This window comes from Campylobacter concisus (assembly GCF_003049735.1).
GTDB lineage: Bacteria > Campylobacterota > Campylobacteria > Campylobacterales > Campylobacteraceae > Campylobacter_A > Campylobacter_A concisus_AN.
On sequence record NZ_PIRM01000003.1, the window covers coordinates 1 to 115,343 of the forward strand.

General features: G+C 36.4%; 116 protein-coding genes and 2 tRNA genes (1 of these 118 running past the window's edge). 76 read left to right on the top strand and 42 right to left on the bottom strand.

The features are described 5' to 3' along the window. The first annotated feature begins 195 nt into the window (after positions 1–195). A tRNA-Lys gene (locus CVS97_RS06085) sits at positions 196–271 on the top strand. A gap of 8 nt (positions 272–279) precedes the next feature. Then, positions 280–354: transfer RNA gene (locus CVS97_RS06090), tRNA-Glu, on the top strand. A 583-nt stretch (positions 355–937) separates the two neighbouring features. Here CVS97_RS06090 and CVS97_RS06095 read toward each other — a convergent pair. The 27 genes from CVS97_RS06095 to rpsU all read right to left on the bottom strand — a co-directional run bounded on the left by CVS97_RS06095 (position 938) and on the right by rpsU (position 27,460). Next, complete coding sequence (locus CVS97_RS06095; protein WP_107785453.1) at positions 938–3,313, bottom strand: tetratricopeptide repeat protein; 2,376 nt, start codon at positions 3,311–3,313, stop codon at positions 938–940. Between the two features lie 22 nt (positions 3,314–3,335). After that, the gene (gene nuoN, locus CVS97_RS06100; protein WP_107785454.1) at positions 3,336–4,826 is read right to left on the bottom strand and encodes an NADH-quinone oxidoreductase subunit NuoN; all 1,491 of its coding nucleotides are present in this window, start codon (positions 4,824–4,826) and stop codon (positions 3,336–3,338) included. Continuing rightward, the gene (locus tag CVS97_RS06105; protein ID WP_107785455.1) at positions 4,823–6,334 is read right to left on the bottom strand and encodes an NADH-quinone oxidoreductase subunit M; all 1,512 of its coding nucleotides are present in this window, start codon (positions 6,332–6,334) and stop codon (positions 4,823–4,825) included. Before CVS97_RS06105 ends, nuoN begins: the two co-directional genes overlap by 4 nt. After that, positions 6,334–8,172 carry an NADH-quinone oxidoreductase subunit L gene (gene nuoL, locus CVS97_RS06110; protein ID WP_107785456.1) on the bottom strand — a complete coding sequence of 613 codons (1,839 nt, stop codon included), beginning with the start codon at positions 8,170–8,172 and terminating at the stop codon, positions 6,334–6,336. The genes CVS97_RS06105 and nuoL overlap by 1 nt, the downstream gene beginning before the upstream one ends. A gap of 3 nt (positions 8,173–8,175) precedes the next feature. Continuing rightward, positions 8,176–8,478, bottom strand: a complete 303-nt coding sequence (gene nuoK / locus CVS97_RS06115; protein ID WP_107785457.1) for an NADH-quinone oxidoreductase subunit NuoK — start codon at positions 8,476–8,478, stop codon at positions 8,176–8,178. Then, a complete protein-coding gene (locus tag CVS97_RS06120; RefSeq protein WP_107785458.1) occupies positions 8,475–9,011 on the bottom strand; it encodes an NADH-quinone oxidoreductase subunit J in 537 nt (178 codons plus the stop codon). Before CVS97_RS06120 ends, nuoK begins: the two co-directional genes overlap by 4 nt. A gap of 23 nt (positions 9,012–9,034) precedes the next feature. After that, positions 9,035–9,652 carry an NADH-quinone oxidoreductase subunit NuoI gene (nuoI, locus tag CVS97_RS06125; RefSeq protein ID WP_107785459.1) on the bottom strand — a complete coding sequence of 206 codons (618 nt, stop codon included), beginning with the start codon at positions 9,650–9,652 and terminating at the stop codon, positions 9,035–9,037. Between the two features lie 8 nt (positions 9,653–9,660). Beyond that, on the bottom strand, positions 9,661–10,656 hold the full coding sequence (nuoH, locus tag CVS97_RS06130) for an NADH-quinone oxidoreductase subunit NuoH (RefSeq protein WP_107785460.1): 996 nt from the start codon (positions 10,654–10,656) through the stop codon (positions 9,661–9,663). Further along, a complete protein-coding gene (locus CVS97_RS06135) occupies positions 10,649–12,949 on the bottom strand; it encodes an NADH-quinone oxidoreductase subunit G (protein ID WP_107785461.1) in 2,301 nt (766 codons plus the stop codon). Before CVS97_RS06135 ends, nuoH begins: the two co-directional genes overlap by 8 nt. Next, entirely contained in the window at positions 12,946–13,656 is a 711-nt protein-coding gene (locus CVS97_RS06140) for a hypothetical protein (RefSeq protein WP_107785462.1), read from the bottom strand. The genes CVS97_RS06135 and CVS97_RS06140 overlap by 4 nt, the downstream gene beginning before the upstream one ends. After that, the gene (locus CVS97_RS06145) at positions 13,653–13,883 is read right to left on the bottom strand and encodes an NADH-ubiquinone oxidoreductase subunit E family protein (RefSeq protein WP_087577200.1); all 231 of its coding nucleotides are present in this window, start codon (positions 13,881–13,883) and stop codon (positions 13,653–13,655) included. The genes CVS97_RS06140 and CVS97_RS06145 overlap by 4 nt, the downstream gene beginning before the upstream one ends. After that, a complete protein-coding gene (gene nuoD, locus CVS97_RS06150) occupies positions 13,880–15,109 on the bottom strand; it encodes an NADH dehydrogenase (quinone) subunit D (RefSeq protein ID WP_107785463.1) in 1,230 nt (409 codons plus the stop codon). Before nuoD ends, CVS97_RS06145 begins: the two co-directional genes overlap by 4 nt. Then, positions 15,106–15,864 carry an NADH-quinone oxidoreductase subunit C gene (locus tag CVS97_RS06155; protein WP_107785464.1) on the bottom strand — a complete coding sequence of 253 codons (759 nt, stop codon included), beginning with the start codon at positions 15,862–15,864 and terminating at the stop codon, positions 15,106–15,108. The genes nuoD and CVS97_RS06155 overlap by 4 nt, the downstream gene beginning before the upstream one ends. Then, the gene (locus tag CVS97_RS06160) at positions 15,861–16,373 is read right to left on the bottom strand and encodes a NuoB/complex I 20 kDa subunit family protein (protein ID WP_012001120.1); all 513 of its coding nucleotides are present in this window, start codon (positions 16,371–16,373) and stop codon (positions 15,861–15,863) included. Before CVS97_RS06160 ends, CVS97_RS06155 begins: the two co-directional genes overlap by 4 nt. Next, positions 16,355–16,744, bottom strand: a complete 390-nt coding sequence (locus CVS97_RS06165) for an NAD(P)H-quinone oxidoreductase subunit 3 (RefSeq protein WP_072593995.1) — start codon at positions 16,742–16,744, stop codon at positions 16,355–16,357. The genes CVS97_RS06160 and CVS97_RS06165 overlap by 19 nt, the downstream gene beginning before the upstream one ends. A 105-nt stretch (positions 16,745–16,849) precedes the next feature. Then, the gene (locus CVS97_RS09405; protein ID WP_234401383.1) at positions 16,850–17,734 is read right to left on the bottom strand and encodes an ATP-binding cassette domain-containing protein; all 885 of its coding nucleotides are present in this window, start codon (positions 17,732–17,734) and stop codon (positions 16,850–16,852) included. After that, positions 17,689–18,483, bottom strand: coding sequence for an ABC transporter transmembrane domain-containing protein (locus CVS97_RS09410; protein ID WP_234401384.1), 795 nt, complete (start codon positions 18,481–18,483; stop codon positions 17,689–17,691). The genes CVS97_RS09405 and CVS97_RS09410 overlap by 46 nt, the downstream gene beginning before the upstream one ends. Further along, a complete protein-coding gene (locus tag CVS97_RS06175) occupies positions 18,483–19,847 on the bottom strand; it encodes a coproporphyrinogen III oxidase family protein (RefSeq protein ID WP_107785465.1) in 1,365 nt (454 codons plus the stop codon). The genes CVS97_RS09410 and CVS97_RS06175 overlap by 1 nt, the downstream gene beginning before the upstream one ends. A gap of 184 nt (positions 19,848–20,031) precedes the next feature. Then, positions 20,032–21,351 (bottom strand): hypothetical protein, encoded by a 1,320-nt coding sequence (locus CVS97_RS06180; RefSeq protein ID WP_107785466.1) that lies wholly within the window; start codon positions 21,349–21,351, stop codon positions 20,032–20,034. A gap of 30 nt (positions 21,352–21,381) precedes the next feature. After that, positions 21,382–22,173 (bottom strand): YegJ family protein, encoded by a 792-nt coding sequence (locus CVS97_RS06185; RefSeq protein ID WP_107785467.1) that lies wholly within the window; start codon positions 22,171–22,173, stop codon positions 21,382–21,384. A 329-nt stretch (positions 22,174–22,502) separates the two neighbouring features. Continuing rightward, positions 22,503–23,000 (bottom strand): YajQ family cyclic di-GMP-binding protein, encoded by a 498-nt coding sequence (locus tag CVS97_RS06190; protein ID WP_107785468.1) that lies wholly within the window; start codon positions 22,998–23,000, stop codon positions 22,503–22,505. Between the two features lie 16 nt (positions 23,001–23,016). Beyond that, positions 23,017–23,775 (bottom strand): hypothetical protein, encoded by a 759-nt coding sequence (locus CVS97_RS06195; protein WP_107785469.1) that lies wholly within the window; start codon positions 23,773–23,775, stop codon positions 23,017–23,019. After that, a complete protein-coding gene (locus CVS97_RS06200; RefSeq protein ID WP_107785470.1) occupies positions 23,775–24,710 on the bottom strand; it encodes a D-2-hydroxyacid dehydrogenase in 936 nt (311 codons plus the stop codon). Before CVS97_RS06200 ends, CVS97_RS06195 begins: the two co-directional genes overlap by 1 nt. Positions 24,711–24,712: 2 nt before the next feature. Further along, the gene (locus tag CVS97_RS06205; protein WP_107785471.1) at positions 24,713–25,894 is read right to left on the bottom strand and encodes a glutathionylspermidine synthase family protein; all 1,182 of its coding nucleotides are present in this window, start codon (positions 25,892–25,894) and stop codon (positions 24,713–24,715) included. Positions 25,895–25,897: 3 nt separating this feature from the next. Continuing rightward, on the bottom strand, positions 25,898–26,515 hold the full coding sequence (locus tag CVS97_RS06210; RefSeq protein WP_087578236.1) for a UPF0323 family lipoprotein: 618 nt from the start codon (positions 26,513–26,515) through the stop codon (positions 25,898–25,900). Continuing rightward, complete coding sequence (locus tag CVS97_RS06215; RefSeq protein WP_103583595.1) at positions 26,512–27,144, bottom strand: DNA-binding protein; 633 nt, start codon at positions 27,142–27,144, stop codon at positions 26,512–26,514. Before CVS97_RS06215 ends, CVS97_RS06210 begins: the two co-directional genes overlap by 4 nt. 103 nt (positions 27,145–27,247) lie before the next feature. Further along, positions 27,248–27,460: a 30S ribosomal protein S21 gene (gene rpsU, locus CVS97_RS06220; RefSeq protein ID WP_009294994.1), complete on the bottom strand. Its 213-nt coding sequence runs from the start codon at positions 27,458–27,460 to the stop codon at positions 27,248–27,250. Between the two features lie 138 nt (positions 27,461–27,598). On the opposite strand from rpsU, the gene ccoG reads away from it, so the two are divergent. The 16 genes from ccoG to CVS97_RS06295 all read left to right on the top strand — a co-directional run bounded on the left by ccoG (position 27,599) and on the right by CVS97_RS06295 (position 49,180). Beyond that, positions 27,599–28,924 (top strand): cytochrome c oxidase accessory protein CcoG, encoded by a 1,326-nt coding sequence (ccoG, locus tag CVS97_RS06225; protein ID WP_107785472.1) that lies wholly within the window; start codon positions 27,599–27,601, stop codon positions 28,922–28,924. Positions 28,925–28,954: 30 nt separating this feature from the next. Further along, entirely contained in the window at positions 28,955–29,581 is a 627-nt protein-coding gene (locus CVS97_RS06230; protein WP_107785473.1) for a TetR/AcrR family transcriptional regulator, read from the top strand. A gap of 117 nt (positions 29,582–29,698) precedes the next feature. Then, on the top strand, positions 29,699–30,859 hold the full coding sequence (locus CVS97_RS06235) for an efflux RND transporter periplasmic adaptor subunit (RefSeq protein WP_107785474.1): 1,161 nt from the start codon (positions 29,699–29,701) through the stop codon (positions 30,857–30,859). 10 nt (positions 30,860–30,869) lie between these two features. Further along, positions 30,870–33,995: an efflux RND transporter permease subunit gene (locus tag CVS97_RS06240; protein WP_107785475.1), complete on the top strand. Its 3,126-nt coding sequence runs from the start codon at positions 30,870–30,872 to the stop codon at positions 33,993–33,995. Further along, positions 33,985–35,367 carry an efflux transporter outer membrane subunit gene (locus CVS97_RS06245; protein ID WP_107785476.1) on the top strand — a complete coding sequence of 461 codons (1,383 nt, stop codon included), beginning with the start codon at positions 33,985–33,987 and terminating at the stop codon, positions 35,365–35,367. Before CVS97_RS06240 ends, CVS97_RS06245 begins: the two co-directional genes overlap by 11 nt. 16 nt (positions 35,368–35,383) lie before the next feature. Continuing rightward, positions 35,384–35,611, top strand: coding sequence for a hypothetical protein (locus CVS97_RS06250; RefSeq protein WP_021090435.1), 228 nt, complete (start codon positions 35,384–35,386; stop codon positions 35,609–35,611). A gap of 27 nt (positions 35,612–35,638) precedes the next feature. Then, a complete protein-coding gene (locus CVS97_RS06255; RefSeq protein WP_234401385.1) occupies positions 35,639–36,331 on the top strand; it encodes a tRNA 2-selenouridine synthase in 693 nt (230 codons plus the stop codon). Between the two features lie 36 nt (positions 36,332–36,367). Continuing rightward, positions 36,368–36,991 (top strand): tRNA 2-selenouridine synthase, encoded by a 624-nt coding sequence (locus CVS97_RS06260; protein ID WP_107785477.1) that lies wholly within the window; start codon positions 36,368–36,370, stop codon positions 36,989–36,991. Beyond that, the gene (locus CVS97_RS06265; protein WP_107785478.1) at positions 36,992–37,129 is read left to right on the top strand and encodes a diadenosine tetraphosphate hydrolase; all 138 of its coding nucleotides are present in this window, start codon (positions 36,992–36,994) and stop codon (positions 37,127–37,129) included. Positions 37,130–37,276: 147 nt separating this feature from the next. Continuing rightward, the gene (locus tag CVS97_RS06270) at positions 37,277–37,912 is read left to right on the top strand and encodes a tRNA 2-selenouridine synthase (protein ID WP_107785479.1); all 636 of its coding nucleotides are present in this window, start codon (positions 37,277–37,279) and stop codon (positions 37,910–37,912) included. Beyond that, on the top strand, positions 37,913–41,425 hold the full coding sequence (locus CVS97_RS09240; RefSeq protein WP_159070892.1) for an Mbeg1-like protein: 3,513 nt from the start codon (positions 37,913–37,915) through the stop codon (positions 41,423–41,425). Between the two features lie 2 nt (positions 41,426–41,427). Beyond that, the gene (locus tag CVS97_RS06280; RefSeq protein ID WP_107785480.1) at positions 41,428–45,231 is read left to right on the top strand and encodes a hypothetical protein; all 3,804 of its coding nucleotides are present in this window, start codon (positions 41,428–41,430) and stop codon (positions 45,229–45,231) included. Positions 45,232–45,234: 3 nt separating this feature from the next. After that, entirely contained in the window at positions 45,235–46,587 is a 1,353-nt protein-coding gene (locus CVS97_RS06285) for a thioredoxin reductase (protein WP_107785481.1), read from the top strand. Positions 46,588–46,605: 18 nt separating this feature from the next. Then, a complete protein-coding gene (locus CVS97_RS09245; RefSeq protein WP_159071355.1) occupies positions 46,606–46,755 on the top strand; it encodes a hypothetical protein in 150 nt (49 codons plus the stop codon). A gap of 223 nt (positions 46,756–46,978) precedes the next feature. Beyond that, entirely contained in the window at positions 46,979–48,169 is a 1,191-nt protein-coding gene (locus tag CVS97_RS06290; protein ID WP_107785482.1) for a NifS family cysteine desulfurase, read from the top strand. A gap of 18 nt (positions 48,170–48,187) precedes the next feature. Beyond that, positions 48,188–49,180 (top strand): iron-sulfur cluster assembly scaffold protein, encoded by a 993-nt coding sequence (locus tag CVS97_RS06295; RefSeq protein ID WP_021090546.1) that lies wholly within the window; start codon positions 48,188–48,190, stop codon positions 49,178–49,180. A gap of 30 nt (positions 49,181–49,210) precedes the next feature. Here CVS97_RS06295 and miaA read toward each other — a convergent pair whose 3' ends face one another. Together miaA and CVS97_RS06305 are read right to left on the bottom strand one after the other, a co-directional pair. After that, positions 49,211–50,086: a tRNA (adenosine(37)-N6)-dimethylallyltransferase MiaA gene (gene miaA, locus CVS97_RS06300; RefSeq protein ID WP_107785483.1), complete on the bottom strand. Its 876-nt coding sequence runs from the start codon at positions 50,084–50,086 to the stop codon at positions 49,211–49,213. A 2-nt stretch (positions 50,087–50,088) separates the two neighbouring features. Continuing rightward, positions 50,089–51,303, bottom strand: a complete 1,215-nt coding sequence (locus CVS97_RS06305) for an FAD-dependent oxidoreductase (protein ID WP_107785484.1) — start codon at positions 51,301–51,303, stop codon at positions 50,089–50,091. A 105-nt stretch (positions 51,304–51,408) separates the two neighbouring features. On the opposite strand from CVS97_RS06305, the gene mqnP reads away from it, so the two are divergent. The 24 genes from mqnP to CVS97_RS06425 all read left to right on the top strand — a co-directional run bounded on the left by mqnP (position 51,409) and on the right by CVS97_RS06425 (position 68,434). Next, positions 51,409–52,269 carry a menaquinone biosynthesis prenyltransferase MqnP gene (gene mqnP, locus CVS97_RS06310; protein WP_103624785.1) on the top strand — a complete coding sequence of 287 codons (861 nt, stop codon included), beginning with the start codon at positions 51,409–51,411 and terminating at the stop codon, positions 52,267–52,269. Continuing rightward, complete coding sequence (locus CVS97_RS06315; RefSeq protein ID WP_107785485.1) at positions 52,266–52,787, top strand: hypothetical protein; 522 nt, start codon at positions 52,266–52,268, stop codon at positions 52,785–52,787. Before mqnP ends, CVS97_RS06315 begins: the two co-directional genes overlap by 4 nt. 9 nt (positions 52,788–52,796) lie before the next feature. Further along, positions 52,797–53,303 (top strand): DUF6115 domain-containing protein, encoded by a 507-nt coding sequence (locus CVS97_RS06320; protein WP_021091068.1) that lies wholly within the window; start codon positions 52,797–52,799, stop codon positions 53,301–53,303. Between the two features lie 138 nt (positions 53,304–53,441). Then, positions 53,442–54,410 (top strand): GTP 3',8-cyclase MoaA, encoded by a 969-nt coding sequence (gene moaA, locus CVS97_RS06325; protein ID WP_107785486.1) that lies wholly within the window; start codon positions 53,442–53,444, stop codon positions 54,408–54,410. Next, positions 54,410–55,165: a 7-carboxy-7-deazaguanine synthase QueE gene (locus tag CVS97_RS06330; RefSeq protein WP_107785487.1), complete on the top strand. Its 756-nt coding sequence runs from the start codon at positions 54,410–54,412 to the stop codon at positions 55,163–55,165. The genes moaA and CVS97_RS06330 overlap by 1 nt, the downstream gene beginning before the upstream one ends. Continuing rightward, positions 55,165–55,746 (top strand): 6-pyruvoyl trahydropterin synthase family protein, encoded by a 582-nt coding sequence (locus tag CVS97_RS06335; protein WP_085657891.1) that lies wholly within the window; start codon positions 55,165–55,167, stop codon positions 55,744–55,746. The genes CVS97_RS06330 and CVS97_RS06335 overlap by 1 nt, the downstream gene beginning before the upstream one ends. Further along, positions 55,746–55,949: a hypothetical protein gene (locus CVS97_RS06340; protein WP_021090529.1), complete on the top strand. Its 204-nt coding sequence runs from the start codon at positions 55,746–55,748 to the stop codon at positions 55,947–55,949. Before CVS97_RS06335 ends, CVS97_RS06340 begins: the two co-directional genes overlap by 1 nt. Next, complete coding sequence (locus CVS97_RS06345; RefSeq protein ID WP_107785488.1) at positions 55,946–56,347, top strand: hypothetical protein; 402 nt, start codon at positions 55,946–55,948, stop codon at positions 56,345–56,347. The genes CVS97_RS06340 and CVS97_RS06345 overlap by 4 nt, the downstream gene beginning before the upstream one ends. Then, a complete protein-coding gene (locus CVS97_RS06350; protein WP_107785489.1) occupies positions 56,348–57,004 on the top strand; it encodes a 16S rRNA (uracil(1498)-N(3))-methyltransferase in 657 nt (218 codons plus the stop codon). Positions 57,005–57,087: 83 nt separating this feature from the next. Further along, on the top strand, positions 57,088–57,288 hold the full coding sequence (gene rpmE, locus CVS97_RS06355; RefSeq protein ID WP_002942443.1) for a 50S ribosomal protein L31: 201 nt from the start codon (positions 57,088–57,090) through the stop codon (positions 57,286–57,288). Between the two features lie 3 nt (positions 57,289–57,291). Continuing rightward, positions 57,292–58,107 (top strand): 16S rRNA (cytidine(1402)-2'-O)-methyltransferase, encoded by an 816-nt coding sequence (gene rsmI, locus CVS97_RS06360; protein ID WP_107785490.1) that lies wholly within the window; start codon positions 57,292–57,294, stop codon positions 58,105–58,107. A gap of 111 nt (positions 58,108–58,218) precedes the next feature. Then, positions 58,219–58,899 carry a 23S rRNA (guanosine(2251)-2'-O)-methyltransferase RlmB gene (gene rlmB, locus CVS97_RS06365; protein ID WP_087585254.1) on the top strand — a complete coding sequence of 227 codons (681 nt, stop codon included), beginning with the start codon at positions 58,219–58,221 and terminating at the stop codon, positions 58,897–58,899. After that, entirely contained in the window at positions 58,892–59,833 is a 942-nt protein-coding gene (locus CVS97_RS06370; RefSeq protein ID WP_107785491.1) for a phosphatidylglycerophosphate synthase, read from the top strand. Before rlmB ends, CVS97_RS06370 begins: the two co-directional genes overlap by 8 nt. Further along, positions 59,827–60,609 carry a hypothetical protein gene (locus CVS97_RS06375; RefSeq protein ID WP_107785492.1) on the top strand — a complete coding sequence of 261 codons (783 nt, stop codon included), beginning with the start codon at positions 59,827–59,829 and terminating at the stop codon, positions 60,607–60,609. Before CVS97_RS06370 ends, CVS97_RS06375 begins: the two co-directional genes overlap by 7 nt. A gap of 9 nt (positions 60,610–60,618) precedes the next feature. After that, positions 60,619–61,827, top strand: a complete 1,209-nt coding sequence (locus CVS97_RS06380) for an LL-diaminopimelate aminotransferase (protein ID WP_107785493.1) — start codon at positions 60,619–60,621, stop codon at positions 61,825–61,827. Continuing rightward, positions 61,824–63,086 (top strand): homoserine dehydrogenase, encoded by a 1,263-nt coding sequence (locus CVS97_RS06385; RefSeq protein ID WP_107785494.1) that lies wholly within the window; start codon positions 61,824–61,826, stop codon positions 63,084–63,086. The genes CVS97_RS06380 and CVS97_RS06385 overlap by 4 nt, the downstream gene beginning before the upstream one ends. 1 nt (position 63,087) lies before the next feature. Continuing rightward, positions 63,088–63,429, top strand: coding sequence for a YraN family protein (locus CVS97_RS06390; RefSeq protein ID WP_107785495.1), 342 nt, complete (start codon positions 63,088–63,090; stop codon positions 63,427–63,429). Between the two features lie 72 nt (positions 63,430–63,501). After that, complete coding sequence (gene trxA, locus CVS97_RS06395; protein WP_012001054.1) at positions 63,502–63,816, top strand: thioredoxin; 315 nt, start codon at positions 63,502–63,504, stop codon at positions 63,814–63,816. Beyond that, a complete protein-coding gene (locus tag CVS97_RS06400) occupies positions 63,816–64,262 on the top strand; it encodes a hypothetical protein (RefSeq protein WP_107785496.1) in 447 nt (148 codons plus the stop codon). The genes trxA and CVS97_RS06400 overlap by 1 nt, the downstream gene beginning before the upstream one ends. Before the next feature lie 9 nt (positions 64,263–64,271). Next, positions 64,272–65,210 carry an NAD(P)/FAD-dependent oxidoreductase gene (locus tag CVS97_RS06405; protein ID WP_107785497.1) on the top strand — a complete coding sequence of 313 codons (939 nt, stop codon included), beginning with the start codon at positions 64,272–64,274 and terminating at the stop codon, positions 65,208–65,210. Positions 65,211–65,357: 147 nt separating this feature from the next. Next, complete coding sequence (gene dapB, locus CVS97_RS06410; protein WP_107785498.1) at positions 65,358–66,128, top strand: 4-hydroxy-tetrahydrodipicolinate reductase; 771 nt, start codon at positions 65,358–65,360, stop codon at positions 66,126–66,128. Beyond that, complete coding sequence (locus tag CVS97_RS06415) at positions 66,121–66,360, top strand: hypothetical protein (protein WP_107785499.1); 240 nt, start codon at positions 66,121–66,123, stop codon at positions 66,358–66,360. The genes dapB and CVS97_RS06415 overlap by 8 nt, the downstream gene beginning before the upstream one ends. A gap of 77 nt (positions 66,361–66,437) precedes the next feature. Then, a complete protein-coding gene (purF, locus tag CVS97_RS06420; RefSeq protein WP_107785500.1) occupies positions 66,438–67,775 on the top strand; it encodes an amidophosphoribosyltransferase in 1,338 nt (445 codons plus the stop codon). Beyond that, positions 67,772–68,434 carry a hypothetical protein gene (locus CVS97_RS06425; RefSeq protein WP_107785501.1) on the top strand — a complete coding sequence of 221 codons (663 nt, stop codon included), beginning with the start codon at positions 67,772–67,774 and terminating at the stop codon, positions 68,432–68,434. The genes purF and CVS97_RS06425 overlap by 4 nt, the downstream gene beginning before the upstream one ends. A gap of 121 nt (positions 68,435–68,555) precedes the next feature. On the opposite strand, the gene CVS97_RS06430 is transcribed toward CVS97_RS06425, so the two are convergent. The 8 genes from CVS97_RS06430 to CVS97_RS06465 form a co-directional block, all read right to left on the bottom strand. Continuing rightward, complete coding sequence (locus CVS97_RS06430; protein WP_021090969.1) at positions 68,556–69,107, bottom strand: DUF2393 family protein; 552 nt, start codon at positions 69,105–69,107, stop codon at positions 68,556–68,558. Further along, on the bottom strand, positions 69,107–69,637 hold the full coding sequence (locus tag CVS97_RS06435; RefSeq protein ID WP_084041608.1) for a DUF2393 family protein: 531 nt from the start codon (positions 69,635–69,637) through the stop codon (positions 69,107–69,109). Before CVS97_RS06435 ends, CVS97_RS06430 begins: the two co-directional genes overlap by 1 nt. Continuing rightward, the gene (gene hisIE / locus CVS97_RS06440) at positions 69,621–70,361 is read right to left on the bottom strand and encodes a bifunctional phosphoribosyl-AMP cyclohydrolase/phosphoribosyl-ATP diphosphatase HisIE (RefSeq protein WP_107785502.1); all 741 of its coding nucleotides are present in this window, start codon (positions 70,359–70,361) and stop codon (positions 69,621–69,623) included. The genes CVS97_RS06435 and hisIE overlap by 17 nt, the downstream gene beginning before the upstream one ends. 2 nt (positions 70,362–70,363) lie before the next feature. Continuing rightward, positions 70,364–71,482, bottom strand: a complete 1,119-nt coding sequence (locus tag CVS97_RS06445) for a prohibitin family protein (protein ID WP_021090685.1) — start codon at positions 71,480–71,482, stop codon at positions 70,364–70,366. A gap of 17 nt (positions 71,483–71,499) precedes the next feature. Beyond that, positions 71,500–72,414, bottom strand: coding sequence for a branched-chain amino acid transaminase (locus CVS97_RS06450; RefSeq protein ID WP_021090882.1), 915 nt, complete (start codon positions 72,412–72,414; stop codon positions 71,500–71,502). A gap of 105 nt (positions 72,415–72,519) precedes the next feature. Beyond that, positions 72,520–73,161, bottom strand: coding sequence for a thiol:disulfide interchange protein DsbA/DsbL (locus CVS97_RS06455; RefSeq protein ID WP_107785503.1), 642 nt, complete (start codon positions 73,159–73,161; stop codon positions 72,520–72,522). 9 nt (positions 73,162–73,170) lie between these two features. Beyond that, positions 73,171–73,668, bottom strand: a complete 498-nt coding sequence (gene bcp, locus CVS97_RS06460; protein WP_107785504.1) for a thioredoxin-dependent thiol peroxidase — start codon at positions 73,666–73,668, stop codon at positions 73,171–73,173. Further along, positions 73,665–73,868: a tautomerase family protein gene (locus CVS97_RS06465; protein WP_021090801.1), complete on the bottom strand. Its 204-nt coding sequence runs from the start codon at positions 73,866–73,868 to the stop codon at positions 73,665–73,667. Before CVS97_RS06465 ends, bcp begins: the two co-directional genes overlap by 4 nt. 116 nt (positions 73,869–73,984) lie before the next feature. Between CVS97_RS06465 and CVS97_RS06470 the strand changes: the two genes are divergently transcribed. Continuing rightward, a complete protein-coding gene (locus CVS97_RS06470) occupies positions 73,985–74,389 on the top strand; it encodes a hypothetical protein (protein WP_107785505.1) in 405 nt (134 codons plus the stop codon). Here the strand turns inward: CVS97_RS06470 and CVS97_RS06475 are convergent. Beyond that, on the bottom strand, positions 74,386–77,694 hold the full coding sequence (locus CVS97_RS06475; RefSeq protein ID WP_107785506.1) for a DUF748 domain-containing protein: 3,309 nt from the start codon (positions 77,692–77,694) through the stop codon (positions 74,386–74,388). The two genes, CVS97_RS06470 and CVS97_RS06475, sit on opposite strands and share 4 nt — an antisense overlap. Positions 77,695–77,869: 175 nt before the next feature. Here CVS97_RS06475 and CVS97_RS06480 point away from each other — a divergent pair, with 175 nt between their 5' ends. From CVS97_RS06480 to CVS97_RS06595, 24 genes are all read left to right on the top strand, one after another. Next, entirely contained in the window at positions 77,870–79,402 is a 1,533-nt protein-coding gene (locus tag CVS97_RS06480) for an ABC transporter substrate-binding protein (protein ID WP_107785507.1), read from the top strand. Positions 79,403–79,414: 12 nt separating this feature from the next. After that, positions 79,415–80,353 (top strand): ABC transporter permease, encoded by a 939-nt coding sequence (locus CVS97_RS06485; RefSeq protein WP_107785508.1) that lies wholly within the window; start codon positions 79,415–79,417, stop codon positions 80,351–80,353. Next, positions 80,350–81,150 carry an ABC transporter permease gene (locus CVS97_RS06490; protein WP_107785509.1) on the top strand — a complete coding sequence of 267 codons (801 nt, stop codon included), beginning with the start codon at positions 80,350–80,352 and terminating at the stop codon, positions 81,148–81,150. The genes CVS97_RS06485 and CVS97_RS06490 overlap by 4 nt, the downstream gene beginning before the upstream one ends. Beyond that, a complete protein-coding gene (locus CVS97_RS06495) occupies positions 81,147–81,827 on the top strand; it encodes an ATP-binding cassette domain-containing protein (RefSeq protein ID WP_107785510.1) in 681 nt (226 codons plus the stop codon). Before CVS97_RS06490 ends, CVS97_RS06495 begins: the two co-directional genes overlap by 4 nt. Further along, positions 81,824–82,573, top strand: a complete 750-nt coding sequence (locus tag CVS97_RS06500; protein ID WP_107785511.1) for an ATP-binding cassette domain-containing protein — start codon at positions 81,824–81,826, stop codon at positions 82,571–82,573. The genes CVS97_RS06495 and CVS97_RS06500 overlap by 4 nt, the downstream gene beginning before the upstream one ends. Positions 82,574–82,599: 26 nt before the next feature. After that, on the top strand, positions 82,600–83,673 hold the full coding sequence (locus tag CVS97_RS06505) for an epoxyqueuosine reductase QueH (RefSeq protein WP_107785512.1): 1,074 nt from the start codon (positions 82,600–82,602) through the stop codon (positions 83,671–83,673). A 150-nt stretch (positions 83,674–83,823) separates the two neighbouring features. After that, complete coding sequence (gene fabZ, locus CVS97_RS06510) at positions 83,824–84,270, top strand: 3-hydroxyacyl-ACP dehydratase FabZ (RefSeq protein WP_021091063.1); 447 nt, start codon at positions 83,824–83,826, stop codon at positions 84,268–84,270. A 21-nt stretch (positions 84,271–84,291) separates the two neighbouring features. Then, on the top strand, positions 84,292–85,080 hold the full coding sequence (lpxA, locus tag CVS97_RS06515; protein ID WP_107785513.1) for an acyl-ACP--UDP-N-acetylglucosamine O-acyltransferase: 789 nt from the start codon (positions 84,292–84,294) through the stop codon (positions 85,078–85,080). After that, positions 85,080–86,312, top strand: coding sequence for an ATP-dependent Clp protease ATP-binding subunit ClpX (gene clpX / locus CVS97_RS06520; protein WP_021090629.1), 1,233 nt, complete (start codon positions 85,080–85,082; stop codon positions 86,310–86,312). The genes lpxA and clpX overlap by 1 nt, the downstream gene beginning before the upstream one ends. A 9-nt stretch (positions 86,313–86,321) precedes the next feature. Next, the gene (locus CVS97_RS06525; RefSeq protein WP_021090637.1) at positions 86,322–87,359 is read left to right on the top strand and encodes a rod shape-determining protein; all 1,038 of its coding nucleotides are present in this window, start codon (positions 86,322–86,324) and stop codon (positions 87,357–87,359) included. Beyond that, the gene (gene mreC, locus CVS97_RS06530; protein WP_087578294.1) at positions 87,349–88,104 is read left to right on the top strand and encodes a rod shape-determining protein MreC; all 756 of its coding nucleotides are present in this window, start codon (positions 87,349–87,351) and stop codon (positions 88,102–88,104) included. The genes CVS97_RS06525 and mreC overlap by 11 nt, the downstream gene beginning before the upstream one ends. Next, positions 88,104–91,364, top strand: coding sequence for a carbamoyl-phosphate synthase large subunit (gene carB / locus CVS97_RS06535; protein WP_107785514.1), 3,261 nt, complete (start codon positions 88,104–88,106; stop codon positions 91,362–91,364). The genes mreC and carB overlap by 1 nt, the downstream gene beginning before the upstream one ends. A gap of 164 nt (positions 91,365–91,528) precedes the next feature. Then, a complete protein-coding gene (locus CVS97_RS06540) occupies positions 91,529–91,969 on the top strand; it encodes an isoleucyl-tRNA synthetase (protein ID WP_107785515.1) in 441 nt (146 codons plus the stop codon). Between the two features lie 49 nt (positions 91,970–92,018). Continuing rightward, positions 92,019–92,570 (top strand): DUF507 family protein, encoded by a 552-nt coding sequence (locus CVS97_RS06545; protein ID WP_107785516.1) that lies wholly within the window; start codon positions 92,019–92,021, stop codon positions 92,568–92,570. Beyond that, complete coding sequence (gene carA, locus CVS97_RS06550) at positions 92,570–93,688, top strand: glutamine-hydrolyzing carbamoyl-phosphate synthase small subunit (RefSeq protein ID WP_107785517.1); 1,119 nt, start codon at positions 92,570–92,572, stop codon at positions 93,686–93,688. Before CVS97_RS06545 ends, carA begins: the two co-directional genes overlap by 1 nt. Before the next feature lies 1 nt (position 93,689). After that, positions 93,690–94,355, top strand: a complete 666-nt coding sequence (locus CVS97_RS06555; protein WP_234401386.1) for a sulfite exporter TauE/SafE family protein — start codon at positions 93,690–93,692, stop codon at positions 94,353–94,355. 80 nt (positions 94,356–94,435) lie between these two features. Further along, complete coding sequence (locus tag CVS97_RS06560; protein WP_021090989.1) at positions 94,436–95,119, top strand: response regulator transcription factor; 684 nt, start codon at positions 94,436–94,438, stop codon at positions 95,117–95,119. Positions 95,120–95,211: 92 nt separating this feature from the next. After that, positions 95,212–96,699, top strand: coding sequence for a cytochrome-c oxidase, cbb3-type subunit I (gene ccoN, locus CVS97_RS06565; RefSeq protein ID WP_107785518.1), 1,488 nt, complete (start codon positions 95,212–95,214; stop codon positions 96,697–96,699). Further along, on the top strand, positions 96,699–97,364 hold the full coding sequence (gene ccoO, locus CVS97_RS06570) for a cytochrome-c oxidase, cbb3-type subunit II (RefSeq protein WP_084041629.1): 666 nt from the start codon (positions 96,699–96,701) through the stop codon (positions 97,362–97,364). Before ccoN ends, ccoO begins: the two co-directional genes overlap by 1 nt. A 9-nt stretch (positions 97,365–97,373) precedes the next feature. Continuing rightward, a complete protein-coding gene (locus tag CVS97_RS06575) occupies positions 97,374–97,583 on the top strand; it encodes a cytochrome c oxidase, cbb3-type, CcoQ subunit (protein WP_021090915.1) in 210 nt (69 codons plus the stop codon). Next, a complete protein-coding gene (locus CVS97_RS06580; RefSeq protein WP_103592810.1) occupies positions 97,571–98,434 on the top strand; it encodes a cbb3-type cytochrome c oxidase N-terminal domain-containing protein in 864 nt (287 codons plus the stop codon). Before CVS97_RS06575 ends, CVS97_RS06580 begins: the two co-directional genes overlap by 13 nt. After that, a complete protein-coding gene (locus CVS97_RS06585; RefSeq protein WP_021090794.1) occupies positions 98,434–98,646 on the top strand; it encodes a DUF4006 family protein in 213 nt (70 codons plus the stop codon). The genes CVS97_RS06580 and CVS97_RS06585 overlap by 1 nt, the downstream gene beginning before the upstream one ends. Positions 98,647–98,752: 106 nt before the next feature. Further along, positions 98,753–99,322: a hypothetical protein gene (locus tag CVS97_RS06590; RefSeq protein ID WP_107785519.1), complete on the top strand. Its 570-nt coding sequence runs from the start codon at positions 98,753–98,755 to the stop codon at positions 99,320–99,322. Then, a complete protein-coding gene (locus tag CVS97_RS06595) occupies positions 99,315–99,785 on the top strand; it encodes a FixH family protein (RefSeq protein WP_103560498.1) in 471 nt (156 codons plus the stop codon). Before CVS97_RS06590 ends, CVS97_RS06595 begins: the two co-directional genes overlap by 8 nt. A gap of 123 nt (positions 99,786–99,908) precedes the next feature. On the opposite strand, the gene CVS97_RS06600 is transcribed toward CVS97_RS06595, so the two are convergent. Next, positions 99,909–100,496: a flavin reductase gene (locus CVS97_RS06600; RefSeq protein ID WP_107785520.1), complete on the bottom strand. Its 588-nt coding sequence runs from the start codon at positions 100,494–100,496 to the stop codon at positions 99,909–99,911. Positions 100,497–100,550: 54 nt separating this feature from the next. On the opposite strand from CVS97_RS06600, the gene CVS97_RS06605 reads away from it, so the two are divergent. The 6 genes from CVS97_RS06605 to CVS97_RS06630 all read left to right on the top strand — a co-directional run bounded on the left by CVS97_RS06605 (position 100,551) and on the right by CVS97_RS06630 (position 108,592). Then, positions 100,551–102,992 (top strand): PD-(D/E)XK nuclease family protein, encoded by a 2,442-nt coding sequence (locus tag CVS97_RS06605; protein WP_234401387.1) that lies wholly within the window; start codon positions 100,551–100,553, stop codon positions 102,990–102,992. After that, positions 102,989–105,808 (top strand): RecB-like helicase, encoded by a 2,820-nt coding sequence (locus CVS97_RS06610; RefSeq protein WP_107785521.1) that lies wholly within the window; start codon positions 102,989–102,991, stop codon positions 105,806–105,808. The genes CVS97_RS06605 and CVS97_RS06610 overlap by 4 nt, the downstream gene beginning before the upstream one ends. An 80-nt stretch (positions 105,809–105,888) precedes the next feature. Then, positions 105,889–106,317 (top strand): 50S ribosomal protein L13, encoded by a 429-nt coding sequence (rplM, locus tag CVS97_RS06615; RefSeq protein WP_002939292.1) that lies wholly within the window; start codon positions 105,889–105,891, stop codon positions 106,315–106,317. 2 nt (positions 106,318–106,319) lie between these two features. Next, positions 106,320–106,709: a 30S ribosomal protein S9 gene (gene rpsI / locus CVS97_RS06620; RefSeq protein WP_021084780.1), complete on the top strand. Its 390-nt coding sequence runs from the start codon at positions 106,320–106,322 to the stop codon at positions 106,707–106,709. A gap of 153 nt (positions 106,710–106,862) precedes the next feature. Further along, entirely contained in the window at positions 106,863–107,879 is a 1,017-nt protein-coding gene (locus tag CVS97_RS06625) for an OmpA family protein (RefSeq protein ID WP_107785522.1), read from the top strand. A 74-nt stretch (positions 107,880–107,953) separates the two neighbouring features. After that, positions 107,954–108,592, top strand: coding sequence for an HAD family hydrolase (locus CVS97_RS06630; protein WP_107785523.1), 639 nt, complete (start codon positions 107,954–107,956; stop codon positions 108,590–108,592). A 247-nt stretch (positions 108,593–108,839) separates the two neighbouring features. Here the strand turns inward: CVS97_RS06630 and CVS97_RS06635 are convergent, their stop codons facing one another. Both CVS97_RS06635 and CVS97_RS06640 read right to left on the bottom strand, forming a co-directional pair. Beyond that, entirely contained in the window at positions 108,840–109,976 is a 1,137-nt protein-coding gene (locus tag CVS97_RS06635; protein WP_107785524.1) for an NAD(P)/FAD-dependent oxidoreductase, read from the bottom strand. Then, positions 109,973–111,274 carry an MFS transporter gene (locus CVS97_RS06640; RefSeq protein WP_107785525.1) on the bottom strand — a complete coding sequence of 434 codons (1,302 nt, stop codon included), beginning with the start codon at positions 111,272–111,274 and terminating at the stop codon, positions 109,973–109,975. The genes CVS97_RS06635 and CVS97_RS06640 overlap by 4 nt, the downstream gene beginning before the upstream one ends. A 113-nt stretch (positions 111,275–111,387) precedes the next feature. Here CVS97_RS06640 and CVS97_RS06645 point away from each other — a divergent pair, with 113 nt between their 5' ends. Continuing rightward, entirely contained in the window at positions 111,388–112,029 is a 642-nt protein-coding gene (locus CVS97_RS06645; RefSeq protein ID WP_107785526.1) for a non-canonical purine NTP pyrophosphatase, read from the top strand. Here the strand turns inward: CVS97_RS06645 and CVS97_RS06650 are convergent. Next, positions 112,022–112,744, bottom strand: coding sequence for a tetratricopeptide repeat protein (locus tag CVS97_RS06650; protein ID WP_107785527.1), 723 nt, complete (start codon positions 112,742–112,744; stop codon positions 112,022–112,024). The genes CVS97_RS06645 and CVS97_RS06650 overlap by 8 nt on opposite strands. A 102-nt stretch (positions 112,745–112,846) precedes the next feature. On the opposite strand from CVS97_RS06650, the gene CVS97_RS06655 reads away from it, so the two are divergent. After that, a complete protein-coding gene (locus CVS97_RS06655; RefSeq protein WP_107785528.1) occupies positions 112,847–115,318 on the top strand; it encodes a helicase C-terminal domain-containing protein in 2,472 nt (823 codons plus the stop codon). Positions 115,319–115,333: 15 nt separating this feature from the next. Further along, positions 115,334–115,343 carry the beginning of a saccharopine dehydrogenase family protein gene (locus CVS97_RS06660; RefSeq protein ID WP_107785529.1) on the top strand. Its footprint extends 1,205 nt past the window's final position, so 10 of the gene's 1,215 nt are visible here — the first part of the coding sequence; it begins with the start codon at positions 115,334–115,336; its stop codon lies beyond the right edge, outside the window.

A 115,343-nucleotide genomic window follows, 5' to 3' on the forward strand; every position in this document is an offset into this window, starting at 1 on the left:
GCGGTAGTTCAGTTGGTTAGAATGCCGCCCTGTCACGGCGGAGGTCGCGGGTTCGAGCCCCGTCCGCTGCGCCATCTATTAAACCTTAGGTTAAGGTTGTGTCTCATAGAGCACCCATTATTGAGTGTCAAATTAAATTTTAAGATTATAAGTTCTAAGATAACACTTTAAGATTTATTATTACTATTTAATCTTGCCTCGTTAGCTCAGTTGGTAGAGCATATCACTCTTAATGATGGGGTCGTAGGTTCGAGGCCTACACGGGGCACCATCCATTTTGGCCCATTCGTCTAGCGGTTAGGACACCAGCCTCTCACGTTGGTAACACGAGTTCGAGTCTCGTATGGGTCACCATTTTCCTAATTCTCATTACTTTTCAATTTATTAAACACAATATTTTATTCTAGAAAAATTTCTTAAAAATATATACTTATTTGCTTAGCAAATTGCTACTAAAAACGTAAAAACCATTTTTTATAATGTTGTTTAATTAGTGTGTAGTAAGTGATAAATTTTAGAAGCTAATTTACAATAAGCTAAAAATTTCTATAAATACAATAAAACACATCATATAAATATAATTACAAGCGTTACAAGTTATTTTTTGCTTTGATCTATTGGGTAAAACTCATTAAGTATTTTTAATTTTTAAGCTTATAAATCGTAAAACAGCCTACATTTAGTATTGTTGATTTAATAAAATGGCCAATTCTCTTTATTTATGAGAAAGATGCTTAAAATTTAAACATACCAGCCATGCTCAATACATTAAGGCTTACGATAAATATAGTTCTTTTTATAATATAAAGAGTATTTGGCGGCAATGTAAAAATATTAAAGACTCAATTATAAAGAAAGCTCAATTTAAATAGCAAAAATAAAGCCTACTAATTTTAAGCTCAAATATAAAACTAGCAAACAAGCTATCTTTTTGTATTTAGTTTTTGCCTATCATATCAAGCTTAGCTTTGCAAGCATCTTTATACGGGCTTACAAAATTTGAGTCAGAGCACTCATTTAAATAAGTCCTAGCTAACTTAAACTGCTTTTGTCTTATATAAATTTCACTTATCAAATTTAAAGCGTGTAAGCGGTCTTCTGGTCCAAGTTTCATATTTAGTATAAATTTCGCCTCATCAAGTGCCTCACTTAGGTTATCTGTCTTTAGTGAAGCTTCTGAGTAGTTAAAATTTATCTTTGGCGAAAATGTATTTATTTTGGCTTTTGTTTGTAGCTCAAGAGCTTTTTTAGCATACGTTGTAGCTATGGCGTAGTCATTACTTTTCATCGCATAGTCACTTATGGCTGTATATGCTTCGATAATCTTGAAGTCTTGGCCTCTTAGCTGCTCAATAGCGCTAATGGTTGAGATCGCCTCCGTAAAGCGTTTTAATGCAAGCAATGAGTAAAACCTATCAAAAAGAGATAGTGTTGGATCTGAGTATTCAACTGATGAGCCAAGTGAAAGCGCATCATTTGCAGCAATGATCGCATGCTCGTAGTCTTTATTTTTATATAAAATTTTGCTCAAATTTACCAGCCATTCGACCCTATCTTCTAAATTTTCATCTTTTGCATGAGCTTTCGCGAGCTCAAGTGCATCGTTGTAGCGGGCCGTTCTGTAATAGCAGTTAAAGAGCTTAAATTGCGGCAATGAGATTTTATTTATATCGTAGTTTTCAAGTAAATTTATAACAGCCGTGCAATCATCTTTTATAAAATACTCTTTTGTAAGCTCTAACGCAGCTTCATTTATCAGCTCCATTGCCTTACTTAAATTTCCATCTTTTGCCATGGTTTTGTAAGATAGTGCATCGGAGAATTTACGCTCTTTAATATCCAGCTCAAGCTCGCTTATTAGAGCCTTTTGACTAATATTTGTCCCAGCATATTTTTCAATCAACTCTTTATATCTAGCATGAAGTGCAGTAGCATTTTTATCCTTTTCTTCAAAAAATAACCCATCTTTTGCTTTAGTCACCTCATCGATATAATCACCATATTTAAACTCTGTCTCATATCTATTTAAGTATTCGTATGCTTTTTTCTCATCTTTTGTTTTGGCTAGATTTAGTGCTAAATTTTTTAAAGCAACTTCATAAAAATCTTTCGTTCTATCGCTATTATTTATCAAGATTTCATAAATTTTAGCAGCCACATCAGGCATATCTTTACTTGCAAATGTAGTTGCAAGATTCATCGACTTTGTTGGGTTATTCATAAAAAATTTTTCATTCGCATTTGCGATTTTTAGTATAAATTTCTTTGCTTCATCAAATTTTTCTTTATCGATATTTGCATCAGCTAGGCTTAGTGCTGCTCTACTTGCAAGGTCGATGTCGTTTGTAGAGTAAAGCACTTTTTCATAGTCTTTTAGCGCCTCTTTTTGTCTGCCTATTTTGTAGAGATAATCAGCATAATCAAGCGTTGCAAGTTTCGTAAATTTTGAGTTTGCGTGCTCTTCGTTTAAGATATCAAGCATATATTTTGCATCACTTGCGATGCTATCTTTTAGGTAGGCTCTAGCGATTAGATATAGCACCTCTGGATAGTTCTCATCAGATGGGAATTTTCTAATCCAAGCCCTACCTTCACTTACGATATCTTTTGGCTCGATCTCTTCAAACTCGTTTTTTGTCTCAAAAATTTTATCAAGAGCCCTTAGACGAAATAGCAAAAATTCACTTGAAAAAAGGCTATTTGGATGCCTTTTTATCGCTGTTTGAGTATCTTTTACTACATTTTCATAAGCGCCTTTTTCATAAGCTCTTTTTATACTTATGTAAATATCAATGTCATTACTATCAAGCCCAGCAATAGGAGCTTTATTAAGATCAAGCGCTCCGATACTAGGATTTAGCATATCTTTAAAATCAGGTTTAAAATTTAGCCCAGACTTTCTCTTGCTATTTTCACTGAGCGAAGTATCTATGATTATGCTAAAGTGTTTTGAAATGGTTGTTTTTGGGCTATCTTGTACGTTTTGGCTACTATAAAGCTCAGTTTTTATATTTAGCAGTTTTGACGGTGCTTTTGGCATTATGACGATAAAAAGCTTGCCATCTTGCTTTTTATATTTTATATCCATTAATGGCAGTGTCGTATCTTCAATTTTTGGCAAAATTTCATCATCAAGCATGCAGACATAGCGTTTGGTATCGTAAGCTAAAATTTGCTCCACGCATTCAAATTCTTGCTCATCGCTTAGCTGAAGGACACTATAAGGTTTATCACCATTTGCGCCGCTATTTAGGCTAAGATTAAAAGCGGTTAGATAAAGCGGAAAAAATAAAATAATTAAGAGCTTTTTCATGCCGCAATTATAGTTAAATTTTCTAAAATCCTGAAGCAAAGACAAAATGCTCAATAAATTCTAAAATCGCTCCAGAAAATAAAAAGGAAAATGCTGTTCCAGCTACTGCAATGCCAACAATTACTTTTAGCGCCATCGAGATATTTGTGGTGTAGAGATTTTTATCTTTTACGATCGGCTCTTTTAAAAACATAAAGACGATGAGCTTTAGGTAGTAATAAATTGCAATCGCAGAGTTTATCATGATTATAACGCTAAGTACGATATAGCCAGACTTGATAAGTGATGAAATAAGTATCATTTTGCCCCAAAATACGCTAAAAGGCGGAATGCCAGCAAGAGCGATCATAAAAATTCCCATTATCACAGCGTAGCTTGGTAAAATTTTTATAAGCCCTGAAAATTTCTCAAATGGGTGCTTAAAACGCTTATCCCAGCAGACGACGTCGTCACATCTTGCCACCCAAAGCATAGAAAATGCGCCCAAATTTGCAAACAAAAACATGATCCAGTAAAAAAACAAGGCGACATTTGCCTCGTGAGAATTTACCACAAGCGTGCAAAGAACGACACCAGCGTGAGCTATGGAGCTAAAAGCAAGCATTCTTTTTACATCTTTTTGCACTAGCGCCATGATATTTGCAAGGCTCATCGTAAGCACGGCGATGATGTAGAGCATATCTTTTATCCACAAAATTTGTGAGCCTTCAAGCATCGCAAAAATTCTTAACGCAACGATAAAAGCTGCTACCTTTGGCACGATCGACATATAGCCAGCTAGCGGGGCATTTGAGCCCTCATAAACGTCTGGTATCCATGTGTGAAATGGTATGAGCGAGAGTTTAAAACCAATGGCAGAGGCGATGAAAACGCAGCCTAATAAAATGATCAAATTTTGATTTAGGCTAAGATCTTTTATTATAACGCCGATACGAGCGATGTCTATTGAGTTTGTGGCTAGATAAAACATCGCTATTGCCATTGCAAAAAAGCCAGCCGAGAGCGAGCCCATCGCAAAGTATTTAATGGCAGCTTCTACGCTTTTTGCCTTGTTGTGAAGAGCTATTAGCGTGTAGAGACAAAGTGAGCTGATCTCAAGGCCTAAAAAGATGATGAGTAGGTTGTTTGAGCTCACCATAAATAAAAATCCAGCTATCATAAACAAAAATAGAGCGTAATACTCATAAATTTTGTACTCAAAATACTCTTTTGTGCTAAGTGCGAGCGGGATAAAAAGTGCTGAGGCGATTAAGATAATGACTTGAGAAATAACCGAAACGCCATCGACTAAAAGCATATCCCAAAAGCTAAGGCTAAGACCGTTAAAATCAAGTATTAGGCCCAAATTTACGAATATTGCGATGATACAAAATACGCAGTAGAAATTTCTCGAAAGGTCTTTTTTTATAGTGCCAACGATTAAGATAAAAAGCGCAAAGATTATCATACTAAGCATCGGAGCAACTGAAGATAAAGAAATTTCTTTTAGATCCAAAAAAGCTATTTCGTTCATAGTTTGCTCCCGCCATTTAAAGATAAAATTTTATCCTTTGTGTCGCTATTTACGGCTCTAGTTTGCATTTTGCTTATGATATTTTGCACGCTTGGCTCAAGCGGCTTTAGTATCAAATTTGGTGCGATACCAAGGGTGATGATGAGTAAGCAAAGTGGCACAAGAGCGGCTAACTCTTTAAAATTTAGATCTTTTAGGCTTAAATTTTTCTCCTTGCACTCACCAAAAAACACCCTTTTATAAAGCACTAGCATATAAATAGCGCCCACAATGATACTAAAGCCACCAAGTAGCGCAAAGAGTTTATTTAGCTTAAAGATGCCAAGAAGGCTCAAAAACTCGCCTACAAAGCCGATCGTTAGCGGCAGGCCGATACTTGCAAGCGTTGCTATAAAAAATATAAGCGCATACTTTGGCATCACCTTGGCAAGGCCGCCAAATTCGCAAATTTCTTTTGTGTGAGCTCTCTCATATATGACGCCAACTAGTAAAAATAGCGCGCCGCTTACGATAGCGTGGCTTATCATCAAAAATATTGAGCCACCAAGGCCTATTAAATTTAGTGAAAAGATGCCTATCATGATAACGCCCATGTGTGAAATGGAGCTATAAGCGATCACTTGTTTCATGTCGCTTTGTGCGTAGGCAACGAGAGCTGCGTAGATGATCATTATGATAGCTATGACGCAGACAAAGCCGCTTAAAAGCAGGCTCGCATCTGGAAAAAGTGGAAGTGAAAATCTCACAAAGCCGTAAGTGCCCATCTTTAAAAGCACGCTAGCAAGCAACACCGAGCCGATAGTCGGAGCCTGTCCGTGCGCGTAAGGTAGCCACGTGTGAAATGGAAATAGCGGAGTTTTCACACCAAAGGCGAAGAAAAACGCTAAAAATAGCCAAATTTGAGCGCTTTGCCCGATACCAAGCTTGTACCAGTCAAGCAAGCTAAAGCTAAAGGCACCACTTTTTTGGTAGTACAAATAGCCAATAAAGATGATCGCTACTAGCATAAAGACAGAGCCTAAAAATGTATAGATGAAAAATTTAATCGCAGCGTAAATTCTATTTTTACTGCCAAATGCGCCGATGATATAAAGTAGCGGTATGAGGCTAAGCTCCCAAAAGCTATAAAACAAGATCATATCAAGCGCGCTAAAGACGCCCATCATCGTGCTCTCTAAAAATAGCACGCTAATAATTAGATGTTTTAAATTTCCATCATCGCTAAGTGCGGCGATAGAGATGAAGCTCATAAATGCACTAAGTACGATAAGTGCTAGCGAAATGGTGTCGATGCCGACAAAATAGCTGATATTTAGGCTTGGTATGAGCGAGACTTGATGCGTTAAAACAAAGTCATAACCATGAAAATCGATATTTATGCAGATAAAAATGGCTAGCAAAAGCTCGATCAGCGCGATGCTTGCTCCATAAAATTTTATGCTTTTATTTTCTATCAAAAAGCCAAGTATTGCGCTTATTGCTGGGAAAAATATGATGACACTTAGCATTATTTGGCTCCGTTTAATAAAAATATAAAGCTTAAAAGCAAGGCAAATCCTGCGACCATAAATCTAAGCATGATGCTTAAGTCGCCACTTTGCATTTTGTTTGCTAAAAATGCAAATTTATTTAATGCTATTGCGACTAGATCGACACTACGATCGATTATCATCTCATCAATCTTTTTACAAATTTGTGAAATTAACGTATAGCCATTTATGAAAAATTTCTCATAAAATTTTGGGATAAAGTAGGCATTTTGTAAAATTTTATAAATTCTGCTCTCACAAATGCTCTCTTTAAAAATTTCTCTTTTATAGGCAAATACTGCAAAGCCAGTACTTGCTAGCACTAGGCTAAGTGTTAAAACGAGCAAGAAAATTTCACTACCGTGAGATAAATTTAGTGGAAAATCTTTTAAACTTTTTTCTAAAAACTCACTAAAGTTGCTCCAAAAAAAGCCACTTATGACTGAGAGAATTCCAAGTACGCCCATGCCAGCTAGCATATAGTTTTTAGCTTCATGCACGTGTTTCTCGCTCTTTGGCTTTGTAAAAAAGACGAGCATAACGAGCCTAAAGCTATAAAATGCTGTAAGCACAGCACCAAAGAGCAAAATAATCCATAAAAATTTATTTTCACTAAAAGCAACCTCTAAAATTTTATCCTTTGAAAAAAAACCAGCAAATGGGTAAAATCCAGCCAGCGCGCAGCTTGCGATGATAGAAAGTAGTGCAGTTGGCTTCATAAATTTATAAAGTCTGCCCATTTTTTTGATATTTAGCTCGTCATTCATCGCGTGCATAACGTTTCCAGCGCACAAAAATAGCAGCGACTTGAAAAATGCGTGCGTGACAAGGTGAAAAAGTGCGATCTTGTAAGCGCCTAGGCCAGCCGCTACAAACATATAGCCAAGCTGCGAAAGCGTCGAGTAAGCGACTATCTTTTTAAGATCGTTATGCACTAGTGCGATGCTAGCGGCAAATATCGCTACAAATGCGCCAAGGAAGGCGATAAAGTGCGATACTTCAGGCACATTTGCAAAGATGAAATTTGCGCGTATGACTAGATAGACGCCAGCTGTTACCATGGTCGCAGCGTGGATGAGTGCAGAAACCGGCGTTGGTCCCTCCATGGCGTTTGCAAGCCAAGTGTGAAATGGGAACTGCGCGCTTTTACCCATGGCGCCTATGAAAAGAAGTGTGGCAATGATGCCTAAATTTAGCCCAGAAAGGTCGCTTCTAGCGCTAAAAACCTCGCTAAATTTAAGCGAGCCAAAGCTATAAAATATATAAAAAATGCCAACAAGCATGGCAAGATCAGCCACCCTGTTCATCACGAAAGCCTCGTTTGCAGCGACGTTTGCGCTAGGCCTTTTATACCAAAAGCCAATGAGTAGCCAAGAGCAAAGCCCAACGCCCTCCCAGCCGATAAATAGCCCTATGAAGTTATCGCTTGATACAAGGACGTTCATGCAAAAGACAAAGAGCCCAAGGTAGCTAAAAAAGCGGTTAAAGCTCGCGTCATCTCTCATGTAGCCAATGGAATAGATATGCACGATGCTAGCCACCACGCCCACGGTGCTAAGCATCACGAGGCTGATCGCATCAAGGTAGAAGCTAAAGCTAAGATCAAGCGAGCCTAAGCTTATAAACTCTTTTAGGGTTAAATTTAGTGGCTCATCTACGCTAAGACTGGCCGTTAGCATGAGTGAAGCTGTGGCGCTAACGATCATGAGAAGCGAGCAGAAAAGACCGATAAATAAATTCTTACTACTATGCGAAAAGATACCAGCTATAATGAAGCTAAGAAGCGGGAAAAATAGTGAAATGCAAAATAAAGTCATCTCTTAGCCTTTCATATTTGTCATCGACTCTAAACTGATGCTGCCAGTCTTTTTATACCAAAGTACGAGTAGCCCTAGTCCCACGGCGACCTCGCTAGCTGCGATGGCTACTATAAAAAATGCGATGATCTGCCCAGTTAGGTCAAAGTAGTATTTTGAGATGGCAGCGAGTGCTATGTTTGCTGAGTTTAGTAAAATTTCACTTGAGAAAAATAGCATTATCAAATTTCTTCTTCTCATTATGCCAACTAGCCCTATGACAAAGACCAGACTTGCTAGGATGAGATAGTGAATAAGGCCTATCATAGCATCTCCTCAAATTTGCTTTGCGCGTCTAGGTCTTTATGTATCAAGATGATGCCAGCAACCATTGCCACAAGAAGCATTACGGCACACATCTCAAAAGCGATCAAATATCTACTAAAAAGTAAAATTCCAATAGCCTCGATATTGCCAAGCTCGCTAGCAATGGGACTTAATCCATCAAATTTTGCACCATAAATAGGAGCTAAAAATATAAATATCAAAAGAAGTGCTATGAAACTACTTAAAAGATAGATAGTGATCTTTGCTTTTTTGCTACTTTTTGGCTCACACTCTTTACTGCTATCAAAAAACATCATCGCAAATGCGTATAAAACGACCACCGCGCCTGTATAGACGACGATTTGCACCACGCCTAAAAACTCAGCCCCAAGTAAGAAAAATATAGCCGAGATAAAGACCATGCCAGCAGCTAGCGCAGAGACTGCATTTAGTGCGTTTTTACAAAATACGCTAAAAGAAAAACTAACTAAAACCAAGGCGCTAAAAAGATAAAATGCAAAGCTCTCATACATCTTTTGCCCTTTTAAAATTTATACTACTCATCACTTTTTGTCTCATTTTCATTTTCGTTTATAAATGCATTTGACGTCTTTTTGATTAAGCTATCAGCATTTTTAGGAAGTGCGCCATAGCCTTCAAACTCACTTTGATCTTTTAAAAATTTATCCTTTGTCAAAAATTCATCTTTTGTGCCAAATATAATCCTGCTCTCACTTGCGACTTCGTACTCTTGCCCGCAGACTATCGCAAGCTCAGGGCAAACATCAGCGCAAAATCCACAATACACGCATCTACTTAAATTTATCGAGTAGCTTGCGACCTTTTTGCGGCCATCTTCGCCAAGTGAAGTTTTCATCGAAATGCAGTTGCTAACGCAAATTTTCTCACATAGCCCGCATCCAATGCAACGTTCATTTTCACTTTCAACAAATTTTAAAAGCTTATGAATGCCCCTATATCTAGCGTTTAGCTGCATCTTTTGCATAGGATATTTTAAAGTATGCGACTTGCTAAAGAGCATCTGCTTTATCGTGACTTTTAGTCCGATCAAAAGATCAGGCTTAAATGTGGCAGCGATGAAGTGCTTAAATTTATCAAACGCGCTCTTTGGCTTTAACTTTTCATCTATTAAAATATATTTTTTCTCACTCATTTTTCGCCTTAGATTAGTAGCATAAAGCCAGTGACTACGATATTTAAAATTCCAAGCGGAAGCAAAATTTTCCAGCAAAATGCACTTAACTGATCAACTCTTAAATGTGCCCATGAAGCCCTTACCCAAAGAAAAAAGAAAAAGACAATGCTTGATTTTAAGATGATCATCAAAGCACCTGGGATAAATAAAAATTCGTTAAATCCACCTAAAAATAAAATCGTAATGATGATGCTAGCAGCGATCATATTTGTGTATTCGCCGATAAAAAACATCGCCCATCTCATGCCACTATACTCGGTGCCATATCCTGCTACTATTTCTGTTTCGTTTTCTGTTAAGCAAAATGGCGTTCTATTGCACTCCACAAAGCTTGCTATTAAAAAGAGTAAAAAGGCAAGGGGCTGCTTGAATATAAGCCAGCCAAAAATTCCTTTTTGATAGTTGTTTATATCCACAAGTGAGAGTGAGCTAGTTACCATTACGACGCTTAAAAGAGCCATGCCAGCGATTATTTCGAAACTAAGAAGTGAGACTACTGCGCGAGCTGCGCTAATTAGTGCAAATTTATTATAGCTTGCAAGACCTGCTGCAAGTGGAGAAAAAACGCAAACCGAAGCAACACCAGCGATGTATAAAATACCAACATTTATATCTGAGAGAACCGGACGTAATGTATGTCCAAAAATTTCAAACTCAGGCAAAAATGGTACAGGTGCAAGCGCTGCAAATGCGGCGATGGCTGATATTAGTGGAGCTATTAAAAAGATAAATTTATTCGTATTTGCTGGCACGATGTCCTCTTTTGTAAAGAGTTTTATCATGTCAGCTACTATCTGTAAAATTCCAGCTGGCCCTACCATATCAGGCCCTACGCGGCGCTGCATGTAAGCTAGTACCTTTCTCTCAGCATAAGTTGCAAGCCCTGCAAGGCTTGCCATGACGGCTAAGATGACCACGGCTTTAACAATAGTGCTTAGCACAAAAAATAGTGCTTCACTCATCTTTTACCTTTATGATTTTAACTACGGCGTAGCTTTTACCATTAAATATAACGCCCACATTAAGCTTATCGTCATAATCACCTAAATACGCAGCGACTCCGCCAAGCTCGCTATCAAGCTCCACACAAATGGCAAGCTTTCGCCTATCTTTTTCTAAAACAATCGCTTCATTTTGTGAAATTTCAAATTTAGCCATAAATTCGCTACTTGCATAAAGCTTCGCTCTTTTGGCTGTTTGTGTGGCGTAGTTTGCAAAAAATGATGGCAAATTTATAGGATTTGCAAGACTTATAAGTGCCTCGTCATCTTTTAAATTTATGCTCTTGCTATCTTTTAAAAGTGGCTCTATATCATCATTTGGCGTGAAATTTGAAATTTCTAGTTTATAACCTCTGTGACTTGTGCCGTCATTTGCATAAAAATTTTCTAAATCATCAAATTTAATGCCTTTGTAACCCTTTTCTTTTGGTAAATTTGGCGTGTAATCAATCGTATTTTTAGCCATTAGTCCAAGCGCGTTTGCGATATCGTTTAGAAAATAACCTTTGTGCGGTATTGCCACATTTGTTGGCACTAGGGCGTTATTTATGCTTGTAAATGTTCCTTCTTGCTGATTTAGCGCGCTAGCATCGATGTCACCTTCAAAAATGCTAAATTTATAATCACCATTTTCGTTATAGCCAAGCGTCTTGCCAAGCTTTTTCTCGCTTGTAAGAGTGCAAATTTTAGCAACGCCAAGTGAGTTTGTGCGTGGTGGTATTAGCATCACACGAAATGGCGTAGCTCTTGCGATCACTCCAGTAAGTGCGGCTAGTAAATTCGCATTTTCATCTGTGTAAAAATCGCTTCCTAAAATGAGCGTAAATTTGCTTTTGCCCTCGCTTAAAGCTGGTATATCTAAGCCAAAATTTTCATCAAAATTTGCTAGTTTTGATGTAAGTGTGCTAGGTAAATTTTCACCCCAGTTTTTAAGTATAAAAAGTAAAATTTGCTCTAATTTTCCAGCCTCATGCATCACGCAAGCGAAATTCTTTGAAAATTTCTTCACGACCTCATCGGCTATGTGATGAAAGTAAATTCCAGCTGCTTTATTCATTTTTAAAGCGTTATTTAACTTAAAGCTTGTCACTGGGCTTTCGTGTCTTAAGAAACTGCCAGCACTGATGATAAAATCGCTATTTTTAATATCTGTATAGTCTGCGTTATATGAGCTAAGCCCACTAAATTCGCTAAATTTATTTAAAAATTTTTGATAATTTAGCGCCTCATTGTTTATTAGATTTAGATCAAATTTCTCTCTTAAACACTCTAAAATAAGGGCTTCTTCGTTCGTGATGAAGCTATTAAATTTTATATTTTTGATCGCACCATTTTTAATATTTAAAACAATCTCTTCAAATTTTTCTTCATTTTTACAGGCAAGCTCGTTGTGAAAGTCATAGCCAAACCTAGCTGCTCCACTTACCTCACCAAATGTAAAATCATTGCTGACGCGGTAAATTTGCTTACTTCTATCGCTAGTACTCTTTTCTTTTACATCATAGTAAATTAGCTCGCAGTCGCTTTGATGTGGATTTGCTGCTGGGATAGGGTTTAGCTCCCAGATATTTGTGCTATATTGAAAATGCGAACTAATAAGTGCTCCAGTAGGACAAACGCTGATACACTCGCCGCAAAATGAGCAGTCAAGACTCTCGCCCACGCTTGGACCTATTAAGCTTTTTTGCATCTTGCTAAAAACAGCATAGGCATCTTTTGACATACTCTCTTTTAGCTCTTTTGGCACCTCAACGCCTCTTGGTACGGTCTTTAGTGCACTCTCACCGATCCTATCTTTGCAAACAGTGACACATCTTTCGCAGACTATGCAAAGAGCTGGATCGTAGTTGATTAGCCCCCATTTTTTATGTGGTTTGTGTGTGTCAGCGATGGCAAATTTTTGCTCATTTACTTTTAGATGTGTGGTTAAATTTTGTAGTTCACATTCGCCGCTTTTGTCACAAACGCCACATTGAATCGGATGATTTACGCAATAAGTCTGCATGATCGCATTTCGCTCGGCAGCGATTTCTGGTGTGTTTGTATAAATTTGCATATCCTCTTTTGCTTTGGCGTTGCAGCTATAAACTACTTTGCCGTTTGCCTCAACCATGCAAAGCCTACAAGCAAGAGTTGGTGAGCAACCGCTAAGATAGCAAAGAGCTGGGATATAAATTCCATTTGCTCTTGCAATATTTAGGATGCTCTCGCCTTCATCTGCCTCTAAAATTTGATCATTTATGCTTATTTTCATTTACTAACTACTACTTGTTTAAATGCGTATCCATCAAACTCTTTTGCGCCAAATATCGCAACTGTGCCTTTTAGCGAATGGTCTAGTTTAAATTTTGCCGTCACGCTAAAATCTTTTGCTTTAAGCTCTAGCATATCGCCATCTTTTGCCTTTGCTACGATACCAAACTGCACGCCGCCCACGATCTCATCGCTTGCGTTTTTGTTTAGATAAACGACTGCTCCGTCAAAATTTTCAAGCTCTTTTAGCTCGTCTATTTTGTGGTAATCATTAAATTCTTTCTTGCAACCACCAGCCAAAACGACATTTTTGCCTAAAATTTCAAGTAACCAAAAGATCGCATCTTTATCTGGATGAGTAAAAAATGAATCATCAACAACGATGTTTTTAACATCCTTTATCCACTCGCCTAGCTCTTCAAATTCCTCTTCGCCAACATTGCACTCGCCACTTATCAGTCCATCATCAAGCTCGCTAAAAAACTTATCGCAAGATAAATTTGCGTATTTGCAAAGAAGAGCTAAGACATAGCTTATTGAGCCTATTTCGCAGCGGATTAAATTTTCGCCACCAAGCTCGCTATCTTCGATGCAAGAGATATATTTAAACTCGTGCTCTTTTATCTTTTTTGCTAAATTTTTATCGCTCAAGCTTAGTAAATTTGCGATGCTTAAGCTTTTGCCTGCTATTAAATCATTAAATTTCATATCTTGCCCTTTTTTATGGTTAATACCCAATCAACTTGGTTAAATTTAAGCGAGTTCATCACTTCGCAGTTTAGATTATAGGCTAAATTTACAGCCTTTGCCACGCCGCTAAAATCGCCTATCTCAAATAAAAATATAATCACTTCGCCAGCCTCGCTAGCCTTTATCTGTTGTCCAAGAGCGCTCAAAAACTCACTCTTTAAGTGCCTAAGATCGACCCTTCTCATCTATCGACCTCGCCTAAGATGATATTTGTGCTACCAATTATCGTAGCGACGTCAGCGACGTACTGACCTACTAATAAATCTTCATAAATAGCGCAGTGCCAAAAGCTTGGCGTGCGAATTTTTAGGCGATATGGGCTTGCGCTGCCGTCTGAGTTTATATAAATTCCAAGCTCTCCCTTTGGCGACTCGCTAGCAAAGTAAATTTCACCTTTTGGAGGCTTTAGCCCTTGGGTTATTAGCACAAAATGCTGCATTAGTGAGTAGTTTTGGCTCATTATCTGCTCTTTTGAAGCGCTCACGTAATCTGGCGCATCGGCGATGATAGCGGGGCTGCTTGTTTGATACTTGCTAACGCACTGCTTTAAAATTTTCACGCACTCACGCATCTCTTTCATGTAAAGCAGATACCTTGCGTAGCAGTCGCCGTGTGTCGCATAAGGCACGTCAAATTCTAGCTCATCATAGATGAGATATGGCTCTTCTTTTCTTATATCACGCGCCACACCGCTTGCTCTTAGCATGACGCCAGAGCAGCCGCTACTAAGGGCTAGCTCTTTACTGACTACGCCCACGTCAATAAGCCTTGCTTGCCAAATTCTATTTTCACTTAGTAGATCTTCGTAAAGCGTGATGTCGCTTGGAAATTTCTCGCAAAATTTAAGCAGCTCCTCGCACCAGCCATCAGGCAGATCAAGCGGCATGCCACCGATCCTTATGGAGCTATGAGTTAGCCTTGCGCCGCAGTATTTTTCTATGAGATCAAGGACATATTCGCGCTCTCTAAATGCGTATAAAAAGACGCTCATTACCCCAACATCAAGGGCATGCGTAGCTAAAAATAAAAGGTGCGAGCTGATGCGGTTTAGCTCTAAAAGCATCACTCTAATGATCTGCGCACGGCGAGGCACTTCGATACCGCAAAGTTTCTCCACAGCCGCACAAAATGCGTAGTTATTGGCACTCGATGCTATGTAATCAACCCTGTCAGTTACTGGGATAAATTCCTGATAGGTCATATTTTCAGCCATTTTTTCAACGCCTCGGTGCATGAAGCCAACCTCTGGTATGGCGTGCACGACCTTTTCGCCATCAAGCTCAAGCACAAGCTTTAACTGACCATGAGCGCTTGGGTGCTGTGGGCCAAAATTTAGTATCATCTTGCCGTCATTTTGCTCAAATTCTAAATTTTCAAAAAATGGTTTTAAGCGGTTTGGTGACTGACTCAAGGTCTTTCCTTTACTATCTGGCTCTGGCTAAATTTAGCCTTTTTGACAAATTTTACTCCGCCATCTTCTTGATACTCGTACTCTTCGCTAAATACTCTTGAAAATCCAAAGGTATTTTTCTCTTCAATATAAGCTGGATCGCGGTTTTCTTCGCCAATTTGCTCTCTAAACTCACTTCCAAAAATTTTATCCACCTCGTACCATTTAGCAGCCTCGTCGCCAGTTAGCGGATAGCTCTTTAAGAGCGGGTGTGAGTGCCAGTCATCAGGCATGATGAGGCGCTTTAAATTTGGATGATCTTTAATGAGAACGCCACTTAGATCATACATTTCGCGCTCAGCCCAGTTTGCGCTTTTGTAAAGCCCACAAACGCTTTTTAACATTTCATCCTTTTTTACAAAGCATTTTACACGAGCGCGTCTATTTTTACTAATGCTAAGAAGCTGATAAAAGACCTCATATCCGCCTTTTACACTTATAAAATCAAGTGCTGCAAGCTCACTAAGCTGTTCGTAACCAAAAGATTTTAATACTTCAAGAGCTTTAAAATTTTCACTAGAATTTACATAAATTACAAGCTGATCAAACTCCACGTAGCTAGATAAAATTTCTACTCCGCTTTGTCCTAAGATAGCTAGCTCTTCATCAAATTTAGAATCTTTTACTTCATCTTTTGAAGTCTGCTTTTCTATGTAAAATTTTTCTTTGTAATACTGCTTTTTTTGTAGATCGTTTTTTGGCTTATACTCTCTCATATCTCAAGCTTCCTTGGCTTTTGCGCCCTAAATGCACTTTGTTTTCTTATCTTTTTTTGAAGCATCATAAGTGCATATTGAAGCGTCTCTGGACGCGGGGCACAGCCTGGGATGTAGATATCAACTGGTATTATCCTATCCACGCCTTGAACGGTAGAATAGGTGTTAAACATGCCACCAGTGTTCGCACAGCTACCCATTGAGATGACCCATTTTGGCTCAGGCATCTGATCATAAAGACGCCTTGTAAATTCAGCGTGTTTTTTAGTTAGCGTGCCAGCTATGATCATCACCTCTGAGTGTCTTGGGCTAGCCCTAAAAATGGTGCCAAATCTATCAAAGTCATATCTACTAGCGCCACTTGCCATCATCTCTATCGCACAGCAAGCGAGCCCGTAGCTAAGTGCCCAAAGCGAGTTGCTCCTACCCCACTGAACGAGCTTATCAACGGTTGTTAAAACGACTGGCAAGCCACCATTTGCAGCGTAATTTATCTGATGCTTTGCCATTTAAAGACTCCTTTTTGCCAAGCATAAGCAAAGCCGATAAGTAAAATCGCCACAAAAAGTAACATTTCGATTAGTCCAAAAATTCCAAGTAGCCTAAAATCCACCGCCCACGGATACATAAAGATGACTTCAACATCAAACAAAATAAATAAAATTCCATAAAAAAAGTAGTGGATATTTATCTTATTTGGCTGTTTTACGGTGGTTGGACCACACTCATAAAAGCCAAGTTTTAAGCGCTCGGTATTGCGGTTAGCTAGTTTTTTGCTTATTTTTGAAGATAAGAATGTTATTAAACAAAATGAACAAGTCGCTAGTAAAAGTATGATAAATGCCCCAAAATAGGTACTTTCAAGCTCTGAATGTGACATACTTTGCCTTTTTTAATTTTTAAGATTCTACTAAATTTAAATTTATTTGAGCTTGAAACGGCTTAAGAGTAGGGTGAGTATTGTGCTTTTGTGTAAAAATTACTCCTATTTTATCTTCTCAACTGCATCTTTTGCAGCACTTATTCGCTCGCTCTCGTCTAGCTCACGCACAAAGCCATCTTTTACCAAGATGATCCTAGTTGCTACATCAAAATAGCTATCATCGTGGCTAACAGCGATTATACTTATGCCCTTACTTTGCAAAAATGGCAAAATTTCTTTATAAAATTTTCGCTTAAAGAGCGGATCTTGATCTGCTGCCCATTCATCTAGGATAAGGATAGAGCGGTGCTCTAAGATGGCTATTAAAAGACTTAGACGCTTTCGCTGACCGGTTGAGAGTTGCGTGGTACTAAGCTTATTATCTATGACACTTACTTTTTTGTCGATCTCAAGCAAGGCTAAAAGCTCGTCTATTTCGTTTTGGCTAGCAAAGCCATTATGAGAGAGCGTTTGCGAAAATAGATAAAAATCGGCAAAAATAGCGCTAATCTTTGCCTGGTAGCTTTGTAAATTTCTTTCATCTATCTTTGTGCTATCAAGGTAAATATTGCCACTACTTGGGCGCATTAGCCCGCAAAGTAAATTTATAAGCGTACTTTTGCCGCTACCATTTTTACCGATGATAAATGTTATCTCGCCGCGTTTGATCTCTAAATTTACGTCTTTTAGGCTAAATTTGCCGTGAGTGTAGTTGAAATTTATATCTTTTAGTTTTATGCTTTGCCAATTATCGCTTAGGCTATCGTCAAATTTAAAGTCTTCCTTAAAATTATTTAGATTTAAACTCATGATCTTCTCTAAGCTCACCTTTGCACTAAGTGCGGCTGGTATGGAGCCAACCATGCTCATAAATGAGCCTCTTAAAAATAGTATCGTAAGACTTATACTAAGTGCTGTTTGCAGGCTCGCCCAGTCAAATGCACGCACAAAAATACACAAAGTCCAACTGAGCCAAGCAGCATAATATTTGTAAAATTATCGCTTAATGAGTGATAAATATCGGCCTTTACCATATTTTGACGTTTTTTATCGCCTGTAAAATTTAACTCATCAAAGCAGACACTTGCCCTTGCTCTATTTAAACTAAGCTCTCTATGCCCCTCTACGATATCGTCGTAGTGCTTTTGCAATGCGTCATCTTGAACTCTAGAATGCTTAAAATAAAGATGAATTTTTTTCATAAAAAGCGTATTTATAAAAAGAGTCGCACCGATCCAAACGGATAAAAAGATAAAAATTTTTGGAGCTATTACACAAAGATAGATGCTGGCGCAGACGATAAAAACTAAGCTTTGTATAAAGCCAGTAGCGCTCATAAAAGCAAATGTGATCGTTTTTATGTCATTGTTTAGGCTAGCTATGATCTTTGCTTTGCCGATCTCGTTTATCACGCTATTTGTCGTATCTAAAATTTGCTTTACACTTTGATATCTTAGCTCGTAGATAAATTTATGTCCAAAATTTGTAAGCGATATATTTGCTACGATGGCGCTTACAAAAAATAAGAGCAAAACCACTATAAATTTAACCACTATAAAGGTGTCAAATTCTTTTAAGCTTACAAGCTCATTATTTATAAATGAAAGAGTCCAGACGCCAAGCCCGCTAAATACGAGTGTTAATAACACTATTTTAGAAATTTGGTAGATGTTTTTTTTAATTAAATTTGCAAGCATTACATCGCAGCTCGTGGCTGAATGATATTTGGCTCATACTTTTGTTCAGTATTTTCGCTCATTATGCGAAGCACCTTACTTCGTTTTATCTTAGCGTCATCTTTAAATATCGCACGTACTTTGTCCATACCAGCGTAAAAATCACGCATAAGCACGATGCAGATATATTTGCCAAAAAATGTCGGCTTAATAATGCCATTTTCTTCATATACCGCATTTACAAGCTTAAGTAAGCTAAGCTCCATAAATAAGGCTTTATTGATGTTTGTGTTATTTTCATCGTTATATCTTTTAATATCAACTCCACCATCAAAAAGCCTTGTTAAAAACGTGTATTTAAGTCTCTCTTTCTTGCTAAAACCACATTTTGCTATGACTGGGCTTTGCCTATTTTTTATCCTTTTGCCGTATTCAAGTAGATTAAACGCGTTTATTACAAGCTCACCGTTAAGAAAGCTAAATGCTCCGCTACCAACGCCAAGATACTCTAAATTTGAACCAACATATTCGTCACGAAGGTCGGCACTTTTTTCGTTTGAAAATGCCCAGGCGTTGCTTTGTTTGTAGTTACTTTTGCTAAATTCTTCAGTGATTATCTCATAAAATTCACGCTCGTTATCTACGTTTGAAACACCAAGTGAGCGAGCTATATTCTCTCTTGTTAGCTCTGATTTCATAAGTGGATAGAAGGTGATTTGTTGTGGAAAGATGGATTTTGCAGTATTTATGTCGTTTATGAGCTGCTCTTTCGTTTGATTTGGCAGGTTAAAGATGAGATCCAGGCTAATGACCGGGATCTTACCAAGAGCAAGCTCAAGCTTTCTTTTTACCTCCTTGGCTGAGCCAAATTTTTCGTATCTGCCAACTCTTTTTAACGTTTCATCATCAAAGCTTTGTACGCCAACGCTTAAGCGATCAATTAATCCATCAAATCTAGCTAAACTCTCGGGTGAGATGTGATTTGGATCGCTTTCTGCTGAAATTTCATCTATACTAAAAAGCTCTTTTGCAAGCTTAAGCGTCTTTTCAAGCTCCGGCTCATTTATAAGCGTTGTGCCACCACCAACATAAAGTGAATCAAAGTCAAATCCAGCCTCTTTAACCTGCCTCATCTCCTCACGTAAATTTTCAAAGTAAGCTTTTGCAAGCTCTTGCTCATAGTGGTACTTATGAAACGAGCAATATGGACAGAATGTGTGACAAAATGGTACATGCGCGTAGAGCATATACTTTTTGTCTTTTTTTGGAGTTTTGGTGTAGGTTGTGGTTAAAATGTCTATATTAAATTCATTATATAGTGATCTCTGAATAGAATTATGAGCGTAATTTACGGCAAAATTCTCGACAATATTTTTAAAGATCATAACTAATCGCCTTAAATAAGTTTGGTTTTAAATTGATGTGTTAGGATAGCTAACTTTTAATAAATTTAGCCTTGTGTTAAAGAAATTTTTAGCTTAGCCAGATAAATTTGGCCTATAAATTTTAATTTTTTAAATCTGCAAATTTCACATATCAATCAAATTTTAGTCTCAAAGCTTAAGGATTTTACTCCTTAGCCCTTGAGATGATCTTACTCGAGTCAAGCTCAAATTTTACTCCATCTTTCGTCTGCAAATAATAAAATTTACCAATATTGCAAAGCGACTTCACGTCATAAATTTTAACTGCCTTTTCATCTATCTCGCAAGCCATTTGGTCTTTATATTTTTCCTCGCAAAACGAGCTTGGCAAAGCTTTTAAAGCGCTTTTGTCAATAAGCAAAAATTTATAATCAACATTTCCTATACTAAGCGTTTTAGCTGTGTATTTTATAAATAAAAGTGAGTTTGAAATGATCATAAAAATAAGTGCTGCATAAAAAACAACAGTAAAATCTTTCGTCTCTTTTATGCTAGCTATTCCAAGAATGAATGAGAGCATAAAAGAGCAAAATAATATCCAAAGTGCCAAAAATCCACTAATGCTTTTTGAAATAACAATTGATACGATAAATAAAATAAGCATTATAATCGTCAAGAAATATATAACAAAATTTGATCTGTCCTTAAAGAAAACTGCTAAATTTACACAGATATAAGAGAATGGAAATAGTGATATTATCATTAGCCAATTACAATAAAGCCTATAAGCTATAAAAGCAAAAATAAAAAATGATATGGATGTCAAAAAATATATAAAATTTGAGCTATAGAAAAAGAGAAATTTTGGCTTTTTAAATTTATATTTTTTATTATCATTTTGATAAAGGTTTGAGACAAAGACTAAGATACCGATCTCAAAAACCGTGATAAATGCAGTCGCACAAAATAGTAAAATACCTGTAAATATCATCTCTGAGCTATCTAAAATAGGAAAATATTTTACTTCAACACCAAAATATAAAAAGTAGCAAAAGATGCTAGCGATTGGCACGATAAAATTTGAGTGTTTAAAGAAAAAAGTAACACACTCTTTTATGAAATTTGCCTTTAAATTTGCCGAATATTCGCTAAGTCTACTCTCAAAATAAGTGTTATTTAGCAAATCATTTTTAATTTTTTCAAGATATTCTGGTTCCTTATAGCTTGCACCTATATAAATTTCATAGTTTTTCTCATCGAAATCTTTTATAATCTCATCTTTTATATCCAAAATCATAAAACAAATTTGCTTTTTTAATTCGTTAAGTTTTTTTAAAATTTCAATAAAATTTGTTCTATTTAGCTCAAGATAAGACTCATATTCTTCATTTAAAAGAGCTATGAGTTTACCTTGTTTGCTGCTTGCTATGTGAGCATTTGAAAACTTTTTCTTAATGAAATTTATAAAATTTATAGAGTTTTTAACACTCTCATCTTTTTTATTTAAAATATCTTGATAACTCAAATTTAAATCCTAAAAATTTATAAAAACTTGCTATTTAAGCACCTTTGCGATTCCGCTCCAGCCCAAATTCTCAGCAAAATCAGCCGCCGTTTTGCCACTTTTTGTCCGGGCATTTTTATCAGCACCGTTTTCTAGTAAGAGATTTACAAGATTTAAATTTCCAGCGATCGCCTCGTTGTGAAGCTGCGTATAGCCAAACTCATCAGCGTCTGTGACCATATTTGGGTGCTCTTTTATATACTGCTTTACTTGCTCATACGTATTTTTGCTCATTGGATGCTCTATCAAATTTTCAGGATGCTCTTTTTGCTCGTAAACTACCAAAATATCGTTAAAATCGCCAAAATCAAGCCCCCACTCTCTATCGTGCTCTTTTAGCTCTTTCTTTTGCATGCGTGAGCGCATCGCCTGCACGCTAAATCCGCCGTATGCGCGTCCATCTATCGAAAAGAGCCAGTCGCTCATCTCGTCTATCTTTGCGCTTATTTGGTCGCCCAACTTCACGTTTTGCACGCTATCTGGCTCATTTACGAGCGTACCATATATCGTTTCGCCGTCAAATTCCACATCGTCTATCCACATGTGCTCGCCAACTTCTTCGCCATTTACGACATCCAAGAAGCAAATTTTTACCATCGCATAGTCAAGTGCTGGTACGATCCTGCGGCGCTCCCAGTAAACCTCACGCCAAAAATATCTAAAGCTCTCTCTGGCCTGCTCAAACGCACGCTGCATATAGTCTTCGTCGCTACTTACAAAATAGATCGGCATTTGCTTGCCAAGATCGATTTGCTTACCGAGAATTTTCTTAAAAAAGCTCATTTTTTGTCCTTATTTTTAATTTTAGATAGATCAAATTTAAATAAAACGATAAGGCGAAATTTCACCCACAAATACGCCAAATTTTAGATACAAAAATCATGCGAAATTGCACAAATTTAGCCCAAAATACTGCGAAATTTTAAATGTAAAAGTCACGCAGCTATTTCACAAATTTAGCCTGCAAGTCTGCAAGATTTCACTATAAAAACCATACGATTATTTCGCAAAATTAGGCGAGGCGATTTAAATTTTTGTGGCAGGAGTTACCGAGCTGGTAATGACCGAGCAAAAATTTAAATCAACGACGCATAATAAAGCGAAAAAGTGCGTTACTTTAGGTTTTTAAAGCTTATCGGAAGTTCTAAATTTAACCCCCTCACTAGCTTTATACACTCCTGCAAGTCATCTATGCTCTTACTTGTCACTCTGATCTCTTCACCCCTGATCTGCGCACTCACCTTGATCTTTGAGTCTTTGATCGCTTTGGTGATCTTTTTTGAGTTTTCAGCGTCAAGTGTGTCGTTTAGTTTTAGCGTCGCCTTTAAAATTCCACCACTCGCTGGCTCTCTTTTTGTCTCTGTGATCGCCACTGGTGGGATGTTGCGCTTGATGAGTTTTGAGATCACGATGTCTTTTAGCGCGTCGATCTTGTTGTCACTTGAGCTAAGAAGTGTGATAAATTTCTCTTTTTCGTTTAGCTCGACTTCAGCTGCAAGCCCCTTAAAGTCATACCTCGCAGCGATCTCTTTTTTAGCCGTCTCAAGAGCATTTTTAACCTCCATCATATCGACCTCGGCACTTATATCAAAACTATGCTCAGTTGCCATTTTTATCCTTTCAAATTTATTTAAATAGCCCTTTGATCTTCTCAAAAAGCGACTTTTTGCCAGTCTCTTCTTGATTTATAGCCTCGCCAATCTGCTGCACTGCGGTCTGTGCGTAGATGATAGCGCCCTTTGGATCGCAGTTAAAGAGGTTTGAATATGAGCTTGATTTGTTTAGATCAAGTGGATTTGGCTCCACGACCTCAGTGGCCTCAAGCAGGCCTGTTTCTAGCTCGTATGCGTAGTTTAGAGCATCTAAAAATGCAGGTAAATTTTGCATGTAAAAGCCATCAACCGCATCTTTTATCTCACCGCCTGCTTCATAGTCAGCCTTTAGTTTAGCTACGTTTTTAGCGTTTACATAAGCGCCACAGCAGTAGTTTTCGGTGATCTCATTATAAATTTCGCCACTAAATTTATTCAAAAACTCACTTGGTAAAATTTCTCGCCAGTTGCTAATGTAGTTTTTAAATTTCTCATTTTGCTGTGCCAAAGAGCTTAGCGCTGTGCCCCGAGTGTAGAAATACTTTCTAAAAAATCCTTGTGTGACGGCGATACAAAAGCCGTGAGTTTTGTTAAAAATTTTATCGTCTTTATACTGTAACGCAGCGCTTAGCGTATCTTTGTATTTTTGCGCGTAAAATTCCTCTACGCCAGCTTTGCTAGTAAGCGCTAAAACCTCGTCAAATTTACCAGCCCTTGCAAGCTCAAGTGCCTCAAAATACCACTTTGAAATTTCATCTTCGCTAATAGCGTGATAGCTTATATCATAGCCCATTACTTGCTCTCATTGATAAAATTTTCGATGTTTGCGATGATCTTTGCGATGAGCGTCTTTCTAGCCTCCAGGCTACCCCATGCCACGTGCGGCGTGATGAGTAGATTTTCTTTGTTTTTTACATTTAAAAATGGGCTATTTTCGCTCATTGGCTCGCTTTCTAAAACGTCGGTGCCAAAGCGTAAATTTCTCTCATCTATCGCCCTTGCCATCGCTACTTCATCAACTATGCCGCCACGCCCTAAATTTAGCACTATCGCATCATCTTTTAGTAAATTTATCTCGTTTACGCCTAGTAAATTTCTAGTCTTTTCATTTAGCGGTGCGTGGATGCTGATGATGTCGCTGCTTCTTAGTAGCTCATCTAGGTTTTTTTGCTTAAACTCGCTATTTTTATTTGCTCCGCTTGTCGAGTAGTAGCTCACATTTGCGCCAAATGCACGTGCCACTGTCGCCACGCCGCGTCCTATCTCGCCAAGTCCGATGATGCCAAATTCTTTACCAGCGATCTCGCTGATGTCTGCGCCAAGATAGGTGAAAATTTCGCTCTTCACCCACTCGCCACTTTTTACGTAGTGATCATAAAATTCGATACGATTTGTTAGCTCAAAAAGCAAAGCAAACGTGTGCTGCACGACGCTTGCGGTCGAGTAGCCAGCGACGTTTTTAACGGCTATGTTTTTAGCTTTTGCATGCTCTAGATCGACATTATTCATCCCGGTTGCGCTTATGCAGATAAGATTTAAATTTGTCGCGTCCATCACGGCTTTGTCGATGACGACCTTGTTTGTGATGACGACATCAACGCCCTTTAGACGAGATACGACCTCATCGCTTTTGGTTTTTTGGTAGCTGATAAACTCGCCAAATTTCTTAAAAACACTAAGATCAACGTTCTCTCCAAGCGTTGCCGCGTCTAAACAAACGATCTTCATCTTTAATCCTTAATAAAATGTCCTACAAATTTAGAGTAGTTATCTAGAATTTTACCGCCCTTTCTATATCCAAGCGCGCACGCTTCATAAGCGTAAAATACGCCAGCTTGGTAGCTCTCGCCCCTCTCATCTTGGTTAAACTCGTAAAATTCTTGATAGATGGCTTTGTTTGAGTCGTATTCGCCCTCGTTACTTGCTATTTGTGCGCCGTTTTCATCGTGTATCGAGACGTTTGCGCCCTCTCTACCAAATACCGGCTTTTTCACATATTTTTTGCCTTTTAGTGGCTCATTTGAGGTCTCAAGCAAGAGCGGGTGATTAGGATATAGATCCCAAAGAATTTTTAAAATTCCTTTGCTTTGGAAAAGTAGCGTGTAGGCAGGATTTATGATAATGGCTTTTTGGTTTTTGATGATATTTGAGAGTATGAGCGCTAGCTCGCCTTCATCGATCGCTATGCTCTCCCAAGGCACAAGCTTAAACCAGTATTCGAAATTTTCATCGCCTTTAAAAATGCCCTCGTCATCGTTAAAAACGACCTCATCAACGTAGGCAAAGTCGGTTTTAAAGCCGGCCTCTTTTGCGATGTATTGCAGTAATTTAACGGTTTGCTCATCCTCGATACTACCAGCGATAGAGCTAAAGAGTATCCCCCAGCCCTCGTAAACATCCTCAAAATTTACATTATCATCGCCAAGCGTGATAAGGCGTTTAAAATTTTGTTTTAGAGCTTCATAAAGGTTATTAAATTGCTCTGCTTCATCCATATGACTTAGCTTTAGCATCGCCCACTGAATGATCGCTGTCTCAAAAACTGCTGTTGGCGTATCGGCGTTAAATTCGATCAGTTTTATCGGCTTGCCATCAAGCCCGCCTGCAAGATCAAATCTACCATAAAGATGCCAGTGAACGTCATTTTCCCAGCTATTTTTGATGATATCAACTAGGTTAAATGGTATTCCTATCTCGTGAAAGAGGTTGTTGTCGATCACGTGCTGAGCGGCATTTACATACATATCATATAGCTCGTTTGCCGCTTCGTAGTAAGCATCCGCCTCACTTGCTTTTACCTGCACGATCTCATCTGCGATGTATGAGCTGTTATCGTTGTCTGTATGCCAAGCAAAGCCGATTTTTTCCATAAATTCGTTATTTAACGGAGTGATTTTTCTTAAATTTATCATTTTTTAGCCTCCAAAGCTTGATGAGCTAGAGCTTGATTTTGATCCACCACCGAAAAATCCACTCTTGCCGCCACTGCTTCTTGCAGCAGAATTTGCTGCTTTTTGCTTATTAAAGCTATCAACGCTTCTTGTGTATGCGCTTGGATTTTTGTAAGAATTTTGACGAGTAGCTTGGAAATTTTGATTTCCAAAAAGCTTGCTACCTATCCAGCTACCAAGTATAGCACCAGCAGCTGAGGCAAGTATCGTCTCACCAAGGCTTAGACCGCCACTACTTAGCTGTGCGTCACTCGTTTTTGTTAAATTTGAAGTGCCATTGTCGATATTTGCATTTGCTTGAGCTAGGAGCTTATCAATCTCGTCTTTGCTTAGCACACGTTCAGTACCGTTTATGTCTTTTAGTACAACTCTAGTTTCAGTACTTGGATACTCTTCTAAAATTTTATAAACTCCAGGCGCGCTCTCTTCGATAATGACAAAGGCGCCATTTTTTTGCGCAACTTCGTTTAGTGCATTTTCATCACCGCCATTGTTACTGCCACAGCCAGCAAGACCAGCCATAACGATCGCACCAAATCCGCCTACCGCAGCATAAGTAGCTATCTTTTTAATGTGTTTCATATCTCTCCTATCAACTCTTTTAAATTTTTATGTCTTCTAACAAGTATCACGCCTCGTTTAAATTTTATAAATTTTGAGTGGTGTATCGCTTTTATTATCTTTTCACTGGCTTTTTTCGTTGCCTTTGGCTTTAGATTTAGCTCCTTTAAAAATTCACTTAAATTTATCCATTTTGATTCATTTTCTATCTCAGCCTCTATCGCTTCATTATTTGGCATATCGTCATTTTTTTGTGCTAAAAGCGGCCTTTGCATAGCATTTAGAAACTGCATGAGCTTTTCATCTCTATCTTTATAAATTTGCAAAATTTCATTTTTTCGCTCGATTAGCATCTGCTCCTTTTCTTTAAAAAGCCTATCTTTATCGGCTTGCAAGTTTAAATTTAAACTCTTTAACTCGCTTAACTCATTTAGCAAATAATTTACAAACTCATCATTTTGGGATTTAGTTTTTGTACTTTTTGGAGTGGATTTTGTGGCTTTTTCGCTACTTGGTTTCTCATCAAGGATGACAAATTTTGTGCCATTTTCAATGACTGTATTTATCGAACCACGGCGGATTCTATTATAGACTGCTTCTTTTGTTATGCCTAAAATTTCTGCAGCTTCGTTTATAGCTAGCTTTTGCATCGAATTTCCGTTTAAAATAAAATAAAAAATTTGCTTTGATTATAAAAAAATAAGGCTAAAAGAAGAGTTAAACAAAGAGAGCAAAGCCCTCTTTGTCTTGGTTTTAGAGTCTTGACTCGTAGCGTCTAAGCATATAAAGACGTTTAAGCATTTTCTTGCGAGCTGCAATTTTTTGTTTCTTGCGGATCTCAGTTTTAGGCTCAAAGAAGCGTCTAGCTCTTGCTTCAGTTACTACTAAGTTACGGTCAGTTTGTTTCTTAAACTTTCTGTAACCCTCGTCAAATGACTCGTTAGGATGTACCTTAATACCAGGCAACGTCCTCACCACCTTTCAGATTAAAATAAGCCGTGAGTATAGTTTAATTTTCATAAATTTAAGCTTTTAACTATTTTTTTTTAAAACTCTTTTAATGCCATAAGCTTTATAATCATAAAATTTCAAAAAAGGCTTATTATGTCAAAGGATTTTCATCTTAGCTACGCCAAGAGGCGTTACATTTTTTTCGCCTGTATTACGCTATTTGTCTTTGTTTTGCCATTTATCAGAGTAAATGATGCGCAGCTATTTTTGCTAAGTTTTGATAAAAGTAGAGTTGATCTATTTTTTACAAAATTTGATATGCAAGAGCTTTATTTGTTGCCATTTTTGTTTATCATTTTGTTCTTAAGTATATTTTTTCTAACGACACTTGCAGGGCGTGTTTGGTGTGGTTGGAGCTGTCCGCAAACTATTTTTAGAACGATATTTCGTGACCTTTTGCAAACTAAAATTTTAAAGATCAGAAAAAATATCCAAAATAAACAAAATGAGCCAAAAGGGCAAATTTTAAAGCGTGCTTTAGCAGTTGGAATTTGGTGTATTTTAGCTCTTATTATTTCGGCAAATTTTTTATGGTATTTTGTGCCACCGCTTGATTTTTTTGCTTATTTAAAAGAGCCAAGCGAACATGGAGTTTTGCTTGCATTTTGGCTTGTTATCGCTATTTGGTTAGTTTATGATGTCATCATTTTAAAAGAAAATTTTTGTATTTATGTTTGTCCTTACGCTAGGGTGCAATCAGTGATGTTTGATAACGATACGATCCAAGTTATTTACAATCAAAAAAGAGGTGGCGTAATCTATAACGGAAAAGAGAAATTTAAAAAACCAAAAGAAGAAGGCGCGCTGTGTACTGGCTGCGAGGCGTGCGTAAGAGTATGCCCAACGCACATTGATATAAGAAAAGGTATGCAGCTTGAATGTATAAATTGTCTAGAGTGTAGCGATGCTTGCGCTAAAGTGATGAAGCATTTTGATGAAAGTTCACTTATTGAGTGGAGAAGTATAAACTCTATAAAAGAGCAAAAAAGAGTCAAAATTTTACGCTTTAGAACGGTTGCTTATCTCGTTATTTTGGGCATTGTCTTAACAGCTGGGGCATTGATGAGTGGGAAAAAAGAAAGTATGCTTTTAAACATAAATAGAACAAGCGAGCTTTATAAAATTTTAGGCGAAAATGAAGTCGAAAATTCTTACGTATTTTTGGTGCAAAACACACAAAATAAAGAGCATGCCTTTTACTTTGAAGTAGACGATAAGAATATAGAAATTTCTCGTCCAAATAAGCCATTTATATTAAAAGCCGGCGCAAAGCAACGAGTAATCGTCACATTAAAATCAAAAAATGAAAATTTAAGCGATAAAGATTTTTTAAAACATATAAATATAAAAGCCTATGCCACCGATGAGCCGGCTATCAGTGTGCAAAGGCAAAGTACTTTTATCTATCCTAAAAGATGATAAAATGACAAAAATTTAACAGGAAGCAAGATGGCGATCTCAGAAAAGGGTAAAAAAAGATACGAACTTATCGTAAAAACAGCACTTGAACTATTTTTAGAAAAAGGATACGAAAAGACAAGCTTAAGTGATATCGTAGCGATAAGTGGTGGATCGCTTTCTAGCATTTATACATTTTCTGAGAACAAAGAGGGGCTTTTTGAGGCGATCGTTGAGCAAGAGATAGATAGCCTTATAAAAGAGATTGATGAGAAAATAGATCTTAAAATTTCTCACAGCTTGGAGGAATTTTTAACCAAATTTGCAACCATAATATTTTCTATCGTTTGCAGCAAAAGGCATATCTCTCTTGGTAGGATAATGATGAGTGAGGGTTCTAAAAATGGCGGCAAACTTGGTAAGACGTTTTTGGATCAAATTTTAAAAAAGATCGATCTTGTGCTTATAAATTTCTTTGAAAGAGATGAGGTAAAAGCCAAACTTGATTCAAAATTTTCAGCCAAATTTGCTGCAAAGTACTTTATACAAAGCGTGATCGGGGCTTATTACTACGATTCGCTTTTGATAAATGAAGAACCAAAGCTTAGTGAAAAAGAGCGTAAAAAGCATATTAGCTTGTGTGTTGAGTTGTTTTTGAATGGAGTTAGTAAAAAATAAAATTGACTTTTTATTTGTTTTCTAATAGAATCGAGAACTTTAAATTTTTGTAACAATTATTACAAATATTACAAAAACTAAATATGATATTAAAATTTAAAATTAAGAGAGGTTTTTATGGCAAATTTTAAAAGTGCTCTTGTGCTTTCGGTTGCAGTTTTATTTCTAAGTGGTTGTTTTGAAAATAAAGAGAATAAAGCGGCAGCAGGTCGCCAGATGCCACTATCTCATGTGGATATTTTTACCGCACAAAAAACAGACGTACCTATTAGTTTTGACTACACCGCAACGGTTGTAAGTAGTCAAGATGTTATTATCTATCCAAAAGTTGGCGGAACTATCATAAAGCAGTTTTTTAAGCCAGGCGATAAGGTAAAAGCTGGAGAGAAGCTATTTCTCATAGATCCAGAGAAATATCAAGCCAGCTACGACTCACTTGATGCCTCTGTCGGCGTGGCAAATGCAAATTTGAAAAATGCCGAGACCGAGTTTAAAAGAATTTCTGCCCTTTATAAGAAAAATGCAGTCTCTCAAAAAGACTACGACGCAGCAGTTGCGGCTTATGACATTGCAAATGCGAATTTAGTAAGTGCAAAAGCAAATTTAAAAAATGCAAAAATCGATCTAGGATACACGACTATTACAGCACCATTTGACGGCGTAGTGGGTGATAACCAAGTAGATGTTGGCTCGCTTGTCATAGCAAACCAAACAAAACTTGTAAGACTTACAAAAATAAATCCTATTGAAGCAGAATTTTATATCGCTGATGTGGATAATCTAACTAGAAAGACAAATTTAGATAACGGCTCATGGCAACAGCTAAATAGTGACGCTGTGTTAAGTGTCAATGGCGAAAATTTTAATGGTAAAGTAAATTTTATAGATAACGTCGTAAATACCGCAACTGGCAGCGTTTTAGCAAAGGCTAGCTTTGATAATAGTGAAGGTAAAATTTTACCAGGTGCGTTTGGTCATATAAAGATGAGTGGATTTGTGCAAAAAAATGCCTTTAACATCCCACAAGTTGCTCTTCAACAAAGCGCTACAAACTCTTATGTTTTAGTCGTAAAAGATGGCAAAGTAAGCCAAAAAAATGTAAAAACAAGCTACCAAACAAAAGATATGATCGTAGTGACTGAGGGTCTTGAAGAGGGTGATAAGATAATTGTTAATAACTTCCTTAAAATAGGAGTTGGTGCACCAGTTGAAACTGATAAAGACCTAAGTGCGGAATTTATAAACGGCAAAGATGTAAACGCTACAAGTAGCAAGTAAAGGCAGATAGATGTTTTCAAGATTTTTCATAAACCGCCCGATATTTGCAACTGTTATATCTATCATCATAGTTATAGCAGGTTTTATGGGTATCAAGGGGCTTCCAATAGAGGAGTATCCAAGTCTTACACCGCCTACTGTCTCTGTAAGTGCGACATATAGCGGTGCTGATGCGCAGACTATCGCCGACTCAGTCGCAAGTGCGATCGAAGATCAGATAAATGGCGTTGAAAATATGCTCTATATGCAAAGTACCTCAAGCTCTGCTGGTACTATGAACATAAGCGTATATTTTAAGATCGGCTCATCGTCAAAACAAGCTACGATCGATGTAAATAACCGCGTGCAAGCAGCTCTTTCAAGATTGCCCCAAGAAGTGCAAAATATGGGCATAACGGTACGCGAAAGAAGTGGCTCGATCCTTCAAGTTGTTGGCTTTACAAATCCAAATATGAACCAAGTTGAGCTATATAACTATGTAAATTTAAATATCGCAGACGAGATCAAAAGGGTAAATGGTATCGGCGATACAGTGCTAATTGGCAACAAAGAGTACTCGATTAGAATTTGGCTAAAGCCAGACAAGCTCGCTCAGTTTAAACTAACTCCAAGCGATGTCATCTCTCAAGTAAAAATCCAAAACTCACAATACGCCGCTGGTAAGATCGGTGAGCAGCCATCAAAGGGTGAAAATCCTTATGTTTATTCTGTAGTTTCTGAAGGACGTTTTAAAGATCCAAAACAATTTGGCGAAATTTTGATAAAAAGTGATGACGGCACAGTCGTCAAGCTAAAAGAGGTCGCCACAGTCGAGCTTGGAGCTGCTAGCTACGCATCTGAAGCTATGCTAAATGGCAAGCCAGCAGTGCCACTTTTGCTATTTTTGCAAAACGATGCAAACGCACTAGCAACTGCTGAAGCGGTCAAAGCAAAGCTTGAAGAGCTAAAGAAAACCTACCCAGTTGGCTTAGAGCACACGATAGCTTACAATCCAACTGAATTTATCACCGTCTCAATAGACGAAGTTATAAAAACTTTCGTAGAAGCGATGGTGCTAGTTCTTATCGTAATGTACTTCTTCTTAAAGAGCTTTAGAGCTACCATCATACCAATGCTAGCCGTGCCAGTCTCTATCATAGGCACATTTGGCGGGCTTTATGTGATGGGCTTTAGTATAAATTTGATCACACTTTTTGCCCTGATCCTAGCCATCGGTATCGTCGTAGATGACGCTATTATCGTCATAGAAAATGTCGAGAGAATTTTACATGAAGATAAAGAGATCAGCGTAAAAGACGCGACTTTTAAGGCGATGGAGGAGGTACAAACTCCAGTTATCTCTATTGTACTTGTACTTTGTGCGGTTTTCGTGCCAGTTTCATTTATGGAGGGCTTTGTTGGCGTTATACAAAAGCAGTTTGCTCTAACACTTGTTGTTTCTGTTTGTATCTCAGGCTTTGTCGCTCTTACTCTTACGCCAGCACTTTGTGCGGTTATGCTTAAAAAACAAGAGAGTAAGCCATTTTGGATAGTTCAGAAATTTAACGACTTCTTTGACTTTAGCACTAAGCTCTTTACAGCTGGCGTGGCAAAAATTTTAAAACACGTCATTATCAGCTTTATAGTCATTGGTATAATGGGATTTGCTACGTATGGCCTATTTCAAAAGGTGCCAAAAGGGCTTGTGCCTTCAGAAGACAAGGGTGCTTTGATGGTTATCACCTCGCTTCCACCTTCAACAAATATGCTAAAAACTAAAGAAGAGGTAAATTCTATCAGCAATGCTATTTTGAGCAATCCAAATGTTGAATTTAACATGGGCTTTGCAGGTTATGATATGCTCGCTAACTCACTTAGAGAAAACTCAGCCATTAGCTTTATCAAGCTAAAAGACTGGAGCGAGAGAAAAGGTGCAACGGACGGTGCAGATGCCTTGGTCGGTCAGTTTAACGGTATGCTTTGGGGCTCTAAAAACTCGATGACCTTTGTCGTAAACGTGCCACCTATCATGGGTCTATCAATGACTGGCGGCTTTGAGATGTATCTACAAAACAAAAGCGGCAAAAGCTACAACGAGATAGAAGCAGATGCTAGAAAGGTAACTGCAGCTGCAAACGCAAGACCTGAGCTAACTGGCGTAAGAACAACACTTGAGACAAACTACCGCCAGTTTAAGATCACGGTTGATAAAGAAAAAGCAAAGCTATTTGGCGTAAGCGAGAGTGAAATTTTCAGCACGATAGCGGCTACTTTTGGCTCTTACTACATAAATGACTTCAATCTTGCTGGTAAATCTTACCGAGTATATGCAAGGGCGAGCGATAACTTTAGAAACAACCCTGAGGATCTAAGAAAAATTTTCGTCCGCTCATATGATGGCGGCATGGTGCCACTAAATTCAGTAGCAACACTTACAAGAACGATTGGACCTGATATCGTTGATAGATTTAACCTCTTTCCATCGGCTAAGATCATGGGCGATCCAAAACCTGGCTACACGTCAGGCGATGCGATCAGAGCGATCCAAGAGGTCGTAAATGACACGCTAAGCAGCGAGGACTACGCTATAAGCTGGGCTGGAACGGCGTATCAAGAGGTAAATTCTCAAGGAACAGGCACGGTTGCCTTTATCTTTGGTATGGTCTTTGTCTTTTTGATCCTTGCTGCTCAGTACGAAAGATGGCTCATCCCACTAGCAGTCATCACAGCTGTGCCGTTTGCGGTATTTGGCTCGTTGCTAGCTGTTTGGATAAGAGGGCTAACAAACGACATCTACTTTGAGATCGGTCTTTTGCTGCTCATCGGTCTAGCGGCCAAAAATGCCATCTTGATCGTAGAATTTGCTATGCAAGAGCGTGAGAGAGGAAAGAGCATATTTGAATCAGCCGTAAATGCAGCAAAACTTCGCTTTAGACCTATCGTTATGACATCTATCGCATTTACACTAGGCGTTTTCCCAATGGTTATAAGCACAGGCGCAGGCGCTGCATCTCGCCACTCATTAGGAACTGGCGTGGTTGGTGGCATGATCGCTTCTACGACGATAGCTATATTTTTCGTGCCAATGTTTTACTATTTGCTTGAAAATTTAAATGAGAAATACTGGAAAAAGGGAGCAAAAAAAGATGAAAAATAAGGCGTTTATACTTATAACGGCGGCATTTTTAGCTGGTTGCTCATTTCGTCCAGATATGCCAAATGTAGATACAAATTTCACATCTACTTACACTTATGAGACAAGTGATATAAGGGATCTTTGGTGGAGAGAATTTCACGATGAAAATTTAAATTCTCTAGTAGAAAGTGCACTTGAGAAAAATACAAATTTACGTGTTGCTTATTTAAATTTAGAGAAAGCAAAAGCAAGCCTTGGCGTAGCTGAGGCGGATTTGCTTCCTGGTATAAATTTAAATATAGGCTACGAAAAAGCAAAAAGTAGCGGCGAAACATATACTAAACAACCACAAACTCGTTATAGAAAATCAGATATAAATTTAGGATTAAACTATGAGATTGATCTTTGGGGTAGAGTAAGAAATAATGTAGCAGCGGCCGAAGAAAGCCTAAATGCAACCAAATTTGACTATGATAGCGCGAGACTAAGTATCAGCTCAAATGTTGTAAAAAGCTACTTTGCATTAGTTTCATTAAATATGCAAGAAGCTGTGCTAAGAGAGACTTTAAAAACCTATGAAGATACGCTAGCACTTCGCAAAACACAGCTTGATCTTGGAAGCATAAATGAGATGACCTATTTGCAAAGTAAGGCAGCAGTAGAAAGCGCTAAGACCAATCTTACTTCTATATTAAATGCAAAGTCAAAAGCTATCACCTCACTAGCTATCTTGACTGGTAAAAGTAATAATGAAATTTTAGGTGGAGCTGTTGCTAGCTCGCAAAATTTACCAGCTTCTCCCGAGATAAGTGCTGGCATTAGCTCTGAAATTTTGCTAAGAAGAAGCGACGTGGCAAAGGCACTGGCTGATTTAAAAGCTACAAATGCTCTTGTTGGTGTTGCAAGGGCTGAGTATTTTCCAAGCATTTCACTGACTGGACTTTTTGGCTTTTCAAGTATTGATTTTGAAAATATCTTTGTTGGAAATGCTAATACATGGAGTATAGGAGGCTCTTTAGCACAGAAAATTTTTGATTTTGGTAGGACAAAAAATAATGTCGCAGTGGCTAAAACAAATGAACAAATTGCTGCTGTTAATTATGAAGCAGCGGTAAAATCGGCTCTTGGCGAAGTAAGAGATGCGCTTGTTTCAAGGCAAAATTCAAAAATTTCTTTGGAACAAGTGAAAAATTTGCTAAAATCCCAACAAAGAATTTATTCGCTTGCTAAAGAGCAATATGATGCTGGCTATATTGGGCATTTAGAGCTTCTTGATGCGCAGAGAAATTTGCTTCAAGCAAAATTACAAGACGTCTCAGCAAAGCTTGATGAGGTCGATAGCGCAGTCGAAGTTTATAGAGCTTTTGGTGGCGGTTTTAGGTTAGAAAAATAATTAAAAAGGAGAGAAATTGGGAACTAAGATATTAAATTTCTTGTTTTCTTGGGGTTTTTTCGTTTTTGCTATCGCTCTTGGCGTAGCATTATGGTTTGCGATAAATTACGTGGATACATTTAGGCTTGAGTCAAGCTTTTATGATATCGGCGAGATATTTATGATGGCGGCTGTTTTTTGTATTGCTTTTTATGTGATCGCAGCAATATTTGTTATTCCTATTAGAGCGATCAAAAAATCTTAATCTTTCATCTAAGGACAAAATCCTTAGATGAACTCCTTGACTTCATTATGTAAAATTCTTAGATTTTTGATTATTTATTTTAAAAATTTATTTATGAAATTTACCGCATTTATATTACTACTTCTAACAAGTATATTCTTAATAGCTTGCTCAGCTAATCAAGCAAACAAAAAGATAAGTAACTCTGAACTAGAAAACTTAGCTAAACAATATGGTGGAGTATATATATTTGATGAGAAATTTGAGAAAGAGATAGAGAGAAGAGAAAAAGAAAGAAGCGATTATATGGATGATTTCTTTAAAAATAATAAAAGAAATTTTAAAAGAGCTGACCTAGAAATCATGGATCAAAAATTCCCTCAAACCCTCTCAAATGGTAAAAGATATTATGAAAATTCAACAGATTATGAAAACCAAACCAAAAAGAAAATAAAAATCCCAATAGAATATAAAGAAAAGGTTATAAATTTTATAGGTATAGATAATTACAACAAATATAAACTAGGTTTTGATCTGGGTTATTTTTGTATAGACAAAGAAGGCAATATCGAAGTAATAGATATGACAGTTGATTACTATATTGTAAAAACAGATTATGGATTATTTGGTGACGAAGGAAGAGGATTTAGCTTTAAACAAAATAGATATGTAAATATAAGCGGTGGAAACAAATTCATTCTAACAAACAACAAATTCATAAAAGCAAACAAGGACAAGTAAGTGCAAACTAAAATTTCAAACATAAAAGGATAACCAATGAAATTTCTAGCTATAACACTCTTACTTCTAACAAGTATATTTTTAATAGCTTGCTCAGCTAATCAAGCAAATAAAAAGATAAGTAACTCTGAACTAGAAAACTTAGCTAAACAATATGGTGGAGTATATATATTTGATGAGAAATTTGAGAAAGAGATAGAGAAAAGAGAAGCTGAGAGAAAAGAGTTAAGTAAAAAAATGAAAGGTAGAGATTTGGGTGATGGGCTTTACGCTATTGATCCAAAGCCTATTAATGAAAAACTTCCACGAATTCTCTCAAATGGTAAAAGATATTATACTCGTTGGATAGATTATGAAAACCAAACTGGCAAAGAAGCCAAAGTACCAGAAGTTTATATAAATAAGATAAAAGAATTTATCGGAGATGATTTTAGCAAACAAAGACCAGAATTGCTAATGCTTTATCTATATGAAGACAAAGATATGGCTATACCTGTAACGGTAAGAGTATCTTATACATATGTAAAGACCAGTTATGGTTTATATGGTGACGAAGGAAGGGGCTTTAAATTAAGTAAACAAAATTTTGTAACAAGAACTAGTAAAGATAGATTCATTCTAACAAACAACAAATTCATAAAAGCAAACAAGGACAAGTAAGTGCAAACTAAAAAATCAAATAAAGAGCTAATAAATTGCTTTAAAGACTATATTGATATAGCTGATGCAAGTTATGCAATGCTTCATAATGTATTTGAGAATGAAAGAAATGGACTTGATGAGATTTATGATAAATGAAGTAAGCTATAAAAATACCTGAAATAAATTTTTATCTGCATAATAAATTTTAATAAACCCCAAACAGCACATAATAAATTAATAATATTATAAATACAATAACAATAAAATATCTAAACTAAAATTTCAAACATAAAAGGATAATCAATGAAATTTCTAGCTATAACACTCTTACTTCTAACAAGTATATTTTTAATAGCTTGCTCAGCTAATCAAGCAAACAAAAAGATAAGTAACTCTGAACTAGAAAACTTAGCTAAACAATATGGTGGAATATATATATTTGATGAGAAATTTGAGAAAGAGATAGAGAGACAAGAACAAATAAGAGATAGTAAAAGAAAAGAAATTTTAGAGAGAATAAAGACAATACCTAATAAAAATGAAAGAAATCAAAAAATGAGAGAAATTTTAAAAACAGAGTTTTACGATAATCCAAAAATGGACCAAACCCTCTCAAATGGTAAACCGTATTTTCTAGGTGGAACATCTAGTAAAATTTCACAAAGTTGTTATGAAAAAATTTATAATTTCATAGGTCATGAGAATTTAAAAAAATATGAACCTTGGATATTTTCAAATTTATATTACAAAGATAAAGAGGATAATATAGTTCAAATTTCATGTACTGTAGTTTATGAAAGAGTAAAAACACAGTATGGCTTATTTGGAGATGAAGGTAGAGGATTTAGTTTTAAGAAAAACAGCTTTGAAAGTCTTGGTGGTGGAAACAAATTCATTCTAATAAACAATAAATTTATAAAAGCAAACAAGGACAAGTAAGTGCAAACTAAAAAATCAAATAAAGAGCTAATAAATTGCTTTAAAGACTATATTGATATAGCTGATGCAAGTTATGCAATGCTTCATAATGTATTTGAGAATGAAAGAAATGGACTTGATGAGCTTTATGATAAATTTGGTAAAGATAATGTCCCTGAAAACATTGTAAATTCTTATAGAGAAGATGAAAAGAAAAAGCCTATTTGGAGATATGCGGATGATATTACTTTAGGTGATAAGATTGACAAAAATAATGAAACAGATACATCACAAGCAAATAATAGAAATTTTGGCGATCCCACTGCTTATGCCCTTTGTATAGAAGCTAGATTTATGGCTGATAAAGTAGTTAAAAAGCCAGTTGGCAAAAATGGAGAGATAAAAGATATAAAAATAGATAATGATGTTAAAAATTTTATCTACTATGACAAAGATACAAAAGAGCAGAGATTGCTTGTTGGAAAAGATGAAATTTATAAACTCTCTCCTCGTACAAAACTTTTTGTTAATCGCTATGAGCTAGTAAAGCACATACCTAATCAAAAATCGGGTTTTAGCTCAACTATATTTTATGACACTCTTAAGTCAAACTATATAATAGGCTTTAGAGGAACAGAGATGAAAATAAATGATCTCTTAGATGATGCCTTTATGGCTATCACATCAAGAGCACTTATGCAAATATCTGCTTTAAAATCACTTCAATCCTCTATGCAAGAAGCTATAAATTCTCATAGTCAAAACTTAAGTGGTTTAGATAACACCACTAAAGACATCATTTTATCAGGTCACTCATTAGGTGGTCATCTAGCTCAAATATATGCAGTAACCTTTAAAGATAGCGGAGTAAGAGAACTTTATACTTATAACGCTCCAGGAATTTATGGTGGTATATTAGCTTCAGCTTTTACTTGGAGCTTAAGGCTTCTTAGCTTTGTGGCTAAAGCCATAGCAAAAGGTGCAAGATGGATAGCAAGAGTCATAGACAAAGATGGCTTTATAGGAAAGATGGTAGGTTCAGTCTTTAACAAGATAAAAGGTATGTTTGGCTTTAAGGATGATAAGAGCAGCGTAGATGAATACGTAGATGTAGTTAAAAATAATGAACAAGCTCAAAAGACTCTTGCAGATAAAAAAGTAAGCTCTAATATAAATAAGGCTAGCAAAGAAAAAGATATAGACATAGAGATACATCACGTAGAGAGCGTTAAACAAAGTATAAATAGAGATGAAGATAGCTTTTCAAAAGATGTAGCTGTTTTGATAGAACCTACCTTTTCGGTCATATCTGATCTAGGTTATAAGCTAGGCATAGATACAACTGGCGAAGTAAAGTATGAAAATACCGAGAATAGACACTTGGTGAATATATTAATTAGATCTCACTTTTTAAAAGAGAGCGTTTTGGTTTTATATATGTTGTGCTATCTTTTAGAAAACAAAGAAAATGAAGCCAAGATAGAGGGCAAAGATATAGCTGAAGCACTTGATTATCTAAATGAATATATCCAGTCGCTTAAATTTAAACTAAAATGCATAAGATCGAAGTTAAATTTGGATGTAAATATAGATGATATAAGTGATGCTTCTATGCTAGATACGCCTTTATATATCTTTTATGCTTATTTAAATCTCTTTTACGAATATGGCAAATTTAGTGATGAAAATTTTAAGCAAGATATGGTCGGGTATATAATAGAAAATTTAGGCAGCAACATAGATAAAAATAGCAACAAAGAGGCACATCTAGTAAAGATACTAGATATAGATGATCTAGATAAACTAGATGCGACAAAGATAGTAAGTGATGCTAGAGCTGGCGATATAGATATGCTAGTGGCTATTTGTGCTTTGAATTTATTTGTATTTGAAAAAAAGATAGATGTAAATGAGCTTGGTAAATACTTCTCTTATAGCAAAAACATCTATAAAAATATAACGATACTACGAGATAATAGAATAGATATAGCAGAGGCTAGCATCTTTGTAAAAGATAGAATAGATATGCTAAAGAGCATAATAAATCTAAAATATGCGGATCTAGCAAAACTAAAAGAAAATGAAAATTTTTTAGCTAGCATAGACTCTAAGGATATAAGCTCTAGCGATGAAGCCATAGTAATAGCTAATAATAAATCCGCTCAAAATAATGATGATGTAGCTTACAACAATAAAGTAGCAACCGATGATATAAAAGCTCTTATGAATGAGAGCGTGGGAAGTATCTTTTATAAAAACAACAATACTCTTAGTGTAAGTGCAGTAGATAAAAGTATAGTCGATGTTGAGGTATTAAAGGAGATATTTAAGCTAGATAGTAAAAATATGAATCAAAGAATATATCTAAACTCAGCTCTTTTATCTAAAGCCAATGAAGAGGAGGATTATCCACTTTATTTTAAAGATGAGAAATATAATAGTGACGAGAATATACCTCTAAATTTTACTCATCAGCCAAGAGATGAGGATAAAGATATAGGAAGGCTAAATGTTGCTTATAGAAATTCTCAAGCAAATATATTAAATTATTCACTATTAAATAAGAGTCTAAATATCGATCTAAAACCAATGAGCAAAAAGACTAAAGAGGCTCTTTCAAATTTAAATCAAAGGCAAAATTTACAAAAAGATAATCAATCTAAAGAAATTTCATCTACTGCGACTTCATGCCCTGTCATAGAGGATGACACTATCATTTGCCCACATGGTGGTCATGTGATCTTAAAAAGTAGGGCAGGTAGGAGCATAAGATCAGATGATCAAGGCGTGATACTCGATGTTGATTTTATAAACTCGCCGATAGTAGGCTGCTCAGCTAGGATTCCATGTGTCATAGTAGCTTATGTTCCAAGATCAGCACTTAGTCTAAAAAGCATGAATGATCACTACGCTGTAATGCAAGATCTAGTGCCAAACTGCCTAAGCAACACTGGCTCTTCGCTAAGGTGCATAAAAAAAGAGAATAAACTTAAACTAGAGCATAGTTTAAGTAATCCTAGTATGCAAGATAGTAGCGAAATAATAAAAGATATAAATTTAAATAATGCCTACATAAGGCTTCATATAAAATCAGCCCTTAATCAAACAGATAATCTTGCTGTTTGTATATATAAGCTAAATGATGTGGAATATAAAAACCAAGAGGGATTTAAAGAGGTGGAGCTAAATTTAGATGAAGGCTCTGATATAAAAGATAAGAAGCTAAAAGAGTATCTAAAGGCCCGATTTAGAGATGATAAATTTAGTATCTCATCGTTTAACTTCAAATACTCGCTTATGGATAAAAATTTTATTTTTATTACCCCTAAATATACTGAGTCTATCTATAAAGATATGACGCTTCCTAAGAGTGGAATAGGATTTTTTCAATTTGTAGATGATATTAGCGACGATAATAACCTTATCTATATTACGCCAAGTAAGGCAAAAATAGTATGTATAAAATTTGCTTGTGGGTTGGATAGTGAATATAGCGATGATATAAATATAATTAAAACAGTAGTGGTGGCATAACGATGAATGATATAAATATAACCTACTCTTGCGAAGAGAGTTTAAAAAAGATAAAAGAATACATAGCTGATGCAAAGAGCGTGACACTTTATACGTCTAGTTTAAACTATCTCTCTTCATATTCTGGCAATATAATTGCGGAGATTGTCTCTGATCTTATCTGTTGTAAAGGTAAAGATAAAGACATATCAATAATAACTGATTTTTATGTAGACAAAGAGAGCTTTAAAGATAGCAAACTAAATAGAGTAAGGGAGTTTAAATATAAAGGCATCCCGGTAAAAGTAGTTCATAAAAAAAGTGCTATTGATAAATTCTTTGAAAATTTAAGAGAAGGGCTTACTCCTTTACAAACAAAAATACATAATCAAGAGATATTGGATTTAGCTCAAGATGAGCATGATAGGGAGTTGCTAAAAGATGGTAATGAAGTAGAAGATAAACCGTCAAGTTTTTATCATATGTTTGAGCTTATTGTTTCTAATTATAATGAGGCTAAAAATATTTTAAGAGATTGTTTAAATACTCTAAAAAATGATCTACTAAATGACGCTAAATCATTGATAGCTAGCGAAGGATTAGACGAGGGCAAATTTGAAAGAAGCATAAAGGAGTGTTTTGATGAGCTAGATAAAAATTTAAAAGAGCTAAGCTCGGAAAATGGAGAATTTATAATAAAACAAATAGCTCTTTTTATATTAAGTCTAGTCGATATAACCGACCCAAAGGCCATAATAAAAAAATCAAATCTTGGTTTTGTGGCTTATGAGCTTGGAAAGATGGCGTATGCAATTCATGAATATGATAGCAATAGGGCATTTTACGGTGTATCCTTACCAATACTAAGTTTTTTTACATCTAGGTTTGCTTCTGTCGTAAATACTTTAAATATAAGTTCAAACTGCAATGTTTTGGTGTTCAAAAGTAATAAAAATTCTAGATCTGGTTTTTTCTTGGACTTTACTCACTTAAATTTAGACTACCGCCCTTTTAAATATAGCATTAACGAAAAAGAGACAAACTATAATACAGATGAAGGATATAGTGTATATGGATATTTAGATGATGTATCTGTATTTGATTACTCCAAAGAGGTTTGCTCTTATGATGTGGTAAATAAAAATTTAGGCTTTGGCTCGAGTGATGATACTTTATTTAGTAGATTAAAAGATGAGATAAAAAGTACAAATGCAAATTTAAATTTTATCTGTGCTTCAAATTTTAACTCTATAAAGTTAGCTAATCTAATAGCAGATAAATCCGATAAAAATAATACCTCAGTAAATGATGAGATGAATAGTAAAGACTTCTCAAATTTAAATAAAAACTACATTGTTCTTTCAAACTCTCCTTTTAGATCAAGTGCAGGATTAAGAGAGGAAGTTATTAGTAAAAGTCTTGATCAAACTATAAAAGATGATATAAATAGATCAAAAAGTAGCAACCTGGTAAAACAAAAATTTAGCGACATAAAGACTCTAAATCCAGTAAAAGACTATAGCAAATATAGTATAGATATAGATCAAAACAATGATAAATCAACTCTTTTACTAAATTTATCTCCATTTGCAAGGATAGAAAAAAGCTATATAGATAATATTGAAGAGAACAAAGAAAAATATAGTGAAAGCTATACAGAAGAAAATAGTAGCGATGCTTATGATTTTCAATTAAATAAATTAAAGTACGATGAGCTTTTTGATATAAATGTCTCTCATATAAATGCTTATGCAAAGCAACCAAAAGATATGGAAAAGATAAAAGAGAGTGAAAAAGAGTATATGGAAAAATCAACTCTAGCATTTAAAGCAGTCTTTGACAGAGTTAATAAAAATGTTAGTGATAGAATGAATTTCGAAGATGACTGCTACGATAAGATAGAAGCGATAAAAGAGTATGAGATATTAGGAGATATAGACTCTGTAAAAAGTGCCGTAAAAGAGATACTAGATGATCAGCCAACTCCGTACTACTCTCTTTTAGAAGTACTTTGCCTTGGCGTGGCTTACTTTATAATGACCAAAAGCTATTCAGGAGAGTTATTAAATAAATCTATAAAAAACTCCCGTGAATATATAAAAATAGATGATGAAGAGATAAGTACTATAAATGCAAATTCTTTTGTAAAATTAGGTGATAGTGATATAAGATTATTCTTTTATAAAGATAGTGCTAAAAGTAGCGGATTAAGCAAAAATGAGTATCTATGTATAGAAGAGATTAGTGATTATATGGATGGTGCAGGAAATACTAAGAATGTATATAGTATAAAAGAACTTTTAGAAGAAAATGATAGTAGCGTAAATACAAATATAAAAGATCCTTTACAAAGTGATCTAATGAAGCTTCTAATAGAGCAAGCCAATGATATAGATGAAAGCTGCAAGAAAGATAAAACTTTGATAAAAGAAGTGATAGCTTCTAAGGATAAAGACGTCTTAAAAAAAGCCATAGACTTAGAATATAAGGCTTATCATAATGATAGAGATATGGATAAAGAGGTAAGCTCTTTACTTGTAAAAACAGCCATTGAAGGATTATTCCCAATAGCAGGCTTTGCAAGTGAAGATGGCATATCTAAAATTTATGAGATGCTTAGCTCTTTTATATTTGAAAGGGATGCAAAGAAATTAAAAGATGCCTTTTTAGACGAGCTTGGAGTATTAAATTTAATAAAAAAACTATTTAGTGCAAAAAAGACTAAACAAATAGATGAATATTTTTTGTATATCACAAGATTAAAAACTACAAATATAGTACTTCAAAGATCAAAGCTAAATTTAATTTTGCAAGCCCAAAATACCTCTATGCTTTATAGAACGATAGAACATTTTAAACTAAATATATCTTACAGCGAGATAACGACATATACTTTTATGAGATACACATATAGCTTTAATATAAGAGATGTAGAGCTTATGAAAGAAGAAATCAAAGACTATACTAAAACTCTTGGTAAAGACATAGGTATCTCTATGATAACCGGTCTAATAGAACTTTATAAAACATCCTATGAAAAACTAGAAGAAAACTACAACGAAATAATGCATACAAGATATACATATAAATTTAATGAAGCTTACGCACTAAATAATATCTCATATAAACCTATGTCTATAAAAGAAGCTTATGATAAAAATAGCACAAATAGCTATTGCTACTATCCAGTAATGATCTATCAAAACTATATAAGCCTAAATTTAAATAGATTATTTCTAGGAGCTAATATAAGTAGTGGAGGACTAGACTATAACTCATTTATCTACTATGATATAAACAATAAACAAAGCAAACTCTCACATAACCTTGCTTCAAAACTAGCACTAAATAACCTTAGTACTTATCTATGCTTAGATGAGCTAAGAGGAGCTGGCAATGAAGTAGATGCAAACTACTTTAAATATGCAAGAAGCAGATATACAAACTCAGATGTAGAGATAAGGGAGTTAAATTTGGATGTGAAAGAGGAGAAAGAAATTTATGATATATACAATAAAGGCAATGGCCAAGATAGAATGAGCTTCTCTTATGCTATAAAAGACTATCAAAAGGCTGTTGAGATAATAAACAAATTTAAAAAAGGAATCTTTAACACCAGTGATGAAAACAATCACTCTAATCTCTCAAGAGATCTAATAAAAGCATTAGATACCATAGGCAACAATAATATTAAAGGGGTATATGTGGGGTGTAAAGATAATTATAAAAATGGAGAGTTAAACATTTCTAAGCCTATAATCCCTCCTCGCCTAATCGGTCGTCTAGCCACCACCATAGTAATGGAAGATGGCTTGTATATAGGATAAAAGATGAAGAAGATTATATTTACAGCTTTAGCTATCTTAGTAATAGCTATATCACTAATAGCAATAAATAAAAGAACGAATAAAGGAAATTTAATGGATAACAATAATACATATATAGTTATAGCTCCGAATGGAAATATGATCGAGATTGATAAGAAGACTAATTTAATAGCTTCTAAAAATATCAAAAATGATAGTGCATACTTAGAGGAAAAATCCCAAATGCTTATTCAAGCTCGCTCCATCCTAGACTCATCTCCATATAAAAACTATAAACCACTATACTATAACCCTAAACCAAATTCTTTAGGTCAAACAGACTATCTATCATTTAAGCCATGGCTAGATATTAGTTATAAACCAAGCTCAACTAAACTATCTCCTTGGACTAAATCAGAAAAAGCTTACTATGAAAGCTTAAAAGATAAGAGAGATAGATATATCTATCTAGTAAAAAGAAGTAATCTAAAATGTACTATGATAGATATTCCTGAAGATGCAATAGCTAGAGTAGATAGTAAAGGCAAACTAACCAAACCAGAATATGCTGAAATTTATGATGAAGTAAATGCTCACAAAGGCACATTAAAATCAATGCTCTTTTCTGCAGAGTGGGGAATATGTGCTGGGATACTTGGAGATCCTATGGGATTTTCACATGGAAATGAAGCAGGCTTTAAAGCAAGAGATTATCAAAGAATTTTCTTAGCAGCTCAATTAGGAGTAGTAAAAGCTTTAGATTTTTTAGGTGATCTATTTGAATACACTACTTATGATATAGGTCTAAACAAAAATTTACAAATGGCTAAAGAATTTAGAAAACTATTTACTAATCCTCCGCTAGATGAATATGGTATGATGCCTTATCTTGATGAAATAGTGGGAAGCTATTTCGTGATGGATTTTAATAGGGATAATTTAGTGGTTATACCAGATGGAGGCTTCTATGCTGGGCTTAGAGAACTTGTAGAAGATAAAGGTAAACTACTAGACCCTAGAGACCTAGATGCTAATGAGACTACAAGAAATGAATTTGATAACTTTATAAAGAAAGTTCTAGATGACAATAAAGAGGATTTTAAAGGTGGGTTTCCTGCAGAGTGGGATGAAAGAAGACTATCTCTTTACATCGACTCCACCATCCTAGAAGCCAAAATAATGTCCCTAACTCCACCTGAGGGCTATCCTAATGCACCATACTACAACACACCTGAAGAGCTAACAAGACTATATGAAGCAGGTAAATTAGACAAAAAGCTAAATCCTTTAATACCAGTAATGTATAGAGAAAGCTTTCCTGAAGATCTTAGGCAAAAGATACTAAGCTATGCAAAAGAGCATAATATAAAGGATTAAAGAATAAATTTAATATCTATGGCTCCAAACGGAGCCAAATTCAAAGACATAGGCATCTCTATGATGACCGGCCTAATAGAACTTTATAAAACCTCATATGAAAAACTAGAAGAAAACTACAACGAAATAATGTATGTAGGCAATATGTTTGTCACACTATTAACTTAAAAAAATAAATTAATTTTAAGAGATAATTAGACTTTTTTATAAGAAAAATCGCAAATAGCGATATATACAGATTTTGATAAAGAATTTCAATATATTTTAATATCAAAATGAGCTGAATTTTGAAAAAATTAAAGCATATTTTTAAACTTGCTTTTAACTTTTTTGTTATAATATCCCAACAAAAATAAAAAGGATATTTTTTATCCTAATTAAGGTTTTAAATTTGAGAGTATATTTAGACAATAACGCTACAACAATGGTTGATCCTGAAGCTTTTGAGCTTATGAAACCATATTTTTGTGAAAAATACGGCAATCCAAACTCGCTTCATAAATTTGGCTCTGAAACACATCCAGCTTTAAGAACAGCACTAGATCAGCTCTATGCCGGACTAAATGCAAAAGATAGCGATGATATCGTCGTTACCTCATGCGCGACTGAGAGCAATAACTGGGTAGTAAAAGGCATCTACTTTGACAAAATAGCAACTGGCGAGAAAAAGCGTATCGTAACAACCGCAGTTGAGCATCCAGCTATTTTGGCAACTTGTAAATTTTTAGAAAAATATGGCGTAGAGCTTACTGTTTTAGATGTAAATAACGATGGTATAGTTGCACCAGAACAGCTAAGAGCTGTAATGGATGAGAATGTAGCACTTGTTTCTATAATGAGTGCAAATAACGAAACCGGCATGATCTTTCCTATAAAAGAGCTTGCTAGTATCGCTCATGAATATGGGGCTTTATTCCACACGGATGCGGTTCAAGCAGTTGGTAAGATAAAGATAAATGTTCAAGACCTTGACGTTGATTTTTTAAGCTTTTCTGCGCATAAATTTCACGGACCAAAGGGTGTTGGAGCACTATTTATAAAAAATAGTATGCCACTAAGTAGCTTGCTTCATGGCGGCGAGCATATGGGCGGACGCAGAAGCGGCACGCTTGATGTTCCTGGCATCATCGGCATGGGTAAAGCACTTGAACTGGCAAATAAATTTATGGATTATGAGCACTCTCATGTTCGCCGTTTGCGTGATAAGCTTGAAGATGCAATTTTAAAAATTCCTGACGTTAGCGTTGTAGGAAAAAAAGAACAACGTGTGCCAAATACCATTTTGGCTTCTATAAAAGGCGTTGAAGGCGAAGCTATGCTTTGGGATCTAAATAAAGCTGGCATCGCAGCTTCAACTGGCTCAGCATGTGCAAGTGAAACATTAGAGAGTAACCCAATAATGGAGGCTATAGGGGCAGATAAAGAGCTAGCTCACACCGCACTTAGACTATCTCTTTCTAGATTTAATACAGAAGAAGAGATTGATTATGCGATCGAGCACATAACAAAAGCAGTAAATAGACTAAGAGGCATCTCTAGTACATTTGCCTACGCCCCAGAATGGCATAAGAGTGGATTATAAAATTTAAAGGAAAATAACATGGCAAAGAATAATTTGATCGGAGGCTCTATCTGGGATGAGTATTCTAAGGTAGTGCAAGATAGGATGAATAATCCTAAATTTATGGGAGAGATAACCGAAGAAGATGCTAAAAAGGCAAACGCAAAGCTTATTGTGGCTGACTTTGGTGCAGAAAGCTGCGGTGATGCGGTTAGGCTATACTGGCTTGTTGATGAAAAGACAGACAAAATAATAGATGCTAAATTTAAAAGCTTTGGCTGTGGCACAGCGATAGCTAGTTCTGATACGATGGCTGAGCTTTGTATCGGAAAAACAGTCGATGAAGCTGTCAAGATCACAAACCTTGATGTAGAAAAAGCTATGCGCGACAATCCAGATACGCCAGCAGTCCCACCTCAAAAGATGCACTGCTCTGTTATGGCGTATGACGTTATAAAAGCAGCTGCGGCAAGCTATAAGGGCATAGACCCAGAGCATTTTGAAGATGAGATCATCGTTTGCGAGTGCGCTAGGGTAAGCCTTGGTACGATTAAAGAAGTGATAAGACTAAATGACCTTCACACGGTTGAAGAGATCACGCAGTACACCAAAGCTGGTGCATTTTGCAAGTCTTGCGTAAAGCCTGGTGGCCATGAAAAAAGAGAATATTATTTGGTGGATATTTTGCGTGATACTAGGGCTGAGATGGAGCGTGAGAAGATCGAAGCTCAGGCAAATGCCCAAGCAAATCACACTTTAGGCGACATTAGCTTTGAAAATATGACGATGGTAGGGCAGTTAAAAGCGGTAGAGTCTGTCATAGATAAAGAAATTCGCCCAATGCTCGAGATGGATGGTGGAAATCTAGAAATTTTAGATATTAGAAATGATAACGGCGAAAATACTGATATTTACATACGCTATCTTGGTGCTTGCTCAGGCTGTGCAAGTGGCTCAACTGGCACTCTTTACGCGATTGAAAATGTCTTGCAAGAGAGCTTAAGCCCAAAAATTAGGGTTATGCCTATTTGATTTTATTGACTAGCCCTTGTGGGCTAGTTTTTATTCTCTTAAAAATTTTAAAATTTCACTTCTAATTTGATCCAAATCACCCACGAATTTTTTTTCAAACTGCGAGCGATTAAAGGTTCGCTGACGTTTTGCTAACTGAGCCGTATGCGTAGTTATGAGCTCTTCAAGCTCGTTTTGAGAAATTTCTTTATCTAAAAATTGCTTGCACTCTTTTAAACCTATTGATTTTAGGGGTTTTGGCTCACTTTTGTATTTATCAAATAAAAATTTTGCCTCATCTATGAGCCCAGCTTCAAGCATGCCTTTTGTTCTCTTTTTGATGCGTTTTCTAAGCTCATCTTTATCCCATAAAATTTCAAATATCGCTAGCTCTTTTATGATGCTCTCTTTAGTATTTTCTCTTAGCCAAATGCTTGGGATTTGGTTACTAAAATTATAAATTTGATACCACTTTTCGAGGCGATAAGAGTCATTTTGACTAAATTTACTTGCAAACTCAGGATCGATTTTTATAGCTAGCTCATAAATTTCTTCATTGCTTAAATTTGGCTCACATTTTGGCACATCTGGTGCAAGTCCGCTAAGCATTGATTTTAGATAAAATCCGCTACCTCCTGTAATGATGAGTGGGCAGTCTTGTAAGCGTGCAAAATCCTTTGCATTTTTATAAATTTCAAAAAATGCCCCAACGCTAAATTCTTCATCAGGATAAATTTCATCTACACCAAAGTGCTTTATAGTTTCAAGCTGTTCTTTATTTGGCTTTGCACTGACGATATCTATCTCTTTATAAAGTGCAAGCGAATCAAGACTTAAGATGACGCCATTAAGCTCCTTTGCAAGCTCAAATGCAAGATCGCTTTTGCCGCTTGCTGTGGTGCCAATTATTGCAAATTCTTTAAACAAGTCTAGCCCTCGTAAAACGAGCTAAAGAGTAAAATTTCATCATTTTTCTCGTTGTTTTTACCATCTTTTATAAGACTTGCCAAAACACCGGCAAAATACGGAGCAAAGCTAAGTTCATTTAGTCCATAAGCTTGGTTGTAGATCAAGTTGCTATATATGTTATCGCGTCCAAGAGCTGGCTTATCGTTTGAGCTAAGAAGCACGTAGTTTGCTCTAAAGCTAGGCTCTTTTAGCTCGCTTATGCCAAGATGTATCTTTAGCTCATTTAAAAATGCATTAATCTTTTCAGTTTTAACAAGCGTATCGATAGCGCCGACTTGTAAATTTGTAATAATCGTAACGCCATTTTTAGTTGGATAAATTTTGGCAAATAGATCATTTAAAATGATTGGTTTTTTAGGGATTTGTCCTTCATTTAGGCTAAGATCAATGGTGTAAAATTTAGCCAAAATCGCATTTATGCTCGTACCTAGCTTATTTGAAAGCTCTAAATTTTTTGAAGCGATCACAAAGTTATCGGCCTCATATTCGCCGTTATTGCCGGTAGCTTTTTGCACTATTTGCCCTTGCGTTTTTAACTCATAAATTTCATCATTTATAAATTTTACCCCAAGAGAATTTAGCTCATTTATCAAAGCTTTTTTGAGCTCATTTATGTCAATACTTGCGTTTTTAACTAAATTTATAGCACCTTTTATGTTTTTATTTATTAGCCCAAAATTTGCAAGCTCTTTATCTACGCTTAAAATTTCTTGCTCGCTATGGGCAACCTTTATCTCATCAAGCTTTTTTTTAAAGCTTTCGTCATTGCTAAAAAGTAGATAAACGCCGCTCTCATCGAAATTTATCTGCGGATATTTGTTGCTTAAATCTCTTAAAATTTCAAAGCTTTTCTTACCAAATTTTGAAAACAAAATTTGCATCTTTTTGTCGTGAGCTTTGGTTGATTTAAGTGTAAAATTTGTCATCCAAGCTCTAAAATTTTCATTTAAGCAAATACTTATATCAAGCTCGCTTTTTTTGCTAACTAGCCCCATAAATGAGCTAGATATCGCTCCATCTTTTGCAAGAGCGTGTGTGCCAAAAGGCGCTAAAATTCCATTTGTAAAATCATCTTTTTGGCTGCTAATAATTAAAATTTCTTCACCCTTTTTAGCTAATTCGTAAGCCGTAAATAACGCACTAAAACTATCTCCAATAATCGCTACTTTGCCCATAATAACCCTTTGTTTTAAATTATTCTTGTAATGATAATATAAATTCAAATTTAAAGCAAAATGGTGTAAAATCAACCATTTTTAAAGAAAATGGAAATTTATCAAATGATAGAAAAATTAAAAATTATTGCTGAACTTATCGTTTTTAAGCATTCTGTTTTTGCTTTGCCTTTTATTTTTGTGGCGATGATAGTTGCTAGTAAGATAGAAAGTGGCTCGGCTTGGTTTGGCTTTAAACTGCTTATTTTGGGTACTTTTTGCGCTGTTAGTGCTAGAAATTTTGCTATGGCTTTTAATAGATACAAAGATGAAGATATCGATAAGTTAAATCCGCGAACTGCGAGCCGTCCAAGCGTTGATGGTCGTATCGGTAGGAGCAATATGCAGCTTTTCATTGCAGCAAATGCGTTTATTTTTATTGTATGCGCTTATTTTATAAATTCGCTCGCATTTTGGCTAAGTTTTCCTATCCTTGCCGTACTTGGCGGATATTCGCTATTTAAACGCTTTAGCGAGCTAGCACACTTGGTGCTTGGCCTTAGCTTAGGTCTTGCTCCTATCGCTGGTGTGGTCGCAGTTAGCGCTGCTATACCGCTTTGGAGCGTATTACTTTGTCTTGGTGTGACATTTTGGGTAGCTGGATTTGACTTGCTTTACTCGCTTCAAGATATGAAATTTGATAAAGAAAACAAGCTCTTTAGCATACCAGCTATTTACGGCGACAAGGCTACGCTTTTTTTATCGGCCATTTTTCACGCTTTGGCTTTTATATTTTGGCTGCTTTTTGCTTGGGCAGCTGGGCTTGGAGCGATGGCATTTTTTGGAATTTTGGTAAGTGGCGTTATTTTATTTTTTGAGCATAGGATCGTAAGACGCGACTTTAGTAAGATAGATAGAGCATTTTTTACATTAAATGGTTATTTGGGAATTTTATTTTTTATCTTTGTTTGGATTAGCGTATTATGAGTGAGATTAAGCTGTTTAAAGCACCTCTTGATATGGAATTTGAGTCTGATAAAGATGGGAGCGAGAAATTTAAAAGAGAGTTTGACTCTATCTTGCCGGGCGAAGAGGACGCGCTTGGGGCTTGGCTAAAACGAGCTAAATCACGTGGCGAAACCAAAGAGAGCGATCAAGTTTTATTAACTTTGCTGATAGAGCTTCATAGAAAAGTAGATGCTCTGAGTGATTATATTAAAAATGAACATAAGCAATATTTGCCACTAAAAGAGAGAGCGAGTATCGAAGAAATAGGCTTTACACATATAAAAATAAGCGAAGAAAAATTTATAAAAGATGAAATTTACTACGCAAGGATTGCTATGCCTATCTTCCCAAAGAGAAATTTGAGCCTTTATTTAAGGGCTGTTAGTGAAAATTTAGCAAAGATAGAAAATATGCATGAAGAGGATGAAGCCGACTGGAACGCTTACGTAACAGCTAGAGAGCGTGTAATGATAAGAGAAATGAGAGCGAATTCGTAAAGGAAAAATATGGAAATTTATATTTTTTTAGGCTTTGGTATCGTTTTGGCGATAATAGTAGCTTTAATGTTGATAAAAGATAGTGAGACAAATAAAAAATTTGCGAGATTTGAGCGAGCGATAGAAAGCGTTATGCAAGAAAATTTTAACCTCAAAAAGCAAATTTCAATGCTTGAAGGCGAGGCATTTAAAAATAGTGAACAATATGAGCCACTTAAAAAACAGATAAAAGAAAATATTGATTTGCAAATAAATGAGAAAATTGTGCCAATAATTCGTGCGATTAAGAGCATCGAGCGAGTAATTGATGATTTTGCAACAGAGCAAAAAGATAGAATTGTTAGTCTTGAAGAGCGAACAAGAGATATTAATAAAATCGCACCAAGTGTCATCAATGAAGAAGAGCAAATTTTAAAAATGTTTAAAGACGGAAAAAGTGCAGCGATGATCGCAAAGGACCTTCATGTTGGAATGGGGCGAGTCGAGTTTGTGCTTAAATTTCATAAATTAGCCTAAATTTATAGGCTAATTTTAAAAAGACTAATCCACTCTTAAACTACAAAAATTGGCTTAAATTTTTATTTTGATTTAAATCTTTTAACATATAATTGAAAAAATTATAAAAAGCTCTAACCAAGCTTAAGAAGGTGCTTTATGCTAATCGATAAATATGGTCGGGTTGTTGATTATTTAAGGATTTCTGTAACTCAGCGTTGCAACTTTAGGTGTAGGTATTGTATGCCTACAACGCCATTTAGCTGGACGCCAAGGGAGAATTTATTAACCTTTGAAGAGCTATTTTTATTTGTAAAAGTGGCTATCGATGAAGGTATAAAAAAGATAAGAATTACTGGTGGCGAACCGCTTGTACGTAAGGATTTGGACGTTTTTATAAAGATGATAAGTGATTATAATCCAGACATCGATCTAGCACTTACTACAAATGGCTATATGCTTTCACACTTTGCCAAAAGGTTAAAAGACGCTGGACTAAAGCGCATAAATATGTCACTTGATACACTAAATGAGCAAAAGGCTAAATTTATCGCACAAAAAAGCGTTTTACACGAAGTTTTAGCTGGCTTTGAAGCAGCTCATGATGCTGGATTAAAGGTAAAAATAAACACTGTCGCACTAAAAGGCGTAAATGATGATGAGCTTATAAATTTGCTCGAGTTTGCTAAATTTAGAGATTCTCAGATTAGATTTATTGAGTATATGGAAAATTCACACGCTAAAGATGATCTAAAAGGGCTAAGTAGCGATGAAATTTTAAAAATTATCTCACAAAAATATAATGTTACAAAAGATGGAAAACTACCAAATGCGCCTGCATCTATTTATAGACTTGATGATGGTTATAAATTTGGGATCATTGATCCACACAAGCACGACTTTTGCGAGAGTTGCAACCGCATCAGACTAAGTGCTGAGGGACTTTTGATACCTTGCCTTTACTTTGAAGAGGCTCTTAGCATCAAAAAAGCGGTTGAAAAAGGTGATATCGTAGCTGCAAGTGAAATTTTAAGGCAAGTACTAGCAAACAAGCCAAAAGAGAACAAATGGGCGATAGGTGCTAACAATGAAACCTCTTCGCGTGCCTTTTATCAAACTGGTGGTTGATGAGCAAAGAGCTAGAGCTAGTTGAAGCGTTTTTAAGTATTCAAGGCGAGGGAGCTTACCAAGGCAGACTCGCCATATTTTTACGCTTTTTAGGCTGCAACTTAAACTGCTCTGGCTTTGGCGTGCAAACAAAATCTTTAAAAACTGGCGAAAGCTTACTAGGATGTGATAGCATAAGGGCTGTTTTTAAAGGGCATTTTAATTATAAAATTTACAGTGTAGATGAAATTTTAGGCATAGTTGACAACCTATGCAAAGGCTTAATGCAAAAACCGATCATTGTTTTAACCGGTGGCGAGCCGCTCATCTGGCATGAAAATGAAAATTTTATAAATTTGGTAAAGAAATTGCTTGAAGATTATGAAGTGCATTTTGAAACGAATGGCACTATCTTAATTAATTTTGCTAAATATGAAATTTATAAAAAATGCCACTTTGCACTTGGTGTAAAGCTAGTAAATAGCGGAGTTAGTGAGCAAAAACGCATAAATTTAGATGCTATTTTGGCTATTAAAAATAATGCAAGAAGCAGCTTTTTAAAATTTGTCCTCTCGCACTTTGACAAAAGCGAGTTGGACGAGATTATAAATATAAAAAATCAAGTTGATTTACCAGTTTGGTGTATGGCAATAGGAGCAAATAGAGCTGAGCTAAACGAAAATGCTTTAAAAACAGCAGAATTTGCCATAAAGCATGGATTTAATTATTCAGAGCGTATCCACATCAGGCTTTGGGGCGATAAAGAAGGTGTTTGATGATTATTAGAAAGCTTTTTAGATTTGAAAATGCACATATTGTGAGATTTTGTAGCTCAAAGCGTTGTAGGACTAGCATCCACGGGCACAGCTATGTGGCTGAAATTTTACTTAGCTCAAATTTTCTTGATAATGCCGGCATGGTTTATGATTTTGGCTTAATGAAACAAAATATAAAAACGATCATTGATAGTTTTGATCACGCTACGACAATATTTTCAGGCGATAATGATGAATATAAAAATGATCTAAAAAAGCACTCGGCAAGATGGATCGAGATCCCGCTAAATCCAAGTGCAGAGCAGTTTTGTCGTATATTTTTTGTTATGATAGAGCGGCTGCTTGAACTTAGCGTGATGAATAACGGTGAGCGTGAAGTGAAGCTTCATAGCATTATCGTGCATGAGACTGATACTGGCTATGCACAGTGCTTTAAAGAGGATGCCGTAAATGCGCAAATGGGCGAGATAAAGCTAGATGAGATAAAATTTTCAGATGCTATCATAGAAGAGTGGGAAGATAAAAATTTATTCGAGAAAATGAAAAATAGGTTAAAAATAGAAATTCCAAAGGACGTTTGATGAAAAAAATTATAACTTCTTTTTTATTTATAGCTGGTCTATTTGTGGGTTGTGGAGATAAAGATGAGGCTAAAAATGATATTAGCGAGCCAGTGCCGAGTGACGTAACCATAGCCCAACCAGACGCAAATGTCACAATCGATGAACAACTTCCGCCTGAACCAGTCGTTGAAGAGAACGAGCCTTCTAAAGATAAGAAATGAACGAACATCTCTCCTCACTTTTTGCATACACTTTGCCTTTTCATGTGACATTTTTTTATGCACTAGTTGCCTGTAATGTGCTTTATTTAATACTTACTCAGTTTGGTAGCAATAGTAAAAACTATGTGCTTCGTATAAGATATTTTTTACCGATTTATCATATGCTACTTAGTTTTCTTACGCTTACTGGACTTATTTTATGGGCGTATTATGGATATGAGTTTAAATTTAATGCCATAAAAATGTTAATTATCTTAATAATTTTAATCGCACTTAGTGCCATAGGTTTTAAAAGGCTAAAAATTTATGCAGTTAATGGTGACTTAGAAAAATTTAAAAAATTCGCCCTTATTAAGGGTTTTTGCGATCTTATTTTAGTCTTAGTTGCAGGGATTTAGATGAAATTTTTATATGATAAAAATGCAGGTAATGAAAGTTTAAAGATAGTAAATGAAGCTTTTTTGCATATAAAAGCTAGAAGAATGCAAGCTGGTGAGCGAATAAGTGTTAGAAATTTACGAGACTTTAAAGAGTATATTTATGAAATTGATGAGATTGATAGGCGAAGTGCGAGCTTAAGTCTTGTCTTTGCTAGCTTAAATGGTGAGCAAAAATTCGACTTTACGATCGCTTGGGCTATCGTCGATCCAAAGACGATCGAAAAGACATTACCATTTTTAAACGAACTTGGTGTTGGTAAAATAGCTTTTGTCTATACTAAATTTTCTCAAGCAAATTTTAAGATAGATATTGAAAGGCTAAACTATATAAATGCTCTATCTTGCGAGCAGTGCGGACGAATATCGCTAATGGAGTTTGAAATTTACAAAAATTTAGATGACCTAATAAGCGTTTATAAAAATGTCTCGGCCATAAATTTTGGCGGTAAAAATTTAAATGAAAAAAAAGATGATGAAATTTTAATAATTGGTCCAGAGGGCGGATTTAACGAGGATGAGACGGCTAAATTTAAAAATAGCTACGGCCTAAATACAAAAAATATCTTAAGATCACAGACCGCGGTTATCTCAGTAGCGGCAAAATTCCTGGCTTAATTTATTTGATTTTTAGATTTCTTTTTATATAATCAGCAACTTTTAATGTAGATAATTAGCCCAAAAATAATAAAGGAAAAATGATGAAAAAAGATATCCATCCAGAATACGTAGATTGCACTGTAACTTGTGCTTGCGGAAACACTTTTAAAACAAAGTCAAACAAAAGCGAGATCAGAATTGACATTTGCGACAAGTGCCACCCATTTTTTACAGGCAGCGAAAAGATAGTTGACAGTGCCGGCCGTGTTGAGAAATTTAAGAAAAAATACGCTCAAAAATAAGCCTTGCTCTACTTTATTCCTACTCCAATAGGAAATTTAGAAGATATCTCACTTCGCGCGATTAGAATTTTGCGTGAATGTGAGATAGCTATTTGCGAAGATACAAGAGTCTGCAAAAGTCTTGTAAATCTGCTAAATGAACGCTTTGACGCAAGTATAAATATATCAAAATTTATTCCATTTCACACTCATAATGAAGATGACTTTTTCACAAATTTAAGTGATGATTTTTTTAGCAAAAATGTAGCCTACATGAGCGATGCTGGTATGCCAGGTATCAGCGATCCTGGAGTAAGTCTAGTAAGATACGCTCAAAAAAATAACATTGAATATGAAATTTTAAGTGGAGCAAATGCTGCACTTTTAAGTGTAGTTGCAAGCGGACTTTGCGATAAGGAATTTGTCTTTTTAGGCTTTTTGCCAAATACTGGCAGAGATAGGTCTTTGGCTATCCAAAATGCTCTAAATTTAGCTTATCCAGCCGTTATTTACGAAAGTCCAAAACGCATACTAGGCTTAGTACAAAGCATCGCAAATCTAGAACCTGAGAGAGAAATTTTTGCCATAAAAGAGGCCACTAAAAAATTTGAGACTAAATTTAAAGAAAAGGCTCAAAATTTAGCTCAAATTTTAGAAAAAGCAAATTTAAGTGGAGAGTGGGCGGTTGTCATCTCAAAAAGTGACAGAACAGCCACTCAAAATATCACAAAAGATGAGATACTTTCGCTTGATCTTGCTCCAAAAGTAAAAGCAAAATTGCTTAACAAAATAACTGGAGAAGATGTAAAAAAGATATATGATGAACTTACGAAAGCTTAAATTATAGGCTACAAAACTACTAAGCGATACTAAAACGAAAGTGTAAAATTTACTCTAGTTACATACAAAAATAAGTTAAATTTTAATTGACTTTAGCTACTATAAGTTACCATGATAATATACGGAAAACAACTATTTTTACATATTTTGAACAAGCGACCACAGATATTAGAAGAGATATATCTCTCAAAAGAGTGTGACAAAAAACTCTTCTCTAAAATTTGTGGCACAGGCAAAAAAATCATCCGCGTGGATAATCAAAAAGCACAGTCTTTAGCTCGCGGTGGGAATCATCAAGGTTTTTTAGCGAATGTTAGTGAGTTTGAATTTTCAGACATTGCTGAGCTTAAAAAGCTAAATTTTATCGCTATTCTTTATGGTATAAGCGATGTTGGCAATATCGGTGCTATCGCTAGAAGTGCCTATGCTCTAGGCTGCGAAGGTCTTGTGATAGTGGCAAAAAGTATAAATATGCAAGGTGTTTTAAGATCAAGTAGTGGCGCTGCTTATGAGATACCAATAGCAATTTTTGAAGACGGGCTTAGTTTGCTAAATGAACTAAAACAATTTGGTTTTAAAATTTATGCAACAGCAAGTAATGGCAAAAACGTAAAAGAGATGAGGTTTGCTGGTAAAAGAGCTTTGGTGATGGGCTCAGAGGGCGAAGGCATACCGCAAAAGGCTCTAGCAAAGTGTGATGAGTGTATTGGTATAAAGTTAAAAGAAGGCTGGGACTCCTTAAATGTAAGTGCAGCTTTTGCAATAATTTGTGACAGGATGATAGATGAATGAATTAGAGAATTTAAAAGAGATAGGTATAAAGGAAATTTCACGTAAAACGCATATTGAGCCTACATTTTTACAATATATTTTTGATAAAAATTTTGAAAAATTATCACGTTTAAATATTCGAGGCTATGCCAAGATTTTGCAACGTGAATATGATGTTGATTTGAGCGAGTTGCTCGCTGAATATGATGCCTTTATGCAAGAAAATACTCCAGATGAGAGTCACAAAACCAAAGTTACTCCAAAAATTTCTTCTTACACTCCAAAAGATATTACCATACAAAAACAAAGCGGTAGTGGCGGTGCTGGATTTTTATTTTGGTTCATCATTTTAGCTATTATCGCTGGCGGGGCATATCATTTTGATGCTTATAAATATATCGAGAATTTTTTATCGTTTTTAAATGATGAGAATAAAAGCGTGAGCTATTCGCAGTCAAGTATAGTAAATGAGGTGAAGAAAAATATCATCGATACAAATATCACCATCTCTCAAAATAGCCCTAAAATAGAAGCAAACGTATCAAGTGTGAAAATTTCAGCTCCAGTTGAGCAAAATGTGACAACAAGTCCTGCAAACATGGAGCAAAACGCTATGAAGCCAAGCATGGTGGCTCAGCCAGCTCCTAAGATAGAGCAAAACATTACAAAGCCACTAAATGAGGCGGTCATTACGCCAAAACAACGTGTATGGATAGGCATCATTAACCTTGAAAATGGTCAAAAAGTATCAAACGACACAAGTAAAAGCATAAATATAAATTTAGACCAAAGACAGCTCGTAGTTTGCGGAAATGGCAACATTGAGCTAAAGATCGGTGATAAGGTGACAAAATATAATCCAAGCCGTCCAGCTAGATTTTTAGTAGAAAATGGAGAGATGAAATTTGTGAGTTATGATGAGTTTGTAGAACTTAACAAGGGCAAATCTTGGTAAGAAAAATAGCGATTTTCACCGCTTTTAGTGTATTTGCCTATGCTTTTAGCTTACAAACTAGTGCAAGTGCTTTAAGCAATGCTGAAAATGTGCAAATCTCTTTAGAAAATTTAGACCAAAATGGCTCACTCAATGTCAGTGAGCTAGTATCAAGATTAAAACAAAACTCAAGTTACGATAGCATTTCATTTGGTTCAAATAGTTTGAATTTAAAATTTATAAGTGAGCAAAAGGTTCCTTCTACATTATTTGTAAAATCAATAAATTCAACTCTAGACGATGCCAATATAAGTATTTCAAGGATAAATTCTCTAAAAAATGGAGATCAAATTTCTTATGGAATTTCGGCCATAAAAAATGGTGGAATAGATCCAAGTTTATTAAGCTTAGCACTTAGTCAAAGCGGTTTTAGAATTTTAGGATTTGATAGGGTTGATGGGAATTTAGAGATATTTTTAGATGCTCAGAATATGATCCTTAAGGCTACAAAGGTAAATTTTGACGAAGAGACGCCACTTTTAAAAAGCAGTGGTACTTATTTTGTTGATGTTGAGGGTGCAAGTAGTCTGGATATCGCATCAAAAGAGTCAAATAGATGGATGCCACTTGTTAGGATTTATGATAAAAATTTAAATCAGATTGACTCTATAAAAGATGAGCAAGCAAAAACCGCCGTTTCTATAAATTTAGCAATAGGCGCAAAATACGCATTAATTAGCGATAATGTTGATATAAATAATATAAAAAATGAGATAATTATCAAGCTTATAAAATAGGAGTAAGCAGTGTTTGATGAGATAAGATTTAATACAATTGAGCGTTTGCCAAACTACGTTTTTGCCGAAGTAAATGCAATAAAAATGGCTGCACGAAGAGCTGGCGAGGACATCATCGACTTTTCTATGGGTAATCCTGAGGGCAGAACACCGCAGCACATTGTCGATAAACTATGCGAAAGTGCGCAAAAGGACAAGACTCACGGCTACTCAGCCAGTGCTGGAATTTACAAGCTCCGCCTTGCCATTTGCAACTGGTACAAAAGAAAATACGGCGTAAATTTAGACCCAGATACCGAAGCAGTCGCCACGATGGGTAGCAAAGAGGGCTTTGTTCACTTAGCTCAAGCCGTGATAAACCCAGGCGATGTGGCTATCGTGCCTGACCCTGCTTATCCGATACACACGCAAGCGTTTTTATTTGCTGGCGGAAGTGTCGCAAAGATGCCACTTTACTATAATGATAAATTTGAGCTAGATGAGAATAAATTTTTTGAAAATTTGATCCAAACTATACACGCAAGCTCACCAAAGCCAAAATACGTAGTCGTAAATTTCCCTCACAATCCAACGACCGTGACAGTGCAAAAGAGCTTTTACGAGCGCCTTGTAAGTATTGCAAAACAAGAGAGATTTTACGTTATCTCTGACATCGCCTACGCTGATCTTACATTTGATGGCTACAAAACGCCAAGTATCTTTGAGGTTGATAGTGCAAAAGACGTTGCAGTCGAGTGCTATACACTTTCAAAAAGCTATAACATGGCTGGCTGGAGAGTTGGCTTTATGTGTGGAAATAAAAGGCTTTGTGCAGCACTTAAAAAGATAAAATCATGGGTTGATTACGGCATGTTTACACCGATCCAGGTGGCTGCCACAGTCGCACTTGATGGTGATCAAAGCTGTGTTGAAGAGATACGCCAAATTTATGAAAAAAGAAGAGATGTGATGATAGAGGCCTTTGCTCAGGCTGGTTGGGAGCTTAAAAAACCAAGCTCTAGTATGTTTATCTGGGCGAAACTTCCGCCAAAGGTTAGTCATCTGGGCAGCCTTGAGTTTTCAAAGCAGCTTCTTACAAAAGCATCGGTTGCCGTTAGCCCGGGTATTGGTTTTGGCGAGGGCGGAAACGACTATGTGCGTCTAGCTCTTATCGAAAATGAAAATAGGATAAGACAAGCAGCAAGAAATATAAAAAAATATTTGAAAGAATTTGAATGAATGTAGCGATATTGGGCGTTGGAACAGTTGGTGAGTCAGTTGCTAAAATTTTACTAAAAAACAAAAAACTAATCGCAGCAAGAAGTGGCGAGGAGATCGTGCCAGTCATCGGAGTGGTTAGAAATTTAAATAAAAAAAGAGACGCTAGCATCCCTTTGACTGACGATATAAATAGCGTTATAAACCGCGATGATATCGATGTTTTTGTCGAACTTATGGGTGGTGTGGAAGAGCCTTTTAGGGTTGTGAGTGAAATTTTAAAGCGAAAAAAAGCAGTCGTAACAGCGAACAAAGCACTCCTTGCCTATCATAGATACGCCCTACAAAATTTAGCCAAAAATATACCATTTGGCTTTGAAGCAAGTGTGGCTGGTGGCATACCGATCATTAGAGCCTTAAGGGAAGGCTTAAGCGCAAACCATATCGTTAGTATAAATGGCATACTTAACGGAACTAGTAACTTTATCCTAACCTCGATGATGGACGAGGGTTCAAATTTTAAAGACGCACTTAAAAAGGCGCAAGAGCTTGGGTATGCCGAGGCTGATCCAACATTTGATGTGGGTGGCTTTGATACGGCTCATAAGCTGCTTATCCTAGCAAGCATCGCATACGGTGTACATGGCGATCCAGAGGATATCTTGATCGAAGGGATACAAGGTATCACACCAGAAGATATATTTTTTGCAAAAGATTTCGAATACTCAATAAAACTTCTGGCCATTGCCAAAAAAAGTGAGGGTAAAATCGAGCTACGTGTGCATCCAGCGCTTGTGCCACAAAATAAAATGATAGCAAAGGCAAGTGGTGTGACAAATGCGATCAGTGTCGTTGGCGAGGTCGTTGGCGAGACGATGTACTATGGGCCTGGAGCTGGTGGCGATGCAACGGCAAGTGCGGTGATCAGCGATCTTATCGACATCGCAAGAGATAGTAAGTCACCAATGCTAGGATATAAAGCACCTTTTGAATTAAATACGCTTGAGCTACTTGATCGCGATAGGATAAAGACGAAGTACTACTTTAGATTAAAAGTCGAAGATAAAATGGGTGTGCTAGCAAAGATCACAAATTTAATGAGCGAAAATAACTTATCGATCGATAGCATACTTCAAAAACCAAAAGATGAGAGCGAATTTGCGGTATTGTTTTTTACGACACATACAAGTCTTGAGGCTGATGTAAGAAGGACAATTGAAATTTTAAAAGAGCAAGAGTATATAAAAGAAGAGCCATTTATGATGAGGATCGAGGAGTAGTTTGGGGCTAAAAGAGTATCTCTTTGGCAAAAGCTCAGAAGATAGGGCATGCGAATTTTTACAAAAGCTCGGTTTTATCATTTTAGAGAGAAATTTTCACTCTAAATTTGGCGAGATCGACATCATTGCACTAAGTAGTGATAAAATTTTACACTTTATAGAGGTAAAAGCAACTAGCGGAGAATACGAGGCAGAATATAGACTAAATAAGGCAAAATATATAAAAATTTTAAAAACTATAAATTTTTATATGATGAAAAATGAGCCAAATAGAGATTTCCAAGTCGATTTGCTCGTCATAAAAAATGAAGATTTAGAACTGATAGAAAATATTAGTTTATAATAAAATTTATTATTTAGATAAAATTTAAATTTAATTTGTATAATTGCCACATTTTAAAAATAAGGAGAAAAAATGGGAAAATACATCGAACTTACAAAAGAAAATTTTGATGTTACAAAAGAAGGCGTTGCTTTAGTAGACTTTTGGGCTCCATGGTGCGGACCTTGCCGTATGCTAGCTCCAGTGATCGAAGAACTTGCTGAAGACTTTGACGGCAAAGCAAAAATTTGCAAGGTAAACACTGATGAAGTGCAAGATCTTGCAGTTGAGTTTGGCATCAGATCGATCCCAACATTGCTATTTTTCAAAAATGGCGAGCTAGTTGAACAAATGGTCGGTGCACAGTCAAAACAAGCCTTAACTGACAAACTAAATTCGCTTCTTTAATGAGCGAAAAAAGAAGAGGAAGTCTGCTTCCTCTTATATATATATTTGGTTCATTTTTTGGTGCAGCTATGATAGCAGCTGCATTTGCGTATAGTAACTATCGTTTTTCACAATATAAATTTGTTGATTTTGCGAAGCTAGTTTTCTACGAAAAAAGCGAAATTTTTACTCCAAAAGAGCCAAAATACACGCTTTTAATCTTCAGCTCAAATCAATCAAAATTAGATGAAATTTTACCAATCAAAAATGAAACAGTTGTGGCAATCGATATCTTTCAAAAAAGATATGAGTCAAACTCAACACTAAAATATATAAGCTCAGATATTAATACGGTCTTGGAGCTGATGCGAAATTTGAGCATTACAAAGCTTCCAAGTAGTGTTGAGATAGTTCATCAAAGGGGTGAAATTTATAAACAAAATTCGCCCATAAATGTTTTAGAATAAAGGAAATTTATGCTTGATTTAGCGATCATCGGAGGCGGTCCAGCAGGACTAAGCGCCGGACTTTACGCCACTAGAGGCGGACTAAAAAATGTTGTAATGTTTGAAAAAGGCGAGCCTGGCGGTCAGATCACCTCTAGCTCAGAGATAGAAAACTACCCAGGTCAAAAAGCCCCTGGTGAGAGCGGCTTTGACTTTATGAGCACTTGGTGGAAGCAGTGTAGCGCATTTGGACTAGTTCATAAGTGGGCAAATGTCGTTGGCGTTAGAAAAAACAGCGACGGCATCTTTGAAATTTTACTTGAAGGTGGCAAAAGCGAGCAGGCAAAGGCTGTCATCGTAGCAACTGGCTCAACCCCAAGACGCGCTGGCTTTAAGGGCGAAGATGAGTTCTTTGGCAAAGGCGTAAGCACATGCGCAACATGCGATGGATTTTTTTACAAAAACAAAGAGGTAGCCGTCCTTGGCGGTGGTGACACAGCTGTTGAAGAGGCACTTTATCTAGCAAATATCTGCTCAAAAGTCTATCTTATCCATAGACGTGACGAGTTTAGAGCAGCACCTACGACCGTTGAAAAAGCTAGAAAAAATGAAAAAATCGAATTTATAACAAGTGCAACGATAAAAGAGGCACTTGGTGATAAAATGGGTCTAACAAAGATCGTACTTGATACCAAAAATGGAGAGCGCGTACTTGATGTGCCGGGAATTTTTACCTTTGTCGGACTAAATGTAAATAACGAAATTTTAAAAGATGAAAACGGCAAATTTATCTGCGATATGGTCGATGGTGGACAGGTTAAGACAAACCTTAAGATGCAAACCAGCCTGAATGGGCTCTTTGTAGCAGGTGATATCAGAGAGGACGCTCCAAAGCAAGTCATCGTAGCAGCAGGTGATGGCGCAGTGGCTGCACTTAGCGCTATGAGCTACATAGAAAGCTTGCATTAATACTCAAATTTAGCCAAATTTTTGGCTAAATTTCTCTTCTTTTTTTCTATCAAATTTTTTGATTTTATACGTATTTTTAAAGCCTATTTGTAATCTATCTATAATAAATTTTATGTTAAATTTCAATCAAAAATCAAAGGATAAATTTTGGTAAAAATAGGCCTTTATGGTGCTAGTGGAAAGATGGCTCAAAGTATCATTTCTTGTTTAAAAGATGAAAAAGATGCCACTTTAGGCATCGCTTTTAGCCAAAAAAATCAGGTTGAAAATTTAAGTAGCGAACTTTTGACAAATGACTTTGCTAAATTTTTTGAAGCATGCGATGTGATAATCGACTTTAGTCAAAAAGAGGCGACCATGGCACTGCTAAACTACGCTAGAACTAATCCAAAACCACTAGTTATCGGTACGACCGGGTTAAATGACGAAGATAAAAACTTACTCCATTTAGCATCTGGAGCTATGCCTATTCTTTACGCAACAAATATGAGTTTGGGCGTAGCTGTACTAAACCGCCTTGCAAGGATCGCTTCAAAAACATTAAGAGAATTTGACATAGAGATAGTAGAGCAACACCATAGGCACAAAAAGGACGCTCCAAGCGGCACAGCAATGACCTTAGCTGGTTGCGTGGCTGAGGCTAGGGATCTAAATTTAAAAGATGTTTTAGTAACTGGTAGAGCCGGCATGGTAGGGGCTAGGAGCAAAGACGAGATCGCAGTCATGGCACTTCGTGGTGGAGATGTGGTCGGTCGCCACACGGTTGGCTTTTATAATGACGGCGAATTTATCGAGCTAAATCACACCGCAACGAGTAGGGCAACCTTTTCAAAAGGTGCGATCAGGGCTGCCATTTGGCTAAAAGATCAAAGTAGTGGCCTTTACTCGATAGACGATAGTTTAGGGCTTGATGATTAAATTTGAGCTTGATGATGTAGAGAGCTACAAGCTAGAATTTGGTAATAAATTCTACCTACCGGAGCGTGAAAAGCGTCAAAATTTAAGAACTGGCGATATAGTAAAGCTTATATTTAGATTTGAAGATGATAAGTTTGCTCAGGTTGAGCGCATGTGGGTGGTCGTTAGCAAGACAAATAACGGCGAATTTACCGGCATTTTAGACAATGAACTATTTCAAAAGGCTGTTTAAATGCTGGCGATGAGATCAAGTTTAACTACAAAAATGTTCTTGAAATTTACAAAGATGATGAAAACTAAAGGAAAAAAATGTGTGCAATAGTTGGTATTATAAATTCTAAAGATGCAGCAAAGACTGCCTATTATGCGTTATTTTCTATGCAGCATCGCGGCCAAGAGGCGAGTGGTATTAGCGTTTGTGATGACGGAGAAATTTCTACTCACAAGGGTAATGGACTAGTTACAGAGGTCTTTAATGAAGAAATTTTAAGATCACTAAAAGGCGATATGGCTATTGGTCACAACCGATATGCAACTGCTGGTAAAAACTCGGGTCGTGATGCCCAGCCAATAGCCGCTAATTACTCTTTGGGACAAATTTCAATCGTCCATAATGGAAATTTGGTAAATAAAGATGAGGTTAGAGATGAGCTTATTAAAGATGGCGCGATATTTCAGACAAATATGGATACTGAAAATATCATCCATCTAATCGCAAGAAACCATAGCAAACACTTGCAGGACCGTATTATTGCAGCACTTGACAAGATAAAAGGTGCTTATTGTCTGCTTATCCAGTCACGCCATAAAACCTTTGCCATAAGAGATCGCTGGGGTGTTAGGCCACTAAGCCTTGGCAAGCTAAAAGATGGTGGATATATCGTAGCTAGCGAGACTTGTGCTTTTGATCTTGTGGGGGCTAGCTTTATAAGAGATATCAGGCCTGGTGAGATGATAGTTTTTGAACATGGAAAAAGTGAGTTTCAAAGCATTCAAATTTATGAGCCAGATCCTAGAATATGTGCATTTGAATATATCTATTTTGCACGTCCAGATAGCGTGATAGAAGGTAAAAGCGTATATGAAGTTAGAAAAAAAATGGGTGAAGTACTAGCTAAGAAGAGCAAAATTAAAGCAGATTTCGTCGTACCTGTACCAGATAGCGGAGTGCCAGCAGCACTTGGATATGCAAATGAGAGCAAGATCCCATTTGAGCTAGCTATCACTAGAAACCACTATGTGGGTAGAACCTTCATCGAGCCAAGCCAAGAGATGAGAAATTTAAAAGTTAAGCTAAAACTTAACCCTATGTCATCGGTTCTAAAGGGTAAAAGTATCGTTGTTATCGATGATAGTATCGTTCGCGGTACTACTTCAAAAAAGGTGGTTGATCTTTTAAGACATGCGGGCGCTAAAGAGATTCATTTTAGAGTCGCTTGTCCTGAGCTTAAATACCCAGAGCGATATGGCATCGATACGCCAAGCTTTGAAGAGTTAATAAGCTCTAAAAAAAGTGCAGAAGAAGTAAGAGAATATATCGGTGCAGATAGCTTAGAATTTTTAAGCATAGACGAACTTAAAGAAAGTATCGGCAATGAGCGAAAATATTCGCTTGTGAGCTTTGATGGTGACTATTTCATAAAGTGAAAAATTTAGCCATTTTTTTGCTTGTTGCGCTATTTTTTAGCGGTTGTTCACAAAAGAATCCAAGCAAAAAAGATGAAATTTCTATTTACGTAAGCTATTATGAGATAAATGGCACAAAACAGCAGCTACAAATAAAAACTGCCCAAAATTTTGTAGAACAAAATGCTAGTGTGCCATTTTTTGGTGTAGTAAATTTTTTATCAGAAGATAAAATTTTAAATGCTTATTCGCTTGCAAAAGGTACTATAAATGTACTTGAAGTAAATAATAGCTCTATAAATTTAAATAAATCAAGTGATATTCTGACTTTAAAAAAAGCTAATGAGATAAAATTTTATGAGATAAGGCCTGATGTACTTGAGAGTGTTAAATTTAGCTCACAAAATAGTGTTTGCAGCGATTTTTTGTTACAAAAGCCAGTGCATGTAAATGTAGCAACAAACTACTATTTAAGAGATGATAGTTTTTTTGCAAGCTTAATAGAGGCAAATTTCTTTTATAAAAAAGGTGCAAAGATCCTAAAAAAAGAGTTTGTTTATAATATAGCCGAGACTAAAATCCTACAAGAAGCAAAAGAATTTACGCAAAAGACAAAGCAACTTTTCTTAAATGATCTACAAAAATTGGGCAGGCTACTTGACATACTTTGTACTTTTTAAATCTTTATCTTAAAAATTAGTATTCATTTCAGATACTAAAAAGATAAAATTTACTCTAAAATCAAACTAAGACTTAGTGTTTTATCCTATAAAATTTGTAAAAATTTGCTTTAAATTTGACTTAGTAGCAATTTAGTTTTGTGATATTCATGCCATTTTTAAAATAAGGCGGATATGGCATATATACGGTAAATGGTGTGCTTTTTTGCTTTGGTAAATTTTTGGCTACATCAAATTTATATTCAACTGTATTTGGCCTCTCGTCCTTATCTGTGCCAAGAACCCATGAAAAAAATGAAAGCCCACTTGGCTTAAAAAATGCTTCCCCACCAAGGTCATTTTTATTTAGTGGTTGGTTGATTAGTTTGACTGTCAGTGTGCAGTTGCTAATTGTAAATTTACCGATGTTTCTCACTTGCCCCTTAAAAACGATACTCTCGTTTCGCAAAATTCGCTCACTTTTTACATTTTCGAGCATACCTTTTTTTGTATATTTATCAAGCACTAGCATTAAAAAAACAGCAAGTGTGGTTGAGACTAGAATGTTTGTAAAAAATAGTGATAAAAATAACTTTCGCTCAGCTCTAAGCGAGAGAACAAGAAATAAAATAGAAAGCAGAGCAATCGCAAAAAGAACGATAATATGAACGATCGTAAAATATGCTGAGCTCATCAAAAACACTCCACTTTTTTAGAGATATTGTAGTCTATAAATGCGAAATCATTGACAAATTCTTTAACCTCAATGCTTTGCTTTGGCAAAAATTCCTCGTTTAAGATGATTCTTTTTCTAGCAAATGGATTAAGTGAGTTAAAAAAGTCTTTCGTATTTTGCCTTGAGCTTAGATAGAAGTCAAGCTCGATTTTGCAGATACTAAGTGCATTATTTGAATTATTTGTAATATTAAAATCAACCATTAGCGCATCGACATATTGAAGCTGTTTGGTGGTTATTTTGCTTATGCTAACTGGTCTTAAATTTTCATTTATATATTTGTTTGCGTAGTAATTACCTACAAAAAGTCCGAAAAAACCAGCTAGAATAAATAAAAATCCTATCTGCCACCACGACTTTATCGCTATAAAAATCCCTAAAAGCACAATTAGTATAAATGCTAAAAATATCCAGCCATAGGTTAGAAAATCAATGAGCTTTGCATTTTGCAATACAAAAAGCAAGTTGTGCTTAATGCTGTTTAACATCTCGCGATCTTTTCTCTTCAATGCCGCTCATACCAAAACGCCTTGCAAGTTCGTTTTTTACAGCATCTGGATGGATATTATGGGCTGAAAGTGCTACAAGTGCATGAAAGCAAAGGTCGGCTGCTTCATAGATCAGATCATCTTTTGCTTTTTGCTCATTTTGCTTTGAGTTTTCTGCGAAACTAAGATCCTTTGCGGCCATTATAAATTCGCCAGCCTCTTCGCCAACTTTCTTTAAAATTTGATTTTCGCCTTTTTTAAAAAGACTTGCCACATATGAAGTTTCAGGGTTAGCATTTAGCTTTCTATCTTCTATTACATGGTAAAGCTCATCAAGCACACCATAATTTGGTTTTTTGACTTCAATTTTTGTATCTAAAATTTTACCGTCATGCAAATTTATTTCATTAAAAAAGCACGACCTTGCTCCAGTGTGACAAGCAGTGCCTCCGTTTTGAATCACCTTTAAAAGCAAAGTATCGTTGTCGCAGTCTAAAAAAGCAGCCTTTATCTCCTGAGTATTGCCACTTTCTTCGCCTTTTTTCCAAATTCTATTTTTGGTGCGTGAAAAGTAGTGAGCGTAACGGCTAGATAGACTTAAATTTAATGCTTCTTCGTTCATGTAAGCAAGCATTAAAACTTCATTCGTGGCATGATTGCAAACCACTACTGGAAGCAATCCACCAACTTTTTGCCAGTCTATACTTTTTGTTACGCTATTCATTTTTATCTCTCGCTTACTGAGCTAGCCCTTGCTTTATCTTTTGCATCTAGCCAGATGTTTGGCACAGCTCCACCAGGTGTTAAGAAAATTTTAGCATCTTTGTTTTCTTTTAGAGCCTCGTTAAATTTGTTTTGCGTCTCGATCTGCTTTAAATTTAGTAGATTTTGATCGACACTTTTTGCAACCTCTTTGTTTGCATACGCAGTTGCGTCAGCCTCGATTTTAATGGCATCAGCCTTGCCTTTTGCTTCAATGATCGCAGCTTTAGCGGTACCTTCAGCAAGTGCGGCTTGTTTTAAGGCTTCTTGATTTGCTCTTTCTACTTCGTATTTTGTTCTCTCGGCCTCTTGTTTTGCGATTTGGACGCGCTCGATCTGCTCTTTTACCTTTGAAGGTAAGATGATCTCACGAAGTTGCACTGTTAAAAGCTCAACTGGCTTATTTGGCTGAGAGTCGATGTCTTTTCTTATGCCATCATCGATTTGTCTTGCTAGGTCGTTTCTCTTTGTTGGAAGCTCTTCTGCTGTGTATTTACCAGCGATACTGCGAACTACGTCACGAACGACAGGATCAACTATCTTGCTCTCCCAGCTAAGACCCCAAGAGGCAATAGTTTGAGGGGCATTTTCTGGATTTAAACGGTATTGCACAGTAATATCAATGCTAACTGGTAAATTTCTAGCATCAAGCACTGAAATAGAATTTTTACGTAAAATTCCAGCGCCAACGCCTTGATATGATTTTTGCATTGATTCGCCCATATCCTCGCCAGAAGTATAATTTATGATCCTAACTCTGGTGTCCACGATGATGATGTCTTGGATAAAAGGTAAAAAGAAGTGAAAGCCTGGTTGTAAAGGATTTGGCTCATATTTACCTGCTGTAGACTTGATGCCAACTTCGCCTGAGTGAATCACTTTAAATGGCTGAGTGATAGCAAAAATAGCAATAATCGCAATTACAATGTAGGCAAGTGCTCCAAATTTACCAAAGCCACTTGGTAAATTTGGCATTTTAAAGTCCTTTTTGAAGGGCGGCTCTTTGTCGCTATTTTGACTTGAGCCTCTGTTGTCATTACCTGGCTTTTTTTTATTGAAATAATCGTTTAAATCAGCGGGCATTTCGTTCCTTTAAATTTTTAAATATATGTTAAAAATGATTCATATTTTTTATTTAGTCCATAAACTACGTCAAAATAAGCTTTTTGTAGTCTCTTTGTCACTTCGCCTCTAGCGCCGTTACCAATGATGCGGTTATCTATACTATTTATCGGTGTTACTTCGGCTGCAGTACCAGTGAAAAATGCCTCGTCAGCTGTGTAAGCCTGATCTCTTGTGATGCGCTCTCTTCTTACTTCGATGTCAAGATCGTGAGCTAGTCTTATGACTGTATCTTGAGTGATGCTAAGTAGGCTGTTGTCGTTTGGTGGAGTGATTAAAACGCCGTTTTCAACGATAAAGAAGCACTCGCCTGGACCCTCAGCCACAAAGCCTTCGCTATCAAGAAGTAGCGCCTCGTCGTATCCAGCCTCTTTTGCCTCGTAGTTTGCCATTTGTGAGCTTAGGTAGTTTGAGCTAGCTTTTGCTCTATTCATTTGGGCAGCAGGTGCAAGTTTGGCAAAGCTTGAAATTTTAACTCTGATACCTTTTTCTAGGCCTTCATCGCCAAGATAAGCACCCCATTCCCATGAGGCGATAGCGGTTTGCACTGGTGCTTTTGTGTGAGCTACGCCCATTACGCCGTATCCTAAAAATATAAGTGGGCGGATATAAACATTGCCGTCATATTTGTTTGCGCGAAGAAGCTCTATTTGCGCTTTTTCAAGCTCTTCCTCAGTGTAAGGTACATTTAAAACAGTCATTTTTGCTGATCTTAAAAGCCTTTTTGTGTGATCTTGAAGTCTAAAAATAGCTAGACCTTTTTTTGTTTTATAAGCTCTTGTGCCTTCAAATACGGCATTAGCATAGTGTAAAGAGTGAGTTAGAACGTGTACTTTTGCATCGTCCCATTTAACTAATTTTCCATCCATCCAGATAAATTCTGAAGCATTCATTGTTAAACCTTTCTTTTTTCTTAGAAATTTTGGTCTGAGTTTATCTAAAATTGCTTTAAATTTACATTTCTAAGACCAAAATTTGCAGATATTGCCTGCTAAAAACTACTTATCTAAAAGCTCTTGTATGATCTTTGCCATCTCATCGATTGATGAAGCTGCGCTTAAGTTTATTAAGTATTTGCCACTTACTACAAAAGCTGGCACACCGCTGATACTTGCCACATCATAAGAGGCAAACCATGCGTCTAAAAGCTCTTTTGCTCTTTCGCTATTTAGTGCTTTTTCGTAGTCGTCCTTGCTCACGTGAGCTGCTTTGAGGGCTAAATTTATAAATTTCTCTTTGTCTTTGCCATCACTAAAATCATCTTTTTCATCATGTCTTGCTTTATAGATCGCAAATTTTGCTTGCTTAAATTTTGACTCATCGCTTAGTAGATCAGTGCCATTTGCCTCATCTATAGATATAAGAGCAGCAAAAATTTTACTCGCGGTCTCGCCAAGTTTGCCTTTTGTGCTTAGATGATATGGGATAAATTTCACATCTTCAAGCTTTGACATCAGCTTTTTTGTGATAGTCCGGTCAAATTTATAGCAGTGTGGGCAGTCATAGCTAAAGACCTTAACGACCGAGTTTTTAGGCACATTAAGCGGTTTTGCTATAGTTTGATACTCCATGCCTTCAGTCAGTGCTGATAAATTTAGCGCAAAAAACGCACTTAAAATTAGCATTTTTATAAGCTTCATCTTTGCTCCTTATTTTACAAGATCAGCTAGCACTTTTGCGGCGTGGTCTTTGGCTTTTACGCTTTTGTAAATTTTAGCTATCTTGCCGTCTTTGCCGATCACAAATGTGCTTCTTGCTATACCAAGATACTCTTTGCCGTAGTTTTTCTTAACTTGCCAAACGCCGTAAAGCTTTGAAATTTCTTTATCCTCATCACTTAATAGAGTGTGCTTTAAATTTTGCTTTGCTATAAAGCCAACGTGAGACTTCACACTATCTGGGCTAACGCCGATTATAACTGTATCGTTTTTGATAAACTGATCGTAGTTTGCGCTAAATTCGCAAGCCTCAGTTGTGCAGCCTGGAGTGTTGTCCTTTGGGTAGAAGTAAAGCACTACGTTTTTGCCTATAAAGTCCTTTAATGCGACCTTTACGCCGTCTTGATTTAGCGCTTCAAACTCTGGCGCCTTGTCACCAACTTCAAGTGTTATTTTTCGTTCAATATCTGCTTTGCTAAATTCGCTCATTTTATCCCCTTTCTCTTATCTTCTACGCTCTCGCCGCCTACACCGATGTTGCTAGCGTCATGAGTTTCTATGAAAATCATCACCGCCTCTTTTTTCTTGCCAAGCACTCTTACAAGCGTCTCAGTCACCTCTTTAAAAACTTGATCTTTTTGTTCTTTTGTCGGCTCTGGACCTGCTATTTTGATATTAACATAAGGCATTGTTGCTCCTTTTTCAAGATGTAAAATATTAGCCAAAATGAGTGAAATTTCAGATTAAAGCCTTTATTTAAGAATTTGGCATTAAAATACAAAAACTTGTTACATAGGAGCGAAAAATGGACTACAACAAACATAACAAAGGCTTTGTTTGCTTTATGTATAGCTTTGGACGAAGCAGGGCAGTTTATGCTGTTTTGATGTTTTTAGTCATATTTTTGCTTGGTTTTTTGACATTTGTTTCAAGTGCTCAAACTGACATTTTAAATTTACAAATAGCCCTTGGTGTCATGCTTTGCGGGCTTTTACTCATCCTTGTAAATCCAAAAATTTTTATCATCAAGCTAATTGGCTATTTAATTTCACTTGCTGGCGTTATGATAGCCCTTCACAACGCAAATTTGCTAGGAGCTGATTTTAATTTATATTTTTACGCAAGCCTAGTTTTTGGCGCATTTATGATGCTCTTGCTTCTAAGCTGGTTTGTATATAATGCAAGAAGCAGCGAGATAAATGAAATTTAGTTTGCCACTCCCATAAGCACGCTTGTATAGGTGTTTTGCTTAGGTTCTGAGCTTGTTATATCATTTACATTTATGCGGCCAGCCTCAAGTCCAGCCTTTATGAGCGCTTCTTTTACCGCATTTGCACGCTCATTTGCTAGCTCAATTAGCTTTTCCTTATCCACTTCGATGATTTTTATTGCCTCTTCTCTTAAGGCTTTATCGCTTTTATCTTTAGTGTTTGGAACGAGAGAATTTAGCACGGTAATATAATCTTTGCCGCTTGAGGCGATTATTTGATTTATCTTTTGATCAAGCTTTTTTTCTTTAAAGTAGAGCACATCTATTTCAGAGTAAGTAGGCGTGATGCTAAGTTTCATCATAGGCTTTGCAGTAGTTAATTTTATAAAATCAGCTATTTTTGGTGCTTCTGAGCTTATTAGCTCGCTACTTCCAGCAAGAAAATCAATAGAGCTTAGATCCTTGCTGCCAAGTCCTAGAGCATTACCTAAAAATCTAAACGGAGCTAACGTAATGTCTGCAAAGAGTTTTTTAACAGCAGCCCAAATGACACCGCCATATTTAAAGTCTGGATCGTCTAAATTCCCCTCAACTGGAAGGTCGATATTTATTTGATTATTTTGATCGCTTAATATCGATATAGCAAGCGAAAGTGGCAAATTTACAGCATCTTTTGAATCAACCTTTTCTCCAAGCGTGAGTGTGTCAAAATTTATAAGATTTGAGCCATTTAGTTTTGAATCAACAACGCTATAATTTAGATTTAAATTTAACTTACCTTTTTTTATTTTATAGCCCAAAAATTGCCCACTATATGGCGTTATGTCGATTAGATCGATATCTTTAAAATCAAGCTTAATATCGGTATTTTGCTTTAATTCAAAAGGAAATAGTTTTGCTGTAATCTGAGAAAAACCGTTTTTGCCAACTGTACCTTTAAACTCACCCGAACTTGGACGTTTTTTATCGATGTCAGTTAGCTTGCCATTTAGATTTGAAATTTTCGTAGCAAATGGCATAAATAGTGACGCATCTGAAAAATCAACCTCGCCGTTGTTAAGTGAGAAATTTTTGATACTAAAATTTAGCTCGTCATCTTTTTTAGTAGCCACCTTTTTGCTCTCAGCTTTTTGCTCATTTTGGGCTTTGCTTTTATCTTCTTTTACGATTTTGCTTAGATTAAATTCGCGCTCTTTGCTTAGATAAGCCTTGATAAACGGCGAATTTAAAGCAACTCCAGTAATTTCAAGATTATCTTTAAAAAGTGAAATTTTATCCACTTCTAAACTTTTAAATGCGATTAGTTTTTCTTTATTTTTATCATCTAATCTAATATCTTTTACGCTAAGCTTTGCGTCCGCTTTTATATCTTTTGCATAGTGAAGCTGGGCATCTGCGTTCATCTCTCCACTTGAAAGATCTGCCTCTAAAAATGGCTTTGCGTAGGCAAAATATTTTGGCAAATTTTTATCTTCAAGTTTTATTTTAGTAGTTATATCAAGTGGTTCAAGTTTGATCTTTGAGGTTAGGTCTAAATTTAGCTTTTGCGAGCTTTTCATATCCACTTTTGCGTCAAATGGCTTACTAAAATCGCTACTTAAATTTGCTATTTTTACAAACAAATTATCAAATTTATGAGCGATCTTCTCGCCCTCAAAAAAGTGCGTCAAAGCGATATTGGCGTTATTTACATTGATATTTTTTATGTCAAATTTAAACTCACTCTCTTTGCTTTTTGAAGCTGATGTATTCTCTTTTTTGGTTTTAGTGTGATGATTGGCTGTTTTTGCTGGCCCATGCTCACCAAGTCCAAGCTGGTTTATCGCGCTTAAGCCGCTACCATTTAACTCTGAGTTAAATTTTGGTCTATTTACATCGATATTCTCAGCACTCAAAGCCATATTTAAAATATCAAATTTGATCGTTTTTGTAAGCACATCAGAGATATCTAAAATTTCTTTATTTTTTGCCTTTAAATTTATGCCATTTATACTAAGCTCTTCAAGAGTTGCAAGGCTTTTATTGGTATCTTGAGTGAAACTAATATTTGAGATTTTAGTCCCTGCCACATTTGCATTCGCATTTTTACTAAGCGGGGCATTGATACCTTCAAACGCTATTTTTTCAAGCGCTAGAGTGGTTTTATTATTTGCTAAATTTGCATTTAAATTTGAGGCATTTATATCTTTTAGATTTACTAAATTTTTACTGGTTTCGTCTATTTTTAGGGCATTTGCATTTATGCTATTTAGTGCAGCTGTCGCATTTAGCTCACTTTTTTCATTTAAATTTGCTAAAAGTGAAATGTCGTTTAAATTTAGTGATTTTAAGCTTGCTGTTATTGCATTTTTAAATGACACATCGCTTAAATTTATGGCATTTAACTCTAATTTAGCATCTATCTTGTCTGCTATCTTACTTGATAGATCAAATTTTGGAAGCTCTAGCTCACCAAGACTTAGTTCGTTTTTGCCCTCATCTATGTTTAGTGATTTTATATTTAAAAAGCTATCCTTTAAATTTATATTTGTAGCGTTCTCGTCGGCAATTAAAGCGTAATTTATTCCTAAATTTATGACCGCATTTTTAAGATTTAGTGTGTCATTATCGATAAAGCTAATCGCCACTGGATCGATACTAAAGTTCTTTATGCTGATATTGCCCTCAATTTTTAGTGGATTTAGCTTGATATCGCCATTTAGATCGATCTTGTGAGCTAGAGTCGAGTTTGAGTCAAAAATATGGCTGCCTGCGCTTTTTTTCTTAGTATTTAGCGAGCTTAGCTCGTAGTTTATATCATCAAAGCTTACGTTAAATGGATTTGTGAGGTTTTGATCGCTATATGAAAATGAGCCTTTGATGATTTTTGCGTTATTTAGGGCAAAATTTATAGAACTAGTGCTGTTGTCTTCGGTAGTTGCGTTATCATCGCTTATAAAATTGCTAAAGTTAAATTTTGAATTTTTATCTCGTAAAATTTTGACATTTGGCTCTTGAAGCCTGAAAACATCAACTTCAACTAATTTTTTAAAGATAGAAAATGGCTTTAGCTTGACATCTATTTGCCTTGTGCTAAAAAGTGGTGAAGTAGTGTTTAGTTCAGCATTTGTAGCATTTAGCTCAAAGGTAAAAGGATTAAATTTAGCACTTTCCACAAAAAGCGTTGCGTTGTAGTCTTTTAGATACTTTGGAGCGATATTTTTGATGGCGTATGGCAGACCAAAAAAGCCAAGAAGTGTGTAGATAAGTAAAAGTGAGACTACGCAGATGCCAGTGATTAGAGCTATTTTTTTCTTTTTATCCATTGTGAAATTTACCTTTTTGTCAGCTAAAATGAGCCCTGATTTTACTTTAAAAAAGGTTAAAAGTTAGTTAGAAATTTTAAATTTTCTATACATTAAATTTACACTTATCTTAATAACACTTTTATGCATTTCGTATTACTATTCATCAAATATTTTTTAAACAAAGGAGCGAGTGATGAAGAGGCTTTTGGCTTTATTGTTTTTGTTATTTTTTGCCTTTGCTTATGCAAATGAAAATGCCGTTGTAGTCGCTATCGAGGAGCAAACACCTCGTATAAATCCACTTTACGATGAGGATCACGATCCCACGCTTTCACTCGTTTTTTCGGGGCTTACGAGCCACGATGAAAATAGCCACGTCGTGCCTGAGCTTGCAAAGTCTTGGCAAGTAAGCAACGATGAGTTGGAGTATGTTTTTGAGCTAAGAGATGATGCCTTTTGGCATGACGGAGTGAAATTTAGCGCAAAGGACGTTAAATTTACCATTGAAGCGGCTCAAGATAAGAAGCTAAACGCGCCTGCTATCTCAAATTATGAAGTCGTAAAAAGCGTTGAAATTTTAGACGATTACAAAGTAAAGATCACGCTTAATGAGCCTTTTCCGCCGTTTCTTGACGCGCTTAGCTTTGGCGTTTTGCCTGAGCACATTTTAAAGGGCAAAGATATCGCAACTGATAAATTTAATGAAGCTCCCATCGGCACTGGCGCATACAAGCTTATAAAATGGAAAAAAGATGAGAGCTTGGAATTCGCGGCAAATGAGAAATTTTACAAGGGTGAGCCAAAGATAAAAAGGGTATTTTTTAAAATTGTTGGTGATGAAAATTTAAGGCTCGTTGGGCTTAAAAGTGGTGAGATCGATGTCGCGCTCATCTCTCCAACTGGTGTAAATTTCATAAAAGATGATAAAAAATTAAGCTTGCTTAAGTTTAAAAGCGCGGATTATAGAGCTTTGATGTTTAACTTTAATGATCCTCTTTTTCAAGATAAAAATGTAAGAATCGCCCTAAACTACGCGGTAAATAAAGATGAGATAGTTAAAAATTTATTTCACGGATATGCAAGCGTAGCGAACAATCCGATAGAAAAAAGCTTTGCAAATGATGGTGAGTTTAAATTTAACTACGATCCGCAAAAGGCTAGGGAGCTACTTGAAAAGAGTGGCTTTAAGAAAAACAAGGCTGGATTTTTTGAGAAGGACGGCAAAGAGCTTGGCTTTGACATCTACGCCTTTAATAACGACATCTTAAGGGTCAATCTAGCTAAAATTTTAAGCAGCGAGTTTGAGGAATTTGGCGTAAGAGCCAAAGCCTACGCAAAGCCAAGAACAGCCTTTAGTATAAGCGAGGTTGATAGCTTTATCATCGGCTGGGGAAGTCCGTTTGATCCAGATTTTCACACGTATAGAATTTTTGGTGGATTTGCTGATGTGAGTGTGAATGAAAATGGCTGGAATTTTAACCACTACAAGGACGCAAACGTCGATCTTGCCCTAAAAAACGCAAGATATACAAAGGACGTAGAGCTTAGAAAAAAATACTACAAAGAATTTCTAAAAGCACTTTTTGAAAATCCACCTTATATTTTCATAGCCTATCTTGACTATCCGCTCGTCTTTAACAACAAAATTTCAGGCATAAAGACGCAAATTTTAGGCCACCATGGAGCTGGATTTTTATGGAACATAAGAGAGTGGCAAGTAAAATAGTGGATAAAAACTTTGTTTAGAGCCATTTTAAAAACAGCGATCTCAAGCCTTGGGTTGCTGTTTTTCATCTCATTTTTTCTATTTTTGCTCATATACTTTTTGCCAGGCAATGTCACTGACGCGATGTTTTCGAGGAGTGAGGCGGTAAATTTAGCCATAAAAGAGCAAATTTTAGAAAATTTGGGGCTAAAAGATGGCTTTTTTGTGCAGTATTTTAGATGGCTGGCTCACTTTGTGACGGGGGATTTTGGCACTAGCTTTGTAAGCGGGGCAAGTGTGTCGCTGCTCATTAAAGAGCGGCTTTTAAACTCACTCATTTTATTTTTTGCTTCGTTTTTTTTGATAGTTTTTTTATCATTTTTCTTGGGGCTTTTAAGCGCCATTTATAAGAATAAATTTGCCGACATCTTTATAAATTTTAGCTCGTTTTTGCTAGCTTCACTACCGCATTTTTACGTAGCGCTTGTGCTAATAGCGATCTTTAGCGTCTATCTAAATTTGCTACCAAGCTCTGGCGCAAACGAGCTAGGATATAGCGGGGTGGGAGCTAAATTTATCATCTTGCCAACGCTTGCTATTATCTTGCCACACCTTGGTGCAAACGTGAAATTTGTGCGTGACAGGCTAAATCAAAGCCTAAACGCTGACTTTATCCAGACGGCTCACGCTAGAGGCTTGGGGTGGGGCAAAATTTATCTCTTTGCCATAAAGCACGCAAGCACCGACATAGTCTATTATTTCGCAACCCTTGTGGCTGGCGTTTTTGCTGGCTCATACGTGATTGAGAGCATTTTTTCATTTCCGGGCATAGGCAAGCTTAGCCTTGATGCAGTCATCGCCAAAGACTATCCAGTCGCACTTGCGACCATTTCGCTAACGGCTGTTTTTGTCGTTTTTGCAAATTTACTAGCAAAAATTTTCGCTATCTTGGCAGATAAGAGAAATTTATGAGAAAAGTCATATTTTTCCTAGCCTGTTTTGTCTTTTTGTCACTTGTCATATTTGCCTTTGTGACGCCGTTTTTTTCTAAATTTGAGCCAAATTTCACTAACTTTATGGCGGTAAATTTAGCCCCAAGTAGCGAGCACATCTTTGGCACTGACATCCTAGGCAGGGACAATCTCATAAGAGTTGCCTGCGCGCTTAAAAACTCGCTTCTTGTCTTGCTTTTAGCTGGCTTTTTAACGACGCTTTTTTCACTCATCTACGCATATTTTGGCACGAGTAAGAGCAGAGCTTGCGAGAGCCTTTTTGATAAGGGGCTTGATGCCTTCTTAAGCATACCAAACATCGTTTTTATCATGCTTTTTAGCTCATTTAGTAGTGGAGATCTACTTATCACCTCTTTTATCATCGCCATTTGCTCGTTTATGCAGGGCGCAAAAGTTTTTATGCAAAATTTTAGACTTAATAAAAAGTGCGACTACGCCGAGCAGGCCGTGATAAATGGGGCTAGTAAATTTAGCCTTATCTGCTTTGAAATTTTGCCAAATTTAAAGCATCTAATAGTTAGTATCTTTGGCATAAACGCGATAAACGCGGTCGTCATGGAGGCTACGCTTGGCTTTTTTGGCGTGGGTAGCGATGCAAATAAAATAAGCCTTGGCATCATGCTAAATGAGAGTAAAGAGGCGCTTTTTCTTGGCTCTTGGTGGATGGTGCTTTTCCCTGGCGTGACGCTATTTTTGCTCATCCTCGCAACCTCGATCATCACGTCAAATTCAAAAAATGGCAATATAAAAATATGATAGATATTAAAAATTTAAACGTTTTTTATAAGGATAAGAAACTTTTGCGTGAGCTTGATTTTGGCATGAGCGAGGGTAAATTTATAGGTATCACGGGTGCAAGCGGCAGTGGCAAATCGCTCTTTGCAAAGAGCTTAATAAGGCTTTTTGATGATGATTTTAGAGTGAGGGCAGATAAATTTAGCATTTATAAAAAAGATATCTTAAAACTTAGCCAAAATGAGCTAAAAGAGCACAGAAGAAAGGTTGCTGCGCTCGTTTTTCAAAACTCCGTTGCTAGCCTTCATCCGCTCTTAAACGTAGGTGATCACTTTAACGCATATCTTGGCGGTGATAATAAAACAAATAAAGAGCTTGCATTTGCTTATTTTAGGGAGTTTGGGCTGGGTAATGCAAATCTCATCTGGCACAAATACTCATACGAGCTAAGTGGCGGCGAGGCGAGCCGCGTACAGATCGCTCTTGCACTTTGCCTGAGGCCAAAAATTTTAGTCTGCGACGAGATAACAAGCGGGCTTGATAGCATTAGCGGTAGCCACGTGGCGGGCATCTTGGAGAGTTTAAAGGGCAAGATGAGCGTCATCTTTATCTCGCACGATGAGGCGCTGACAAGCTATCTTAGTGATGAAATTTGGCAGATGAGAGATGGGCGGCTAAATTTAAAGGAAAATGCGTGAAAATAAGGCTTGAAAACGTCTCAAAAAGTTTAAGTTTTAAGGAGCATTTTAACGCTAGAGCTGAAGTGCTGCACCTTTTAGAGGGGATAAGTTGCGAGCTTGATGATGGCGAAAATTTAGCCATTTTGGGGCAAAGCGGTAGTGGCAAAAGCACGCTTGCAAAGCTCATATCATTTAGTGAGCCAAAAAGTGGGGGCAAAATTTACATAAACGATGAGGAGATCACGGATAAAAATGAGCTCAAAAAAGATATCAGGTATATCTTGCAAAATCAAAAGCAAGCCCTAAATCCAGCGCTAAAAGTAAAAACAGCCATCGCTCACGTGAGATCATACCTTAAGCTTAGCTTTAGCGAAAATGAGCTCAAAGAGCTTCTAGCAAATTTAAATTTAAAAGATGAAATTTTAGATAAATATCCATCTCAGCTAAGTGGCGGTGAGGCTACAAGGGTCGGGATATTGCTGGCACTACTCTCAAAACCAAAAGTCTTAATCTGCGATGAGATAACAAGCGGGCTTGATAATGAAACAAAGCAAAAGATCATAAATTTGCTTTTAAGCTTAGATGAAAAGATCAGCATTATTTTTATCACGCACGATATTTTAAGTGCGATGAAGATAGCGCAAAAGGTGCTAATCATCGAATCCGGCAAGCAAGTGGCTTTTGGTAAATTTGATGATCTTGCAAGCCAAAATGTCCTTAAAAAATACCTCGATGCAGCTAAATTTTATGATGACAAACTTTGATATAATGCAAGCAAAAAAGGTCAAATTTGCTAGTTCATATCTGCTGCTCGGTCGATAGCCACTACTTTTTACAGCGCCTACGAAAAGACTATCCAAATGAACGAATAGTAGGCTATTTTTATGATCCAAACATACATCCATATAGCGAATTTTTACTGCGTTTTGAGGACGTGAAGCGAAGCTGCGAGAAGCTAGGCATCAAGCTTTTATGCGGCGAATACGACTATGAGGCGTGGCTTGGTGGCACAAAGGGGCTTGAAGACGAGCCAGAAAAGGGTAAAAGGTGCGAGTACTGCTTTGATTTTCGTATGAAAGACTCCGCTAAAAAGGCACTTGAGCTAGGACTTGGTAAGATCACGACGACACTTTTGATGAGCCCAAAAAAGGACTTTTCTCAGCTTAAAAAGGCGCTTGATGAGGCAGTGGCTGGCTCAAATTTAGAGGCGGTTGCGGTTGATTATAGAAAAAATGGCGGCACAAGCGAGCAGTTCATCCTAGCTAAAAAAGATAAGCTCTATCACCAAAATTACTGCGGCTGCGTCTTTGCACTAAAAAAACAGCGCGACTCGCAAAATTTGCCCCAAAGTGAGCTAACGAGCGAGCTACACGCAAGGGCGCTTTATGGCAGCATAGAAGCTAGGCTTGAGCTTTATAAAAAGGTGCGCGAGTGCGAGGCGAGAGGTGAGAAATTTCACCTTTTTAGAAGGCGATTTTTAAACTACAGGCTTTTACGCGCTAGTGTGAAATTTCAAAACGCTGTGATACCAAGCTACTTTGTGCTCTACTCTGGCTTTAAAAGAGAAAATTTGAAGCTAAATGTAGAAAATTCCTGCGAAATGGACGATGAGCTAAAAGAGGGCGCGATATTTATGAGCATAGAGCGCTTTAATAAATTTACAAACAGCAAATTTAAAAGCGTTGATGAGCTTTGCAAAAGGCCGCTTGAGCTTGATGATGAGCTAAAATTTCGCCGTGAGATAAGCGGGGAGTTTTCGCAAAATCCTATCATCATCTTAGACGAGGTCAAAAAGGGTAGCTACGAAATTTACGCAAAGGCTGTTTTTTACAACGATAGCGAAGAAATTTTGGTTTTAGACTAAAAGGTAAGTTTATAAAATTTATCTTAAAGCAGTGAATTAAATTTTTGCCACATAAGGCGAAATTTAGAGATTTTTAAAAGAGGCTAATAATTTTTTTCTTAGTATAAATTTGTTACAATCGCCACAAATTTACATTACTAAGGCTAAAACGTGATAGACGTCGTAGAAATTCAAAAAATTCTTCCACATAGATTCCCATTTTTACTTATAGATAGAGTTGTCGAGCTAGAGCCAGCTAAGAATATCGTAGCTTACAAAAATGTAACCATTGGCGAGCCGATATTTCAGGGGCATTTCCCAGGTCACCCGATCTATCCTGGCGTGATGATAATCGAAGGTATGGCGCAAGCTGGCGGTGTGCTAGCGTTTAAGAGCATGAGTGATGAGCATCAAGCTGGTATCGAGAATAAAGTAGTCTATTTTATGAGCATAGACGGAGCAAAATTTCGCCATCCGGTCCGTCCTGGAGATAGACTAGAGTATAGATTAAATGTGCTAAAGCACAAAGGAAATATCTGGGTGCTTGAAGGCAAAGCATACGTAGATGACGCACTTTGCGCTGAGGCTGAACTAAAAGCGATGATAGTCGATAAATAGGCTTTAAGAAAAAGAGAGACAATGAAAAATATCCACCAAACAGCCGTTATAGAAGATGGAGCGATCATTGGAGATGACGCAAATATCGAGGCTTATGCATTTGTAAGTAAAGATGCGGTCCTTGGCAACAACGTCACGATAAAACAAGGCGCAAGGGTGATTGGCAAGACGAGGATCGGCGATAACTCTCGTGTATTTAGCTACGCGATCGTGGGCGATATCCCGCAAGATATCAGCTATAAAGATGAGACTGATACTGGCGTTATTATCGGCGAACACGCAACTATACGTGAGTTTTGCACGATAAACTCAGGCACGCACAAAGGCGATGGCATAACAAGGATCGGTGATAATGCCTTTATCATGGCCTACTCTCACATCGCACATGATTGCATCATTGGTAATAACGTCATTTTGGCAAATAACGCAACACTAGCAGGCCACGTCGAGCTTGGTGATTATGCTGTTGTTGGCGGTCTTACGCCAATTCATCAGTTTGTTAGAGTGGGTGAGAGCTGCATGATCGCAGGGGCTAGTGCGCTAAGCCAAGATGTAGTGCCATTTTGCCTAGCTGAGGGCAACAGAGCCTATATAAGAAGCTTAAATTTAGTTGGCATTAGACGTAGATTTGATAAAGAGCAAGTTGAGGAGCTAGTTCGCGCTTATAAATTTTTGTTTAATCAAGGCATTAACCTAAAAGATCAAGCAAACGAGCTAATCGCAAAAACCAGCGATGAAAATGTTAAAAAAATGTGTAAATTTATATTAGAAACGACAAGAGGAATTCCGCTTGCAAAAGGAAGAGATTAATGGCTAGAAAGTGTAATTTTTGTGGAGAGGCTGAGTCTGCTGAGAGAAGATTACTCGCTGATATCGAAGGAAATGCCTATATATGCGAGTACTGCATAGCAGCCGCATACGATATGATACATGGAGATACTAGCGTAGAAGAGAGTAAAAATGACGAAACGATAGAGTATCAAAAGCTCACACCAAAGGAGCTAAAAGCGGTACTTGATAACTATGTGATCGGTCAAGATAGAGCTAAAAAGGTCTTTAGCGTCGGCGTATATAACCACTATAAGAGAATTTTTAAACAAAGCGACATTAAAGACGATACTGAAATTTCAAAATCAAACATCCTGCTTGTTGGCCCAACTGGAAGCGGAAAGACGTTGATGGCTCAGACTTTGGCAAGATTTCTTGATGTACCTATCGCAATTTGTGATGCCACAAGCCTAACTGAGGCTGGATATGTCGGCGAGGACGTTGAAAATATCCTAACAAGGCTCTTGCAAGCTGCAAATGGTGATGTTAAAAAGGCGGAGCAAGGCATCGTCTTTGTAGATGAGATCGATAAGATCGCTAGAATGAGTGAAAATAGAAGCATCACAAGAGACGTTTCGGGTGAAGGCGTACAGCAAGCATTATTAAAGATCATCGAAGGAAGCGTCGTGAACATCCCACCAAAAGGTGGCAGAAAGCATCCAAACCAAGACTTCATCCAGATAGATACGACAAATATCTTATTCGTTTGTGGCGGTGCATTTGACGGACTTCTTGATATTATAGAGAGAAGGGTTGGTAAAAACGTACTTGGATTTAACCAAGAAAAACGTGGTAAAAATGAAAAAGAAAATTTACTAAGTCTACTTGAGCCAGACGATCTTGTAAGATATGGTCTCATTCCAGAGCTCATTGGTAGACTTCACGTGGTGGCTACTTTGAATGAGATAACAAAAGAAGATATGGTTAAAATTTTAACCGAGCCAAAAAATGCGATATTAAAACAATACCAAAAGCTTTGTGCGATTGATGGCGCTACGCTTAAATTTGATGATGAAGCACTTGAAGAGATAGCAAGTCTGGCCATTGAGCGAAAGACTGGAGCTAGAGGGCTTAGAAGTATAATGGAAGAGCTTATGACAGACATAATGTATGAGCTGCCAGAGTTAAAAGAATATGATATTGTTATCTCAAAAGAGACTGTAAAAGATAAGGCAAAGCCAATTTTAATAAAGCACGATAAGAAAATAGCATAAAGGAAATAGATGTTTTTAGATCAGGTTATAGGTTTTTTCTCAAGTGATATGGGTATAGATCTAGGTACAGCAAATACACTTGTTTTGGTAAAGGATAAAGGCATAATAATAAACGAGCCTTCTGTTGTTGCAGTAAGGCGTGAGAAATATGGCAAACAAAAAATTTTAGCGGTCGGACATGCTGCAAAAGAGATGGTAGGAAAAACTCCAGGCGATATCGAGGCGATAAGGCCGATGAGAGATGGCGTAATTGCGGATTTTGATATGACTGAGCGCATGATACGCTATTTTATAGAAAAGACTCATAAAAGAAAAAGCTTTTTACGCCCAAGGATCATCATCTCAGTTCCTTATGGACTTACTCAGGTCGAAAGAAAAGCTGTTAGAGAAAGTGCTTTAAGTGCTGGAGCAAGAGAGGTATTTTTGATCGAAGAGCCTATGGCAGCAGCGATTGGCGCAAATTTACCAGTTCGTGAGCCACAAGGTAACCTAGTGGTTGATATCGGTGGTGGTACGACTGAGATAGGCGTTGTCTCGCTTGGCGGACTAGTCATCTCAAAATCAATCCGCACAGCTGGCGATAAGATCGATATTAGCATTGTTAATTACATAAAAGAGAAATATAACCTACTAATAGGTGAGCGAACTGGCGAGGAGATAAAGATCGCTGTAGGTTCTGCTGTGCAGCTTGAAAAAGAGCTAAGCGTAGTGGTAAAAGGACGCGACCAAGTAAGTGGTCTTTTAAGTAGAGTCGAGCTAACAAGCGAAGATGTAAGAGAGGCGATGAGAGAACCGCTAAAAGAGATTGCAGATGCGCTTAAAACCGTGCTTGAGATGATGCCGCCTGATCTTGCTGGTGATATCGTGGAGACTGGTATCGTATTAACTGGTGGTGGAGCACTTATTAGAGGACTTGATAAATTTTTATCTGATATCGTTAAACTTCCAGTTTTTGTAGCTGACGAGCCACTCCTTGCGGTTGCTAGAGGAACGGGCAAGGCACTTGAAGAGATTGGGCTTTTACAACAGCTGACAAATGAAGAGTAAGATTGTTCTTTTTGTTTTTATAGCATTGCTTGCTACGGCCTCAGTTTTCAAGGGAGAAATTTTAAGTAATCTTTCTATTGGGTTTAGTAACTATGCTACAAATTCATACGACAATTTTGCTAAAAGCGTGAAAGACTATATAAACGAATATTTTAGGCAGGCTAGCGAGATAGAAAAACTAAGAGCGCAAAATGAAGAGCTAGAGCGCTCAGCCACGCTTCTTTCTACTTTTGCGAACGAGCTAAATCAAATTTTAAAAGATAAAAACTCAACTGCCTATGCCCCAGCTGTAAAGCTAGTAAAAGGGCTTAGCTACGTTCATATCGGGGATTATAATAAAATTTGGATAAGCGAGTTTGAAGGATACAACCCAAATAAAATTTACGGGCTTATCTATCAAGGAAATAGTGCTGGCATCGTCATCGCAAAAGATGGCAAGCCACTAGCTTACTTGCAAAATGACCCAAAAAGTATATTTGCAGTTTATATAGGAAATGACAAAATTCCAGGCGTTGCGCATGGAAATCAAGGCCAAATAATGGTGAAATTTATCCCACAATGGCTCAGCCCAAAAGAGGGCGATGAGGTCTTTACGAGCGGGCTTGACGGGATATTTTTTAGTGGGGTGCCAGTAGGGCGCGTGAGTAAAATTTTAAAAGAGAGCTCCTATCAAAGCGTGATAGTTGAGCCCTATGCGAAGCTAAACATACCAAACTATCTATACGTTGTAACAAAGGAAAAATAATGCCAAAAAGAACAGATATAAATACCATTTTGCTAATCGGCTCAGGCCCTATCGTCATCGGTCAAGCCTGCGAATTTGACTACTCAGGCACGCAAGCAGCCAAGACGCTAAAAGAGCTTGGATACCGCGTAGTGCTTATCAACTCAAACCCAGCCACCATCATGACTGACCCAAATTTTGCCGATGCAACGTATATAGAGCCGATCACAAAAGATAGCATTTTAAAGATCATCGAAAAAGAAAATATTGACGCCATCTTGCCAACGATGGGCGGTCAAGTAGCACTAAATGCTGCTATGGAGGTCTTTGAGAGCGGTCTTTTAAAGGATGTGAAATTTCTTGGTGCAAACCCAGAAGCGATAAAAAAGGGCGAAGATAGACAAATTTTTAAGGCTACCATGCAAAAGATCGGCATGGATCTGCCTGAGAGTAGATATGCTTATAACATGGACGACGCGCTAAATGCGGCAAATGAGATAGGCTTTCCGCTCATCATAAGAGCTAGCTACACGCTTGGTGGCGCAGGAAGCGGCGTGGCTTACAATATGGACGAATTTAAAGAGTTAGCCAACACTGGCCTTGACGCAAGCCCAATACATGAAATTTTGATAGAAGAGAGCCTGCTTGGCTGGAAAGAGTACGAGATGGAGGTCATCAGAGATAGAAATGATAACTGCATCATCGTCTGCTCGATCGAAAATTTTGACCCAATGGGCGTTCACACAGGCGATAGCATCACGGTTGCACCAGCACTCACACTCACAGATAAAGAGTATCAGGCTATGCGTGACGCTAGCTTTGCCATACTTCGTGAGATCGGTGTTGATACTGGTGGTAGTAATGTGCAGTTTGCCATAGATCCAAAAACTGGCCGTATGATCGTTATCGAGATGAACCCACGTGTTAGTCGAAGCTCAGCCCTTGCAAGTAAGGCTACTGGCTATCCTATCGCAAAGGTCGCGACACTGCTTGCAGTTGGTTTTAGTCTAGATGAGATCAAAAACGACATCACAGGCACACCTGCTAGCTTTGAGCCGGTGATTGACTACATAGTGACAAAAATTCCACGTTTTACATTTGAGAAATTCCCAGGATCAAACCCATATCTAGGCACTGCGATGAAGTCAGTTGGCGAGGTTATGGCCATTGGTAGGACATTTAAAGAGAGTATCCAAAAGGCGCTTTGCAGCCTAGAGCGCGACCTTTGCGGATTTAACAGCCTTAGTCTAGAGAAAAATGCCTTGGTTTATGGCATCAGAAATGCAAATGAGAGGAGAATTTTATATCTAGCGCAAGCCTTTAGAGATGGATTTAGCGTGGCTGAGGTGCATGAGTTTAGTAAGATTGATCCTTGGTTTTTAGAGCAAATTTATGAGATAGTTAAATTTGAAGATAAGATCGATATGGATATCTTAAACAACGAGGAGTTGCTGCGAGAGGCTAAAAGCATGGGCTTTTCAGATAAGATGATAGCTGTGCTTATAAATGAAAAAGACGATCTTGAGCTCAGTCAAAATGATATCTATTTTGCTAGGCAAAAGCTTGGTATCGAGCTTGAATACAACGAGGTTGATACTTGCGCGGGCGAATTTAAGGCGCTAACGCCGTATCTTTACTCAACCACAAATATCACCAAATTTCCTAAAAAAGAGCTTGTAAAAGACGCTAAAAAGGTAATGATAATAGGCGGTGGTCCAAACAGGATCGGCCAGGGTATAGAGTTTGACTACTGCTGCGTGCATGCAAGCTACGCTCTAAGAGACCTTGGCATAAAAACGATAATGTACAACTGCAACCCAGAAACCGTCTCAACCGACTACGACACGAGTGATATTTTATATTTTGAGCCGATCGATTTTGAGCACGTGAGATCGGTCATCGAGCGTGAAAAGCCAGACGGCGTGATCGTGCATTTTGGCGGCCAAACTCCGCTTAAATTTGCAAAACGCTTAAGCGTGATCGGTGCAAAGATCATTGGAACAACTGCAAGAGTGATCGATGTGGCCGAGGATAGAAAGAAATTTAGCGAATTTATAAATAAAATAGGCGTCCTTCAACCTAAAAATGACACCGCCACTAGCCTAGAAGAAGCTTTGCAAAAAGCCGCTACTATCGGCTATCCAGTGCTAGTTCGCCCAAGCTATGTCCTAGGTGGTAGGGCGATGAGAAGGGTACACAACGAGAGCGAGCTAAAAGAGTATATGAGTGAAGCGGTAAAGGTTAGTAATCACTCGCCAGTACTACTTGATAAATTTTTACAAGATGCAAAAGAGCTTGACGTAGATGCTATATGTGACGGCAAAGAGGTCTATATCGGCGCTATAATGGAGCATATCGAAGAGGCTGGAATTCACTCTGGCGACTCGGCTTGCATATTGCCACCGATGAGTTTAAGTGATGAAATGATAAAAAAAGTGGAGAAGCAAACCAGAGATATCGCGCTAAATTTAGGCGTTGTCGGCCTTATGAATATCCAGTTTGCTATCTATGAAAACGAGCTTTATATGATCGAGGTAAATCCTCGTGCGAGTAGGACTGTGCCGTTTGTGAGCAAGGCTACTGGCGTGCCTATGGCAAAGGTAGCGACAAGAGTCATGTGGCAGGGAAATTTACGTGAGGCGCTTAAATTTTATGATGATTACAAAGTTGTTTATGAGGACGGCGACATCTTAAAACCTCGCGTTAGCTCGCATATTTGCGTAAAAGAGTGCGTATTGCCGTTTAACAAGCTAAGCGGCGCCGATCTCATCCTTGGCCCTGAGATGAAGAGTACGGGTGAAGTAATGGGCATAAGTCACGATTTTGCAAGCTCATTTGCAAAGAGTCAGATCGCTGCGAGCAATACTTTGCCAAGCAAGGGTAGGGTCTTTTTAACGCTAGCTGACGCTGATAAATCTTACGCACCTGATCTTGCGAGAGAGCTAATAGCGCTTGGCTTTAGCATCATCGCAACTGGCGGTACACATAAAATTTTAAGCGAGGCTGGTGTGGAGGCCGAGTTTGTCTATAAGATAAGCGAGGGCAGACCAAACGTCGAAGATAGGCTCAAAAACGGCGATATCGCACTTGTTATTAACACAAGCGATACAAAATCAAGCGTGGATGATGGTAAAAAGATCCGTCAAAATGTGCTTAGATTTAAAATTCCTTACTTTACAACGATCCGCGCAGCACTTGCAGCCGCTAAGTCGCTAAGCTCGGTACAAACTGGCAAAGCACTTGAAGTAAAAAGCTTGCAAGAGTATTTATCTAAAAAATAATAAATTTAAGGCAGTTTAGCTTATAGCTAAACTGTTTTTTGAAGTGTTGCTAGAAGCAGTAGATGTCTATGTATGGCATTTTGCCTTGAATTTTAGTCTAGCTTTCATCAATCTAGTAATATTAAAGCTTATGTTTAATATAATCTCACTCAAAAGGAGAGATTATGAAAATTTTAAATGTTTTTTTTACGGGTATTATATTTGTCCTTGCTCCTATTTTTACGCTATTTGTTGGAATTTACAACAACTACTTTTCTTACTATGGCATAAGCGAGTATTTTAATGTTATTTTTGTTGATAACGTGCCTTTCTTATGGCTTTTACCTGTATTTTTTATATTTGGATATTGCTTTTTTTACGCGCCTTTTAGAAAAATTTTTAGAGCTTTTTATTTAGTTTTGCTGATAGTTTGTGCTTTTAGTTGGTATCCTGACTTTGGACGCACTTTAGGAGAGAATTATTTTATGAGTAAATCGCTATCTTTAGATATCTCATCAAATTTAGAAAATGAGCAAAAGACTGATGGAAAGATACTTTATGATGGACGAAGAGAAATTTATTTTTTAAGAAGCGATAATAATAAAGTCGTTAAAATTTCAAAGTAAAGTTTTACCTTTATTTAGTTAAAATGGCATAAAAATTTAAAGGTTTAAAATGCGTTTAAAACTCCCACACGTTCCGTATATTTCACATAAAATAGCAATAGATCTTCTAAATTGTGGTTTCGTAAGATTAAATAAAGGCATTGAGCCAATCGTATCAAAAACAAGCGAAATTTTAACAGTCGATATTCAAAAAGAAAGAGCTTTAGATGAGCGAGTAAATGAGCTTTTGGAGAAAAATGAAGACGAGATGCAAACTATGCAAATTGACCGCAAAAATATGTTTTGGCTCGTTAAAAAGAAGCTCGCAGGTGAATTTGATGTAATCTTAACCCACGAAGATAGATTTAGCAATATCGCTCACAAAGTGCTTGAAACTATTTGGAAGAGCGGTCTTGTTGATTATAATGTATCTGAAAATCGCGTAAAAAATGTGATTTATAACTCAATAGACGAGTACTTAAAAAACTATGAGAAGATAGAAGATGATGTCTATGAAATGATACAAAATTATAAACATAAGCTAATCCCAGGAACTGATGAATATGATCTTGTCTTTGAGCGTTTATATCAAGATGAGCTTAAAAAAAGAGGCATGCTTTAATGAAAGCTTACATTTATATTGAAAATGGTGTTTTTTTAGAAGCAAAAGCTTTTGGTGCTCACGGCGAGTGTGCAGGTGAGCTCGTTTTTAATACCTCGATGACTGGCTACGAAGAGATCATGAGCGATCCAAGCTATGCTGGTCAGTTTATCGTCTTTACTATGCCAGAAATAGGCATAGTTGGTATAAATGAAGACGATATGGAGAGTCTTAGAATTCATGCAAGTGGCGTTATAATGAGAAGCTACAATGAAATTCCATCAAACTACCGCTCGCAAAAATCTTTGGGAAAATTTTTCGAAGAGCAAGGTAAATTTGGCGTTTATGACGTTGATACTAGATTCCTCACAAAGATGCTACGCGATGAAGGTGCCTTGATGGCTTATATCTCAACGCAGATAAGTGATAAAGATGAGCTAAAACGTAGGCTTGAAAGTAGCGGACGCATCGAAAATATAAACTACGTAAAAACAGTTAGTGCGATGGATGAATATGAGCACAAAAAAGGTGCTTGGGATAGAAATTTAAAGTCATATAAGCCGCTAAAAAGTATTGGTAAAAAGATAGCTGTTTTTGACTTTGGTGTAAAGAGAAATATCTTAAACGAGCTATGTGAAACTGGTCTTGAAGTCATTGTCGTGCCACACGACACTAAGGCTGAAATTTTGATAGAAAAATTTAAAAATGGCGAGATAAATGGGGTATTCTTATCAAATGGTCCTGGTGAGCCAAAAAATTTAAAGGCCGAAATAGGCGAGATCAAAAAGATGATTGAAGCTAGGATACCGATATTTGGCATTTGCCTTGGACATCAGTTACTCTCAAACGCCTTTGGGTACGAGACATATAAGCTTAAATTTGGTCAGCACGGAGCAAATCACCCAGTACTAAATTTAGAAACTAAAGCGATCGAGATAACAACACAAAATCACAACTACAACGTACCTGAGAGTATCGCAGAAGTAGCTGTTGTGACTCATAGAAATTTATTTGACAACACGATCGAGGGCGTGAGATACAAAGACTATTCAATCTTTTCAGTTCAGCACCACCCAGAAGCAAGTGGTGGTCCAAGCGAGAGTAAATATATATTTAAGCAGTTTTTAGAAATTTTATAAGATGCAAAATATAAACCTTTACATGATTATCTCAGTTGCATTTTTAAGTAGCTTTAGTCATTGTGTAGGTATGTGCAGCGGATTTTTGAGCTTACAGACTCTATTTTTTAAAGGCAAAAGCAAGAGAGAAATTCTAATGCTAAGTACGCTTTATAGTCTAGCTAGAATTTTTGCTTATGTAGTTTTAGGAGCTTTGTTTGGCACCTTTGGAGCTGTTATTAGCTTTAGCATGCAAGCAAGAGGTCTTATATTTTTTATAGTTGGCTTAGTGATCACGTTTATCGGCATTGCCTTGCTTCTTAGGGGCGAGCTTTTAAAATTTGTAGAGAATCAAAAGGCACTTAATTTTGTAGTAAGACTTGCAAAAACAAGGATTCAAAAGAAAAATTTAACAAATTTTTTATTACTTGGTTTTTTAAATGGCTTTTTGCCTTGTGGTGTGGTTTATTATTTTTTGGCACTTGGGATTTTAAGTGCAAATTTTATTGATTCGGCTTTTATAATGCTTGTATTTGGTCTTTGTACATTGCCAGCTATGCTTTTGGCTAGCTTTGTATTTGGAATTTTAAATGAAAAATTTAAAGACATAATGTTTAAGATTTCGGCTAGCATAATGATAATAAATGGAATTTATCTATCATTTTTAGGGTATAGAGCAAATGCCTAAGATGGTAAAGCGAGAGAAATAATTGTTAATTGCATCAAAATTTATGATGTTTGATAAATATAACCAAAAAGGAAGAATAAATGAGCAAGATTCTTAATAATCTAACCGTTCTTATCGTTGAAAATGAGGGAGATGGTAAAAAAATAGTACAAGAAGTTATGCGAGATAAATTCGAAAAAGTTATCACTGCTCAAAATGGCGATGAAGGACTTAAGAAATTTAAAAAATATAATCCAAATATGGTTATAACAGACGTTTTTATGCCTATAATGAATGGCCTTGATATGGCTAAAAGCATTAAAGAAATTTCAAAAGATACACCTATTATAGTTTTTAGTACAAATAGTGAAAAAGAAACACTTCTAAAAGCGATAGATGTTGGTATTGATAAATACGTTTTAAAGCCGATTGATCTTGATGATTTTTTGGTTACGTTAGAAAATGTCGCTAAAAATAAGATAGAAACAGCAAATATTATTCAGGTTACAAATGGATATAGTTTTAATAAAATAAAACGTGTGCTTATCAGAGATGGTGTTGAAATTTCTCTTACAAAAAAAGAACTTGCATTTATATCTTTACTCATAAAAAGACTTGGTACGCTTGTGCTTCACGATGAAATAAAAAATGTTGTTTGGGTTGGCGAGAGTGTGACAGAGGCTGCTATTAGGACCTTTGTTAAACGTGTCAGGGATAAAGTCGGTAGTAATTTTATAAAAAATGTTCCTGGACTTGGTTACAAAATAGATAGAAGACTCTCCTAGTAAAAGATAATTTATATTAATTAAGTCTTTTTATAGTTTTTCTACTCTAAAATAACCGAAAATTAATATAAATTTAACTAGGAGGAAAATTTATGCGACCATCCCAGTTGCTACATTATGATTATAGTGTGGCAAAACTCTTTATGTTCTCCACGATATTTTTTGGTATTGTTGGCATGGCTATTGGTGTTTTGGTGGCTTTTCAGCTTGCCTGTCCTGATCTAAACTATATAGCTGGTGAGTATTCGGCATTTGGTAGATTGCGTCCTCTTCATACTAACGGTATCATTTTTGGTTTTATGCTCTCTGGTATATTTGCCACTTGGTATTACATTGGACAGCGTGTTCTAAAAGTATCAATGAGCGAATCTCCGTTTTTGATGTTCATTGGTAAGCTTCATTTTTGGCTTTATATACTTGTTATGATTCTAGCTGTTGTGACGCTTTTTATGGGCGAGAGTACATCTAAGGAGTATGCCGAGCTTGAGTGGCCACTAGATATTGCAGTAGTAGTAGTCTGGGTGCTTTGGGGTGTAAGTATATTTGGACTTATTGGTATACGCCGCGAGAAAACACTTTATATCTCGGTTTGGTATTACATTGCTACATTTCTTGGCGTTGCTATGCTTTATCTATTTAATAACATGGAAATTCCAACAAGACTAGTTAGTGGATATGGCTCATGGCTACACTCAGTTTCGATGTATGCTGGCTCAAACGATGCTTTGGTTCAGTGGTGGTATGGTCATAACGCAGTTGCATTTGTATTTACAGTAGCGATCATCGCCCAAATTTATTATTTCTTGCCAAAAGAGAGTGGACAGCCAATATTTTCTTATAAGCTTTCGTTATTTTCATTCTGGGGCCTTATGTTTATTTATCTTTGGGCTGGCGGTCACCACCTAATATATACTGCTGTGCCTGATTGGATGCAGACTATGGGTTCGGTTTTTTCTATTGTTTTGATTTTGCCTTCTTGGGGTTCAGCTATTAATATGCTTCTTACAATGAAAGGCGAATGGATGCAACTTCGCGAGAGCCCGCTTATTAAATTTATGATTCTAGCTTCAACTTTTTATATGTTTTCAACTCTTGAAGGTCCTATCCTAGCTATCAAATCTGTAAATGCACTAGCTCACTATACTGACTGGGTGCCAGGGCACGTACATGATGGTGCACTTGGCTGGGTTGGTTTTATGACTATGGCAGCACTTTATCACATGACGCCACGTGTCTTTAAGCGCGAAATTTATTCAAAATCCTTAATGGAAGCTCAATTTTGGATACAAACAACAGGTATCGTTTTATACTTTGCTTCGATGTGGATTGCTGGTATTACGCAAGGTATGATGTGGAGAGCGACTGATAGCTATGGAAATTTACTCTACTCATTTATTGATACTGTTGTAGTGCTTATACCTTATTATTACATTAGAGCTATTGGTGGACTTTTGTATTTGATTGGCTTTTTGATGTTTGCTTATAATATCTACAAATCAACTTCTGCTAAAGCTATTTTGGCAGAGCCAAAAAGTGCAACGCCTATGGGCGGTGCTAAAGCCAATGCGGAGGTGATGTGATGTTTGCTTGGTTAGAAAAAAATCCATTCTTTTTTGCAGTTTGCGTCTTTATCGTCATAGCCTATGCTGGTGTGGTAGAAATTTTACCTGACTTTGCAAATAGAGCTAGACCACTTGAGGGTACAAAGCCTTATACAGTTTTAGAGCTTGCTGGAAAAAATATATATATACAAAATGGTTGCAACACTTGCCACTCACAGATGATACGTCCGTTTAAAGCAGAGACTGATAGATACGGTATGTACTCACTAAGCGGCGAATTTGCTTATGATCGTCCTCATCTTTGGGGTTCAAAAAGAACGGGTCCAGATCTTATGCGTGTGGGTAATTATAGAACGACAGATTGGCATGAAAATCATATGTTAAACCCAGCCTCTGTTGTGCCAGGCTCGATCATGCCGGCATATCCATTTTTATTTAAGAAAAATGCTGATATAGAGACTGCTTACGCTGAAGCACTAACTGTTAAAAAGGTCTTTAACACGCCTTATGATGAGAAAGATATGCCAGCTCTTGGCACTTTTGAGCAAGCAAATGCTAACGTGAAAGAGCAGGCTGCAAGTATCGTTGAAAGTATGAAAGATGAGCAAGTAAAAAGTGCTTTTGCAAAAGGTGAAATTCGCCAGATCGTGGCACTTATCGCCTATCTAAATAGCCTAAAATAGGAGTTAGTAATGGATATTAGAGAACTTCAAGCTTATGGCTATTTTATTTTGACAGCATTCTTAGCTATCACTTTGTACGCTTATTTTTTTCATCTTTACAAAAGCGAAAAGCAAGGTAGAAGAAATTATGAGAAGTATTCAAGATTAGCCCTAGATGATGAGATCGGAAGTAAAATTTTAGAGCAAAAGGCTACAAAGGAGAGCGTATGCAATGGCTAAATTTAGAAGATAATATAAATTTACTTGCGTTAATAGGTGCCATCTTAATTATCGTACTAACTGTCGTTGTAGCTGGCAAGTATGTTGGTCAAATGAAAGTTAAAAAAGATGAAAGCGTAGAGCTTAGCGAGCACAACTGGGATGGGATAGGCGAATATAAAAACCCAGTTCCATTTGGTTGGGCAGTAGTTTTTTTACTAACGCTTGTTTGGGCAATCTGGTATTATTTACTTGGTTATCCACTAAATTCTTACTCACAAATCGGTGAATATAATAAAGAGGTAAAAGAGGCAAACGCTAAATTTGAAAAAGAGTATGCAAACCCAAGCAAAGAAACGCTTCATGCTATGGGAGAGAGCGTATTTTTAGTGCAATGCTCAGCATGTCATGGCATCACAGGCGATGGCATTGGTGGCAAAGCTGCAAATTTACAAATTTGGGGTAGCGAACAAGGAATAATTGATACGATACTAAATGGCTCAAAAGGGCTTGATTATCCTATGGGCGAGATGCCAGCAGGGCTAGCTGATGCTGATGGAGCAAAGGCTATTGCAGCTTATGTTGCAAAAGAGATAAGTGCTATAAAAAGTACAAAAAATGAAAATTTAGTAGCTATGGGAAAAGAGCTTTACGCAGCTTGTGCAGCTTGTCACGGAGATGATGGCAAAGGCATGGATGGTATGTCGGCTGATCTTAGTAAATATGGTTCAAGTGAGTTCATAGTGGATGTACTAAATCGTGGTAAAAACGGCAACATCGGTGTTATGCCTAAATTTAATGATGGCAGATTAAACGAGATACAACAAAAAGCAGTTGGCGAATATGTCATATCGCTATCAAAGGGCGAATAATGGAAAATAAAAATAGAAACATCTTTGCTTTAAATGGCATTAGCGGTTATTTGGTGGCGGTTTTGCTTTTGCTATCTATCCTTGGCGTACTTACTTATATTGGTATTGGCTTGCAAAAAGATGTAGCAACCAAGCCTTACTCATTAAAAGATGCAAGTAGCATTGAGATGAAGAGCGTTGATAACGCTAAACACGTCATTATAAAGGAGTAGTGATGCTAGGCATAATAGAAAAAGCCATAATCTTGCTGATAGTTGTTGCAGGAGCTATTTGTGCGTGGTCAGTGCTTACATCAAACCACCTTTTTGTAGGCTAGGTGTGAGAAAATTTATACTCATTTTTATATTTTTGCTCTCGCAAAGTTTGGCTTTGGGAGCAAATTTTGTGATAAATAATGATGAAATTTTAAGCCAAAAAGTAAGCGTAAAGCTAAATGAGATCGGCAGTGAGCTTTACGCAAAAAGCGGTATAAATTTAGTAGTTGGCGTATATAAAGATGGTGAGCTAGAAGCTCTTTTTAAAGAGCAAAACCTTAGCTCACCTTATGCTTTTTTACTGCTTATAAAGGATAAAAAGAAAGTAGAAATTTTTGCCGATGCTAATACCTCAAAACTTTTTAATAAAGAACAAATTTTAAGTGTAAATCCAGAGTCAGGAACGATAATTCCTATTTTGGTTTCTAAAAATGGCAAAGATGTCTATAACGCTGCTATATTAAATGGCTACGCTGATATTGCCGAGCAAATCGCATCTAGCTTAAATTTACAGCTTGAAAGTAGTGTTGGAAATTCAAACAAAACTACGTTAAATTTTTTAAGATTTTTCATCTATGGTTTGGTTGCATTTTTTATAATTGTTATCTTTTATAAAAAGGTAAAAAATGGATAAAAAAACCTTTTGGCCTTATGCTATCGTACTTAGCTTCATTGCTATCATTATCGCTTGCGCAGTAACGATCATCATAGCGCTAAAACATCCAGTCGAAATGGATAGCTCTTATATGCAAAGCTACCAAAATGTCGATGAAAACATAACCTTTATCAAAGAGAGTGAAAAACGCTTTGATGAGAAATTTGATCTAAAATTTGAGCCAAATTTTAATGCTCTAAATGCTAAGTTTAAATTTCATCTAACTCCAAAAAAAGGAGAAATTTCAGCTTTAAAATATGAAATTTTACTCACTCGCCCACAGACAAATAAAGAAAATAAAATTTTAAGAGCTTCATGGCAAGAAAATGATCTAGTAAGCGAAGAAACAAGTCTACAAGAAGGCAGGTGGCAGCTACTTTTAAGGCTAAGTGACACTAATGATACAAGGTATTATAAATTTGACCTTAATGTCACAAAATGATCTTAAAATTGCAGCTTTGGTATCTAAGAAAGATCTCAAAGCCAGATTTAAATTTTAACAAACTAATCTTTTTGGCTAAATCTAAAACCAAGTTGCTAAGTTTTTATCAAATAAAACTATAAATCAAATCTCTTTAAATCCAAAATTTAATCCCAAACGCTCGCAAGTGCCGACATATTCTTTAAATTTATAGATTAATGGATGCCATTTTTGCGTATCTATCTTTTTATCTTTTAGTAAATTTTCATCTACAAAAATGCCTGTAATTTTGCAAGTAACTATGCTAAACCACTCTTTTAACTCTATATTTTCTACAACCGTTTCTATCTGTACCTTGCACTCTTTTATTCTGACGGTTTTTGCATTTATACCAGGCTCTTTGCTGAGATTTGCTGCCTTAAATTTGTCGTGCTCGTAGGTGTAGCCAAGATTCTTTTTTTCTTCTGGTACTTCACTATCACCAGTTAGTTTTTCCATTTTTTGCACAGCTTCTAGCAGACTCTCATCACATAAATTTAGCGTGATATCTGAACCATTTTTGATATTTTTAAAGCCTTGATTTTCAATGCCTATGCCAAGCACCACTGTATTTCCTAACGTCCAAGAGGATGAAAGCACCGTGATATCATCGTTTGCATTTTTATCTTTTGTGGTGGCTAGCAAAACCGGAAAGCCATAGTAAAAACCTTGTCTGTTTAACTCTTTATGCATTTTCGCTCCTTTTTTGTGATTGTAGCTTTTGGCTCTTTAAGGCTTAAAATTTTAATGTATTTAGATAAAAATTTAAAGCTTTGGCTAAGCGTAAAAAGCGCTCTTTTATCAGCATTTAGCTATCATTGCTTAAAAATTCAAGAGAGAAAAATGCATAACCTAAACCAACTTTTTGTCTTTACGAACTCGCGTAAGATTCGTGAATTTAATGCAAGTTTTAATGATGAGCTAATCCCAAAAAGCCTAAGTATCGCTGAGTTTTATAAAAAGGTAGTTTATGTAGATGGTAGGTTTGAGATTGATAGCACCTATGCTTTAGTGCTTATGAATAGAGCCTGTGCCAGTGTTAAAAAGGCAAACTCGATTCTTAAAATTCCAACTGAGTTTTTTGAATTTTTAAAAAATAATGACTATCTTTTTTCATTTTTTAAAGAGCTAGCTATTAGTAAAAAGAGTATTGCTGAGATCAAATTTAACGATATTTACGCTAATTTTGAGGAGCATTTAAACATACTTGAAGAGGTTTTAAAAGAGTATGAGAGTTTGCTTGGTCAAGAAAATCTCTATGATGATATAACCTTGCCAAAAATTTATAACATAAATGAAGCTTACATCAAAAGCTTTAGTGAAATTTCACTGCATATAGATGGAATTTTAAGTGAATTTGAGTGGGAAATTTTAGAGAAAATCTCAAAGCTAACTACGCTAAAAATTATCTTTCAAACTAGCGTTTTCAACACAAAGCTAATCAATAAAATAAAGCAAATTTCAGCTATTAGCGAGATTGAAAATTACAAAAAATATGAGCTAAATTTAAAGACAAATGAGCTAATTTGCTTAGAAAATATCAAAAAATTTGAGCCAGTTTTAGAAAAGCGATTTGCCACTAGAAGCCTGCAATGTGCCTACGCTATGGCAAAGGCGAGCGAGTTTGTGCGTGAGGGCATAAAGCCTGAAAACATCGCTGTTATATTGCCAGATGAGAGTTTTAGTGAAATTTTAAGGCTACATGATAGCAATAAAATTTTTAACTACGCTATGGGCGAGAGCTTTAAAAATACAAAATTTTATGAGGCGCTTTTTTACATTACAAGAGCGATAAACGAAGAGGCAAGGCCGGTTTTTGATCAAAGCAAGTGTGAGAGCTACGAGGAGCTTGGCTTTATCTTGAGCACGCTTGGTGTAAATGAAGAGCTTTTTAATAAATTTAAATCAAGCTACTTTGAACTTTGTGACTTTGCTAAATTTAAAGAGTTAATAGACGAGCTTTTAACGCTTGAAAATGAGCCAAGATGCGAAGAGAAGCTCGCACTTGAGCTTTTTAGGATTGAGAATTTATGTAGGTATTTTAGCTTTAGCCTAAAGCAGTTAAGTGAAATTTTCTTGCTAAATATCTCGCGCCTTAGCATCGATGATGTGGGCGGTGGAAAGATCAGCGTCATGGGCATGCTTGAGAGCCGTGGAATGAAATTTGATGGTGTGATCATAGTTGATTTTAATGATAACTTCATCCCAGCAAGAAGCACAAATGAGATGTTTTTAAACTCGAAAGTGAGGCAAAAAGCAGGACTTATAAGCTACCTTGAGCGTGAAAATTTGCAGAGATTTTACTATGAAAGTCTTATAAACAATGCCAAAAAGGTCGCCATAAGCTGTGTTTTAAACGAAGAGAGTATTCCTTCAAGATTTTTAAAAAATTTCAAAACAATAAAAGATGAGAAATTTAGTGATGAGGCCTATTTAAAATTATTTTTAAAAGGAAGTACAAGCCTAAATTTAAGCGATGACGAGATCATTTTGGAGCATGATTTTTTCACTAAACCGCTATCATTTTCGACGCTAAATCTATTTCTAACCTGCCCAAGAAAGTATTATTACGCAAAGATAGCTGGTATAAAAGGAGCAAAAGCAATAGCAACTGAGCCAGGATCTAAGCAGGGAAATAGCGTGCACAAGGCGCTTTATGAATACTACACGAGTGAATTTTATAGACAAAAAAATATATTTGATTTGGCTATTTTTAAAGAAATGCTCGCAAAGCAAGATTTTTCTTCGCTTGAGCTTGAGATTTGGTCGCAGAAATTTAAAGAATACGCAGAGTTTGAAGATGAACGTTTAAGTGATGGCTTTAGAGTGCTTGAGTGTGAAAAAGATATAGAGAGTGATTTTTGTGGTGTAAAGATAAAAGGCATTATCGATAGGATCGATGCTAGCCCTGATGGTGAGCCTTTTATACTTGATTATAAAACTGGTGATGCAAATGCGAACTCGCTTCAGCTTGCATTTTATGAAGCACTTTATGGCAGCGAGGTAAAAAGTGCTTATTTTGCTCTAAAAAATGAACCAGTGCTTATCAGCTCGAAAAAAAGTGTGGATGATCTAAAGGCCGAAATAGAAAATCTAAAGAGCGTAAATAACACTAAGATAAATTTTGAAAGAAAGAGTGGAGCTTGTAAATTTTGCGAGTATGCCATACTTTGTAGGAGAGAGTTATGAAAGATTTTTTAGCCCTAAAAGCAAGTGCTGGAAGCGGGAAAACATTCGCTTTAAGTGTTCGTTATATCGCTTTGGTGCTTAGAGGCGAAAATATAAACGAGATCATCGCTCTAACCTTTACCAAAAAAGCGGCCAATGAGATGAAAGAGCGCATAATCACAACTTTTTTGGACTTGCAAAACAAAAAGGACGAGCTTGAAAAGCTTTGCAAAGAGCTTAGTTTTAGCCAAGATGAGGTCGTAAAAAGACGCGATGAGAAGCTTGATAGGTTTTTGCAAAGTGAGCTAAAAATTTATACATTTGATGCATTTTTCTCTGGAATCCTAAAGAAATTTAGTCAAAATTTAGGGCTTAGTCCTGATTACAGCGTGCAAGATAGTCTGCAAGATCTGGCATGGAAAAAATTTGTAAAAGAGGCAAGTAAAGATCAAAAGCTTCTTAGCGAGCTTGCACTCATGATGATCATTTCAAGCCAAAAAGAGGCAAGTTTCTCACAGACTTTGGCTAAATTTTATGAGAGCTTTGGTGGTGAGCTAAAAGATAGTGGTGCAAGCTATCCAGATGATAGCAAGGTAAGAGCAGCGCAAAAGGAGATAAATGAGCATATAGCCTTGCAAAATGGTGCTAGCGATACGGCCAAAAAGACATTTAAAGAGCAAAATTTGTTTGAGCTTTTTAAAAATAAGGTCTTTGAAAGAGAGAGCCTAGATTACCGCACTTTTAGCAAAATTTATACAAGTGAGCTTGATAGGCTCTTTAACGAGCTAAAAGAGGCGGCAAAAGAGTATATTTTGGAGGTTGAAAGATATAGACTTAGCGGTTTTAGCAAGCTCTTAAATGTTTATAAATACTCAAATTTAGAGCTAAATAAAGAGATAAATTCTCTAAGCTTTGCTGATATAAATAAGCTGGTCTTTAAGCTTTTGGTTGAAAATTTTGATAAAGATGTGCTCTATTTTAGGCTTGATGGCCGCATAAATCACCTTTTGATAGATGAGTTTCAAGATACAAATGTGATCCAATATGAGATCATCTTGCCCATTATCAATGAAATTGTTTCGGGATACGGACAAAACGGACTCGGAAGCTTTTTTTACGTTGGAGATACGAAGCAGAGCATTTATAAATTTAGGGGCGGTAAAAAAGAGCTTTTCGATAAGCTTGGAGAGAAATTTGAGCAAATTTTGGTGGAAAATTTGCCTAGCAACTACCGCAGCTTAAAGGCTTTAGTGAAATTTAATAACACTGTTTTTGAAGAAATTTATCATAGGTATGGGCTTAGCTTTGAGCCGCAAAAACCAGCTAAAAAAGATAAGGAGCTAAACTACAAAGTAAGTGGTGAGTGCCCTTATTTTGAAGCCGAGGAAGATGACTATGGCTACTTGCGTGTGCTAAGTGACGAGGATATCGCGGGTGCGGCAGTTTCACAAGTAAAAGAGCTACTTACTGCTGGCGTAAATGCAAGCGATATAACTGTGCTTTGCTGGAAAAATAGCGACATCAGCCTCATCTCAGAGGTGCTTAGCAGTGAGGGGATAAAAAGCGTAAATGAAGGCACTTTGGAGCTAAAGCGAACACCGTTTGTTGCAGCGATCATCGAGTATGCGAAATTTTGTCTTTTTGGTGAAGAAATTTATGAAAAAAATGTAAAAGCACTCGTAAATACAAATCCTAAAAGGCTAAAAATAAAAGCTGAAGATAGTGCGACAAAAAGCCTATTTTATCTAGCTAAAAATTTATACATAAATATGGCTGATGTTGATATTTTAAGGCTTTTTGAGCTAAGTAGTGGCTACAAAAATTTAAGCGATTTTATCTTTAATCTTGAAAATTTTAGCTCTAAAATCAGTCCAAAAAATGCTGACGGTATAAAGATAATGACCGTTCATAAGTCAAAAGGGCTCGAGTTTGCTCACGTGATAGTTTGTGATATGATGAGTAAGGGCAGAGGCGATGACTCAAACTTTATAACAGAATATAGCGAAAAAGGCGAGTGGATAGTAAAAAGTAGAATTTCTGGTAGAGAAAATTTTGACCCTGAGTATGCTGGTGTGTTAGAGCAAATGAGAGAGCTTGAGAAGCAAGAAAATATCAATAAAATTTACGTTGCTTTCACTAGAGCCACAAAGTCACTTATCATCATTAAACAAGCTACTCCAAGTGGAAATAGTCCTAGCTTTTTTTCTTTTTATACTAGAAGTGATAAAAGCGAAGTAAACGACTATCTTGATCTAAAAGAGTTTAGTTTTGGCAAAATTTTACCTAGCAAGAGCGAGCAAAAAGAGGCAAAAAAAGATGAAAAAATGCCTGAAATTTTAAAGATAGAAAGGCAAGAGATAGAGGCAAGAGAGCAAAAAACGAGCGGTAAAAATTTAGAGGCAATCTATTTTGGTTTAGCGTTTCACTATTTGCTTGAGATGAGTGAAAGATTTGATGAAAATTCGCTTTTAAAAGCTAAAAGTTTAATGCTAAATAAATTTTATAAATTTCTCTCACCTGATAGACTTGAAGATGCCTTTAAACGGGCAAAAATACTAATAAATGAACCAAAATTTCTAGAGTGCATAAAAGATAAAGAAATTTACAAAGAGCAGCCATTTAAAGTAAAAAACGAACTAAAACAGATGGACTTATTTTGTATTGGAGAGAGTGAAATTTGTGTGATAGACTATAAAACAACAGATAAAAATATCGAGGAAAATAAAAAACAAGTTGGAGAATACAAAGAGGCATTAAGTAAATTTTATCCAAAGCATAGTATAATCGCCGTCATCTTCTACGCTCTTGATGGAAAAATTTCATATATTGAAGTTTAAATGCTACTTAATTTAAGCTTTATAAAAGCATTGTTTAAATACAATCACAACTCAAAAATTAACTTGGCAAAGGTAAGAAAATGACAAAAATAACAAAGCCAAACGAAGTTAAGCGAGACTGGATCGTTGTTGATGCAGCTGGTAAACGTTTTGGTAGATTGCTAACTGAGGTAGCAACTATACTTCGTGGCAAAAACAAACCATGCTTCACGCCAAACGTAGATTGTGGCGACTATGTTATCATCATAAATGCTTCAAAAGTAGAATTTACTGGTAATAACAAGGCTGAAGACAAACTTTATCACAGACACTCAGGATATTTTGGTAGCGTAAAGAGTGAAAAATTTGGCGATTTGATAGCAAATAAGCCAGAAAAACTATTTAAATTAGCTGTTCGTGGAATGCTTCCAAAAACTAAACTTGGAAGAGAGATGATAAAAAAACTAAAAGTTTATGCTGGCAGTGAGCATCCTCATACGGCACAAATAGCTAAAAAAGAAGGAAAATAATTATGGCAAAAGTTTATGCAACTGGTAAAAGAAAAACTGCCGTAGCAAAGGTTTGGATAAAAGCTGGAAGCGGTAAAATCGTAGTAAATGGTATGGATCTTAATACTTGGCTTGGTGGACATGAAGCTATAAAGCTTAAAGTAATTCAGCCACTTCTAGTTACTAAACAAGAGAGTTTAATAGATGTAGTAGCTACAACTTTAGGTGGTGGTTATTCAGCACAAGCAGAAGCTTTAAGACACGGTATTTCACGTGCTTTAGCTGATATGGATGCTGATTTTAGAGCAGCACTTAAACCAAAAGGCTTATTAACTAGAGATTCTCGTGTTGTTGAACGTAAGAAATTTGGTAGAAGAAAGGCAAGAAGAAGCCCACAATTCTCTAAACGTTAATGAGTTTTTGCAAGTGCTTTTGCATTTGCAAAATTTAAGTTGTGTAAATTTCAAATTTACATTGTTAATTAAATTATGATTTAGAGTCGGTTAAATTTTATTCAGTTAAAATGTAACCACTTTAAAATAAATCCTAAGAAAGGAATTCTAAATATGAAAAAGATTGCTTTAGCTATGGTTGCCGCAACAGCGGTTTTTGCGTCTAACGCAGCATATAATTATGAAGTTACTCCAACTATTGGTGGTGTTCACCCAGAGGGAAATTTACGTGTAAAAGACCATAACTTCGTTGGTGTTAGAGCTGCTAGAAATCTTGAAGATTTTTTCTTTGATCAAGTAGAGCTTGGTGTTGATTACACTCAAAAAGCAAAAGAAAAAACAGGTAGCTTAACAAGAGAAGGAAGAGTTCTTAGATATCATGCAAATCTTGTAAAAGATATAGTTGATTTTGGACCAGTTAGCCTATATGGCCTAGTTGGTGCTGGCTATGAAGATGTTCCAGCTATTTTTGTTAAAAATGAAGATGGCGGTTTTGGCCAATATGGTTTTGGCTTAAGATATCAAGTAACTGATAGATTTGCTCTTAAAGCAGAAGCAAGAGATGCTATCAAATTTGAACATGCTGATCATAACCTATTTTATTCACTAGGCTTTGGTATCGGTCTTGACTCAAAAGCAGCTCCAGTTGTGGCAGCAGCTCCAGTTGCAGCAGCAGCTCCAGTTGCAACTCCAGTTCTTGATGATGATAATGATGGCGTGCCAAATGATATAGATCAATGCCCTAACACTCCAGCTGGCGTAGTTGTTGATGAAAGAGGATGCGAGAAAGTTATCGTTCTTAGAGATCTAGATGTTAACTTTGCATTTGATAGCTATAAAGTTGGACCAAAATATGCAGCTGAGATCAAAAAAGTAGCTGACTTCATGGGCGAACACCCAGATTATAAAGTTGTACTTGCTGGTCACACTGATAGCGTAGGTGCAGAAGCTTATAACCAAAAACTATCTGAAAAAAGAGCAAAAGCAGTAGCTGATGTTCTTGCTGGCTATGGAGTAAGCGAGGATAAAATTTCAACAGTTGGCTACGGTGAGCTTAAACCAATTGCTACAAATAAAACTAAAGAAGGCCGCGCTCAAAATAGACGCGTTGAAGCTACTTTCAATAAATAATCTTATTATTTAAAGTTACTTCTTTTAGGGGCTTAGCTTCGGCTAGGCCCTTTTTTATTTCTACGGAGAAAATGATGAAAAAAACCATACTTTTTGATTTAGACGGTACACTTATTGACTCAACTTCTGCTATTTTAAAAGGATTTGATAGAGCTTTTTTATCTCATGGCAAAAAAGAGCCAGACCATAATGCATTAAAGTCTTTGGTTGGTCATCCGCTTGAAATAATGTTTGAAAGACTTGGTGCAAGCAAAAATTTAATTGATAGCTATATAAAAGAATATAAAGCTTGCTACGAAAAAATTTATCTTGATGAGACAGTACTCTTAGATTATGCAAATGAAGCATTGAAGGAGGCAAGTAGCTTTGCTGACGTTGGTATAGTTACTACTAAAACTTCAAAATTTTCTATTATCTTGCTTGAGCATTTAGGGGTTATGAAATATATAAAAACTGTTATTGGAAGAGACGATGTTGCTAATCCAAAACCAAATCCAGAGCCAATAAATTTGGCTTTAGATAGACTTAATAAAGATAAAAATAATGCATTTATGGTAGGTGATACCATTATGGATATAATGGCTGCACAAGCCGCTTTTATTACAGGCGTGGGTCTAACTTGTGGATATGGTCAAAAGAGTGATTTGGAGAAATTTAGTAAACATATTTTCTCAAACCCATTTGAAGCCGTTAGCTTTATAAAAGAAGTTTGATAATCTAATATTCCAGAGCTGCTTATACTTTAAAGTAAATTTAACCTAACGTTTAGCTTGCTTGGCTATAAAATTTATTCCAAAAATTCGTTGCTTTTGTTTGGCATAAAATCTTTTTAAAGTATTTATTATGAATTTTTAACATCTAAATTACTCTGAATAAATTTGCTTAAAAACGCTACTTTCATGGTAATTTTATCTTATTTAAAATATAAAATTTATCTAAAATTAGCTAACTTCTAGGAGATCATGGATTTAAGACCTTAGCCACTTTTAGAGCGCTTGCAAATGCAAAATGCAAGTTATATCCGCCAAGCATGCCAGTGATGTCCAAGACTTCACCAACAAAATAAAGTCCCTTAACGTTATAAGCTTGTAAATTTCCATCTAAAAATTCACTCTTTACGCCACCTTTTGTAACTTCCGCTCTTTCAAAGCCAAATGTCCCAGCTGGGGCAAATTCATAAGCAAAAAGCCTTTTTATTATTTGTCTATCATTGTCGTTAAATTCATAAAAGGCTCTGTCTTTTAAGCCAAAATTTCTTAAGAATTCTAGCACAAATCTCTTTGGCAAGGGCAAAACCGAACTAAGCTGCTTTTTGCCATTTATTAAATTTTTCTCATTAAATTTGGGTAAAAAATTTATACAAATTCGACCTTTTTGCCAAAATAACGAGGCGTTTAGTATCGCTGGTCCGCTTATGCCTCTATGTGTAAAAAGCAGATTGTTACTAAATTTATGGCTCTCGTTTTTGCTATTTATCTTTACGTCTGCGTTTAGGCTAACGCCACTAAGTTCTTTAAACCAAAATTCATCTTTTTGCACGCTAAATCCAACAAGTGTAGGTGCAAGAGCTGATGTTTCAATGCCAAAATCATTTGCTATTTTATAGCCAATGTCACTTGCGCCAAGGGCTTTGTAGCTTAATCCTCCACTTGCGATGACTAAATTTCTAGCTCTAAATTTTTCATCTTTTGTCAAAATTTCAAAAATTTCATCTACTTTTTTAGCGCCAAGAACCTCTTTATTGTAAAAAATATCTGCATTTTGCCTTTTTAGAAGTATGCTCAAGACGCTCTTTGCGCCACTATCGCAGAAAAATTGATTTTGCTTTTGCTCACTAAAATTAAGCTCACTAAAAAATTTCAAAACTTGATCTGGAGCCAGTACTTTTAAAATTTGCTCTATAAATTTTTGCTCGCCGAGGTAGTTTTTAGCGCTTATAAAGCGGTTTGTGATGTTGCATCTACCTCCACCGCTTGCTAGGATCTTTTTGCCAGCACTACTATTTTTTTCTAAGATGGCAACCTTTTTACCCTTTAAATTTGCCCCTAAAAAGAGCCCGCTAGCACCAGCGCCAATGATGATGACGTCATAGATCAAAACTTCAAACTCTCTTTTAAAATCTCCTCGCTTGTAAGACGAGAGTCAAATTTGATTACTTGATTTTTCTCATTTTTGTAATAATCCACCACGCCTTTTTGGCTATTTAGTAACTCTAAATTTAAGCTTACCTCAGGACTTAGATAGATGTTCTTAAAAATTCTTGGATCGCTTAGGCTAAAGAGCAAAACAAGCCATATCACGCAAAGTACCACGCAGATAATGGCTAGTACTTTAAAACCAAAGGCATGCAATATATACCCACCAAACGCACCTCCAACAAAGCTTCCTAGATAGCCAAATGAATTAAATACACCAAGGGCTGAGCCTTTTTGAGAGGATTTTACAAATTTTGTTGCGGTTGATTGCATTATGGGCTCGTGAAGGTTAAATCCTATAAAAAATATAGCAACTCCCAAAACGAAGATAAAAAGCGTAAAACTAATGGCAAAAATAGTGTAGGTTAGGGCAAAAAGCAGCGTACCAGCTATCAAGATGACCTTACTAAGTCCCTTACCATCGCCAAGGGCACCAGCTAGCCCCATAGCTAAAAAGCCAAGCACGGCGCCAAGCGTATAGACCTTGTAAAGCTCGCTACTTTCGTAACCATACTCTTTTACTAAAACGATAGGGATTACCAAAAATGCGATGCTTGCTAGCATCTTTTGCATGAAAGAGGTGAAATTTATGATCATGTAATCTTTTTGCAAAAACAGCTTACCAAATGGTACTTTTTCACTTTTGGCACTCACTTTTATCTCTTTTGGCACAACAGTGTAAAGAAGTACAATGCAAAGTAGGCTGAGAGTGGCACTTAGATAAAAGAGACTTGAAAGTCCGTAGTCTTTGGCGAGAAGTGGCCCAAGCACCATAGAAAGTGTGAAGCTAAGCCCTATAAAAGCGCCCATTATCGCCATGGCTTTTGAGCGTTTTTCTTCTGTTATATAGTCACTTATCATCGCAGTTGCAACTGCTCCGATAGCACCTACACCTTGTAAAAATCTACCAAATAGCATGATAAAAATATCGCTTGTAAGTGCACAAATTATTGAGCCGATGATAAAAATCAAAAGTCCGATCGTTAATGTTTTTTTGCGTCCTATCCTATCCGAGAGTGCTCCAAAAGGCACTTGAAATATCATCTGTGAGATTGCATAGACGCCTACTATTAGCCCTACTAAAAACTCGTTTGCTCCGCGTAAATTTAAGGCATAAAGGCTAAGCACTGGCAAAACTATAAAAAGACCTAAAAATCTGCTTGCTATGATAAAAGATAGTGGTAAAACGCTTTTTAACATAAAATTTTCCTTATTTTTAAAAGGACTAAGTTTATCATTTTAACGCTAATTTAAATTTAAAAATTTAATCTACTTTTTTGTAAAATACGCCCAAAAATCAAGGAGCTCTTGCAATGAAGATCGTGCTTGCGACATCAAATTTAGACAAAGTAAAAGAGATAAAAGAGTATTTAAAAGGCTATGAAATTTACGCCTTAAGCGAGGTTACAAAGCCATTTGAGATCGTTGAAGATGGTAGCAGCTTTCAGCAAAATGCACTCATAAAGTCAGAAGCCGTCTTTGCAAAGCTTAAAGAGCAAGGGCTTGAGGGCGAATTTATTGCACTTAGCGATGATAGCGGCATCAGCGTGGATGCACTTGGTGGTGAGCCAGGGATCTACTCAGCTCGCTATTTTGACCTTGATGAAAATGGCAAAGTATGCGGTAAAAACGCAAATGACGCAAACAATAGAGCAAAGCTAATTAGCAAGCTAAAGGCGCTAAATTTAGAGAGTTCACCAGCTCACTACACCGCCTGTATCGCTATTAGCTCGAAATTTGGTGATTATACGACGCATGGCTTTATGTATGGAAGAGCGATTGATGAGGAGCGTGGTACAAATGGCTTTGGCTACGACGAGCTCTTTATCCCAGATGGCTTTACTAAAACGCTTGGCGAGCTAGACAATGAGACAAAGCTTAAAATTTCTCACCGCTCAAAAGGGCTTGAGCTTGCGAATTTTGTGCTAAAAAGTCTAAAGAAAAACTTTAGTTAAGCCCATTTAGCCCTTTATTAGCTCTCTCTAAAAGATCCCGTGCGCGAGGATTTTGCTCTTTTCCATTTAAAATTTCAAGCACTTTTTTGTAGTTTTGGGTAGCTTCGTCCTTTTGATTAAGCTTTGCTAGGTCGTTAGCAAGCTCTACTAAAAGCTCTGATCGCACAAGCTCGTTGCCGCTTAACTCCGGCGTGATATCAAGTAAATTTAGCGCTAAAAGGTGGTTTTCGTGGGCTTTGTCAAAGTCGTTTTTTAGGTAGTAGGCGCTAGCGATGCCTTTTATACAGATGAGTTCGTCGTTCATTGGGGCATTTGGTGCGTTGTCATAAATTTTTAGAGCTTCTTGAAAATTAGCAAGTGCTTCGTCGTATCTGCCTAGCGCCTTTTGTGTCGCACCTAGGCTATGATAAGAGCGAGCTAGTAGCAGCTTGTCGCTAACGTTTGCCGCAAGCTCTAGGGCTCTTTGTGAGAGCTCTAACGCCTTTTGTGGCTCTTTATTTACTATGCAAATGCTAGCGCTATTTATGAGCGAAGCGATCGCCTGCTCGGTGTTGCTCTCTTTTAAGCAGACATCAGTCGCTTGCTCGGCTAAATTTATGGCTCTCTCCAAATTTCTATCGCTTTTATAAAACTCCCTCACACTCTCTTGTATTAGCTCGTCACAGCTACTTGCAAAGAGGCAAATAGGCGCTAAAAATGGCAAAATTTTCTTCATCTTTTTACCTTTAAATTTTTGCCTTATTTTACCTTTTAAAGCGAGAAATTTATATTAACTTTGATAAAATCAGTAAATATCTGTTTTTAACAAGGAGAATATATGGCTAATTTTGCAAAGTACATAAAACAGGATAAAAATAATAAAATAATAGACCCAAGTAAAATTTTTACATCATTACCACAAAAACATTATCAATATTTACGTACTCCACAAAATGATGTCATTGAAAAATGGTTTAAACGAAGAGATGAGAGTGCAATAATTATAAAAATGAATACTGGTAGCGGTAAAACATTAGCAGGTCTCCTTATATTGGAGAGCTGTTTAAGGGAAAATAAGGGGCCTTGTGTGTATGTTGTTCCTGATAATTATCTAATAGAGCAAGTTAAGAAGGAAGCAGATATATTAGGGATTCGGACAACTATGAATATTGATTCAATAAACTTTGAAACTTCAAAAGAAATCTTAATTTGCAATATATACCAACTATTTAATGGACGAAGTAAATTCGGAATCGGAAAGCCGGAAATCGAAATTGGAAGTATAGTTATAGATGATGCACATGCTTGTATAGATATTATAAACCAACAATTTACTATAACGATTAATAAAGAAGACAATAAAAAATTATATAATCAAATTTTTAGACTATTCATTGATGATATTAGAAACCAAAGCCAGTCATTAGCAACAAAACTCGAATTAAATGAACCAAATACGATAGGACTTGTTCCTTTCTGGAATTGGCAAAACAAGCATCAAGAGGCTTTTAAATTTATAATAGAGAACGGGGATGATAATTTAAAAAGATTTAATTTGAAATTGATAGAAAAAAATTTTGAATTATGTAGATGTGTGGTTAGTTCATCCAAAATCGAAATAACTCCTCATGTTATTCCTATACAAGAGTTTGTATCTTTTGAAAATACCAAGCGAAAGATTTTTATGACCGCAACACTTGTTGACGATAGTATACTATCAACGCATTTTAATATAGATGAAAAATATCTAAACAAACCAATTACTCCAAACATGGTGAATGATATTGGGGAGCGTCTTATTTTTGCTCCGCAAATAATAGATCCAAAAATAACAACGAAAGATATACAAGGAATGCTAAAAAATTTAGTTAATAAATTAGGATGTAACATATCAATAATTTCTCCATCTTTTCAAAAGAGCAACGCATGGGAATGCATAGCAACAAAAAGGGCCGATAAAGATAATATTATAGAATGCACAAATGAACTTCGAGATAAAAAATCAAATAGTAATATTATTGTTTTCACAAATAGATATGATGGTATAGACTTGCCAGGTGATGCTTGTAGAATTTTGGTAATAGATGGATTGCCAAAAGCGCAAAGATTAATAGATCAAATAAATGAGAGCTATTTGCAAGGAGATGATGATAGAATATTAAACCAAAAAATACAAAAAATTGAACAAGGAATGGGTAGAGGAATAAGGTCTAATACTGATTACTGTGTTGTATTGTTGCTGGAGCCTGATTTGGCTAAAGTGGCCGCAAAACATAAACATAAATTTTCAGAGGCGACAAAACAACAGTTTGAATTATCAGAAGAGGTAATGGAAGATTGTAAAAACATAGGGGATATACAAACAACGATTTTGCAAGTATTGCAAAGAGATAAGGATTGGATACAAGCGCATAATGATAGAATTTTAAATGTAGAATTTAAAGTAAACAGCTTGAATATATTTTCTATTGAATTACGAAAAGCTTACAACTTTGCTATTAATAAAAACTATAAAGCAGCACAAGAAATTTTAGAAAATTATATAAATAAGCTACCTCAGGATAATAAAATTTTTATAGGCTATGCAAAACAGATTCTTGCGGAATATACAAATTTTATAGATCGAAATAAGGCACAAGAAATTTTAAAATCTGCCTGCAATCTAAATAATCAAATTTTAAAGCCGATCAATGGGATAGAGTATAGTAAAATTTCCCAGCAAAAAAACCAAGTAGACAATATAGCTAATCACATATCCGACTTTGCGGACACAAATGACTTAATAATAGAAATTGAGGAAATTTTATCTCATTTAGTTTTTACAAAAGATACCTACGATAAATTTGAAGATTCCATTAAAAGAATAGGTACATTATTGGGTTTCTATTCACAGCGGCCAGATAAAGAGTATAAATGTGGTCCTGACAATTTTTGGGCAGTTGACAATAAGTATTTTATAATAGAATGCAAAAATGGCGCAGTAACGAATACCATTCCAAAAAGTGACATAGAACAAATAAGCTCATCCGTTAGTTGGTTTAATCAAACTTATCACATTAAAGATACAAATAGCTGTTTTTCTATTTTGATTCATCCAAGTATAAAAATATCACAAGATGCATTTTCTAATGAAAAAATAAGAGTTATGACAGAGGCAAATTTGCAAAATTTCAAGAAAAATATTACAGAGTTCTTCAAGGCAATAAAAGATAAGTCAAGCGATAACAGATCTATTGGCAAACAACTGAAAAATTATAAATTAGAGCCAAATTTAATAATTGAAAATTATACAGAAGACTATAAAAAATAATCTAAAGGAGCTTAAATGTCAAATA

What these genes read in the sequence shown, in the direction of transcription:
- CVS97_RS06095 (WP_107785453.1), bottom strand. Translation starts at nt 3,313, where the DNA reads ATGAAAAAGCTCTTAATTATTTTATTTTTTCCGCTTTATCTAACCGCT.
- nuoN (WP_107785454.1), bottom strand. Translation starts at nt 4,826, where the DNA reads ATGAACGAAATAGCTTTTTTGGATCTAAAAGAAATTTCTTTATCTTCA.
- CVS97_RS06105 (WP_107785455.1), bottom strand. Translation starts at nt 6,334, where the DNA reads ATGCTAAGTGTCATCATATTTTTCCCAGCAATAAGCGCAATACTTGGC.
- nuoL (WP_107785456.1), bottom strand. Translation starts at nt 8,172, where the DNA reads ATGACTTTATTTTGCATTTCACTATTTTTCCCGCTTCTTAGCTTCATT.
- nuoK (WP_107785457.1), bottom strand. Translation starts at nt 8,478, where the DNA reads ATGATAGGCCTTATTCACTATCTCATCCTAGCAAGTCTGGTCTTTGTC.
- CVS97_RS06120 (WP_107785458.1), bottom strand. Translation starts at nt 9,011, where the DNA reads ATGTATGAGAGCTTTGCATTTTATCTTTTTAGCGCCTTGGTTTTAGTT.
- nuoI (WP_107785459.1), bottom strand. Translation starts at nt 9,652, where the DNA reads ATGAGTGAGAAAAAATATATTTTAATAGATGAAAAGTTAAAGCCAAAG.
- nuoH (WP_107785460.1), bottom strand. Translation starts at nt 10,656, where the DNA reads ATGAGTGAAGCACTATTTTTTGTGCTAAGCACTATTGTTAAAGCCGTG.
- CVS97_RS06135 (WP_107785461.1), bottom strand. Translation starts at nt 12,949, where the DNA reads ATGAAAATAAGCATAAATGATCAAATTTTAGAGGCAGATGAAGGCGAG.
- CVS97_RS06140 (WP_107785462.1), bottom strand. Translation starts at nt 13,656, where the DNA reads ATGAAATTTAATGATTTAATAGCAGGCAAAAGCTTAAGCATCGCAAAT.
- CVS97_RS06145 (WP_087577200.1), bottom strand. Translation starts at nt 13,883, where the DNA reads ATGAGAAGGGTCGATCTTAGGCACTTAAAGAGTGAGTTTTTGAGCGCT.
- CVS97_RS06155 (WP_107785464.1), bottom strand. Translation starts at nt 15,864, where the DNA reads ATGAGAGAGTATAAGCCAAAAAACGATCTACAAAAAAAGCAGTATTAC.
- CVS97_RS06160 (WP_012001120.1), bottom strand. Translation starts at nt 16,373, where the DNA reads ATGGCAAAGCATCAGATAAATTACGCTGCAAATGGTGGCTTGCCAGTC.
- CVS97_RS06165 (WP_072593995.1), bottom strand. Translation starts at nt 16,744, where the DNA reads ATGTCACATTCAGAGCTTGAAAGTACCTATTTTGGGGCATTTATCATA.
- CVS97_RS09410 (WP_234401384.1), bottom strand. Translation starts at nt 18,483, where the DNA reads ATGCTTGCAAATTTAATTAAAAAAAACATCTACCAAATTTCTAAAATA.
- CVS97_RS06175 (WP_107785465.1), bottom strand. Translation starts at nt 19,847, where the DNA reads ATGATCTTTAAAAATATTGTCGAGAATTTTGCCGTAAATTACGCTCAT.
- CVS97_RS06185 (WP_107785467.1), bottom strand. Translation starts at nt 22,173, where the DNA reads ATGAGCTTTTTTAAGAAAATTCTCGGTAAGCAAATCGATCTTGGCAAG.
- CVS97_RS06190 (WP_107785468.1), bottom strand. Translation starts at nt 23,000, where the DNA reads ATGGCAACTGAGCATAGTTTTGATATAAGTGCCGAGGTCGATATGATG.
- CVS97_RS06195 (WP_107785469.1), bottom strand. Translation starts at nt 23,775, where the DNA reads ATGGGCTATGATATAAGCTATCACGCTATTAGCGAAGATGAAATTTCA.
- CVS97_RS06200 (WP_107785470.1), bottom strand. Translation starts at nt 24,710, where the DNA reads ATGAAGATCGTTTGTTTAGACGCGGCAACGCTTGGAGAGAACGTTGAT.
- CVS97_RS06205 (WP_107785471.1), bottom strand. Translation starts at nt 25,894, where the DNA reads ATGATAAATTTAAGAAAAATCACTCCGTTAAATAACGAATTTATGGAA.
- CVS97_RS06210 (WP_087578236.1), bottom strand. Translation starts at nt 26,515, where the DNA reads ATGAAACACATTAAAAAGATAGCTACTTATGCTGCGGTAGGCGGATTT.
- CVS97_RS06215 (WP_103583595.1), bottom strand. Translation starts at nt 27,144, where the DNA reads ATGCAAAAGCTAGCTATAAACGAAGCTGCAGAAATTTTAGGCATAACA.
- ccoG (WP_107785472.1), top strand. Translation starts at nt 27,599, where the DNA reads ATGTCAAAGGATTTTCATCTTAGCTACGCCAAGAGGCGTTACATTTTT.
- CVS97_RS06230 (WP_107785473.1), top strand. Translation starts at nt 28,955, where the DNA reads ATGGCGATCTCAGAAAAGGGTAAAAAAAGATACGAACTTATCGTAAAA.
- CVS97_RS06235 (WP_107785474.1), top strand. Translation starts at nt 29,699, where the DNA reads ATGGCAAATTTTAAAAGTGCTCTTGTGCTTTCGGTTGCAGTTTTATTT.
- CVS97_RS06240 (WP_107785475.1), top strand. Translation starts at nt 30,870, where the DNA reads ATGTTTTCAAGATTTTTCATAAACCGCCCGATATTTGCAACTGTTATA.
- CVS97_RS06245 (WP_107785476.1), top strand. Translation starts at nt 33,985, where the DNA reads ATGAAAAATAAGGCGTTTATACTTATAACGGCGGCATTTTTAGCTGGT.
- CVS97_RS06255 (WP_234401385.1), top strand. Translation starts at nt 35,639, where the DNA reads ATGAACTCCTTGACTTCATTATGTAAAATTCTTAGATTTTTGATTATT.
- CVS97_RS06260 (WP_107785477.1), top strand. Translation starts at nt 36,368, where the DNA reads ATGAAATTTCTAGCTATAACACTCTTACTTCTAACAAGTATATTTTTA.
- CVS97_RS06270 (WP_107785479.1), top strand. Translation starts at nt 37,277, where the DNA reads ATGAAATTTCTAGCTATAACACTCTTACTTCTAACAAGTATATTTTTA.
- CVS97_RS06280 (WP_107785480.1), top strand. Translation starts at nt 41,428, where the DNA reads ATGAATGATATAAATATAACCTACTCTTGCGAAGAGAGTTTAAAAAAG.
- CVS97_RS06285 (WP_107785481.1), top strand. Translation starts at nt 45,235, where the DNA reads ATGAAGAAGATTATATTTACAGCTTTAGCTATCTTAGTAATAGCTATA.
- CVS97_RS09245 (WP_159071355.1), top strand. Translation starts at nt 46,606, where the DNA reads ATGGCTCCAAACGGAGCCAAATTCAAAGACATAGGCATCTCTATGATG.
- CVS97_RS06295 (WP_021090546.1), top strand. Translation starts at nt 48,188, where the DNA reads ATGGCAAAGAATAATTTGATCGGAGGCTCTATCTGGGATGAGTATTCT.
- CVS97_RS06305 (WP_107785484.1), bottom strand. Translation starts at nt 51,303, where the DNA reads ATGGGCAAAGTAGCGATTATTGGAGATAGTTTTAGTGCGTTATTTACG.
- mqnP (WP_103624785.1), top strand. Translation starts at nt 51,409, where the DNA reads ATGATAGAAAAATTAAAAATTATTGCTGAACTTATCGTTTTTAAGCAT.
- CVS97_RS06315 (WP_107785485.1), top strand. Translation starts at nt 52,266, where the DNA reads ATGAGTGAGATTAAGCTGTTTAAAGCACCTCTTGATATGGAATTTGAG.
- CVS97_RS06320 (WP_021091068.1), top strand. Translation starts at nt 52,797, where the DNA reads ATGGAAATTTATATTTTTTTAGGCTTTGGTATCGTTTTGGCGATAATA.
- moaA (WP_107785486.1), top strand. Translation starts at nt 53,442, where the DNA reads ATGCTAATCGATAAATATGGTCGGGTTGTTGATTATTTAAGGATTTCT.
- CVS97_RS06330 (WP_107785487.1), top strand. Translation starts at nt 54,410, where the DNA reads ATGAGCAAAGAGCTAGAGCTAGTTGAAGCGTTTTTAAGTATTCAAGGC.
- CVS97_RS06335 (WP_085657891.1), top strand. Translation starts at nt 55,165, where the DNA reads ATGATTATTAGAAAGCTTTTTAGATTTGAAAATGCACATATTGTGAGA.
- CVS97_RS06340 (WP_021090529.1), top strand. Translation starts at nt 55,746, where the DNA reads ATGAAAAAAATTATAACTTCTTTTTTATTTATAGCTGGTCTATTTGTG.
- CVS97_RS06345 (WP_107785488.1), top strand. Translation starts at nt 55,946, where the DNA reads ATGAACGAACATCTCTCCTCACTTTTTGCATACACTTTGCCTTTTCAT.
- CVS97_RS06350 (WP_107785489.1), top strand. Translation starts at nt 56,348, where the DNA reads ATGAAATTTTTATATGATAAAAATGCAGGTAATGAAAGTTTAAAGATA.
- rpmE (WP_002942443.1), top strand. Translation starts at nt 57,088, where the DNA reads ATGAAAAAAGATATCCATCCAGAATACGTAGATTGCACTGTAACTTGT.
- rlmB (WP_087585254.1), top strand. Translation starts at nt 58,219, where the DNA reads ATGATAATATACGGAAAACAACTATTTTTACATATTTTGAACAAGCGA.
- CVS97_RS06370 (WP_107785491.1), top strand. Translation starts at nt 58,892, where the DNA reads ATGAATGAATTAGAGAATTTAAAAGAGATAGGTATAAAGGAAATTTCA.
- CVS97_RS06385 (WP_107785494.1), top strand. Translation starts at nt 61,824, where the DNA reads ATGAATGTAGCGATATTGGGCGTTGGAACAGTTGGTGAGTCAGTTGCT.
- trxA (WP_012001054.1), top strand. Translation starts at nt 63,502, where the DNA reads ATGGGAAAATACATCGAACTTACAAAAGAAAATTTTGATGTTACAAAA.
- CVS97_RS06400 (WP_107785496.1), top strand. Translation starts at nt 63,816, where the DNA reads ATGAGCGAAAAAAGAAGAGGAAGTCTGCTTCCTCTTATATATATATTT.
- CVS97_RS06405 (WP_107785497.1), top strand. Translation starts at nt 64,272, where the DNA reads ATGCTTGATTTAGCGATCATCGGAGGCGGTCCAGCAGGACTAAGCGCC.
- CVS97_RS06415 (WP_107785499.1), top strand. Translation starts at nt 66,121, where the DNA reads ATGATTAAATTTGAGCTTGATGATGTAGAGAGCTACAAGCTAGAATTT.
- purF (WP_107785500.1), top strand. Translation starts at nt 66,438, where the DNA reads ATGTGTGCAATAGTTGGTATTATAAATTCTAAAGATGCAGCAAAGACT.
- CVS97_RS06430 (WP_021090969.1), bottom strand. Translation starts at nt 69,107, where the DNA reads ATGAGCTCAGCATATTTTACGATCGTTCATATTATCGTTCTTTTTGCG.
- CVS97_RS06435 (WP_084041608.1), bottom strand. Translation starts at nt 69,637, where the DNA reads ATGTTAAACAGCATTAAGCACAACTTGCTTTTTGTATTGCAAAATGCA.
- hisIE (WP_107785502.1), bottom strand. Translation starts at nt 70,361, where the DNA reads ATGAATAGCGTAACAAAAAGTATAGACTGGCAAAAAGTTGGTGGATTG.
- CVS97_RS06445 (WP_021090685.1), bottom strand. Translation starts at nt 71,482, where the DNA reads ATGCCCGCTGATTTAAACGATTATTTCAATAAAAAAAAGCCAGGTAAT.
- CVS97_RS06450 (WP_021090882.1), bottom strand. Translation starts at nt 72,414, where the DNA reads ATGAATGCTTCAGAATTTATCTGGATGGATGGAAAATTAGTTAAATGG.
- CVS97_RS06455 (WP_107785503.1), bottom strand. Translation starts at nt 73,161, where the DNA reads ATGAAGCTTATAAAAATGCTAATTTTAAGTGCGTTTTTTGCGCTAAAT.
- bcp (WP_107785504.1), bottom strand. Translation starts at nt 73,668, where the DNA reads ATGAGCGAATTTAGCAAAGCAGATATTGAACGAAAAATAACACTTGAA.
- CVS97_RS06465 (WP_021090801.1), bottom strand. Translation starts at nt 73,868, where the DNA reads ATGCCTTATGTTAATATCAAAATAGCAGGTCCAGAGCCGACAAAAGAA.
- CVS97_RS06470 (WP_107785505.1), top strand. Translation starts at nt 73,985, where the DNA reads ATGGACTACAACAAACATAACAAAGGCTTTGTTTGCTTTATGTATAGC.
- CVS97_RS06475 (WP_107785506.1), bottom strand. Translation starts at nt 77,694, where the DNA reads ATGGATAAAAAGAAAAAAATAGCTCTAATCACTGGCATCTGCGTAGTC.
- CVS97_RS06480 (WP_107785507.1), top strand. Translation starts at nt 77,870, where the DNA reads ATGAAGAGGCTTTTGGCTTTATTGTTTTTGTTATTTTTTGCCTTTGCT.
- CVS97_RS06490 (WP_107785509.1), top strand. Translation starts at nt 80,350, where the DNA reads ATGAGAAAAGTCATATTTTTCCTAGCCTGTTTTGTCTTTTTGTCACTT.
- CVS97_RS06495 (WP_107785510.1), top strand. Translation starts at nt 81,147, where the DNA reads ATGATAGATATTAAAAATTTAAACGTTTTTTATAAGGATAAGAAACTT.
- lpxA (WP_107785513.1), top strand. Translation starts at nt 84,292, where the DNA reads ATGAAAAATATCCACCAAACAGCCGTTATAGAAGATGGAGCGATCATT.
- clpX (WP_021090629.1), top strand. Translation starts at nt 85,080, where the DNA reads ATGGCTAGAAAGTGTAATTTTTGTGGAGAGGCTGAGTCTGCTGAGAGA.
- CVS97_RS06525 (WP_021090637.1), top strand. Translation starts at nt 86,322, where the DNA reads ATGTTTTTAGATCAGGTTATAGGTTTTTTCTCAAGTGATATGGGTATA.
- mreC (WP_087578294.1), top strand. Translation starts at nt 87,349, where the DNA reads ATGAAGAGTAAGATTGTTCTTTTTGTTTTTATAGCATTGCTTGCTACG.
- carB (WP_107785514.1), top strand. Translation starts at nt 88,104, where the DNA reads ATGCCAAAAAGAACAGATATAAATACCATTTTGCTAATCGGCTCAGGC.
- CVS97_RS06540 (WP_107785515.1), top strand. Translation starts at nt 91,529, where the DNA reads ATGAAAATTTTAAATGTTTTTTTTACGGGTATTATATTTGTCCTTGCT.
- CVS97_RS06545 (WP_107785516.1), top strand. Translation starts at nt 92,019, where the DNA reads ATGCGTTTAAAACTCCCACACGTTCCGTATATTTCACATAAAATAGCA.
- carA (WP_107785517.1), top strand. Translation starts at nt 92,570, where the DNA reads ATGAAAGCTTACATTTATATTGAAAATGGTGTTTTTTTAGAAGCAAAA.
- CVS97_RS06555 (WP_234401386.1), top strand. Translation starts at nt 93,690, where the DNA reads ATGCAAAATATAAACCTTTACATGATTATCTCAGTTGCATTTTTAAGT.
- CVS97_RS06560 (WP_021090989.1), top strand. Translation starts at nt 94,436, where the DNA reads ATGAGCAAGATTCTTAATAATCTAACCGTTCTTATCGTTGAAAATGAG.
- ccoN (WP_107785518.1), top strand. Translation starts at nt 95,212, where the DNA reads ATGCGACCATCCCAGTTGCTACATTATGATTATAGTGTGGCAAAACTC.
- ccoO (WP_084041629.1), top strand. Translation starts at nt 96,699, where the DNA reads ATGTTTGCTTGGTTAGAAAAAAATCCATTCTTTTTTGCAGTTTGCGTC.
- CVS97_RS06575 (WP_021090915.1), top strand. Translation starts at nt 97,374, where the DNA reads ATGGATATTAGAGAACTTCAAGCTTATGGCTATTTTATTTTGACAGCA.
- CVS97_RS06580 (WP_103592810.1), top strand. Translation starts at nt 97,571, where the DNA reads ATGCAATGGCTAAATTTAGAAGATAATATAAATTTACTTGCGTTAATA.
- CVS97_RS06585 (WP_021090794.1), top strand. Translation starts at nt 98,434, where the DNA reads ATGGAAAATAAAAATAGAAACATCTTTGCTTTAAATGGCATTAGCGGT.
- CVS97_RS06595 (WP_103560498.1), top strand. Translation starts at nt 99,315, where the DNA reads ATGGATAAAAAAACCTTTTGGCCTTATGCTATCGTACTTAGCTTCATT.
- CVS97_RS06600 (WP_107785520.1), bottom strand. Translation starts at nt 100,496, where the DNA reads ATGCATAAAGAGTTAAACAGACAAGGTTTTTACTATGGCTTTCCGGTT.
- CVS97_RS06605 (WP_234401387.1), top strand. Translation starts at nt 100,551, where the DNA reads ATGTATTTAGATAAAAATTTAAAGCTTTGGCTAAGCGTAAAAAGCGCT.
- CVS97_RS06610 (WP_107785521.1), top strand. Translation starts at nt 102,989, where the DNA reads ATGAAAGATTTTTTAGCCCTAAAAGCAAGTGCTGGAAGCGGGAAAACA.
- rplM (WP_002939292.1), top strand. Translation starts at nt 105,889, where the DNA reads ATGACAAAAATAACAAAGCCAAACGAAGTTAAGCGAGACTGGATCGTT.
- rpsI (WP_021084780.1), top strand. Translation starts at nt 106,320, where the DNA reads ATGGCAAAAGTTTATGCAACTGGTAAAAGAAAAACTGCCGTAGCAAAG.
- CVS97_RS06625 (WP_107785522.1), top strand. Translation starts at nt 106,863, where the DNA reads ATGAAAAAGATTGCTTTAGCTATGGTTGCCGCAACAGCGGTTTTTGCG.
- CVS97_RS06630 (WP_107785523.1), top strand. Translation starts at nt 107,954, where the DNA reads ATGAAAAAAACCATACTTTTTGATTTAGACGGTACACTTATTGACTCA.
- CVS97_RS06640 (WP_107785525.1), bottom strand. Translation starts at nt 111,274, where the DNA reads ATGTTAAAAAGCGTTTTACCACTATCTTTTATCATAGCAAGCAGATTT.
- CVS97_RS06645 (WP_107785526.1), top strand. Translation starts at nt 111,388, where the DNA reads ATGAAGATCGTGCTTGCGACATCAAATTTAGACAAAGTAAAAGAGATA.
- CVS97_RS06650 (WP_107785527.1), bottom strand. Translation starts at nt 112,744, where the DNA reads ATGAAGAAAATTTTGCCATTTTTAGCGCCTATTTGCCTCTTTGCAAGT.
- CVS97_RS06655 (WP_107785528.1), top strand. Translation starts at nt 112,847, where the DNA reads ATGGCTAATTTTGCAAAGTACATAAAACAGGATAAAAATAATAAAATA.